The sequence below is a fragment of the Streptomyces sp. NPDC048420 genome (genome assembly GCF_040651535.1).
In the GTDB taxonomy this organism is placed as follows: Bacteria; Actinomycetota; Actinomycetes; order Streptomycetales; family Streptomycetaceae; genus Streptomyces.
Map to the genome: position 1 here is coordinate 170,249 of NZ_JBEZKG010000005.1, position 114,120 is coordinate 284,368.

99 protein-coding genes and 2 pseudogenes (2 of these 101 only partly in view) are annotated in these 114,120 nt (G+C 70.3%); 62 read left to right on the top strand and 39 right to left on the bottom strand.

Features of this window, described 5'->3' with window-relative positions; genetic code table 11:
- From AB0D34_RS10420 to AB0D34_RS10430, 3 genes are all read left to right on the top strand, one after another.
- Window positions 1-727, top strand: the 3' portion of a protein-coding gene (locus AB0D34_RS10420; RefSeq protein ID WP_362659469.1) for a M20/M25/M40 family metallo-hydrolase. The gene continues 599 nt to the left of window position 1, outside the view; the window shows 727 of its 1,326 coding nt (coding positions 600-1,326); its start codon lies off the left edge, out of view; its stop codon occupies window positions 725-727.
- A 136-nt stretch (window positions 728-863) separates the two neighbouring features.
- Window positions 864-1,097, top strand: a complete 234-nt coding sequence (gene chpH, locus AB0D34_RS10425; RefSeq protein WP_362659472.1) for a chaplin ChpH — start codon at window positions 864-866, stop codon at window positions 1,095-1,097.
- Window positions 1,098-1,246: 149 nt separating this feature from the next.
- Entirely contained in the window at window positions 1,247-2,110 is an 864-nt protein-coding gene (locus AB0D34_RS10430; RefSeq protein WP_362659475.1) for a chaplin family protein, read from the top strand.
- Window positions 2,111-2,171: 61 nt separating this feature from the next.
- Here AB0D34_RS10430 and AB0D34_RS10435 read toward each other — a convergent pair whose 3' ends face one another.
- The gene (locus tag AB0D34_RS10435) at window positions 2,172-2,360 is read right to left on the bottom strand and encodes a DUF5703 family protein (RefSeq protein ID WP_007380901.1); all 189 of its coding nucleotides are present in this window, start codon (window positions 2,358-2,360) and stop codon (window positions 2,172-2,174) included.
- Between the two features lie 47 nt (window positions 2,361-2,407).
- On the opposite strand from AB0D34_RS10435, the gene AB0D34_RS10440 reads away from it, so the two are divergent.
- Window positions 2,408-3,061 carry a hypothetical protein gene (locus tag AB0D34_RS10440; RefSeq protein ID WP_362659478.1) on the top strand — a complete coding sequence of 218 codons (654 nt, stop codon included), beginning with the start codon at window positions 2,408-2,410 and terminating at the stop codon, window positions 3,059-3,061.
- A gap of 147 nt (window positions 3,062-3,208) precedes the next feature.
- On the opposite strand, the gene AB0D34_RS10445 is transcribed toward AB0D34_RS10440, so the two are convergent.
- Complete coding sequence (locus AB0D34_RS10445; protein ID WP_362659481.1) at window positions 3,209-5,635, bottom strand: helix-hairpin-helix domain-containing protein; 2,427 nt, start codon at window positions 5,633-5,635, stop codon at window positions 3,209-3,211.
- Window positions 5,632-6,618 (bottom strand): aldo/keto reductase, encoded by a 987-nt coding sequence (locus AB0D34_RS10450; RefSeq protein WP_362659483.1) that lies wholly within the window; start codon window positions 6,616-6,618, stop codon window positions 5,632-5,634. Before AB0D34_RS10450 ends, AB0D34_RS10445 begins: the two co-directional genes overlap by 4 nt.
- Before the next feature lie 179 nt (window positions 6,619-6,797).
- Here AB0D34_RS10450 and AB0D34_RS10455 point away from each other — a divergent pair, with 179 nt between their 5' ends.
- Together AB0D34_RS10455 and AB0D34_RS10460 are read left to right on the top strand one after the other, a co-directional pair.
- Window positions 6,798-7,853: an LLM class F420-dependent oxidoreductase gene (locus AB0D34_RS10455; protein ID WP_362659486.1), complete on the top strand. Its 1,056-nt coding sequence runs from the start codon at window positions 6,798-6,800 to the stop codon at window positions 7,851-7,853.
- A gap of 235 nt (window positions 7,854-8,088) precedes the next feature.
- The gene (locus tag AB0D34_RS10460) at window positions 8,089-8,877 is read left to right on the top strand and encodes a ferritin-like domain-containing protein (protein ID WP_362659489.1); all 789 of its coding nucleotides are present in this window, start codon (window positions 8,089-8,091) and stop codon (window positions 8,875-8,877) included.
- Between the two features lie 19 nt (window positions 8,878-8,896).
- On the opposite strand, the gene corA is transcribed toward AB0D34_RS10460, so the two are convergent.
- On the bottom strand, window positions 8,897-9,892 hold the full coding sequence (corA, locus tag AB0D34_RS10465; protein ID WP_362659492.1) for a magnesium/cobalt transporter CorA: 996 nt from the start codon (window positions 9,890-9,892) through the stop codon (window positions 8,897-8,899).
- A 61-nt stretch (window positions 9,893-9,953) separates the two neighbouring features.
- Between corA and AB0D34_RS10470 the strand changes: the two genes are divergently transcribed.
- The 4 genes from AB0D34_RS10470 to mshC all read left to right on the top strand — a co-directional run bounded on the left by AB0D34_RS10470 (window position 9,954) and on the right by mshC (window position 13,434).
- Window positions 9,954-10,640, top strand: coding sequence for a histidine phosphatase family protein (locus AB0D34_RS10470; protein ID WP_362659494.1), 687 nt, complete (start codon window positions 9,954-9,956; stop codon window positions 10,638-10,640).
- 96 nt (window positions 10,641-10,736) lie between these two features.
- The gene (locus AB0D34_RS10475) at window positions 10,737-11,327 is read left to right on the top strand and encodes a DUF3090 domain-containing protein (protein WP_362659498.1); all 591 of its coding nucleotides are present in this window, start codon (window positions 10,737-10,739) and stop codon (window positions 11,325-11,327) included.
- Window positions 11,291-12,103 (top strand): SCO1664 family protein, encoded by an 813-nt coding sequence (locus tag AB0D34_RS10480; RefSeq protein WP_362659501.1) that lies wholly within the window; start codon window positions 11,291-11,293, stop codon window positions 12,101-12,103. Before AB0D34_RS10475 ends, AB0D34_RS10480 begins: the two co-directional genes overlap by 37 nt.
- Window positions 12,104-12,204: 101 nt before the next feature.
- Complete coding sequence (mshC, locus tag AB0D34_RS10485) at window positions 12,205-13,434, top strand: cysteine--1-D-myo-inosityl 2-amino-2-deoxy-alpha-D-glucopyranoside ligase (protein ID WP_362659504.1); 1,230 nt, start codon at window positions 12,205-12,207, stop codon at window positions 13,432-13,434.
- A 68-nt stretch (window positions 13,435-13,502) separates the two neighbouring features.
- Here mshC and AB0D34_RS10490 read toward each other — a convergent pair whose 3' ends face one another.
- Together AB0D34_RS10490 and AB0D34_RS10495 are read right to left on the bottom strand one after the other, a co-directional pair.
- Window positions 13,503-13,979, bottom strand: coding sequence for a hypothetical protein (locus tag AB0D34_RS10490; protein WP_362659507.1), 477 nt, complete (start codon window positions 13,977-13,979; stop codon window positions 13,503-13,505).
- Between the two features lie 44 nt (window positions 13,980-14,023).
- Complete coding sequence (locus AB0D34_RS10495) at window positions 14,024-15,733, bottom strand: S8 family peptidase (protein WP_362659510.1); 1,710 nt, start codon at window positions 15,731-15,733, stop codon at window positions 14,024-14,026.
- A 266-nt stretch (window positions 15,734-15,999) separates the two neighbouring features.
- Here AB0D34_RS10495 and AB0D34_RS10500 point away from each other — a divergent pair, with 266 nt between their 5' ends.
- Window positions 16,000-16,929, top strand: a complete 930-nt coding sequence (locus AB0D34_RS10500; protein WP_362659512.1) for a superoxide dismutase — start codon at window positions 16,000-16,002, stop codon at window positions 16,927-16,929.
- A gap of 79 nt (window positions 16,930-17,008) precedes the next feature.
- Here the strand turns inward: AB0D34_RS10500 and AB0D34_RS10505 are convergent, their stop codons facing one another.
- The 8 genes from AB0D34_RS10505 to AB0D34_RS10540 all read right to left on the bottom strand — a co-directional run bounded on the left by AB0D34_RS10505 (window position 17,009) and on the right by AB0D34_RS10540 (window position 25,597).
- Window positions 17,009-18,019 (bottom strand): PAC2 family protein, encoded by a 1,011-nt coding sequence (locus AB0D34_RS10505; protein WP_362659515.1) that lies wholly within the window; start codon window positions 18,017-18,019, stop codon window positions 17,009-17,011.
- A 303-nt stretch (window positions 18,020-18,322) separates the two neighbouring features.
- The gene (locus AB0D34_RS10510) at window positions 18,323-18,994 is read right to left on the bottom strand and encodes a FadR/GntR family transcriptional regulator (RefSeq protein ID WP_362659517.1); all 672 of its coding nucleotides are present in this window, start codon (window positions 18,992-18,994) and stop codon (window positions 18,323-18,325) included.
- Window positions 18,995-19,061: 67 nt separating this feature from the next.
- Window positions 19,062-20,357, bottom strand: coding sequence for an amidohydrolase (locus AB0D34_RS10515; protein WP_362659520.1), 1,296 nt, complete (start codon window positions 20,355-20,357; stop codon window positions 19,062-19,064).
- Window positions 20,354-21,106, bottom strand: a complete 753-nt coding sequence (locus AB0D34_RS10520; RefSeq protein WP_362659521.1) for a nucleoside phosphorylase — start codon at window positions 21,104-21,106, stop codon at window positions 20,354-20,356. The genes AB0D34_RS10515 and AB0D34_RS10520 overlap by 4 nt, the downstream gene beginning before the upstream one ends.
- Window positions 21,103-21,969 carry an ABC transporter permease gene (locus AB0D34_RS10525; protein WP_362659524.1) on the bottom strand — a complete coding sequence of 289 codons (867 nt, stop codon included), beginning with the start codon at window positions 21,967-21,969 and terminating at the stop codon, window positions 21,103-21,105. Before AB0D34_RS10525 ends, AB0D34_RS10520 begins: the two co-directional genes overlap by 4 nt.
- Window positions 21,969-23,027, bottom strand: coding sequence for an ABC transporter permease (locus AB0D34_RS10530; RefSeq protein WP_362659526.1), 1,059 nt, complete (start codon window positions 23,025-23,027; stop codon window positions 21,969-21,971). The genes AB0D34_RS10525 and AB0D34_RS10530 overlap by 1 nt, the downstream gene beginning before the upstream one ends.
- A gap of 1 nt (window position 23,028) precedes the next feature.
- A complete protein-coding gene (locus AB0D34_RS10535; protein WP_362659529.1) occupies window positions 23,029-24,564 on the bottom strand; it encodes an ABC transporter ATP-binding protein in 1,536 nt (511 codons plus the stop codon).
- Complete coding sequence (locus AB0D34_RS10540; protein WP_362659532.1) at window positions 24,545-25,597, bottom strand: BMP family ABC transporter substrate-binding protein; 1,053 nt, start codon at window positions 25,595-25,597, stop codon at window positions 24,545-24,547. Before AB0D34_RS10540 ends, AB0D34_RS10535 begins: the two co-directional genes overlap by 20 nt.
- 294 nt (window positions 25,598-25,891) lie before the next feature.
- Between AB0D34_RS10540 and mtnA the strand changes: the two genes are divergently transcribed.
- A complete protein-coding gene (gene mtnA / locus AB0D34_RS10545) occupies window positions 25,892-26,923 on the top strand; it encodes an S-methyl-5-thioribose-1-phosphate isomerase (protein WP_362659535.1) in 1,032 nt (343 codons plus the stop codon).
- Between the two features lie 52 nt (window positions 26,924-26,975).
- Here the strand turns inward: mtnA and mtnB are convergent, their stop codons facing one another.
- Genes mtnB through AB0D34_RS10560 form a run of 3 tightly spaced genes read right to left on the bottom strand, consistent with a single transcriptional unit; the run spans window position 26,976 to window position 28,881 of the window.
- Window positions 26,976-27,584 carry a methylthioribulose 1-phosphate dehydratase gene (gene mtnB, locus AB0D34_RS10550; protein ID WP_362659538.1) on the bottom strand — a complete coding sequence of 203 codons (609 nt, stop codon included), beginning with the start codon at window positions 27,582-27,584 and terminating at the stop codon, window positions 26,976-26,978.
- Window positions 27,581-28,300, bottom strand: coding sequence for an acireductone synthase (gene mtnC / locus AB0D34_RS10555; RefSeq protein WP_362659541.1), 720 nt, complete (start codon window positions 28,298-28,300; stop codon window positions 27,581-27,583). Before mtnC ends, mtnB begins: the two co-directional genes overlap by 4 nt.
- Window positions 28,297-28,881, bottom strand: coding sequence for a cupin (locus tag AB0D34_RS10560; RefSeq protein ID WP_362659544.1), 585 nt, complete (start codon window positions 28,879-28,881; stop codon window positions 28,297-28,299). The genes mtnC and AB0D34_RS10560 overlap by 4 nt, the downstream gene beginning before the upstream one ends.
- 520 nt (window positions 28,882-29,401) lie before the next feature.
- On the opposite strand from AB0D34_RS10560, the gene AB0D34_RS10565 reads away from it, so the two are divergent.
- The 4 genes from AB0D34_RS10565 to mtnK are packed head-to-tail and all read left to right on the top strand — an operon-like array spanning window position 29,402 to window position 34,260.
- Window positions 29,402-30,499, top strand: coding sequence for a substrate-binding domain-containing protein (locus tag AB0D34_RS10565; protein ID WP_362659547.1), 1,098 nt, complete (start codon window positions 29,402-29,404; stop codon window positions 30,497-30,499).
- A complete protein-coding gene (locus AB0D34_RS10570) occupies window positions 30,486-32,006 on the top strand; it encodes a sugar ABC transporter ATP-binding protein (RefSeq protein WP_362659550.1) in 1,521 nt (506 codons plus the stop codon). Before AB0D34_RS10565 ends, AB0D34_RS10570 begins: the two co-directional genes overlap by 14 nt.
- Before the next feature lie 26 nt (window positions 32,007-32,032).
- Window positions 32,033-33,073: an ABC transporter permease gene (locus AB0D34_RS10575; protein ID WP_362659553.1), complete on the top strand. Its 1,041-nt coding sequence runs from the start codon at window positions 32,033-32,035 to the stop codon at window positions 33,071-33,073.
- An 11-nt stretch (window positions 33,074-33,084) separates the two neighbouring features.
- The gene (gene mtnK / locus AB0D34_RS10580; protein ID WP_362659556.1) at window positions 33,085-34,260 is read left to right on the top strand and encodes an S-methyl-5-thioribose kinase; all 1,176 of its coding nucleotides are present in this window, start codon (window positions 33,085-33,087) and stop codon (window positions 34,258-34,260) included.
- A gap of 121 nt (window positions 34,261-34,381) precedes the next feature.
- On the opposite strand, the gene AB0D34_RS10585 is transcribed toward mtnK, so the two are convergent.
- The 4 genes from AB0D34_RS10585 to AB0D34_RS10600 all read right to left on the bottom strand — a co-directional run bounded on the left by AB0D34_RS10585 (window position 34,382) and on the right by AB0D34_RS10600 (window position 39,513).
- Window positions 34,382-35,998, bottom strand: coding sequence for a glycerol-3-phosphate dehydrogenase/oxidase (locus AB0D34_RS10585; protein ID WP_362659559.1), 1,617 nt, complete (start codon window positions 35,996-35,998; stop codon window positions 34,382-34,384).
- Between the two features lie 42 nt (window positions 35,999-36,040).
- Window positions 36,041-37,579 (bottom strand): glycerol kinase GlpK, encoded by a 1,539-nt coding sequence (gene glpK, locus AB0D34_RS10590; RefSeq protein WP_362659562.1) that lies wholly within the window; start codon window positions 37,577-37,579, stop codon window positions 36,041-36,043.
- A 48-nt stretch (window positions 37,580-37,627) separates the two neighbouring features.
- Entirely contained in the window at window positions 37,628-38,428 is an 801-nt protein-coding gene (locus AB0D34_RS10595; RefSeq protein ID WP_362659565.1) for an MIP/aquaporin family protein, read from the bottom strand.
- Window positions 38,429-38,748: 320 nt separating this feature from the next.
- Complete coding sequence (locus AB0D34_RS10600) at window positions 38,749-39,513, bottom strand: IclR family transcriptional regulator (RefSeq protein WP_362659568.1); 765 nt, start codon at window positions 39,511-39,513, stop codon at window positions 38,749-38,751.
- 283 nt (window positions 39,514-39,796) lie between these two features.
- Between AB0D34_RS10600 and metH the strand changes: the two genes are divergently transcribed.
- The 4 genes from metH to AB0D34_RS10620 all read left to right on the top strand — a co-directional run bounded on the left by metH (window position 39,797) and on the right by AB0D34_RS10620 (window position 47,841).
- Window positions 39,797-43,318 carry a methionine synthase gene (gene metH, locus AB0D34_RS10605; protein ID WP_362659571.1) on the top strand — a complete coding sequence of 1,174 codons (3,522 nt, stop codon included), beginning with the start codon at window positions 39,797-39,799 and terminating at the stop codon, window positions 43,316-43,318.
- 123 nt (window positions 43,319-43,441) lie between these two features.
- Window positions 43,442-44,140, top strand: coding sequence for an HAD family phosphatase (locus AB0D34_RS10610; protein WP_362659573.1), 699 nt, complete (start codon window positions 43,442-43,444; stop codon window positions 44,138-44,140).
- Window positions 44,141-44,574: 434 nt separating this feature from the next.
- A complete protein-coding gene (locus AB0D34_RS10615; RefSeq protein WP_362659575.1) occupies window positions 44,575-46,179 on the top strand; it encodes an ABC transporter substrate-binding protein in 1,605 nt (534 codons plus the stop codon).
- An 81-nt stretch (window positions 46,180-46,260) separates the two neighbouring features.
- Window positions 46,261-47,841 (top strand): ABC transporter substrate-binding protein, encoded by a 1,581-nt coding sequence (locus tag AB0D34_RS10620; RefSeq protein ID WP_362659577.1) that lies wholly within the window; start codon window positions 46,261-46,263, stop codon window positions 47,839-47,841.
- A gap of 90 nt (window positions 47,842-47,931) precedes the next feature.
- Here the strand turns inward: AB0D34_RS10620 and AB0D34_RS10625 are convergent, their stop codons facing one another.
- Both AB0D34_RS10625 and AB0D34_RS10630 read right to left on the bottom strand, forming a co-directional pair.
- Window positions 47,932-48,603, bottom strand: coding sequence for a response regulator transcription factor (locus AB0D34_RS10625; RefSeq protein WP_030606450.1), 672 nt, complete (start codon window positions 48,601-48,603; stop codon window positions 47,932-47,934).
- Between the two features lie 14 nt (window positions 48,604-48,617).
- Window positions 48,618-49,661, bottom strand: a complete 1,044-nt coding sequence (locus AB0D34_RS10630; RefSeq protein ID WP_362659580.1) for a RecB family exonuclease — start codon at window positions 49,659-49,661, stop codon at window positions 48,618-48,620.
- A gap of 263 nt (window positions 49,662-49,924) precedes the next feature.
- Between AB0D34_RS10630 and AB0D34_RS10635 the strand changes: the two genes are divergently transcribed.
- From AB0D34_RS10635 to AB0D34_RS10645, 3 genes are all read left to right on the top strand, one after another.
- Entirely contained in the window at window positions 49,925-51,580 is a 1,656-nt protein-coding gene (locus AB0D34_RS10635; protein WP_362659583.1) for a site-2 protease family protein, read from the top strand.
- Between the two features lie 38 nt (window positions 51,581-51,618).
- Window positions 51,619-52,521, top strand: coding sequence for a tRNA (adenine-N1)-methyltransferase (locus AB0D34_RS10640; RefSeq protein WP_057614329.1), 903 nt, complete (start codon window positions 51,619-51,621; stop codon window positions 52,519-52,521).
- A gap of 320 nt (window positions 52,522-52,841) precedes the next feature.
- Entirely contained in the window at window positions 52,842-53,420 is a 579-nt protein-coding gene (locus AB0D34_RS10645) for a hypothetical protein (protein ID WP_362659586.1), read from the top strand.
- Window positions 53,421-53,477: 57 nt separating this feature from the next.
- On the opposite strand, the gene AB0D34_RS10650 is transcribed toward AB0D34_RS10645, so the two are convergent.
- A complete protein-coding gene (locus tag AB0D34_RS10650) occupies window positions 53,478-53,783 on the bottom strand; it encodes a ferredoxin (protein ID WP_362659589.1) in 306 nt (101 codons plus the stop codon).
- Window positions 53,784-54,028: 245 nt separating this feature from the next.
- Between AB0D34_RS10650 and arc the strand changes: the two genes are divergently transcribed.
- The 6 genes from arc to prcA all read left to right on the top strand — a co-directional run bounded on the left by arc (window position 54,029) and on the right by prcA (window position 60,175).
- Window positions 54,029-55,795 carry a proteasome ATPase gene (gene arc, locus AB0D34_RS10655; RefSeq protein ID WP_362659592.1) on the top strand — a complete coding sequence of 589 codons (1,767 nt, stop codon included), beginning with the start codon at window positions 54,029-54,031 and terminating at the stop codon, window positions 55,793-55,795.
- A gap of 245 nt (window positions 55,796-56,040) precedes the next feature.
- A complete protein-coding gene (gene dop, locus AB0D34_RS10660) occupies window positions 56,041-57,552 on the top strand; it encodes a depupylase/deamidase Dop (RefSeq protein WP_362659594.1) in 1,512 nt (503 codons plus the stop codon).
- 155 nt (window positions 57,553-57,707) lie between these two features.
- Window positions 57,708-57,926, top strand: coding sequence for a ubiquitin-like protein Pup (locus tag AB0D34_RS10665; RefSeq protein ID WP_362659597.1), 219 nt, complete (start codon window positions 57,708-57,710; stop codon window positions 57,924-57,926).
- A 33-nt stretch (window positions 57,927-57,959) separates the two neighbouring features.
- Window positions 57,960-58,553: an endonuclease VII domain-containing protein gene (locus AB0D34_RS10670; RefSeq protein ID WP_362659600.1), complete on the top strand. Its 594-nt coding sequence runs from the start codon at window positions 57,960-57,962 to the stop codon at window positions 58,551-58,553.
- Complete coding sequence (prcB, locus tag AB0D34_RS10675; protein WP_355744706.1) at window positions 58,505-59,350, top strand: proteasome subunit beta; 846 nt, start codon at window positions 58,505-58,507, stop codon at window positions 59,348-59,350. Before AB0D34_RS10670 ends, prcB begins: the two co-directional genes overlap by 49 nt.
- A 60-nt stretch (window positions 59,351-59,410) precedes the next feature.
- Window positions 59,411-60,175: a proteasome subunit alpha gene (gene prcA, locus AB0D34_RS10680; RefSeq protein WP_362659603.1), complete on the top strand. Its 765-nt coding sequence runs from the start codon at window positions 59,411-59,413 to the stop codon at window positions 60,173-60,175.
- 74 nt (window positions 60,176-60,249) lie between these two features.
- Here prcA and AB0D34_RS10685 read toward each other — a convergent pair whose 3' ends face one another.
- A complete protein-coding gene (locus AB0D34_RS10685; protein WP_362659606.1) occupies window positions 60,250-61,266 on the bottom strand; it encodes a LacI family DNA-binding transcriptional regulator in 1,017 nt (338 codons plus the stop codon).
- A gap of 88 nt (window positions 61,267-61,354) precedes the next feature.
- Here AB0D34_RS10685 and AB0D34_RS10690 point away from each other — a divergent pair, with 88 nt between their 5' ends.
- The 12 genes from AB0D34_RS10690 to AB0D34_RS10745 all read left to right on the top strand — a co-directional run bounded on the left by AB0D34_RS10690 (window position 61,355) and on the right by AB0D34_RS10745 (window position 73,654).
- Complete coding sequence (locus tag AB0D34_RS10690; RefSeq protein WP_362659609.1) at window positions 61,355-62,614, top strand: MFS transporter; 1,260 nt, start codon at window positions 61,355-61,357, stop codon at window positions 62,612-62,614.
- Between the two features lie 9 nt (window positions 62,615-62,623).
- Window positions 62,624-63,985, top strand: a complete 1,362-nt coding sequence (gene pafA, locus AB0D34_RS10695) for a Pup--protein ligase (RefSeq protein ID WP_059196529.1) — start codon at window positions 62,624-62,626, stop codon at window positions 63,983-63,985.
- A gap of 127 nt (window positions 63,986-64,112) precedes the next feature.
- Window positions 64,113-65,120, top strand: a complete 1,008-nt coding sequence (locus tag AB0D34_RS10700; RefSeq protein ID WP_362659612.1) for an FKBP-type peptidyl-prolyl cis-trans isomerase — start codon at window positions 64,113-64,115, stop codon at window positions 65,118-65,120.
- A gap of 88 nt (window positions 65,121-65,208) precedes the next feature.
- The gene (locus tag AB0D34_RS10705; RefSeq protein ID WP_362659615.1) at window positions 65,209-65,580 is read left to right on the top strand and encodes an FKBP-type peptidyl-prolyl cis-trans isomerase; all 372 of its coding nucleotides are present in this window, start codon (window positions 65,209-65,211) and stop codon (window positions 65,578-65,580) included.
- Window positions 65,581-65,768: 188 nt separating this feature from the next.
- The gene (locus tag AB0D34_RS10710; RefSeq protein ID WP_362659618.1) at window positions 65,769-66,722 is read left to right on the top strand and encodes a WYL domain-containing protein; all 954 of its coding nucleotides are present in this window, start codon (window positions 65,769-65,771) and stop codon (window positions 66,720-66,722) included.
- A gap of 18 nt (window positions 66,723-66,740) precedes the next feature.
- Complete coding sequence (locus tag AB0D34_RS10715) at window positions 66,741-67,790, top strand: WYL domain-containing protein (RefSeq protein WP_362659621.1); 1,050 nt, start codon at window positions 66,741-66,743, stop codon at window positions 67,788-67,790.
- A complete protein-coding gene (locus AB0D34_RS10720; protein WP_362659624.1) occupies window positions 67,787-68,077 on the top strand; it encodes a hypothetical protein in 291 nt (96 codons plus the stop codon). The genes AB0D34_RS10715 and AB0D34_RS10720 overlap by 4 nt, the downstream gene beginning before the upstream one ends.
- A gap of 10 nt (window positions 68,078-68,087) precedes the next feature.
- The gene (locus AB0D34_RS10725; RefSeq protein WP_362659627.1) at window positions 68,088-68,282 is read left to right on the top strand and encodes a hypothetical protein; all 195 of its coding nucleotides are present in this window, start codon (window positions 68,088-68,090) and stop codon (window positions 68,280-68,282) included.
- A 258-nt stretch (window positions 68,283-68,540) separates the two neighbouring features.
- A complete protein-coding gene (gene tatA / locus AB0D34_RS10730) occupies window positions 68,541-68,828 on the top strand; it encodes a Sec-independent protein translocase subunit TatA (RefSeq protein ID WP_351991843.1) in 288 nt (95 codons plus the stop codon).
- A 48-nt stretch (window positions 68,829-68,876) separates the two neighbouring features.
- A complete protein-coding gene (gene tatC, locus AB0D34_RS10735; RefSeq protein ID WP_362659630.1) occupies window positions 68,877-69,827 on the top strand; it encodes a twin-arginine translocase subunit TatC in 951 nt (316 codons plus the stop codon).
- Between the two features lie 31 nt (window positions 69,828-69,858).
- Entirely contained in the window at window positions 69,859-70,749 is an 891-nt protein-coding gene (locus AB0D34_RS10740) for a diacylglycerol kinase (protein ID WP_362659633.1), read from the top strand.
- A 40-nt stretch (window positions 70,750-70,789) separates the two neighbouring features.
- Window positions 70,790-73,654 (top strand): DEAD/DEAH box helicase, encoded by a 2,865-nt coding sequence (locus AB0D34_RS10745; RefSeq protein ID WP_362659636.1) that lies wholly within the window; start codon window positions 70,790-70,792, stop codon window positions 73,652-73,654.
- Between the two features lie 68 nt (window positions 73,655-73,722).
- Here AB0D34_RS10745 and atzF read toward each other — a convergent pair whose 3' ends face one another.
- Genes atzF through AB0D34_RS10765 form a run of 4 tightly spaced genes read right to left on the bottom strand, consistent with a single transcriptional unit; the run spans window position 73,723 to window position 80,325 of the window.
- A complete protein-coding gene (gene atzF, locus AB0D34_RS10750; RefSeq protein WP_362659639.1) occupies window positions 73,723-75,369 on the bottom strand; it encodes an allophanate hydrolase in 1,647 nt (548 codons plus the stop codon).
- 14 nt (window positions 75,370-75,383) lie between these two features.
- Window positions 75,384-78,890, bottom strand: a complete 3,507-nt coding sequence (locus tag AB0D34_RS10755) for a 5-oxoprolinase/urea amidolyase family protein (protein ID WP_362659642.1) — start codon at window positions 78,888-78,890, stop codon at window positions 75,384-75,386.
- The gene (locus tag AB0D34_RS10760; protein ID WP_362659645.1) at window positions 78,887-79,504 is read right to left on the bottom strand and encodes an urea amidolyase associated protein UAAP2; all 618 of its coding nucleotides are present in this window, start codon (window positions 79,502-79,504) and stop codon (window positions 78,887-78,889) included. Before AB0D34_RS10760 ends, AB0D34_RS10755 begins: the two co-directional genes overlap by 4 nt.
- Window positions 79,501-80,325, bottom strand: a complete 825-nt coding sequence (locus AB0D34_RS10765; protein ID WP_362659648.1) for an urea amidolyase associated protein UAAP1 — start codon at window positions 80,323-80,325, stop codon at window positions 79,501-79,503. The genes AB0D34_RS10760 and AB0D34_RS10765 overlap by 4 nt, the downstream gene beginning before the upstream one ends.
- 537 nt (window positions 80,326-80,862) lie before the next feature.
- On the opposite strand from AB0D34_RS10765, the gene AB0D34_RS10770 reads away from it, so the two are divergent.
- The 6 genes from AB0D34_RS10770 (at window position 80,863) to AB0D34_RS10795 (ending at window position 86,383) form a co-directional block, all read left to right on the top strand.
- Complete coding sequence (locus tag AB0D34_RS10770) at window positions 80,863-81,501, top strand: TetR/AcrR family transcriptional regulator (RefSeq protein ID WP_362659651.1); 639 nt, start codon at window positions 80,863-80,865, stop codon at window positions 81,499-81,501.
- A 322-nt stretch (window positions 81,502-81,823) separates the two neighbouring features.
- On the top strand, window positions 81,824-83,419 hold the full coding sequence (locus AB0D34_RS10775) for an ATP-binding protein (protein ID WP_362659653.1): 1,596 nt from the start codon (window positions 81,824-81,826) through the stop codon (window positions 83,417-83,419).
- Window positions 83,416-83,823, top strand: a complete 408-nt coding sequence (locus AB0D34_RS10780; RefSeq protein ID WP_007380839.1) for a roadblock/LC7 domain-containing protein — start codon at window positions 83,416-83,418, stop codon at window positions 83,821-83,823. Before AB0D34_RS10775 ends, AB0D34_RS10780 begins: the two co-directional genes overlap by 4 nt.
- Window positions 83,820-84,254 carry a DUF742 domain-containing protein gene (locus AB0D34_RS10785; protein WP_362659656.1) on the top strand — a complete coding sequence of 145 codons (435 nt, stop codon included), beginning with the start codon at window positions 83,820-83,822 and terminating at the stop codon, window positions 84,252-84,254. The genes AB0D34_RS10780 and AB0D34_RS10785 overlap by 4 nt, the downstream gene beginning before the upstream one ends.
- The gene (locus tag AB0D34_RS10790; RefSeq protein WP_362659659.1) at window positions 84,235-84,855 is read left to right on the top strand and encodes an ATP/GTP-binding protein; all 621 of its coding nucleotides are present in this window, start codon (window positions 84,235-84,237) and stop codon (window positions 84,853-84,855) included. The genes AB0D34_RS10785 and AB0D34_RS10790 overlap by 20 nt, the downstream gene beginning before the upstream one ends.
- Before the next feature lie 64 nt (window positions 84,856-84,919).
- Window positions 84,920-86,383: a cytochrome P450 gene (locus AB0D34_RS10795; protein ID WP_362659662.1), complete on the top strand. Its 1,464-nt coding sequence runs from the start codon at window positions 84,920-84,922 to the stop codon at window positions 86,381-86,383.
- A 19-nt stretch (window positions 86,384-86,402) separates the two neighbouring features.
- Here the strand turns inward: AB0D34_RS10795 and AB0D34_RS10800 are convergent, their stop codons facing one another.
- The 3 genes from AB0D34_RS10800 to AB0D34_RS10810 form a co-directional block, all read right to left on the bottom strand.
- Window positions 86,403-87,350 (bottom strand): RluA family pseudouridine synthase, encoded by a 948-nt coding sequence (locus tag AB0D34_RS10800; RefSeq protein WP_362659665.1) that lies wholly within the window; start codon window positions 87,348-87,350, stop codon window positions 86,403-86,405.
- Between the two features lie 155 nt (window positions 87,351-87,505).
- Window positions 87,506-88,576, bottom strand: a complete 1,071-nt coding sequence (locus AB0D34_RS10805) for a hypothetical protein (RefSeq protein ID WP_362659668.1) — start codon at window positions 88,574-88,576, stop codon at window positions 87,506-87,508.
- Between the two features lie 365 nt (window positions 88,577-88,941).
- A complete protein-coding gene (locus AB0D34_RS10810) occupies window positions 88,942-89,145 on the bottom strand; it encodes a hypothetical protein (protein ID WP_362659671.1) in 204 nt (67 codons plus the stop codon).
- Window positions 89,146-89,719: 574 nt separating this feature from the next.
- Here AB0D34_RS10810 and AB0D34_RS10815 point away from each other — a divergent pair.
- Window positions 89,720-90,300 (top strand): annotated as a pseudogene (locus AB0D34_RS10815) (GNAT family N-acetyltransferase).
- 14 nt (window positions 90,301-90,314) lie between these two features.
- On the opposite strand, the pseudogene AB0D34_RS10820 reads toward AB0D34_RS10815, so the two are convergent.
- Window positions 90,315-91,828, bottom strand: a pseudogene (locus AB0D34_RS10820) (amino acid permease).
- Window positions 91,829-92,076: 248 nt separating this feature from the next.
- Between AB0D34_RS10820 and AB0D34_RS10825 the strand changes: the two are divergent.
- The 3 genes from AB0D34_RS10825 (at window position 92,077) to AB0D34_RS10835 (ending at window position 94,703) form a co-directional block, all read left to right on the top strand.
- A complete protein-coding gene (locus tag AB0D34_RS10825) occupies window positions 92,077-92,667 on the top strand; it encodes a PadR family transcriptional regulator (protein ID WP_362659674.1) in 591 nt (196 codons plus the stop codon).
- Window positions 92,668-92,940: 273 nt separating this feature from the next.
- Window positions 92,941-93,930 carry an ATP-binding cassette domain-containing protein gene (locus AB0D34_RS10830; protein WP_362659677.1) on the top strand — a complete coding sequence of 330 codons (990 nt, stop codon included), beginning with the start codon at window positions 92,941-92,943 and terminating at the stop codon, window positions 93,928-93,930.
- On the top strand, window positions 93,927-94,703 hold the full coding sequence (locus tag AB0D34_RS10835; RefSeq protein WP_362659679.1) for an ABC transporter permease: 777 nt from the start codon (window positions 93,927-93,929) through the stop codon (window positions 94,701-94,703). Before AB0D34_RS10830 ends, AB0D34_RS10835 begins: the two co-directional genes overlap by 4 nt.
- A gap of 157 nt (window positions 94,704-94,860) precedes the next feature.
- Here AB0D34_RS10835 and AB0D34_RS10840 read toward each other — a convergent pair whose 3' ends face one another.
- Window positions 94,861-95,706, bottom strand: coding sequence for a siderophore-interacting protein (locus AB0D34_RS10840; RefSeq protein ID WP_362659681.1), 846 nt, complete (start codon window positions 95,704-95,706; stop codon window positions 94,861-94,863).
- 114 nt (window positions 95,707-95,820) lie between these two features.
- On the bottom strand, window positions 95,821-96,750 hold the full coding sequence (locus AB0D34_RS10845; protein WP_362660118.1) for a 5'-3' exonuclease: 930 nt from the start codon (window positions 96,748-96,750) through the stop codon (window positions 95,821-95,823).
- 195 nt (window positions 96,751-96,945) lie between these two features.
- Between AB0D34_RS10845 and AB0D34_RS10850 the strand changes: the two genes are divergently transcribed.
- The 4 genes from AB0D34_RS10850 (at window position 96,946) to AB0D34_RS10865 (ending at window position 102,191) form a co-directional block, all read left to right on the top strand.
- Window positions 96,946-98,007 (top strand): betaine/proline/choline family ABC transporter ATP-binding protein, encoded by a 1,062-nt coding sequence (locus tag AB0D34_RS10850; protein ID WP_362659683.1) that lies wholly within the window; start codon window positions 96,946-96,948, stop codon window positions 98,005-98,007.
- On the top strand, window positions 98,000-100,615 hold the full coding sequence (locus AB0D34_RS10855) for an ABC transporter permease/substrate binding protein (RefSeq protein WP_362659686.1): 2,616 nt from the start codon (window positions 98,000-98,002) through the stop codon (window positions 100,613-100,615). The genes AB0D34_RS10850 and AB0D34_RS10855 overlap by 8 nt, the downstream gene beginning before the upstream one ends.
- Window positions 100,616-100,908: 293 nt before the next feature.
- Window positions 100,909-101,478, top strand: a complete 570-nt coding sequence (locus AB0D34_RS10860) for an XRE family transcriptional regulator (RefSeq protein WP_362659689.1) — start codon at window positions 100,909-100,911, stop codon at window positions 101,476-101,478.
- The gene (locus tag AB0D34_RS10865) at window positions 101,475-102,191 is read left to right on the top strand and encodes a helical backbone metal receptor (RefSeq protein ID WP_362659692.1); all 717 of its coding nucleotides are present in this window, start codon (window positions 101,475-101,477) and stop codon (window positions 102,189-102,191) included. The genes AB0D34_RS10860 and AB0D34_RS10865 overlap by 4 nt, the downstream gene beginning before the upstream one ends.
- On the opposite strand, the gene AB0D34_RS10870 is transcribed toward AB0D34_RS10865, so the two are convergent.
- Complete coding sequence (locus AB0D34_RS10870; RefSeq protein WP_362659695.1) at window positions 102,103-103,227, bottom strand: TDT family transporter; 1,125 nt, start codon at window positions 103,225-103,227, stop codon at window positions 102,103-102,105. The genes AB0D34_RS10865 and AB0D34_RS10870 overlap by 89 nt on opposite strands.
- A gap of 70 nt (window positions 103,228-103,297) precedes the next feature.
- Here AB0D34_RS10870 and AB0D34_RS10875 point away from each other — a divergent pair, with 70 nt between their 5' ends.
- Together AB0D34_RS10875 and AB0D34_RS10880 are read left to right on the top strand one after the other, a co-directional pair.
- Window positions 103,298-104,224 carry a LysR family transcriptional regulator gene (locus AB0D34_RS10875; protein ID WP_362659698.1) on the top strand — a complete coding sequence of 309 codons (927 nt, stop codon included), beginning with the start codon at window positions 103,298-103,300 and terminating at the stop codon, window positions 104,222-104,224.
- A 67-nt stretch (window positions 104,225-104,291) separates the two neighbouring features.
- Entirely contained in the window at window positions 104,292-105,245 is a 954-nt protein-coding gene (locus AB0D34_RS10880) for an aminoglycoside phosphotransferase family protein (RefSeq protein ID WP_362659701.1), read from the top strand.
- Here the strand turns inward: AB0D34_RS10880 and AB0D34_RS10885 are convergent.
- Window positions 105,223-105,915: a gamma-glutamyl-gamma-aminobutyrate hydrolase family protein gene (locus AB0D34_RS10885; protein ID WP_362659704.1), complete on the bottom strand. Its 693-nt coding sequence runs from the start codon at window positions 105,913-105,915 to the stop codon at window positions 105,223-105,225. The genes AB0D34_RS10880 and AB0D34_RS10885 overlap by 23 nt on opposite strands.
- A 67-nt stretch (window positions 105,916-105,982) precedes the next feature.
- Window positions 105,983-106,720: an FCD domain-containing protein gene (locus AB0D34_RS10890; protein ID WP_362659707.1), complete on the bottom strand. Its 738-nt coding sequence runs from the start codon at window positions 106,718-106,720 to the stop codon at window positions 105,983-105,985.
- A 93-nt stretch (window positions 106,721-106,813) separates the two neighbouring features.
- Between AB0D34_RS10890 and AB0D34_RS10895 the strand changes: the two genes are divergently transcribed.
- The 4 genes from AB0D34_RS10895 to AB0D34_RS10910 are packed head-to-tail and all read left to right on the top strand — an operon-like array spanning window position 106,814 to window position 111,167.
- On the top strand, window positions 106,814-108,172 hold the full coding sequence (locus AB0D34_RS10895; protein ID WP_362659709.1) for a glutamine synthetase family protein: 1,359 nt from the start codon (window positions 106,814-106,816) through the stop codon (window positions 108,170-108,172).
- A gap of 44 nt (window positions 108,173-108,216) precedes the next feature.
- Window positions 108,217-109,590 carry an aldehyde dehydrogenase family protein gene (locus AB0D34_RS10900; RefSeq protein WP_362659712.1) on the top strand — a complete coding sequence of 458 codons (1,374 nt, stop codon included), beginning with the start codon at window positions 108,217-108,219 and terminating at the stop codon, window positions 109,588-109,590.
- A complete protein-coding gene (locus AB0D34_RS10905; protein ID WP_362659715.1) occupies window positions 109,587-110,387 on the top strand; it encodes a 3-oxoacyl-ACP reductase in 801 nt (266 codons plus the stop codon). The genes AB0D34_RS10900 and AB0D34_RS10905 overlap by 4 nt, the downstream gene beginning before the upstream one ends.
- Before the next feature lie 21 nt (window positions 110,388-110,408).
- Complete coding sequence (locus tag AB0D34_RS10910; RefSeq protein ID WP_362659717.1) at window positions 110,409-111,167, top strand: DUF2510 domain-containing protein; 759 nt, start codon at window positions 110,409-110,411, stop codon at window positions 111,165-111,167.
- A 1-nt stretch (window position 111,168) separates the two neighbouring features.
- On the opposite strand, the gene AB0D34_RS10915 is transcribed toward AB0D34_RS10910, so the two are convergent.
- Window positions 111,169-112,371 carry an amino acid deaminase/aldolase gene (locus AB0D34_RS10915; protein ID WP_362659720.1) on the bottom strand — a complete coding sequence of 401 codons (1,203 nt, stop codon included), beginning with the start codon at window positions 112,369-112,371 and terminating at the stop codon, window positions 111,169-111,171.
- A gap of 1,687 nt (window positions 112,372-114,058) precedes the next feature.
- Between AB0D34_RS10915 and AB0D34_RS10920 the strand changes: the two genes are divergently transcribed.
- Window positions 114,059-114,120: the 5' end (the start) of a hypothetical protein gene (locus AB0D34_RS10920; protein WP_362659723.1), read on the top strand. It continues 784 nt past the right edge of the window; 62 of the gene's 846 nt are visible here — the first part of the coding sequence; it begins with the start codon at window positions 114,059-114,061; the stop codon falls past the right edge of the window.

Consider the following 114,120-nt stretch of genomic DNA (forward strand, 5'->3'; position numbering starts at 1 on the left):
GACGGCCGAGAAGGGCATGCACTGGATGAAGCTGACGGTGGCCGGCACCGCCGGGCACGGCTCGATGATCCACCGGGACAACGCCATCACCGAACTGTCGGAGGCCGTGGCGCGGCTCGGCCGGCACAAGTTCCCCGTCCGCGTGACCAAGACCACCCGGGCCTTCCTCGACGAGCTCGGCGACGCGCTCGGCACCGAGCTGGACCCGGAGGACATGGAGGGCACACTCGCCCGGCTCGGCGGTATCGCCAAGCTCATCGGCGCGACCCTCAGCAACACCGCCAACCCCACCCAGCTCGGCGCCGGCTACAAGGTCAACGTCATCCCGGGCGAGGCCACCGCACACGTCGACGGGCGTTTCCTGCCCGGCTTCGAGGAGGAGTTCCTGGCCGACCTCGACAAGATCCTCGGCCCCAAGGTCAGGCGTGAGGACGTGCACTCCGACAAGGCCGTGGAGACCACCTTCGACGGCGCGCTCGTGGACGCGATGCAGTCCGCGCTGGTCGCCGAGGACCCGGCCGCCAAGGCGATCCCCTACATGCTCTCCGGCGGCACCGACGCCAAGTCCTTCGACGAGCTCGGCATCCGCGGCTTCGGCTTCGCGCCGCTCAAGCTGCCCCCGGAGCTGGACTTCGCCGGCATGTTCCACGGTGTCGACGAGCGGGTGCCGGTGGACGGCCTGAAGTTCGGCGTGCGCGTTCTCGACCGTTTCATCGACGCGAGTTGACGCGGTTTATCGCCTGGGTGTGCGAGATCGACTGAGAAGGATGAATGCGCTCATAAGCTCGTAGCTCCATTACTCCCTCCTCGTTACAGGTGATGCGATCCGCTACTTGGGATCGCATTGCCAACAAGGAGGAATAATGATCAAGAAGGTCGTCGCCGCTGCGGCTGCCACTGGTGGCCTGGTTCTCGCGGGCGCGGGCCTTGCCGTCGCCGACGCTGGAGCGCAGGGTGCCGCTGTGGGCTCCCCGGGTGTTCTGTCCGGCAACGTCGTCCAGGTTCCCGTTCACATCCCGGTGAACGTCTGCGGCAACACGGTCTCCGTGATCGGCGTGCTGAACCCCGCCTTCGGCAACACCTGCATCAACCAGTGATGTTGTGCCTCGCCCTTAGTTAACAGGGTTGAGCCCGTCGGCCCCGGAGCGCACGCCATGCGCTCCGGGGCCGACCGGCCTTTTCGAAAAGAACAGTGCCGCCGAGCAAGCGGTATTTCGAGACAAGGTCGAAAGCAGGGAATCAGTACATGCGACAAGTCACCCGCAAGGGCCTGATGACAGTGGCGGCCGCGACCGGCGTGATCGCCGCCGCCGGAGGCGCCGCCCACGCCGACTCGGGCGCGAGCGGATCGAGCACGAACTCACCCGGCGTCCTGTCGGGCAACACGGTCTCCGCGCCGGTGCACGCGCCGGTCAACGCCTGCGGCAACACCGTGGACGTCGTCGGGGTCCTCAACCCGGCGATGGGCAACAGCTGCGGCAACAAGAGCGGCGGCAAGGGCGGCACCAGGGGCGGCGGCAACGGGTCGTCGGGCGGATACGGCGACTCGGGGGGCTCCTCGGGCCACGGTGGTCACGGGAGCCACGGTGGTCACGGGCACGGTGGTTCCGGAGGCTCCGGTGGTTCCGGGGGCTCTGGGGGCTCCGGGGGCTCGCACGCCGGTGGGCACACGGGCGGCTCGCCCGGCGTGGGGTCGGGCAACCACGTCGAGGTGCCGATCGACGCTCCGGTGAACGTCTGCGGCAACAGCGTCGACCTCATCGGCATCGGCAACCCCGCGATGGGCAACGACTGCGGCGGCGGTCAGCACCAGACCCCGCCCGGGTCGCCCGAGCAGCCCGGCAACCCGAGCACTCCGGGCAACCTCGGGAACCCGGTGGAGCCCGGTCCCCCCGGGACCTCGGTCACTCCGCCCGGCCCGGGCGCCGAGACCCCGGGCGGCGGCACGCACGGCAACCACCCCGGCACCCAGACCGTGACCCAGCCCCTGGGCAGCGCACAGCTCGCCCAGACCGGCAGCGACCTGCCGATCGGCCTGGCCCTCCCGGTCGGCGCCGGAGCACTGCTCGCGGGGGCGGTCCTCTACCGCAAGGCGCGCGCCTCGGCCTGACGGGCAACTCCTGAAACGGAGCGGGCCCCGCCGCGGCGGGGCCCGCTCCGTTCGTCCTGTCTCACCACGTGGCACGCACCTGGCGGATGATCCGCCGGCGCAACCGCACCCTGCGGCTGCCGTCGCGCATGAGGCTCAGTCGGTCCAACTCCCAGTGTCCGTACTCGGCATGGTCCGTCAGCAGACGTGTGGCGTCCTTGCGGGAGACCCCGCGCGGTACGTACACGTCGACAAATTCGTATTCCGGCATCGCATCTATTGTGCGGTCCGGGGCCCGGTACGGATAGCGTCTGCACTATGTCTGATGCTGTGCAGCCCACCGCTGCCGAGGTACGTGCCGCCGCCGAGGCGGTCAAGACCGCGCTCGACCGCCACCTGGCCGCGGTCGAACGCAGGTCGGGGGAGGACGACCCCGCCGTCTACGAGGCCTTCAACGAACTGGCCGCGGCCGCCGAGGTGTACGACGAGCTGCTCTACGACCGCTATGACGAGGTCACCCCCTTCGAGATCCCCGGCGCGGAGGACACCCCGCCGTACACGGGCCCCGAGGAGCCGAACGCGCTGAGCGTGATGATCCGCCGTGACTACGCCGTGGTGGAGCCCCAGCGGTTGCTGGCGCAGGCCCAGCGGGTCGAGGCGGCCGACGAGGGCCTCGGCACGGAGGCCTCCGGCACGGTGCACGGCGCGTTGGAGGTGCTGTTCGGCGAGTTCGAGCCCGACGAGATCGCCTCCCGGCACAAGGAGTTCGGTCTGGAGGAGGGCGACTCCACGCTGTGGGTGACCGCGGCGGATGAACCGGCCGAGCCGGGGGAGTGGCTGGAGGCGCCGTTCGAGCAGGTCGACGTGGAGCGGGTGGTGTGTCGGTTCGACGTCAGTGCGGTGTTCGACGATGCCGACGAGGTCGATCTTGAGGACGAGGATCTGGAGCCGTTGGATCTGGATCGACGCTGAGGCCATATGACGGCGGTCCCGGAGGTTTGATCTCCGGGACCGCCGTTGTCTGTCCGTGGTCGTCGGTCTGCGGGTGTGTAGGGGGCTGGTCGCGCCCGCGCGGCGGAGCCGCATATCAGATACAGCCCCGCGCCCCTTCAGGGCGCGTCAGGTGGCCGTTGGTGTTGCCAGGAGGGTCGGTAGGCGCGTCGTGCGGGGCTTGGCCGGGATCTCGGAGACCGCCCTCGCGAGGGCCTGGTCCGCGCCGTGGACCACGGAGAGGTGGCGGGACGCCCTGCCGAAGGCCGTGTAGACCCAGGGGCGGGTCAGGGCCTGGGTGGCGTCGCCCGGCAGTACCGCCACCACCGCGGGCCAGCGGCCGCCCACCGCCTGGTGTGCGGTCAGGGCCCAGCCGTGGCGTACGGACTGCTCCACCCGCTCCTTCGGTACGACGACGGGCTCGCCGGCGCAGGTCAGGTGCAGGCCTTCCGTGTCGGCCTTCACCACGTGGCCGGGGATCGTACGGCCTGGGGTGGGGGAGTACGCGATGCGGTCGCCGGGGTCGAAACCGCCGAAGCGGCCGGGGCCGGGGTTGAGGCGCTCCTTCAGGGCCGCGTTGAGCGCACGGGTGCCGGCGGCACCGCCATGGCCCGGGGTGATCACCTGGGTCTCCTCGGCCGGGACGCCGATCGCCCGTGGCACCGAGTCCGCGACCAGCTGCACGGTCCGGTGCACGGCCTCGCCCGCGTCCCGCACCGGCACGATCACGATCTCCTTGCCGGGTGCCTCGACCTGGTTCAGCTCACCGATGCCGATGCCGGAGACCAGCTCGCCCAGCGGTCCGGGATCGGGCACGCGTGAGGCGACCTGCGGGCAGATCCGCGCGGCGAGCAGATCGGCGAACACTCTCCCGGGCCCCGCCGACCACAGCACCGCCGGATCCCCGCCCAGCACCAGCCGCGCCCCGTCCGGCAACGACTCCACGAGCAGCGCGGCCGTCTCGACGTCCAGCTGGGGTGCGTCGAGCACCACGAGCAGGTCGAGGTCGAACGCCCCGTCGGCGTCCCGGCCGGGCCCTTCGGCACCGGAGAGGAGACCGGCGACGGTGGCGACCTGCCGGGCCGGACCGGGGGAGTCCGTTTCGAGCAGGGCGCCGAAGCGGTCGCGGCCCAGGGGGCTGTGGGTCGCCGCCCACGCCCGCAGCCCCAGCCCCCGTGCCGCCGTCAGCAGCGCCGCCGGTTCCGCCAGGGAGGCCTCACCGCCGGTGTGAAGGACCAGGCCGCCCGCCGCGACCGCGCGGATCAGCTCGGCGGCCGAGCCCGAGCCCGAGGCCGCGGCGCGCTCCCAGTCCTCGGCCGAACCGTCCTCCTTCGGCACGGAGTTGATCAGCCGGGCCAGTCCGTCGGCGAGGCTCTCCTCCGCGAGGGCGCACCGCTCCAGGCCCACCAGGATCCGGACCGGCCGCGCCGTCTCCTCCTCGTCGTCCCCCTCGGGCTCCGGGGCGGTCGGGTCGAGGGCGTCCTGGAAGACCAGGGCCTCGGCCTCGGCGATCGTGCTCTGTACGGCCGCGTCGGCGTCCGGCACGCCCTGCCGGCCCAGCGCGGTGACCAGGGCGGGCATCTCCAGCGCGGTGTGCCCGGCGAGGGCCGCCTGCTCCAGCAGCCAGACGGTGACCGCCCGGCCCCGCCGCTCGTCGTCGGGTGCGCAGTCCGCGCCGAGCAGCGCCCGCGCGAACCCGTCGGCCTGCTCGGGCCGTACGCCGGTGACCCGCAGCAACTGCCAGGGATCCGCCCGCAGCTCGCCCTCCGCGCCGTCCCCGAGAACCGCGGCGACCTGCGACGCGAGGACTTCCGGCGCGCCGCCCTCGGCCAGCACGCTCCGGACGGCCGCCACGGTGTCCGACGACGGCCCCCCGACGGATCCGGTGACGCCTGGGGAACCAGCGCCACGGAGAGCGCCGCCCGCACCGGTGGCGTCGCCGCTCCCGGCCGCAGCCGACACCGGCCGGCCCGGACCCGGCTCCTGCGCGGGCCGGCGCGGTGGCTCGGGCTCACTGAAGACGGCGGCCACGGGCTTGGCCCCGCTCTCCACGGCCCGTACGGCGGCGAGCAGATCGGCGGCCTTCCCGCTGAGCTTGGCGCCGCTCTCCACGGGCCCCTGCTTCTCGGCCTTCCGCCGCGCGATCCGCTCCCGCTCGACCCGCTGCGCCGCGAGCTCCGCCTCGGCCTCGGACAACCGCGCCTTGTCGGCACCGTCCGCGTCACCGCCGTCCGGTTCACCGGGCTCGCCCGCCCCCGAGACGTCGCCGTCCGCGGCCTCCCCGCTCACGTCCGCGCCGTCCTCGGAACCGGCGTTGCCGCCTTCGCCCGGACTCGCTCCGCCGGCGCCCGGAGCCACGCCGGTCACGCCCACGCCAGTCCCCGGCTCCTGGGCACCGGCGGAGTCACCGCCCGCACCGCCGCCCGTGCCGCCCTCGGCGCTCGCCACCTCGCCCTCGGACTCCGCTCCCGGCGCGCCCCCCGTGCCGTCCGGCTCCGTCGCGGTGTCCCGCGTGCCCGGGTCGGTCGTCTCCGTGGGCTCCGGCTCCGTGCTCACAGCGTGCTCCAGTCGTGATCGGGATAGCGGTGCACGGGCGCCGACACATCGTCGAGCGCCCGGCAGATCTCGTCAGGAAGACTAAGGGCCTCCACTGACAATGCCGCCGTGAGCTGCTGCGAGTTGCGCGCGCCGACGATCGGCGCGGCCACTCCCGGCCGGTCCCGGACCCACGCGAGGGCCACCTGGAGCGGCGTCACCGCGAGCCCGTCGGCCGCCGTGGCCACCGCGTCCACGATGTGGCCGGCCATGTCGTCGAGGTAGGGCGCGACGAAGGGCGCCATGTGCTCCGAGGCCCCCCGAGAGTCGGCCGGCGTGGTGTTCCCGCGGTACTTGCCCGTCAGCACCCCGCGTCCCAGCGGCGAGGACGGCAGCAGGCCGATGCCCAGGTCCAGCGCGGCCGGCAGCACCTCGCGCTCGATCCCGCGCTGCAGCAGCGAGTACTCCAGCTGTGTGGCGGCCAGCCGGGTCCGCGTCCCGGGTGTCGCCAGCTGCCAGGTGCCCGCCTTGGCGAGCTGCCAGCCGCAGAAGTTGGAGACCCCGGCATAGCGGGCGCGGCCGCTGCTGACGGCCAGGTCGAGGGCCTGGAGCGTCTCCTCCAGCGGGGTGCGGGGGTCGTAGGAGTGGATGTGCCAGAGGTCGACGTAGTCCGTGCCGAGCCGGGCCAGTGAGTCGTCCAGCGCGGAGAGCAGATGCCCGCGCGAGCCGTCGACCCGGCGGTCCGGGTCGGCGACACTGCCGGCCTTCGTGGAGATGACCAGGTCCCGGCGCGGGACCAGCCCTTCTATGAGGCGTCCGAGCAGGTACTCGGCCTCCCCGTCGCCGTACACGTCCGCCGTGTCGACGAGGGTCCCGCCCGCCTCCCAGAACGTTTTCAGGAGGTCCGCCGCGTCGTGCTCGTCGGTGTCCCTGCCCCAGGTGAGGGTGCCGAGTCCGATGCGGGACACGCGCAGGCCGGTACGGCCGAGATGCCTCTGCTCCATGAACGCCGAGATTACTGGCCAGAACCTGTCGCGTGGGGGCCTGTGGACAACGGATTCCCACAGGTGCACGGCGAATTGCCGTCCGGTCACCGGGCCCGGGCCGCGACCTGCCCCGCTGAGCCCTGTCACGCTAAGGTCTGCGAGCAAGGGACGTTACTGATCGGTAAGGGGAATCGGCCATGCAGCTCGGGATCAACCTCGGCTACTGGGGCGCCGGAATGGACGCGGACAATCTCGCCGTCGCCCAGGAGGCCGACCGGCTCGGATACGCCGTCTGCTGGGCCGCCGAGGCCTACGGCTCGGACGCGGCCACCGTGCTCACCTGGGTCGCCGCCCAGACCGAGCGCATCGACGTCGGCTCGGCCATCTTCCAGATCCCGGCCCGCCAGCCGGCGATGACCGCGATGACCGCCGCCACCCTCGACTCGCTCTCCGGCGGCCGCTTCCGGCTCGGCCTCGGCGTCTCGGGGCCGCAGGTCTCCGAGGGCTGGTACGGCGTCAAGTTCGACAAGCCGCTGGCACGCACGCGTGAGTACGTCGAGATCGTGCGCAAGGCCATGTCGCGCGAGCGGCTGTCCTACGAGGGGCAGCACTGGACGCTGCCGTTGCCCGGCGGCCCCGGCAAGCCGATCAAGCTGACCGTGCACCCGGAGCGTGAGCACATCCCGCTGTACATCGCCGCGATCGGCCCGAAGAACCTGGAGCAGACCGGCGAGATCGCCGACGGCGCCCTGTTGATCTTCCCCTCCGCCGAGCACCTGGAGGAGACCGCGATCCAGTACCTGCGGGCGGGCCGTGAGAAGGCCGGCAAGACCCTCGACGGGTTCGACATCGCGCCGACCCTCCCGCTCGCCCTCGGCGAGGACAAGGACGTCACCACCCTCGCCGACACCTTCCGCCCCTACACCGCGCTCTATGTGGGCGGTATGGGCAGCCGCAAGCAGAACTTCTACAACCAGCTCGCCCGGCGCATGGGCTTCGAGGCGGCGGCCGAGGAGATCCAGGACAAGTACCTGGCGGGCGACAAGGACGGCGCGGCGGCCGCCGTCCCGCACGACCTGATCGACAAGACGGCGCTGCTCGGCTCGGTGGACCGCATCGCGGACCGGATGAAGGAGTACGCGGCGGCCGGCGTCACCACCCTGACCCTGGCCCCCGCGGGCTTCACGCTCGACGAGCGCCTCGCCGCACTCCGCGCCGGCACCGAGGCCCTGGAGCGCGCCGGACTCGCATAAAGGGCGACAACGCGCCTCAGGAATGCTCTACGGCCGTGGTGGGGGCTCGAGGGTCTTCCCCGCCACGGCCGTCACGTGAACCAACGCGCTCACGCCCGCGTGGTTACGCCCCGACGTGACCCCGGTGGTCCTCCTTTTGGCGGAGTTGTCCGACACAGCTGTTGCAGCACCCCTCTCGCCGCATTTGACTCTTTCTTTGCGGATTGCCGCGGAGTCCGGCAGAGAGGTGCCCACGATGCTTTCGGCCAAGAGTCTGTTCCAGGAGATCCTCGACAACGACGAGTCCTTCCGGCTGTTCTGCTCCATCGCGGCCAGCGGGGAGTCGCAGGGCGGCTGGGAGAACGCCCGTATCGCCGCGCTGGTGCCGCGGAGCGAGCGCGAACTCGCCCCCAAGATCACCCGGCACGGCGCGGACGAGGACAAGCACGGGCGGATCTTCCACGCGCTGATGAAGAAGCGCCGTCTCGACCCCGTCCCCGTCCCGCCCGAGACGGACTACACGATGCTCCTGGAGAAGCACGGCATCGGCCTCGCCCACGAGAAGCTCAAGAGCGACGAGCCGCTCACCGTGCAGGACATCGTCACCTACCTCGCCCACAGCCGGGTCACCGAACAGCGCGCCTCCGAGCAGATGGAACTGCTGCGCAAGCACTTCGCCGACCACCCCGACCTGGGCCGGGCGGTCAAGATGATCTCGAACGACGAGGACAACCACCTCGCCTACTGCCACGAGGAACTCCTGCGCTTCGCGTACGCCGGACACGGCCGCGCGATCCAGCACACGCTCCGGGAGTGCGCGCTGGCCGAGATCCGCGTCTACCGCGACGTCAGCCTCGCCGTGATGGCCCACATGGGACGCATCCTCGGCTGGTCGCGCGCGAAGTCGGCGGTCCTCGCCGCCGGCATCCACGGCGCCTACGCCTACGAGCGCGCCGCGGGCTGGCGCCGCATGGTCTCCCTGAGGATGCCGGAACGCCGCGACGCCCTGGGCGGCCCCGCCACCTCGGCCCCCGAGTTCGCCTGACCGCCCACGAGAAGAGCGCCTACAGCCAGCCCCGGCGCTTGAACGTCCGGTACAACAGCACCTCCAGGACGCCCATCACCGCGATCACCGCCGGGTACGACCACACCCAGTGCAGCTCGGGCATGTGCTCGAAGTTCATGCCGTAGATCCCCGCGATCATCGTGGGGACCGCGGCCATGGCCGCCCACGCGGAGATCTTCCGCATGTCGTCGTTCTGCCGGACGCTCATCTGCGCGAGATGCGCCGACAGGACGTCCGACACCAGCCGGTCCAGGCCCTCCACCGACTCGTTCACGCGCGCGAGATGGTCGTTGACGTCCCGGAAGAAGGGCCGCGCCCGGTCGTTCACGAACGGCACCGTCCCGCCGTACGCCCCCACGCCCGCGAGCCGGGTCAGCGGCATCGAGAGCGGGACGGTGGCCCGGCGGAACTCCAGGATCTGCCGCTTGAAGGTGTAGATCCGGGACGCGGTGCCCCCCGAACCGCCGCCGTCCGGCGAGAACACCTCCGCCTCCAGCTCCTCCAGGTCGGTCCCCAGCTCCGTCGCCACCTCCAGGTAGTGGTCCACGACGGCGTCGGCGACCGCGTACAACACCGAGGTGGGTCCCTTGCCGAGCAGTTCCGGCTCGTGCTCCAGGCGCTCGCGTACGGCCTTCAGTGGCGAGCCCACGCCATGACGGACCGTCACCACGAAGGCGTCGCCGAGGAAGAGCATGACCTCGCCGGTCGAGACGGCGTCGCTCTCCGGCTCGTACACGACCGGCTTCAGGACCACGAACAGCGAGTCGTCGTAGACCTCGAGCTTGGGCCGCTGATGGGCCTTGAGGGCGTCCTCCACCGCCAGCGGATGCAGTCCGAACTCCCGGGTGACCAGGTCGAACTCCTTCTCCGACGGCTCGTGCAGCCCGATCCACACGAACCCGCCCGCCGACCGCGCCTGGTCCAGCGCGTCGGACAGGTCCTCGGGCCCCTCGGTCCGGTGGCCCTCCCGATAGATGGCACAGTCGACGATCACGGAGCGTATTCTCCCGTCGCTCGCAGGACACTGCATTCCGGCGTACGCCTACCCTTGCCGCATGCCCACGTTGATCCTTGTCAGGCACGGACGATCCACCGCGAACACCGAGGGGCTGCTCGCCGGGTGGACGCCCGGGGTCGCCCTGGACGAGCGCGGCGCCGCGCAGGCCGCCGCGCTGCCCGGACGGCTTGAGGGGGTGCCGATCTCCGAGGTCGTTGCCAGCCCGCTGCAACGCTGCCAGGAAACGATTCAGCCGCTGCTCGACGCCCGCCCCGGCCTCACGGCACACAGCGAGGAGCGCATCGGGGAGTGCCACTACGGCGACTGGTCCGGCCGCAAGCTCTCCGAGCTCATGGGAGAGCCGCTCATGGAGGTCGTCCAAGCGCACCCCTCGGCGGCCGCGTTCCCCGGCGGCGAGTCCATGCGGGCCATGCAGACGCGCGCGGCGGAGGCCGTACGCGAGTGGAACGCGCGCGTGGAGCGCGATCACGGCGCCGACGCCGTCTATCTGATGTGCTCGCACGGCGACATCATCAAGTCGCTCGTGGCGGACGCACTCGGACTTCACCTCGACCTCTTTCAGCGGATCTCCGTCGAACCGTGTTCCGTCACCGTCATCCGCTACACCCGTCTGAGGCCGTTTCTCGTCCGCCTCGGCGACACCGGTGACTTCGCGTCTCTGGTGCCGCGCGAGGAGGCGCCGGGCGGTGACGCCCCGGTCGGTGGTGGTGCGGGCGCACCGTGATCGTCGGGCGCAGTAGGGTGAAGCGGTTCACTCAAGCGCGTTCACTCATGGACGTTCCCCTCGTTCCCGTACTCACGAATCCAATGGAGACAGGACGTGTCCCGTCAGGTGTTCCTCTTTGACCCTCCGGACCGCTTCGTGGCCGGCACGGTCGGACTGCCCGGGCGCCGTACGTTCTTCCTCCAGGCCACGGCCGGCCCCCGAGTGACCAGCGTGGCCCTGGAGAAGACGCAGGTGGCCGCCCTCGCCGAGCGGATGGACGAACTCCTCGACGAGGTCGTGCGCCGCAGCGGCGGCAGTGCGCCCGTTCCGGCCGTGCCGCCCACCGAGATCTCCGACACCGCCCCCCTCGACACCCCCATCGAGGAGGAGTTCCGGGTCGGCACCATGGCCCTCGCCTGGGACGGCGAGGAGCAGCGCATGATCGTCGAGGCGCAGGCCCTCGTGGAGTTGGAGGCCGACTCCGAGGAGGACCTCGCCGAAGCCGAGGAGAAGCTCCTCCAGGACGAGGAGAACGGACCCCCGATGCTGCGGGTCCGGCTCACCGGCGCGCAGGCCAGGGCCTTCGCCAAGCGCGCCCTGGACGTCGTCAACGCCGGGCGGCCGCCGTGCCCGCTGTGCAGCCTCCCGCTCGACCCGGAAGGACACGTATGTCCGCGCCAGAACGGATACCGTCGCGGAGCGTGACGACGGCAGAGCTGCTCACCCGGGGTGAGCTGACGGTACGCGGGCAGATCCGGGACGCCTCCAACGCGGTGCTGCACTGCTCCGTCGCGTACGACGGCCAGGAGGCGCTCTGCGTCTACAAGCCGGTCCGCGGCGAAAGAGCCCTCTGGGACTTCCCGGACGGCACCCTCGCCCAGCGCGAGGTCGCCGCGTACGAGGTCTCCGAGGCGACCGGCTGGGGCCTGGTGCCGCCCACCGTGCTCCGGGACGGCCCCTACGGCGAGGGCATGTGCCAGCTGTGGATCGACGGCGTGCCGGGCAGCGAACTGCTCGCCCTGGTCGACGCCGAGGAACCCGAGCCGGGCTGGAAGGCCATCGGCCTCGCCGAGGTCGGCGAGGGGAAGACCGCGCTGCTGGTGCACGCGGACGACGAGCGGCTGCGCAGGCTCGCCGTCCTCGACGCCGTGATCAACAACGCTGACCGCAAGGGCGGCCATCTGCTGCCCGCCGAGGGCGGCCGTCTCTACGGCATCGACCACGGAGTGACCTTCAACACCGAGAACAAGCTCCGCACGCTGCTGTGGGGCTGGGCGGGGGAGCCGCTGACCGGGGAGGCGGTCGACGTCCTCAAGGGCCTCAGGGAGGCCCTGGCGGGGGAGTTGGCCGTCCGGCTGGCCGCCCTGATCACCGCCGCCGAACTGGACGCCACGCGCGCGCGTGTAGACGCCCTGCTGGGCTCCGGGAAGCACCCGGAACCGAGCGGCGAGTGGCCGGCCATTCCCTGGCCGCCCGTTTAGCAGCACACTGCACACCGTGCCGTACCGCGCAAGAAGGCCTTACCGGCCATCCGGCCCGGTCCGGTTCGTATACGGAACATCCGTCCGGTTAGGCTCATGACATGCATGCCTGGCCCGCTTCCGAGGTCCCCGCCCTGCCTGGTCAGGGCCGCGACCTGAGGATCCACGACACCGCGACCGGCGGTCTGGTCTCCCTCGACCCCGGTCCCGTCGCCCGTATCTACGTCTGCGGCATCACGCCGTACGACGCCACCCACATGGGGCACGCGGCGACCTACAACGCGTTCGACCTGGTTCAGCGCGTGTGGCTCGACACCAAGCGGCAGGTCCACTACGTCCAGAACGTCACCGACATCGACGACCCGCTCCTGGAGCGCGCCGAGCGGGACAGCGTCGACTGGACCGCCCTCGCCGAGAAGGAGACAGCCCTCTTCCGCGAGGACATGACCGCCCTGAGGATGCTGCCCCCGCAGCACTACATCGGCGCGGTCGAGGCGATACCCGGGATCGTGCCGCTCGTCGAACGGCTGCGGGACGCCGGTGCCGCCTACGAGCTCGAAGGGGACACCTATTTCTCCGTCGAGTCCGACCCCGACTTCGGCAAGGTCTCGAACCTCGACGCGGCCGCCATGCGGCTGCTGTCCGCCGAGCGCGGCGGCGACCCGGACCGCCCGGGCAAGAAGAACCCGCTCGACCCGATGCTGTGGATGGCCGCCCGTGAGGGCGAGCCCAGCTGGGACGGCGCCTCGCTGGGGCGCGGCCGGCCGGGCTGGCACATCGAGTGCGTCGCGATCGCCCTCGACCACCTCGGCATGACCTTCGACGTCCAGGGCGGCGGCTCCGACCTCGCCTTCCCGCACCACGAGATGGGCGCCTCCCACGCCCAGGTGCTCACCGGCGAGTTCCCCATGGCCAAGGCGTACGTCCACGCCGGCATGGTCGCCCTCGACGGCGAGAAGATGTCCAAGTCCAAGGGCAACCTGGTCTTCGTGTCGCAGCTGCGGCGCGAGGGCGTCGACCCCGCCGCCATCCGGCTCGCGCTGCTCGCCCACCACTACCGGGCCGACTGGGAGTGGACCGACCAGGTCCTCCAGGACGCCGTGGACCGGCTGGGCCGCTGGCGTGCCGCTGTCTCCCGTCCCGACGGACCGCCCGCCGAGGCGCTCGTCGAGGAGATCCGCGAGGCCCTCTCCAACGACCTGGACGCCCCGGCCGCGCTCCTCGCCGTGGACCGCTGGGCCGCTGTACAGCAGGAGCAGGGCGGTACCGACATCGGGGCGCCCGGTGTGGCGACACGTGCGGTGGACGCGCTGCTCGGTGTGGCCCTCTAGAAGGCCGTGCGGAAGGGGCGCTTCCTCCCCGCGGAGGGAAGCGCCCCTCGCTGCCGCTCAGGCGCCGGTCAGAAGCGCTGGATCCGTACGCTGCGCAGCACGTTCGGCGACTGGCCGTCCCACACACCGATGACCTGGTGGCCGAACGCGAACGCCTCCTGGATCTGCTGGTGGAGCTGGGGAGAGGGGTTGGCCAGGCTCCGGAACTGGCCGTTGACGCGCAGGAAGATCTGCTGTGGCAGGCCGGGGAGCGGTACGACGATGTCGATGAACGCGTCGGCCACTCCGGCGTCGAGCGACTGGGTCTGGACCTGCTGCACCACGGACTGGGTGAGCTGGAGGATCTGCTGCTCCTGCTGGTTCTGCTGTTGTTGTCCTCCCAGTTGCTGGATCAGCTGCTGGTAGGGCTGCTGCTGCCCGAGTTGCTGGAGCTGCTCCAGGGAGCCGAGGCCACCCTGCTGCTGATACGGCGATGTGCTCGGGAACTGCTGTCCCTGCTGCTGGCCTTGCTGTCCCAGTTGTCCCATCTGCGGGGTGATGCTCATGCGGGTGTCACCTTCCCTTGATGGTGTCGGGTCGTGCCGTGCCGTCAGCCGGTGACCACCAGGCCGACGATCTCGTCGTCCGAGAACCACACCCGGACGTCGGGCCGTCCGCCCGCGAAGGCGGCGTGCACCGCCTGCCGGATCTCGGGGGACGGGTGGTTCAGGTTGCGCCACGCACCGGCCACGAACAGCCTCAGGCGCGGCGGGAGTTCACGGGGATAGGGCAGGAGCTCGTCCCAGTACCGCTCGGCCTGGCCCGAGCCGACCGCCTCCGGGAGCAGCCGGGTGACCGCCGACCTGATGTCGGGCCGGTTGCCGATCCGCTGCGAGGCGGGCCGGCCCGGCGCGTCCTGCTGCGGGGTGCCCGTGGCGCGCAGTACCGTACGGGCGCGTTCCGGGGACATCGACGGTTGGCCGGCCGCCTTGAGCATGCCCTGCAGCGCGGCCAGCGCGCCGACCACCACCGGGGAGGCGGAGGAGGTCCCGGAGAACGTGTCCGTGTACCAGGCGATCTCCTCGGGGCCGCCCTGGAGGTCTCCGGGCCTGTCCCAGAAGCCGCCGGTGGTGGTGACCTCGCGTCCCCAGCCCTGGGCGTCCACGCGCACGCCGTAGTTGGAGAAGGCGAGGCGCGAGCGGTCCGGGCCGTGGTCGCGGCCGTGAGTGCCCGGCGGCGGGGCGCCCGCGCCGACCAGGACGGCGCCTGAGGACTGGTTGGACGGGTTGAACGGGTTGCGCCACCACTCCGGGAAGTCGTCGGGGCGGCGCTCGTAGACGGCGTCGTCGAGGGACTCGCCGCCGTTGCCCGCGGCCGCCACGACCAGGACGCCCCTGGCGGTCGCGTAGCGCACGGCCGCGTAGTCGTCCGGCCACCACTCGATCGCGATGTAGCCCTTCTGGTCGTCGCGGATCTCGTGGTCGAACCGTGGTCCGGGGCGGTGCAGTCCGACCAGCACGATGTCACCGGGGCCCAGCCGGTCGGCCGCCGCCTGGATCGCGGCCGCCGTGCCGATGCCCTGGAAGGACGCGGCCGCGGTCACCGCCTCCGGCACGATCCCGGTCACTCCGCGCTCGCCCGGGTCCCCGCCGATCACGCCGATCACGGCGGTGCCGTGGTTGCGCCAGGCCAGGTCGGTCAGCGGGGTGCCGACGACCACGCCTGCGAGCTTGGCGGCAAGGTCCTCGTGGCTCAGCTGCCAGGCGCCCTCGACGTCGATCACGGTCACCCCCTGACCCGTCCCGCCGGGGCGCTGCCAGGCCCAGTGGGCGTCGATCCCCTCGGGGGCCGGGCGCAGATAACCCTGCCGTCCGGTGAAGTCGGGCGTCACCGGCGTGCCCTCCTTCAGCCGGCGGTCGTCCTCCACCGTCGCGGGCACAGCCGGTGGCTTGACGTACGCCGTGTCGATGCCCGGCAACGCGGCGATCCGGGCCCGCAGTTCCGCCGCCCGGTCCGCTCCGCCCCGCACCCGGTAGAACCGCGCGAGGTCGGGAACGCCTTCCTCAGGGTTCTGCTGGAGGCGCTCCTCGCTGCCGAACAGCGGCTCCAGGGCCAGCTGTTCGTCGCTGAGGAACATGTTGAGGGCGGACACATCGGCGCCGGCCGCCGAGCGCACTCCCTCGGCCCCGGCACGCAGCCGGGCCTCGGGGCGGGCGACGACGATCAGTTCCTCTTCGGCTCCCCGGTAGGTGAATCCCGCTCCGTCGGGGCCCGGCCCGGAGGCTCCCGGGCCCTGTGGCGGCTGTACCTGCTCGGTCATCGGGTACCGCTCCCTTCGGTCCGTGCGGGTGCTGCGGGTGCCTTCCGGGGGACAACCAAGCACCACAACGGCGGCTCGTCCAGCCCGCGTTCGCCAACTCGGTTTGAAAACAAGTTGAATTGGGTAACGTGTGCAATCCGTCCGGAAACCGATGTCACGCCACAATCCGGCCAAAGGCTGTGGAGACAACGGTCATGTGATGGGGTGGGAGCGTCGCTTGACCGTTCGGCCGGCCGTGCGCCGGCCCCCTGGCGGAAGGACGCACCGTGGCACCCGCAGACCGTTCCTTCGCACGTCGCACACTCCTGACCACGACCGCCGCGCTGACCGGGTCGGCCCTGCTCGCCGGCACCGCGCACGCGGCCGAGACCCGGCACGCGGCGTGGCCCGCGCAGTTCCCCCTGCCCGACGGTTTCCAGCCCGAGGGCATCACCATCGGTTCCGAGCCGTACGCCTACTTCGGCTCGCTCGCGAACGGCGACATCTACCGGGCGAGCCTGGCCACCGGCCGCGGCAAGGTCGTCGCGAAGGGCTCCGGGCGCCCCACCGTCGGCCTGAAGATCGACCGGCACGGCAGACTCTTCCTCGCCGGTGGCGACAGCGGCGAGATCCGGACCGTCGACGCCCGCTCCGGCGAGACCGAGCAGGTGCACGCCACCGGCGGCACCTTCGTGAACGACGTGATCCTCACCCCGGGCGCCGCCTGGTTCACCGACTCTTTCAAGCCGGTCCTGTACAAGCTGGCCAAGGGCGCGGTGGAGACCGTACCGCTGACCGGGGACTGGCAGCAGGGGCCCGAGTTCACGGCCAACGGCATCGAGCGCACGCCCGACGGTCGCGCCCTGCTCGTGGTGAACACCTTCGCGGGTGGCGGCGGCCTCATGCGGGTCGACCCGCGCACCGGCGTCGCCCGCGCCGTCGACCTCGGCGCGTCGAAACTCCCCAACGGCGACGGCCTGTTGCTGCTCGGCCACACCCTTTACGCCGTCCAGCAGCAACAGAACGCGATCGATGTGTTCCGGCTGAACGGCTCCGGCACCCGGGGCGCCGCGATCACCCGGATCACCGACCCGCGCTTCCGCATCCCGACGACGGCCGCCGCGTGGGGGAAGCGGCTCTACCTGCCCAACGCGCGCTTCGACGTGGAGCCGACGCCCGCGACCGATTACGACGCGGTGGCGGTACGGCAGGTCTGACACGGCGGAGGGCGGTGCGCATCCCGCGCACCGCCCTCACCGGCCGGTTATCGGCCCGGACCTCGACCCGGCCCCCGGCTCAGTCCTCCGACGAGGAGTCCTCGTCGTCCGGCTCCGGTTCTGTTTCCGCCTCCGCTTCCGGCTTCGGCGGCTTGGTGGGCTTCGTACGACCAGTCGGGCCGTCCCGCAGATAGGCCGTGCTGTCACTGCCGTCCGTCGTCGCGTGACCGCCCGGCGGCCCCGGCTGGCCGCCGTCCCGGCGCCGCAGATACCGCTCGAACTCCCGGGCGATCGCCTCGCCCGAGGCCTCCGGCAGCTCCGCGGTGTCCCGGGCCTCCTCCAGCGTCTGGACGTACTCCGCGACCTCGCTGTCCTCGGCGGCCAGCTGGTCCACGCCCACCTGCCAGGCGCGCGCGTCCTCGGCCAGCTCGCCCAGCGGGATACGGACGTCGATCAGGTCCTCCAGACGGTTCAGGAGGGCCAGTGTCGCCTTCGGGTTCGGCGGCTGCGACACGTAGTGCGGTACGGCCGCCCACAGGGACACCGCGGGGACGCCCGCGTGGGTGCAGGCCTCCTGGAGGATGCCGACGATGCCTGTGGGGCCCTCGTACTTGGTCTCCTCCAGGTCCATCCGCTGGGCCAGGTCCGCGTCGGACGTGGTCCCGCTGATCGGCACAGGTCGGGTGTGCGGGGTGTCGCCGAGCAGCGCGCCCAGGATCACCACCAGCTCCACGCCCAGTTCGTGGGCGAAGCCGAGGAGCTCGTTGCAGAACGAGCGCCACCGCATCGACGGTTCGATACCTCGGACGAGTACGAGATCGCGCGGCTTCTCACCGCCGACGCGGACCACCGACAACCTTGTCGTCGGCCACGTGATCTTGCGCACTCCGCCGTCCAGCCACACCGTGGGGCGGTTCACCTGGAAGTCGTAGTAGTCCTCGGCGTCGAGCGCCGCGAACACCTCGCCCTTCCACTCCCTGTCCAGATGCGCGACCGCGGTGGAGGCGGCGTCGCCGGCATCGTTCCAGCCCTCGAACGCGGCCACCATGACCGGGTCGATCAGCTCGGGTACCCCCTCGAGCTCGATCACCCAGGCCTCCTTCCGACGTGCCCTCGCTTAACGCACCAACCTTACGGCGTCCGGCGGGGGCGCCCGCAGCCCCCTTGCACGGGGGAGTGAACGGATCACTGCCCCGATCGCCACCCGGGAACACCCCACAGTCATCCGAGCTGTTCCGGTCATGCGTACGGCGTGCCGGAATGATCTACCTGACCCTGCCTGCCGCGGGCGCTCCGGGGCCCGCGCTCTCCCCGCTCAGTGCCCGGCCCGGGCAGGACCAAGCTCCCCGTACCGCTCCTCCGGCCGGCGGCACCCGAGCCCACCCCGCATGACTCACAGAGTGGACCGCAGCCACTGCTCCACGCTCGCGATGTGCACGGTCGCCCAGGAGCGGGCCGCCTCGGCGTCCCGGTCGCGCAGGGCCGCGAGGATCGCCCGGTGCTCGTGCAGGGTGCGGCTGACCGCGTCCTCCTGGGTCAGACCGCGCCAGATCCGGGCCCGGGTGGTGGGCCCGGACAGGCCGTCCATCAGTGAGCAGAGCACGGAGTTGCCGGAGCTCCGCACGATCCCGCGGTGGAAGTCCAGGTCGCAGGCGACCAGCTCCTCCACCGACGGACTGTCCCCCAGCTTGTCCAACTGGGCGCCCAGCGCGTCCAGTTGCTGCTCGCTGATCCGGGAGGCGGCCATCGCGGTCGCGGCCGGCTCCAATATGCGGCGCACGGCCAGGAACTCCAGGACGGTGTCGTCGCGGTGGAAGTCCACGACGAAACTCAGCGCCTCCAGGAGGAGTTGCGGGTCCAGGCTGGTCACATAGGTGCCGTCGCCCTGCCGGACATCCAGGATCCGGATCAGCGACAGCGCCCGCACGGCCTCGCGCAGCGAGTTCCGGGAGAGCCCGAGCTCGGAGGCGAGCTCGCTCTCCTTGGGGAGCCGTTCGCCGGGGCGCAGCGCGCCGGAGACGATCATGCCCTTGATCTTCTCGATCGCCTCGTCGGTGACAGCCATGTCCGGCCTCCTTCTCGCCCCGCACTGCGCTGAGACGTCGGATGTCTCAGCACATTATGCGGCCTGCTCAGATCAGCGCCTCCAGATCCGCGATCACGGCCCGCTCGTCCAGTGTGCGCAGCTCACGGTCCCGCATCAGCACCCGCCCGTCCACGACGGTGTCCCGTACGTCCGCCGAGTGCGCCGCGTACGCCAGCGTCGACCACGGGTCGTGCAGCGGCCGCAGATGCGGGGCGTTCAGGTCCAGGACGATCAGATCGGCCCGCTTGCCGGCCTCCAGCGACCCCAGGTGCTCCCCGAGGCCCAGCGCCCGCGCGCCCTCGATCGTCGCCATGCGTACGGCCCGCTCGGCACCGACGGCCGTCGGGTCGCCGTCCGCCTTGTGCACCAGCGCCGCCTGCCGTACGGCCCCGAGCACGTCCAGCGAGTTGGAGCTGACGGCCCCGTCCGTGCCGAGCCCGACGGTCACCCCGGCGCCCAGCAGCCGCGGCACCGGCGCGATCCCGCAGCCCAGCTTCAGGTTCGAGACCGGACAGTGGGCGACCGAGGTTCCGGTGCGGGCCAGCGCCGCTATCTCGGGCCCGGTGAGGTCGACGGCGTGCGCGAGCAGCAGGTCCGGGCCGAGCACGCCGAGCGAGGCCAGCAGTTCGACCGGCCGTTTGCCGTACCGCACCTCGACCGTGGCGACCTCGGTGGCGTTCTCGGCCGCGTGGATGTGCAGCAGCGCCCCGAACTCCCGGGCCAGGGCGGCGATCTCGGTGAGCTGGTCGGGGGAGAGGGTGTATGCGGAGTGCGCGAAGACGACCGGACGGCGGCCGTGCCGGGCCGGACCTCGCGCCTGGAGGTCCTGCCGGGCCCACCCGAGCCGCTCCTCGTACGCGCGGCCGTCGGGCGGCTCCGGCACGTCCATGAAGGTGGGCCCGGAGTGCAGCCGCCAGCCCGCCTCCCGGGCCGCCCGCTCGGCCGCCTCGTGGAACCAGTACATGTCGAGCGCCGACGTCACCCCGGCCCGGACGCTCTCGGCGATCGCCAGCCGCACGGCCGCAGCCACGTTCTTCGGCGCGAGCAGCTCGGCCTCCGCGGGCAGCACCCGCTCCAGGAACTGCTGGAGGGTCACGTCGTCGGCGCGGCCGCGCAGCAGGGTCATCGCGAGGTGGGTGTGGGTGTTGATCAGGCCGGGCAGGACGAGGCAGCCCGTGGCGTCAAGCGACTCCTCGGCTGCGAACCGGGTACAAAGCTCTTCCGCCTGACCGACGGCCACGATCTCGCCCTCGTGCACGGCGACGGCACCGTCGTGCACCACGGTTCCCGCCTCGTCGACCGTCAGGACGGCACCACCGTGCACCAACAGGTCGATGTTCACAGCGCGTTCCCCTCCGCGAGCAGCCGCAGCGCCTCCAGCGAGACCACCGCGCCCCGCTCGACTCCGGCCGCGACGACCTCGCGGTGCGGGTCGTAGACGCTGGCGCCTTCCTCGTCGACCAGTTCGTCCGCGTTCGCCCCGTCGACGACGAGCACGCCACCCGCGACCAGTCCCCGCAGCGAGGCGGTCACCAGCAGCGCGGACAGCTCCATCTCGATCGCCGCGAGCCCGGCACCGTCGTAGGAGAAGAGCGGCAGGAGTCCGGGTTGGAAGGCGGCCCGGGTCCAGACGATGCCCCGGTGGTGCGGCGCTCCCGTCTCGCGGGCCGCGCGCTGGAGCGCGAGGACCGCCTCGGGTGCCGAAACCGCCGGGTACTCGGGCGGCAGCAGCTGCTGGGTCACCCCGTCGTCGCGTACGGCCGCCTCCGCGATGACAAGGTCGCCGTCGCCGATGCCGGGCTTCATCGCGCCCGCCGTACCGAACCGCAGGATCGTGCGGATCCCCGCGTCCGCCAGCTCCTGGAACAGCAGGATCGCACCGGGACCGCCCACCCCGTGCGAGGCGACGGTGACCGGCACGCCCTTCCAACTCCCGCTGAACACACGGTATTCGCGGTGGTACGACACCTCCTCGGCGCCGTCGAGGAGCGCTGCGACGGCGGCCGCGCGCGCCGGGTCGCCGACCACGACCGCGTGCGCGGGGAGACCGGTGCGGGGTATGCGGGTGACGGGCAGCAGGTCCTGGCTCATGAGGCGGCTCCGGAGGGGCGGATACGGCGACGGCGGCGGGCCGTCGTGAGGAAGAGGGCGGCGAGCGTGACGACGTAGGGCGCGGCGTCGGTCGCCTGCTGGGGCAGGCCGAGGCCCTGGAGGCGGAAGCCGGCCGCCTCGGCGAGCCCGAACAGCAGCGCGGCGAGCAGCACGCCGACCGGGGCGGCGCGGCCGAGCATGACCGCGACGACGGCGATCCAGCCGCGGCCCGCCGTCATGTTCTCGGTGAACAAGGTGACGTTGCCGAGGGCGAGTTGGGCCCCGGCGAGCCCGCACAGGATTCCGGAGACCAGGATGGCCGCGTACTTGTACCTCGCCGGGCTCACCCCCAGCGTTGCCGCCGCGTCCGGGGCCTCGCCGACCCCGCGCAGCCTGAGCCCCCACACGTGCCGCGAGAGCAGTACCGCGGCCACGGCGACCGCCGCCCACGACAGATAGGTGAGCGGGGTGAAGCCACCGACCAACGGCAGCCCGGACAGTGACGGATCGTCAAAACTGCCCTGCACACCGAAGACCGTACGCAGGAGGAAGCCGGTCAGGCCGACGGCCAGGAGATTCATGGCCACGCCCAGAACGACCGCGTCCCCGCGCAGGGTCACCGCGCCCACGGCCAGGATCAGCGAGTACGCGGCCGCTGCGAGGGCCGCCGCCAGGACGCCGAGCCAGGCGCTGCCGGTGAACCAGCTGGTCGCGACCGAGGTGAAGCAGCCCATCAGCATCATGCCTTCGAGGCCGATGTTGAAGACGCCCGCCCGTTCGCAGATCGCGCCGCCGAGCGCGGCCAGCAGGATCGGGGTGAGCGCGCGCAGCGCCGACATCAGCAGATCGGAGTCGAGGAACATCACACCGCCTCCTTGCGGCGGTTGAGCCGACGGCCGGGCAACCACCGTCCGGGGAACCGCAGTCGGGCCGCCAGAAACACGATCACGATGGCCTGGAGCACCTGAGTGAGCTCGCGCGGGACCTCCGTCGTGCGCTCCATCGCGAGGCCGCCGACCTGGAGGACCGCGAATAAGAACGACGAGATCACCGTGCCGATCGGGGCCGCAGTCGCCAGCAGCGCGGCCGTGAGTCCCGTCCAGGTGTAGCCGGGCGCGGTGAGCGAGCCGTCGACGAAGCGGTAGGGGAAGCTCAACACCCCGATCGCGCCCACGAGTCCGGCGAGCGCCCCGGAGACCGACATCAACTTCAGTGTCAGGCCCCGGCGTTCGACACCGGCGTACGCGGAGAAGCGGGAGTTGAGGCCGGTCATGCGGATCTCGTACCCGATGGCAGTCCGCTTGTCCGTGAACCAGTAGGCGGCCGCGGCGAGGACGACCAGCAGCAGGCCTACCGTGACCGTCGAGTCGCCGAACGCGGGCAGGGCCACCCCGTCCGGCAGCACCCGGGTCTGCGGGAGGCTGGAGCCGGGCTCCTTGAGCGGGTAACGGGCCAGGTAGGAGGCGAGCGAGACCGCCGGATAGCTCAGCAGCAGACTGCTGACCAGCAGCGGGACGCCGAGGTGGTTCTCGCACAGGGCGGCCAGGGCCGCGTACCCGGCGCCGGCCGCCATGCCCGCGAGGAGGGCCAGGAGGACGGTCAGGGGTGCGGGCAGCGGCGCGTACAGGCCGGTGACGGCCGCGGTGATCCCGCCGAGCACCAGCTGCCCGTCGCCGCCGAGGTTGATCAGCCCGGCCCGCAGCGGGATCGCCAGGGCGAGCGCCATGCCGAGCACGCTGGTGCCGGTGGACAGGGTGGAGCCGATGCCGTCCGCGCCGAGCGAGCCGGTCAGGACGGCCTCGTACGCCGTGACCGGGTCCGCGCCGGTGCCGACGAGGAAGAGCGCGCCGATGAGGACGCCCGCGAGCACGGGAAAGGTGACGGGGGAGCGCAGGGCTCGTTGGATGCGTTCTTGGTTCATGTCAGTCGGCGGCTTCCACTCGTTCGCTCGTACCGCCCGCCATCGCGAGCCCCAGCGTCCGTTCGTCCGCCTCGGTCTTGTCGTACGTCGCCGTGATCCGGCCCTCGTACATCACCAGGACCCGGTCCGCGAGCCCCCGGATCTCGCTCAGCTCGGCCGAGACGAGGAGGACGGCGTGACCGGCGTCGCGGTAGGCGATCAGCTGGTCGTGGATGTTCTGGATCGCGCCGATGTCGACTCCGCGTGTGGGCTGCTCGACGAGCAACAGCGGGGCCTCGTGGGCGAGTTCGCGGCCGATCAGCAGCTTCTGGAGGTTGCCGCCGGAGAGCGCGGAGGCGGTCACATCGGGTGTGGACGCCTTGATGCCGAAGCGCTCGATCAGCCGCCGCGCGTGTGCCCGCACGGACGCCGGGGGCAGCAGGCCGCGGTGCGACAGGGACGTACGGTGGTGTCCCATCGCGAGGTTGTCGGCCACGGACGCGGCCGGGGCCGTACCGACCGCGTGCCGGTCCTCGGGGACGTACGCCAGGCCCCTCAGACGCCGCTCGGTGGCGGAGGCGTGCGTGATGTCCTGCCCCTTCAGCGTCACGCGGCCCGCGGAGAGCTGCCGCAGCCCGGCCAGCGCCTGGACCAGCTCGCTCTGTCCGTTGCCGGCGACGCCCGCGATGCCGACGATCTCCCCCGCACGGACGGCGAGCGTGATGTCGTGCACGGAGTCGGTGGAGACGCCTGTCGCGTCGAGCACCACCTCGCCCGGCGTGCCCGGGGCGTGGACGCGGTCCAACGCGACCGCGCGGCCCGTCATGGCGGCGGCGATCTCGTCGGCGGAGGTCTCGGCGGTGACCAGACGGGCCACAACCCGGCCGTCCCGCAGGACGGTGACGTTGTCGCTGCCCTCCAGCACCTCGCGCAGCTTGTGCGTGACCAGGATCACCGTACGGCCCTGCGCGGCCAGTGATTTGAGGACCGCGAACAGGGCGTCGGCCTCGGCGGGGGTGAGGACCGCCGTCGGCTCGTCGAGGATCAGCGTCCGGGCGCCGCGGTGCAGCAGCTTCAGGATCTCGACGCGCTGGCGCAGGCCCACGGGCAGGTCGCCGACGCGGGCGTCCGGGTCGACGGCCAGACCGTGCTCCTCGGCGAGCTCCCGCACCCGGCGACGGGCGGCGGCCCGGTCCACCAGGCCGAAGCGGCGCGGCTCGGCGGCGTAGACGATGTTCTCGGCGACCGTCAGCGAGTCGAAGAGCTTGAAGCTCTGGTGGACCATGCCGAGCCCGGCGGCCATGGCCTCGGACGGGCTGGCGAAACCGGAGGCGACGGTCCGCCCGTCGACACGGATCGTCCCGGCATCCGGACGTTCCATGCCGTAGAGGACCGACATGAGCGTGGACTTCCCGGCGCCGTTCTCCCCCATGAGGGCGTGGATCTCGCCGGGGCGGACGGTCAGGTCGACGCGGTCGTTGGCGAGCGTCCCGGGGAACCGCTTGGTGATTCCCCGGAGTTCGACCGCCGCCGGGGGCTCAGCCTGCGGCGGGGTCATCGACCGTCAGCTTCCCCGCGACGATCTGGTCGCGCAGTTCCTTCACCTTGGCGAGGACGTCCTTGTGGTCGGCGATCACGCACTTCGAGGAGTCGACGCCGGCCTCCAGCCCGGTGAGGCTGATGCCGCCCTCCTTGAGTCCGTACGACACGGTCGTGCCCGTCGTGCCGGCCAGGACCGACTCGATGCCCTTCGCCACGGCGACGTCGGTGCGCTTGATCACGTTGTCGACGACCGTGCCGGGCGCCGAGGGGCACTGGTTGACGTCGACGCCGTACGCGTAGGCGCCCTTGGCCTTCGCGGCCTCGAAGACGCCGTAGTTGCCGGCCGCGGCGGCCGCCATGATCTGGTCGTAGCCCTGGGAGAGCAGGGTGCTCGCCTGCTCCTTGGCGCGGGCCGAGTCGTCGAAGGGGGACTGACCGCCGACGAAGCGGGTGCCCGTGGCGGTCTTCGGCGCGACCTTCTTGGCACCGGCCGCGAACGGGTCGCTGTAGCGGCGGAACTGGGGGGTGTCGAGGACGTCGACCGCGCCGACCTTGCCCGACTTGCTGAGCAGGCCCGCCTCCGCGCCCGCGAGGTAGACACCCTCGTGCTCGCGGAAGACCGCGCAACTGACGTTCTTGTACGTCTTGCTCGTGCACGCGTCGATGATCAGGAACTGCTGCTTCGGGTTCTTCTGCGCCTGCTGCGCCACGAGGTCGGCGAACTCGAAGCCGACCAGCACGATGACGTCCGGCTTCGCGTCCACCGCGGCCTGCACGTTCTGCTGCTGGGAGGCGGTGTCCGTGGACTCGTAGACCTTCTGCGTCCCGTCGTGCTGCTTCGCCGCGTCCTTGATGCCGGTGACGGCGAGCTTCAGGAACTCGTTCTGCCCCACGGCATCCGGCGTGACCAGGGTGAACGACGGGCCGCTGCCCCCGCTCGCGCTGTTGGAGGCGTCGTTCTTGGCGGCGGCGTTGCAGGCCGTGGCGGCGGTGACCAGGAGCGCGGTGGCGGCGACGGCCTGAAGGGTACGGCGGTTTCTGCGGAACATCGGGGACCTTCCGGGGGTACGGCGAGGACCACGCTCGGCGGTGAGCGGGTGAGGGAGAAGGCGCGACGGGCGGTGGAGGAAGGCTCAGCGTCGACAGCCGTCGCCGGCACACCGGCCGAAGTCGAGGAAACGGCGCTTGGTCAGCAGCACGGGCTTCCTCCTTCGTCTCGGTCTGCGGACTGGGTGCTGGACTTTAACACCCGTTTCCAGACAGCCGCCCGACTGTCTCGAACTATGGTTCGCCCAGGTCATGTACGGTGGCGAGACCCACCGGAACATCAGGAGTGTCCCGAAATGCCCCAGGAACTGCGCGCCGTCGAATGGACCGGATCCGGCCTCGCGCTCATAGACCAGACGCTGCTGCCGCACCGCACCGAGACGGTGGATGTCCGCGATGTGGACACTCTGGTCGACGCGATCCAGCGTCTCGTGGTGCGGGGTGCGCCCGCGATCGGCGCGGCGGGGGGTTACGGAGTCGCCCTCGCGCTGATCGAGGGGGAGCGGGAGGGGTGGTCGGAGGCCGAGGTGCGCGCGGCCGTCGCCCGTGTCCGCGAGGCCCGGCCCACCGCCGTCAACCTCATGGTGTGCGTGGACCGGGTGATGACCCGCTTCGAGGAGGGGCTGGGCGCGGTGCTCGAAGAGGCCGCCGCGGTCCAGCGCGAGGACGTCGAGGCGAACCGGGCGATGGGCGCCTTCGGAGCCGACTGGCTGCTCGAAAAGGTAGGCCTGGACCGGCCGTTGAGGATCCTGACGCACTGCAACACCGGGGCGCTGGCGACGGCCGGATGGGGCACCGCCCTCGGCGTCATCCGTGAACTCCACGCGCGCGGGCGCCTGGAGGTCGTCTACGCCGACGAGACGCGCCCTCTGCTCCAGGGATCCCGGCTCACCGCCTGGGAGTTGGTCCAGGAGGGCATCCCGCACTACGTCCAGGCGGACGGGGCCGCCGCCGGCACGATCCTGCGCGGCGAGGTCGACGCGGCGATCGTCGGCGCGGACCGCATCGCGGCGAACGGTGACACGGCGAACAAGGTGGGCACGGTGGGCGTCGCCCTCGCCTGCGCCGACGCGGGCATCCCCTTCCTGGTCGCGGCACCGACCACGACGGTCGACCTCTCGACCAAGACGGGCGACGACATCCACATCGAACTCCGGGGCGAGTCCGAGGTGTTGGAGTGGGCGGGGGTGCGGACGGCTCCGGCTCAGTCGCGGGGGCACAATCCGGCGTTCGACGTGACACCGGGGCGCCTGGTGACCGGCCTGGTGACCGAGCGGGGCGTGCTGGAGGTCTCGGTGGGCGAACTCCCGGGCGACCGGCTGAAGTAGCCGCCCACTGCAAAAAAGAGGGGACCCCCTGCCCGGGGCCCCTCTCACCGTCTCAGCGGCCCGTGAGCTCCAACTCCAGCAGCCACTCCACCACTTCGGTGTGATGCCGGGCCTGACGCGGGTCCGCGCCCCACACGTACAGTCCGTGCCCGGCGACGACCACCGCCGGCATCCGCGGGTTGCGCGCCTCCTCAAGGCGGTCCCCGAGCACCTTCATGTCCTGGCTGTTGGCGATGACCGGCAGTGTCACCTCGACATCGTGCGCGGGCTGGCCGACGCCCTTGAGCATCTCCAGGTCGCTGAAGACGATCCCGCCCGGTTCACGCTTCCCCATGGCCACCGAGGCGACGGTGTGCACGTGGACCACGGCACCGGCTCCGGTGAGCGCGGCCACGCGGGCGTGCAGCTCGGCCTCGGCGGACGGCTTCCCGCCCTGTACGGCCGCTCCTTGTCCGTCCACCAACACCACGTCCGCGGGCGTCAGTTCGCCCTTGTCGTGCCCACTGGCGGTGACGGCGAGCAGCAGCGGCTCACGGGAGAGCACCACGGACAGGTTCCCGGAGGTGCCCCGCATCCAGCCGAACGAGGCGAAGCGGGCGGACTCGGCGGCGAGCACCGCCCCCGCCTCCTCCAGGTCGAGTGCGCTGATGTCGGTGGTCACGAAGTGCTCCTTGAAATGGTGATCTCGTCGAACGTCCCCGCCGCGGCGTGGTCGCCGACACCTTGCTCGTAGTACGGCTCCCCGGGCCGCCGAATCCCGACGGCCTGCCAGCCGGCCTCGCGGGCCGCGTCCAGCTCACCGGGGCGGTCGGAGAGGAACAACAGGCGGTCCGGGGCGATGCCGGTCGCCGAGGCGATACGGCGGTACGACTCCGCCTCCTGCTTGGGCCCGGCGTTCTCGGTGTCGTAGAGCCCGGAGACCAGTGGAGTGAGGTCGCCCGCAGGGCTGTTGGTGAACCACGCCCGCTGCGCGGCGACGGACCCGGACGAGTAGACGTAGAGCCGTAGGCCCTCCGCGTGCCAGGCGCGCAACTCCGGTACGACGTCGTCGTAGAAGTGCGAGACGAGGTCGCCGCGGGCGAAGCCCTCCGACCAGATGAGGCCCTGGAGGGTCTTCAGCGGGGTCGCCTTGCGGTCCTCGTCGAGCCAGGCGTTCAGGGCCTTCTCGACGCGTCCGGCGTCGGCGTCCGGCTCGCCGATCTCCTCGCGCACCTGGGCGACCGCCCGCGCCACCTCGGGGTTCTCGGACCGTTCGGTGAGCAGCGCGGCGAACCGCGAGCGGGAGTACGGGTAGAGCACGTCGACGACGAAGCCCGTGGCGCTCGTGGTGCCCTCGATGTCGAGCACCACGGCGTCCACGTCGTAGTGCAGGCTCACGCGTGGTACCCGGCGGCGATCGTGTCGTAGTCCGGGAAGCGGGAGGCGATGGTGGAGCCGGTGAAGTTGCCGATCCAGCCGTCCTCCTCGTGGAAGAAGCGGATCGCGGTGAAGGAGGGGTTGGTGCCCATGTCGAACCAGTGGGTGGTGCCGCGCGGCACGCCGAGCAGGTCGCCCTTCTCGCAGAAGACCGCGTGCACCTCGCCGTTCACGTGCAGGTAGAAGATCCCGGAGCCGGAGACGAAGAAGCGGACCTCGTCATCGTCGTCGTGGGTGTGCTCCTGGAGGAACTTCTCGCGGGCCGCCTTGGCCTTCGCCGGGAACTCCGGGTCGTCGCTGGGGTGCAGACCGAGGACGTCGACGGTGGTGAAGCCCTCCTCGGCGTTCAGCTTGTCGATCTCGGGGCCGTAGGCGGCGAACACGGTCTCGCTGTCGGCGTCGAACGGGACGTCCTCGCGGACCGGCCACTGCTCGTAGCGCACACCGAGCGGCTTCAGCGCCTCGGCGATCTCGGCGGGGTCCGAGGTGCGGCGGAGCAGGGTCTCGGGGCCGGACTCGGACCAGGTGGTCAGCAGCGTCATGGGAGCAACTCCAGGGCTCTGGAAGGAAAGTCCGGATACCGGGACAAGCACCGGACGGGCGGGGGAGGAAGAGGGGCGGTGAGGGGTGAGCGGCAGCGGTTGGTCAGCCGCGACACAGCGCGCTGCAACAGCGGCGCATGCAGGGCATGTGCATCGCTTTCGCGCCAGGTGTCGTCATCAGGGCCTCACTGTGCCGGGTCGGGTGCCGGTCCTGCGATGGTAACTCCGGCCGTGACCTGGGCCTGGTGTGACGTAGTCGTTGTCTCACCTGATGAGAAAGCGGTTCCATATCTTTGACGTGTGGCTGAAATCGTTCTCATGATCTGCGTATGAAGACGCTGCTGCTCGTGCGGCGGCTGTACGTGGACTTGCTCCGGTCGACCACAGCCAGCTGTCGCTGACCCCTTCCGGAGCCCCGGCCTGCCTGCCTCCCCTCTGTGCGGTGGCGCATTCCTTTCCCTCTGCTCCGGGCCAAGCACCCCCTTCATCCCTTCGCACCACCCCGCACCTGGAGCTCCTCATGTCCCGCACCCGTCTGCCCCTCGCCGCGCTCTCCCTCGCGTCCGTCTCCGCCCTCGTGCTCTCCGGCTGCTCGCAGTCCACGGACGCGTCCAAGAACACCGGCGACACCGCCGCCTCGGCCTCCGCCGCCACCGGCAAGAAGCCGGCCCCCTTCAGCGCGGGCGCGGTCAAGGTGGCCCTGGTTCGGCAGAGCGGCGCCGGCGACTACTTCGAGCAGTGGGGCAACGGCGCCAAGGCCCAGGCCAAGGCCCTCGGCATCGATCTGACGGTGTACGACGCCCAGGCCGACAACGCCAAGCAGGCCACCGACCTGTCCTCGGCGATCAACTCCGGTGCCAAGGCGATCATCATCGACCACGGCTTCCCGGCGACGATCCAGCCGGAGATCGACAAGGCCGTGAAGAAGGGCATCAAGGTCGTCGTCTACGACGTCGAGACCTCCACCAAGGGCGTGGTGAGCACCGAGCAGGACGACGCCAGCATGGCCCAGGCGGTGCTCGACGTGATGTCCAAGGACCTCGGCAAGAACGCCAAGGTCGGCTACGTCAACGTCGCCGGGTACGCCGCCCTCGACAAGCGGAACACCGTTTGGGCGAAGGAACTCGCCGCGCAGGGCTGGAAGCAGCAGTTCAAGGTCGGCAAGGTCACCGACTCCACCGCCACCGACAACGTCCCGCTCGTCTCCGCGGCGCTCACCCAGCACTCCGACGTGACCGGCGTCTTCGCCCCCTACGACGAGCTCGCCAAGGGCACGGTGCTCGCCGTCCAGAACAAGAAGCTCCAGGACAAGGTGAAGGTCTTCGGCGCGGACGTCTCCAACGCCGACATCCAGCAGATGACCGCCGCCGACAGCCCCTGGGTCGCCACGGCGGGCACCGACCCGTCCGCGGTCGGCGCCGCCGTCGTCCGTACGACCGCCCTGGAGCTGGCCGGTCAGCTGAACAAGACCTCGGTCGAGTTCCCGGCCGTGGCCATCACCCAGGACTTCCTGCGCGCGAAGAAGATCGAGAACATGGACCAGCTGCGGGCGGCGCTTCCCGCGCTGAACCTGTCGCAGGTCTCGACCGCGGACTGGATCTCGAATGTCGCCCACTGAACCAGCGGTCGCCCTCCGCGAGGTCAGCATGGCCTTCGGGGGCAAGACGGTCCTGGAGTCCGTCACCCTCGACATCGCCCCGGGCAGCGTGGTCGCGCTGCTCGGCGCGAACGGCGCCGGCAAGTCCACACTGATCAAGATCCTGTCGGGCGTGCACACCGACCACGGGGGAGTGGTGCGGGTCGCCGGGGAGCCCGCGGCGCTCCAGTCCCCGCTCGCCGCCCGGCAGTTGGGCATCCAGACCGTGCACCAGCGCATCGGTGAGGGCATCGTGCCGGGTCTCTCGGTCGCCGAGAACCTGGTCTTCGAGGAGCTGGCCCAGGCGCGCGGCAACCCGTTCCTCAACGGCGGCAAGCTGCTGGCCCGCGCCCGCGAGATCCAGGCGGGCCTCGGCCTCGACTGGAGTGACGCCGTCCTCAGGCGGGACGTCACCGAACTCGGCATCTCCGACCGCCAGTTGCTCATCCTCGCCCGCGCCCTGGCCACCCGCCCCCGGCTGCTGATCCTCGACGAACCGACCTCAGCCCTGTCCGCCGCCGAGGCCGAACGCCTCTTCGCGCTCGTCGAGAAGATGCGCGACGACGGCATCGCAGTCCTCTACGTCTCCCACCGCCTCGGCGAGATCGACGCCCTCGCCGACCGGCTGGTCGTCCTGCGGGACGGCTGTCTCACCGAGGACCAGACCAAACCCTTCGACTGGGACGCAGCCCTGCGCGCGATGCTGGCGCAGGCGCAGGAGGCGACGACGGCGCGGCCCGTCGCTCACGGGGACGGGGCCGGTGACGTGATCCTGTCACTCAGGGGCGTCCGACTCTTCGAGGGCCGCGCACCCCTCGACCTCGACCTCCGCACCGGCGAAGTCACCGGCATCGTAGGCCTGTTGGGCGCCGGCAAGACCGAGATGGCCCGCGGCCTGTTCGGCGCCGAGCCCTTCGCGACCGGCTTCGTCGAGCTGGACGGGAAGCCGTACGAGCCGAAGCGGCCCTCCGACGCCATCCGCGGCGGCATCCACCTGGTTCCCGAGGACCGGCACGCCGACGCGCTGGTCCCCGGCTGGTCGCTGGCGCAGAACATCTCGCTGCCGTTCCTGAAGTCGCTCTCGAAGGCCGGGCTGGTCCAGCGCTCGAAGGAGGACGCTCTCGGCCGCGACACCATCGAGGCCCTCGGTGTCGTGGCCCGCGACGAGCACAGCACGGTGGAGGAGCTGTCCGGGGGCAACCAGCAGAAGGTCGTCGTCGGCCGCTGGCTCGCCGAGACACCCCGTGTCCTCATCCTGGACGAACCGTTCCGAGGCGTGGACATCGGCGCCCGCCGGGACATCGGCCGCCGCGCCAGGACCCTCGCCGCCGAGGGTGCCGCCGTCCTCGTGCTGTCCGCCGACGTCGACGAGGTCCTGGAGATCGCCGACCGGGTCGTCGTACTCGCAGCCGGTGAGATCCACCTCGACGCGTACGGCGAGGACGCGGAACGCGACCGCGTCATCCAGACCATCTCGGCGTCCGTGTGACCCCGGCCCACTTGAGGTAGTTCGCCATGACCACAACCCAGAGCGCCCCGGTGAAGACGGTGACCCCGCCCACCGCAGGCACGGCCGTCCGCGTCCAGAACGCCGTCATCAAGTACGGCTTCATCTTCGTCACCGTCGTGCTGTTCCTGTACTTCGCGCTGAGCGAGGGCTCCTTCCGCGAGTCGGCGACCCTCCTCGACACCCTCCGCTATGTCTCCGTCGCCGCGATCCTCGGCCTCGGCGTCACCCTCACCATGGCCGTCGGCGGAATGGACATGTCCGTCGGCGCGGTCGCCGGCCTCGGTGTCTCGGTCGCCGCCCAGACCATGGTCGTCTTCAACCAGGTCGGCACGGTCGCGATCATCGCGGTGCTCGCGGCGGGCGCCCTCGCGGGCCTGCTCAACGCGCTCCTGATCGTCGTACTGAAGATCCCCGACATGCTCGCCACCCTCGGCACCATGTTCGTCATCCAGGGCAGCAAGCTGATCCTGGTCGACGGCCAGTCGATCACCCCGGGCATGACGATGGACGACGGTTCCACCGCCCCCGGAAAGTTCACCGCCGGGTTTTTGAAGATCGACCGCGGCACGGTCCTCGGCATCCCCGTCTCGGTCCTCATCTTCGGCGGCCTGACCGTCGCCGCCTGGGTCTTCCTGGCCCGCACCCGCTGGGGCCGCGTGCTCTACGCGATCGGCGCCAACCCCGAGGCGTCCAGGCTGGCGGGCATCCGGGTGGGCGCGTACCGGGCCCTCGCCTACGTCCTCTCCGGCGTCCTCGCCTCGATCGGCGGCCTGATCCTCGCGTCCCGCATCGGCCAGGGCGATGTCTCCGCCGGCACCTCCCAGCTCCTGGAGGCGGTCGCGGTGGCACTGGTCGGCACCTCGGTCCTCGGCCGGGGCCGTCCGAACGTCTGGGGCACGGCCCTCGGCGCGGTGCTCATCGGCATCATCACCACCGGCCTGACCATCAAGGGCCTGCCGTACTACACCCAGGACGTGGTCGAGGGCGCGGTCCTCATCCTCGCCCTGGTCTTCAGCTTTACGTTGTCCAAGCGCCGCACCGCATAGGGGAGTTCACGATGGGTTACCGCATCCTGGAGACCGAGGACATCCCGGCGTACCTGCGCGAGCACGGCCACTGGGACGGCGTGGTGGACCCGGAGGTCCGCGAGGTCTCCGACGGCAACATGAACCGCGTCTTCCTCGCCACCTCGGCCGCGGCCGACGGCACCCGCAGCCTCGCCGTCAAGCAGGCGCTGCCCTGGGTGCGGGTGGCCGGCCCCTCCTGGCCGATGAACCCGGACCGCGCCGACGCCGAGGCCCGCGCCTACGAGCAGATCGGGAAGGTCGCGCCCGACAAGATCCCCGCGATCCACGGCTACGACCCCGAGAACTACGCGCTCGTCATGGAGGACATGTCGGACCTGGAGGTCCTGCGCACCCTCCTGAACGAGGGGGCGTCGTACGGCCCCCACACCTCGGCCCGGGTCGGCGAACTGGTCGCCCAACTCTCCTTCGCCACCAGTGACTTCGGCATGCCGTCAGCCGAACGCAAGGCACTGATCGCGGCCTCGGTGAGCCCGGAGCTCTGCAAGATCACCGAGGACGTGGTGCTGTCCGAGCCGTACATCGAGCACGAGCACAACCACTGGCACGAGGGCGTGGACGACCTGGCGGTGTCCTTCCGCGCCGACACCGAGCTCCGCACGGAGGTCGCCGACCTCAGGCACCGGTTCATGACCAGCGCCCAGGCCCTCCTGCACGGCGACCTCCACACCGGCAGCATCATGGTCGGCGAACGCGAAGGCGCCCCCGTGGTCCGGGTGTTCGACCCCGAGTTCTCCTTCGTCGGACCCATCGGCTTCGACCTCGGCCTCTACTGGGCCAACGCCCTCGTCTCGGAGGAACGGGCCCGCACAGTCGGCACGTTGAGCGACCACGCCGACCAGCTCCGCCTGTCCTGGGAGGCGTTCGAGAAGGAGTTCCGCCGCCTGTGGCCGACCCGCGTCGACACCTTCTTCGACGACGCCTACCTGGACCGCTTCCTGCGCCGGGTCTGGACGGAATCCCTCGGCTACGCGGGCACGGAGATCATCCGCAGGATCATCGGCTTCGCCCACCTGACGGACCTGACGACGCTGGCGGACCCGGTGGAGGCATCACGCAGGGCACTGTTGATCGGCCGCGAACTGATCGTGCGGCGAGAGGAGTTGACCGACGTGGACTCTGTACGAGCGGTAGTGCGGTTGGCCTAGGGGCGCGGGGCTGTATCGACTTGCGGCTCCGCCGCGTGGGCGTGACCAGCCGCAACGAACCCGCAGACGGAAGAAAAGGGCGGCCCCCACAACGGGGAGCCGCCCTTTACCGCTGTACCGCTTACTTCTTGTCGAGCAGGTCCTGGACCTTCGCCCGGACCTCGTCCGTGGCCAGACCCCGGATCGTCAGCGTCGTACGGCGGCGCAGCACGTCGTCCTGGGTCTCGGCCCACTCGTTGTCCCGGGCGTAGACGACCTGCGCCCAGATCTCCGGGGCGTCGGGGTGCACCCGCTCACCCAGTTCGGGGTTCTCGTTCGCCAGCCGGGCGATGTCGAAGGCCAGCGAACCGTAGTGCGTCGCCAGGTGCCTCGCCGTGTCGGCGGCCATGCGCGGACCCGGCGCCGGGTTGTCGACCAGCAGGCGGTGCGCGACCGCGCGCGGGTTGGCGACACCGGGAAGCGGGAGCTTCTTCGGCAGGGAGGAGATGGGCTCGTAGTCGGCGCCCAGCGGAGCGCCCGGCAGCGCCTCCAGCTTCTGCATGACCGTACGGCCGATGTGCCGGAACGTCGTCCACTTGCCGCCCGCGACGGACAGCATGCCGCCCCGGCCCTCCGTGACCACGGTCTCGCGCTTGGCCTTCGCGGTGTCACCGGGACCGCCCGGCAGCACCCGCAGACCCGCGAAGGAGTACGTGATCAGGTCACGGGAGAGCTGCTGGTCGCGGACGGAGAACGCGGCCTCGTCGAGTATCTGGGCCGTGTCCTTCTCGGTGACCGTGACGTCCGCCGGGTCGCCCTCGAACTCCTCGTCCGTGGTGCCGAGGAGCAGCATGTCCTCCCACGGCAGTGCGAAGGTGATCCGGTACTTGTCGATCGGGGTCGCCAGCGCGGCCCTCCACGGCGCGGTCCGCTTCAGGACCAGGTGCGCGCCCTTGGAGAGGCGGATCGAGGGAGCCGCGTTCGGGTCCTCCATCTTGCGCAGGTGGTCCACCCACGGCCCGGTCGCGTTCAGCACGAGACGGGCATTCACGCCGAACTCGTCGCCGGACTGCCGGTCGCGCAGGTCCGCGCCGGTCACCCGGCCCTTGGTGAACCGCAGCCCGGTGACCTCGGCGTGGTTCAGGACCACCGCACCCGCCTCGACGGCCGCGCGGACCGTCATCAGCGCCATGCGGGCGTCGTTCATCTGGTCGTCGCCGTACACGGCCACGGCCTTCAGGTTGTCGGTACGCAGCTCGGGCACGTCCTGCGCCGCCTTGGCGGGGGACAGGAGATGACCGACGCCGTCACCGAACGCGGAGAGCGCGGAGTAGGCGAAGACGCCCGCCCCGAGCTTCGCGGCGCCGTGCGGCCCGCCCTTGTACACGGGGAGGTAGAACGTGAGCGGGTTCGCCAGGTGGGGAGCCACCTGGCGGGACACCGCGCGACGCTCGAAGTGGTTCTCCGCCACCAGCTTCACCGCGCCGGTCTGCAGATAGCGCAGACCGCCGTGGAGCAGCTTGGAGGAGGCGGAGGAGGTGGCGCCGGCGAAGTCGCCGGCGTCGACCAGTGCCACCCTGAGGCCGGACTGCGCGGCGTGCCAGGCGGTGGAGATGCCCAGGATGCCGCCGCCGATCACGAGAAGGTCGTACGACGCCTTGGAGAGCTGCTCCCGGGTCTCGGCGCGGCTCGGGTTGGAGCCGGAGGCCGGGCGCGTACCGAGGGCAGGCACGGACTGCAGGGTGGACTGACTGGTCATGTGGGGTTCTTACTCCTCATCGAGCTGTTGAGGGGGTGTCTCTCAGCTCTCGTCCTCGAGCCAGCCCATGGTCCGCTCGACGGCCTTGAGCCAGCTCTTGTACTCACGGTCGCGGGTGTCCGCGTCCATGCGGGGGGTCCACTCGGCGGCCCGGCGCCAGTTGGCGCGCAGGTCGTCGGTGCTGGTCCAGAAGCCGACGGCGAGACCGGCGGCGTAGGCGGCGCCGAGGCAGGTGGTCTCGGCGACCATCGGACGGACCACGGGGGCGTCCAGGAAGTCCGAGAGGGTCTGCATCAGCAGGTTGTTGGAGGTCATGCCGCCGTCGACCTTGAGGGCCGCGAGCTCGACGCCCGAGTCCTTGGTCATGGCGTCGGTGATCTCACGGGTCTGCCAGGCGGTGGCCTCCAGGACGGCACGCGCGAGGTGCGCCTTGGTGACGTACCGGGTCAGACCGGCGATCACACCGCGGGCGTCGGAGCGCCAGTACGGGGCGAACAGACCGGAGAAGGCCGGCACGAAGTACGCGCCGCCGTTGTCCTCGACGGACAGCGCGAGCGTCTCGATCTCGGCGGCGGTGGAGATCAGGCCCATCTGGTCGCGCATCCACTGCACCAGCGAACCGGTGACGGCGATGGAGCCCTCGAGGGCGTAGACCGGCTTGTCGTCACCGATGCGGTAGCCGACGGTGGTGAGCAGACCGCTGTACGAGTTGATGATCTTCTCGCCGGTGTTCAGCAGCATGAAGGTGCCGGTGCCGTACGTCGACTTGGCCTCGCCCTCGGCGAAACAGGTCTGCCCGAACAGCGCCGCCTGCTGGTCGCCGAGCGCCGAGGCGACCGGGATGCCGCCGAGCAGGTCGCCCAGCTTGCCGCCGGTGACCTCGCCGTAGACCTCGGCCGAGGAACGGATCTCGGGGAGCATCGCCAGCGGCACGCCGATGGACTCGGCGATCTTCTCGTCCCACTCCAGCGTGTGGAGGTTCATCAGCATGGTGCGGGAGGCGTTGGTGACGTCGGTGTAGTGCTTGCCGCCGTCGACACCGCCGGTCAGGTTCCAGATGACCCAGGAGTCCATGGTGCCGAAGAGGATGTCGCCGCGCTCGGCGCGCTCGCGCAGACCCTCGACGTTGTCGAGCAGCCAGCGGGCCTTCGGGCCGGCGAAGTAGGAGGCGAGGGGGAGACCGGTCTCGCGGCGGAAGCGGTCCTGGCCGACGTTGCGGCCGAGCTCCTTGCACAGGGCGTCGGTGCGGGTGTCCTGCCAGACGATGGCGTTGTGGACGGGCTCACCGGTGTTCTTGTCCCACAGCAGCGTGGTCTCGCGCTGGTTGGTGATGCCGATGGCCTTGATGTCGTCGCGGGTGATGCCGGCCTTCTGGATGGCTCCGGCGACGACTTCCTCGACGTTGGTCCAGATCTCGTTGGCGTTGTGCTCGACCCAGCCCGGCTTCGGGAAGATCTGCTCGTGCTCCTTCTGGTCGACCGAGACGATACGGCCGTCCTTGTCGAAGACGATGCAGCGGCTGGAGGTGGTGCCCTGGTCGATGGCGGCGATGAACGGGCCGGCGGTGTGGGCGTCGGTCACTGTGTGCTCCTGGGGTTCCGTGAGTGAAGAGGACGTTCTACCGGTGCTTTATGCGAAAGCGACGTTGTAGATGCCTGCGGCGATCGCGCCGCCGATCAGCGGACCGGCGATCGGGACCCAGGCGTAGCCCCAGTCGGAACCGCCCTTGTTGGGCAGGGGCAGGAGGGCGTGCACGATACGCGGACCGAGGTCACGGGCCGGGTTGATCGCGTACCCGGTCGGGCCACCGAGGGACAGACCGATGGAGACGACGACCAGCGCGGTGATCAGGGCGCCCAGGGTGCCCAGGCCCTTGCCGTCACCGTTGAGACCCTGCGTGAGGACGGCGAGCACCAGCACGATGGTGCCGATGACCTCGGTGGCGACGTTCTGCCAGGCGACGCGGACCTCGGGGCCGGTGGAGAAGATGCCCAGGACCGGACCGGCGCCCTTCTCCTGCGCCTCGACGGCCTTCGCGGTCGTGGCCTGCGCACCCGGAGCGCCGACGATCTCCTTGTCGGTGAGGTGCGCGTGGAACTGGCCGTAGTAGGCGACCCAGACCAGAGCCGCACCGATCATGGCGCCGAGCAGCTGCCCGCCCCAGTAGACCGGGACGTCACTCCACGGGATGCCGTCCTTCTTGAGCGCGAGCGCCAGCGTCACGGCCGGGTTGAGGTGGGCGCCGGACAGCGGCGCCGAGGTGTAGACGGCCGTCAGAACGGCGAAACCCCACCCGAAGGTGATGGCGAGCCACCCGGCGTTACGGGCCTTGGAGGCCTTCAGCGTCACGGCGGCGCAGACACCGCCGCCGAGCAGGATGAGTATGGCGGTACCGATGGTCTCGCCGATGAAGATGTCGGAGCTGGACACCCGCGACTCCTTTGTCCTTCGTCCAGGGGACCGAACCCCGGGTCCCTCCGGTGGTTCGAGCTGCCCTCGGGGTGAGAGCGATGCCGGCCCTTGGCGTTGTCACACTCTAGCGCGTATTGCCGGTAGGTGTTCGACAATGCCGACCGATGGACGGGAGTCTTGCTCCGGGGTTACGCGCACGTCAAGAGTTCTGTAGTCGAAAACACGATCGTTACTGATAACTGTGAGTCAACGATCTTGGTTTGGCGATTTGTGCCGTTGTGTCGGAGTACGACCGAGGGCCGGCACGTCACCGACGTGCCGGCCCCTTCTTACGGTCCTCAGAACCGCCCGGCGCCCAGGTCCCGCGAGACCGCGCGGGCGCAGTCCCGCACCGCCGCGATCAGCTCCGGACGCAGTTCTCCCTCGCGGCACAGCCGCTCCACGGCCCCGGTGATCCCGACCGCGCCGACCGGCATCCGCCGCCGGTCGTGGATGGGTGCGGCGATGGAGGCCACGCCCTCCCAGGTCTCCTCGACGTCCGCCGCGTACCCGCGCGCGCGGGTGACGTCGAGGATCTGCTCGAACTCCGCCAGGTCGCACACGGTCCGCTCGGTGAACGCCTTGCGGTCGCTCTCCAGCGCCTCGCTGTGCGCGACCGGGTCGTACGCCGAGAGCACCTTGCCGAGCGCCGTGCAGTGCAGGGGCTGCATGGCCCCGATCTCCAGCACCTGCCGGCTGTCGTCGGGCCGGAAGACGTGGTGCACGATCAGCACGCCCTGCTGGTGCAGCACGCCCAGGTGGACGCTCTCGCCGCTGGAGCGGGCCAGGTCGTCCGTCCAGACGAGCGCACGCGCGCGTAGTTCGTGCACGTCCAGATAGGTGGTCCCCAGGCGCAGCAGCTCGGCGCCCAGCTGGTACCGCCCGGAGGCCTCGTCCTGCTCCACGAACCCCTCCTGCTGGAGGGTGCGCAGGATGCCGTGCGCGGTGCCCTTGGCGAGGCCCAGGGACGAGGCGATGTCCGACAGGCCGAGTCTCCGCTCGCCGCCCGCGAGGAGCCGCAGCATCGCGGCCGCCCGTTCGAGCGACTGGATGTTCCGTGCCATCGCCGTCCTGCCTCCGTCCCCTTCGACAGCCGTGTTACGGCGTCGCTGCCACTGTTCGGCAATGCCGAACACTACCGGTCCATGCCGACCTCCCGCTAATGGTCGGTCCACAACTGTTGCGTCACTGGTATCCCGCCGGTGACCTGCCCGCCATCCTCGTCCGTCCCGTGGACTTCCTGACCATCCGGTGGCAGGCCCGGCTACTCTGGCGTGGTGCGCCCAGCGTGGGACGTCTCGCGGGCGCCGTGAAGCCGACAGCCGTCGCAACTGAGGGAGCCCTTTCATGGCCTCGTCGCCACTGACCCCTTCCGCCGACAGCCGGACCCGTGTGTCCGCGCTCCGTGAGGCGCTCGCCACCAGAGTGGTGGTCGCCGACGGAGCGATGGGCACCATGCTGCAGGCCCAGGACCCGACCCTCGAGGACTTCGAGAACCTCGAGGGTTGCAACGAGATCCTCAACGTGACCCGGCCGGACATCGTCCGCTCAGTCCACGAGGAGTACTTCGACGCGGGGGTGGACTGCGTCGAGACGAACACCTTCGGGTCCAACTACACGGCCGCCTCGGAATACGAGATCGCCGACCGTGTCCACGAGCTCTCCGAGGCGGGTGCCCGGATCGCCCGCGAGACGGCCGACGAGTACACCGCCCGGGACGGCCGCCAGCGCTGGGTCCTCGGCTCGGTCGGCCCCGGCACCAAGCTGCCCACCCTCGGCCACATCGACTACGCCACGATCCGCGACGGCTACCAGGCCAACGTCGAGGGTCTGCTCGCCGGCGGCGCCGACGCCCTGATCGTGGAGACCACGCAGGACCTGCTCCAGACGAAGGCCTCCGTCCTGGGCGCCCGTCGCGCGCTGGAGGCGACCGGCGCCGATGTGCCGCTGGTGGTCTCCATGGCCTTCGAGACCACCGGCACGATGCTCCTCGGCTCCGAGATCGGCGCCGCGCTGACCGCGCTGGAGCCGCTCGGCATCGACATGATCGGCCTGAACTGCTCGACCGGCCCGGCCGAGATGAGCGAGCACCTGCGGTACCTCGCCCGGCACTCCCGCATCCCGCTGCTGTGCATGCCGAACGCGGGTCTGCCGATCCTCACCAAGGACGGCGCGCACTTCCCGCTCGGTCCCGAGGGCCTGGCCGACGCCCAGGAGAACTTCGTACGCGACTACGGCCTCTCCCTGATCGGCGGCTGCTGCGGCACCACCCCCGAGCACCTGCGCCAGGTCGTCGAGCGGGTCCGCGACCTCACGCCCTCCGAGCGCAACCCGCAGCCCGAGCCCGGCGCCGCCTCCCTCTACCAGACCGTCCCGTTCCGCCAGGACACCTCCTACCTGGCCATCGGCGAGCGCACCAACGCCAACGGTTCCAAGAAGTTCCGCGAGGCCATGCTGGAGGCCCGCTGGGACGACTGTGTGGAGATGGCCCGCGAGCAGATCCGCGAGGGCGCCCACATGCTGGACCTCTGCGTGGACTACGTGGGCCGTGACGGCGTCGCCGACATGAAGGAGCTCGCCGGCCGCTTCGCCACCGCCTCCACCCTGCCGATCGTCCTGGACTCCACCGAGGTCCCCGTCATCGAGGCCGGCCTGGAGAAGCTCGGCGGCCGCGCGGTCATCAACTCGGTCAACTACGAGGACGGCGACGGCCCCGAGTCCCGCTTCGCGAAGGTCACCAAGCTCGCCCAGGAGCACGGCGCCGCGCTGATCGCGCTGACCATCGACGAGGAGGGGCAGGCCCGTACCCCCGAGCACAAGGTTGCCATCGCCGAACGGCTCATCGAGGACCTGACCGGCAACTGGGGCATCCACGAGTCGGACATCCTCATCGACACCCTGACCTTCACCATCTGCACCGGTCAGGAGGAGTCCCGCAAGGACGGCATCGCCACCATCGAGGCGATCCGCGAACTCAAGCGCCGCCACCCGGACGTCCAGACCACGCTGGGTCTGTCCAACATCTCCTTCGGCCTCAACCCGGCCGCCCGCGTCCTGCTCAACTCGGTCTTCCTCGACGAGTGCGTCAAGGCGGGCCTGGACTCGGCGATCGTCCACGCGTCGAAGATCCTGCCCATCGCCCGCTTCAGCGAGGAAGAGGTCCAGACGGCCCTCGATCTCATCTACGACCGTCGCGCCGAGGGCTACGACCCCCTGCAGAAGCTGATGGCCCTGTTCGAGGGTGCCACCACCAAGTCCCTGAAGGCGGGCCGCGCCGAGGAACTGGCCGCCCTGCCCCTGGACGAGCGCCTCAAGCGCCGCATCATCGACGGCGAGAAGAACGGCCTGGAGGCCGACCTCGACGAGGCCCTCCAGTCCCGCCCCGCCCTCGACATCGTCAACGACACCCTCCTGGACGGCATGAAGGTCGTCGGCGAGCTGTTCGGCTCCGGCCAGATGCAGCTGCCGTTCGTCCTCCAGTCCGCCGAGGTGATGAAGACCGCGGTGGCCTACCTGGAACCCCACATGGAGAAGGTCGAGGGCGACGAGGCCGGCAAGGGCACCATCGTGCTCGCCACCGTCCGCGGCGACGTCCATGACATCGGCAAGAACCTCGTCGACATCATCCTGTCCAACAACGGCTACAACGTGGTCAACCTCGGCATCAAGCAGCCGGTCTCCGCGATCCTGGACGCCGCCGCCGAGCACCGCGCCGACGTCATCGGAATGTCGGGCCTCCTGGTCAAGTCCACGGTGATCATGAAGGAGAACCTGGAGGAGCTCAACCAGCGCGGCCTGGCCGCCGACTTCCCGGTCATCCTCGGCGGAGCCGCGCTGACGAGGGCGTACGTCGAACAGGACCTGCACGAGATCTACGAAGGCGAAGTCCGCTACGCCCGCGACGCGTTCGAGGGCCTGCGCCTCATGGACGCCCTCATCGGCGTCAAGCGGGGCGTGCCCGGCGCCAAGCTGCCCGAGCTCAAGCAGCGCCGGGTGCGCGCAGGCGCCGTGACCGTGGAAGAAGAGCGGCCCGAAGAGGGGCATGTGCGCTCCGACGTGGCCACCGACAACCCGGTGCCCACCCCGCCGTTCTGGGACACCCGCGTCATCAAGGGCATCCAGCTCAAGGAGTACGCCTCCTGGCTGGACGAGGGCGCCCTGTTCAAGGGCCAGTGGGGGCTCAAGCAGGCCCGCACCGGCGAGGGACCGACGTACGAGGAGCTCGTCGAGACCGACGGCCGGCCCCGGCTGCGCGGCCTGCTGGACCAGCTCCAGACCGAGAACCTCCTCGAAGCCGCCGTCGTCTACGGCTACTTCCCGTGCGTGTCCAAGGACGACGACCTGATCATCCTGGACCAGGAGGGCAACGAGCGCACCCGCTTCACCTTCCCGCGCCAGCGCCGCGGACGTCGGCTGTGCCTCGCCGACTTCTTCCGCCCGGAGGAGTCGGGGGAGACGGACGTGGTCGGCCTCCAGGTCGTCACGGTCGGCTCGCGGATCGGCGAGCAGACCGCCAAGCTCTTCGAGGCCAACGCCTACCGCGACTACCTCGAACTGCACGGCCTGTCCGTCCAGTTGGCCGAGGCGCTCGCCGAGTACTGGCACGCGCGCGTGCGTTCGGAGCTGGGCTACGCCGGCGAGGACCCGAACGACATCGAGGACATGTTCGCTTTGAAGTACCGGGGCGCCCGCTTCTCCCTCGGCTACGGCGCCTGCCCGAACCTGGAGGACCGCGCCAAGATCGCCGAGCTGCTCAAGCCGGAGCGGATCGGCGTCCACCTGAGCGAGGAGTTCCAGCTCCACCCCGAGCAGTCCACCGACGCGATCGTCATCCACCACCCGGAGGCGAAGTACTTCAACGCCCGGTGACCCGCCCGGTGAGTCCTGGCTCACCGAGCACACTGATCCGACAAGACGTACACTGGTCGGTCCACTGGAGGCCGGTTCCCCGTGCGGGGAACCGGCCTGCTCGTCCCTCAAGGAGGTACGTGGATGACCAGCACGGTCCCCGCGCCCGTAACCCGTACGGCAGACGGCTCGGCCCTCCAGGCCGTCCTCCTCGACATGGACGGAACCCTGGTGGACACCGAGGGCTTCTGGTGGGACGTCGAGGTCGAGGTCTTCGCCGGCCTCGGTCACACCCTCGACGACTCCTGGCGTCATGTCGTGGTCGGTGGCCCCATGACCCGTAGCGCCGGCTTCCTGATCGAGGCCACCGGCGCCGACATCACCCTCGCCGAACTCACCGTCCTGCTCAACGAGGGCTTCGAGGACCGCATCGCACGCGCTCTGCCGCTGATGCCCGGCGCCCCCCGGCTGCTGGCCGAACTGTCCGCGCACCGGATCCCCACCGCCCTGGTCTCCGCCTCCCACCGGCGCATCATCGACCGGGTCCTCGACTCCCTCGGCCACCGGCACTTCGCGCTCACGGTCGCCGGCGACGAGGTGCCACGCACCAAGCCGCACCCGGACCCCTATCTGTTCGCCGCCGCCGGGCTCGGCGCGGATCCGGTCCGATGCGCGGTCGTCGAGGACACCGCGACCGGGGTCGCCGCCGCCGAGGCGGCCGGCTGCCAGGTCGTGGCCGTGCCCTCCGTCGCCCCCATCGCCCCGGCCCCCGGACGCACCGTCGTCACCTCCCTCGAAGAGGTCGACCTGACATTTCTGCGCGGCCTGATGATCGTCCGATGACGGAAATGCCACGGGCGTTCACCCAGCGTGTGGTGCGGATAACCCGGTAATTCCGCAGGTCCCTGACGAAGGAATTCGAAGACCGTCGGATGGCCGAATTCCGGTCCGCCCCAGCCCCGTTGTGCATGTGACGTTCCCCACTCGACGGGGCCTCGACAGGCGGCGGAGGCTGTGCCGGACAGCCCCTTGCGGGGCCCCCGGGCGCGCCCATGTGTCCTGATTCATGGAACCCTGCACTAATCCTTCCCCTGGCGGGCTTTCGGTGCGTCCACATCCGATTCCGCTGTGTGATGGAAGCCCAACTCCGGTGACTGCGAACCCTCCTACAGGTGCGGACTAATCTCCTGCTGAGAACATCGCCCTAACCCCGTGATCCGCCGCACCACCCATGCATGCCGGGTACACGGACTGAACAGCTCTGGAGAAACTCGAGCATGAACCGCAAGACTTTGGTGCTGCCGGCCGTCATCGGTCTGCTCGCGCCGGTACTCGCCGCCTGCGGCGGGACCGACAGCGGCAGCGGCGGAAGTGACGCGATCGCCGTCGGCACCACGGACCGGTTCACCGCCACGAAGGACGCTCCGGCGCCGCTCGACCCCGCCTACGCCTACGACGTCGGCACCTGGAACGTCCTGCGCCAGACCGTGCAGACCCTGATGATCCAGCCCAAGGGCGACGGTGACCCCGTGCCCGAGGCCGCCCAGTCCTGCGGTTTCAGCGACAGCGGAAACGAACGCTACGTCTGCACCCTGCGCGACGGCCTGAAGTTCGCCAACGGCGACGCCATCACCGCGGCCGACGTGAAGTACTCCATCGACCGCGCCCGAGCCATCAAGGCCGACTCCGGCGTCTTCGCCCTGCTGTCCACCATCGACACCGTCGAGACCAAGGGCGACCGCGAGGTCATCTTCCACCTCAAGACCGCCGACGCCACCTTCCCGTACAAGCTGTCGACCCCGGTCGCCGGCATCGTCAACCCCGACGACTACGCGAAGAACAAGCTCCGCGACGGCTTCGACGTCGACGGCTCCGGCCCGTACACAATGAAGGCCGACGTCAAGAACGACGAGCTCGTCGACGCCGTGTTCACCAAGAACCCCAACTACAAGGGGTCGTTGACCGTGAACAACGACAAGGTCGAGCTGCGCTCCTTCACCGACGCCGACGAGATGGGCACCGCCCTCGAAAAGGGCGACATCGACCTCATCACCCGCACCATGTCGCCCCAGCAGATCCAGAAGCTCTCCAACGAGTCCGGCGGCGACGTCGACCTCGTCGAGATGGCCGGCCTGGAGATCCGCTACCTGGCCTTCAACACCAACGCCCCGGCCGTGAAGTCCCGTGCCGTGCGCCAGGCGATGGCCCAGCTCATCAACCGCAGCGAACTCGTCTCCAAGGTCTACGGCACCCAGGCCGAGCCGCTCTTCTCGCTGGTCCCGGCCAGCATCACCGGCCACTCCAACGCGTTCTTCAACAAGTACGGCGACCCGAGCGTCACCAAGGCCAAGGCCCTGCTGACCCAGGCCGACATCACCACCCCGGTGAAGCTGACCCTCCACTACACGACCGACCACTACGGTTCGGCCACCAAGGAGGAGTTCGAGGACCTGCGCAAGCAGCTCAACGACAGCGGGCTCTTCGACGTCGACCTCCAGGGCACCCCCTGGACCACCTTCCGCCCGGCCGAGCAGAAGGGCGAGTACGCCGTCTACGGCATGGGCTGGTTCCCGGACTTCCCCGACGCCGACAACTACCTCGCCCCGTTCCTCGACAAGGACAACTTCCTCGGATCGCCGTACGACAACAGCGAGATCCGCAACACCCTGATTCCGGACTCCCGCCGCGAGGCCGACCGCGTCGCGGCAGCCGGAAGCCTGACCGAGATCCAGGACATCGTCGCCGACGACGTCCCCGTGCTGCCGCTGTGGCAGGGCAACCAGTACGTCGCCGCGCGCGACGACATCACGGGCACCGCCTACGCGCTCAACTCCTCGTCGACGCTGCAGCTGTGGGAACTCGGCCGAGGCGTGGACGGCTGACCGGCCGCCACGCCTCCATCGCCCAGGGCCCGGCGAGCGGGCCCCGGGATTCCACAAGAATCGACGACAAGGCACTCGCACGTGAACAAGCGCATCCAGTGGCCGGTCCTGCCCCTCGTGGCAGGGCTGGCCTCCGGCCTGCTGACCGGCTGCGGCACGGAGTCCGGCGGCTCCGGTTCCGGCGGCTCCTCCGTGGTCATGGGGATGTCCGACGACGTCCTCGCCACCGACCCGGCCTCCGGCTACGACCCCGGCTCCTGGCTGTTGTTCAACAACGTCTTCCAGTCGCTGCTCAGCTTCCCCAAGGGCGGCACGGAACCGGAACCGGACGCCGCCAAGAGCTGCGAGTTCACGGACACCAGGACGCAGGTCTACGAGTGCACGCTCAAGGACGACCTCAAGTTCAGCAACGGTGACTCGCTCACCTCCGAGGACGTCAAGTTCTCCTTCGACCGCATGCTGAAGATCAACGACGACGCCGGTCCCGCGATCATGTTCCCGATGCTCGACAAGGTCGAGACACCGGACGAGAAGACCGTCGTCTTCAAGCTCAACACCCCCGACGCCACTTTCCCCAGCAAGATCGCCTCCGGCGCCGGCTCGATCGTCGACCACACGCAGTACGACGCGGACAGCCTGCGCAAGGACGGCGAGGCGGTCGGCTCCGGTCCCTACCAGCTCGACTCGTTCGACGACGACCAGGCCGTCTTCTCCGTCAACGAGAACTACAAGGGCACCGCCGAGACCAAGAACTCGGGCGTCACGCTGAAGTTCTTCCACGGCGACCAGGCCGCCCTGAAGACCGCCCTGACCGACAAGAAGGTCGACATCGCCTACCGCGGTCTCACCGCGAGCGACATCACCGACATCGAGAACGCCTCCGCCGACTCCGGCGTCGAGGTCGTCGAGGGCTCCAGCGCCGAGGTCCAGCACCTCGTCTTCAACATGGACGACCCGGTCACGGGACAGCTCGGCGTCCGCAAGGCGATCGCCTACCTGCTCGACCGCGAAGCCCTCATCCACGAGGTCTACCAGGGCACCGCGGACCCGCTCTACTCGATCATCCCGGCCGGTATCGCGGGCCACAACACGGCCTTCTTCGACACCTACGGCGCCCAGCCCTCCAAGTCCAAGGCCGCCGCCGCCCTCGCCGACGACGGCATCACCGGCAAGGTGAAGCTGACCCTGTGGTCCACGCCGTCCCGCTACGGCCCGGCCACCGACCAGGAACTCAAGACGATCGCCCAGCAGCTGAACGCCAGCGGCCTGTTCGCCGCCGACGTCAAGTCCGTGGCCTTCGACCAGTACGAGAAGGACATCGCCGCCGGCAAGTACGGCGTCTACGTGAAGGGCTGGGTGCCCGACTACCCGGACGCCGACAACTTCACGGCCCCCTTCTTCGGCAAGGGCAACGTGCTCAGCAACAACTACAGCAACAACAAGATCACCGGCACGCTCATCCCGGAGACCGCCGCCCAGCCCGACCGCTCCGCGACGGGCGACCACTACGGCACGCTCCAGGACCTCGTCGCCGAGGAAGTCCCCGTCCTGCCGGTCTGGCAGGCCAAGCAGTACGCCGTCGTCCGCGACGACGTCTACGGCCTGGAGTACTGCCTCGACGCCTCGACCGTGTTCCGCTTCTGGGAGCTCAGCAAGGGCTGATCGAACCGCCGCACACACGAAGAGGGCGCCCCCAGTCAGGCGGGGGACGCCCTCTTCGCTCTTCGAACGCGCTCTTCGAACGCTGCCGGACTACTGCGCGCCGGGACGCACCAGACCGCTCTCGTACGCGTACACCGCGGCCTGCACCCGGTCCCTGAGCCCCAGCTTCGTCAGGACGTGACCGACATGCGTCTTCACGGTGGTCTCGCTGACGAACAGATCCGCGGCGATCTCCGCGTTGGACAGCCCGCGCGCCACCAGCTTCAGCACCTCGACCTCACGGTCGGTCAGCGTGTGCAGGGTGTCCGGCACCGGCTCGTCACCGGACGGCAGATGCGTGGCGTACTTGTCGAGCAGCCGGCGCGTGATGCTCGGCGCGAGCATCGCCTCACCCGCGGCCACCACCCGGATCGCCTGCACCAGTTCGTTGGCCGGGGCGTCCTTGAGCAGGAACCCGCTGGCCCCCGCCCGCAGCGCCTCCACCACGTACTCGTCGAGGTCGAAGGTGGTCAGCACCAGCACCTTGGCCGGCCCGTCCCGCCCGGGCCCGGTGATCTGCCGAGTCGCCTCCACACCGTCCATCCGCGGCATGCGGATGTCCATCAGGACCACGTCGGGCTGCAGAGCCCGCACCTGGTCGAGAGCCTGAAGGCCGTCTCCGGCCTCGCCCACGACCGCGAGGTCCTGCTCGGCCTCCAGAATCATCCGGAACCCGGTACGCAGCAGCGGCTGGTCGTCGACCAGTAGGACGCGGATGGCCACGTAAGTCTCCTTCGCTAGTCCGGCCCCATTCTGCCCTGCTCGCCGGTCGCGGACTTCACCGGCAGTGGGTAGAGCGGGGGAGTGCCGCCGAACTCCGGGCAGTGCTCCTGGTGGTCGCACCAGCCGCACAGCTTGGTCGGGCGCGGCCGCCAGTCGCCCGTCTCCGTGGCCTGCCGGATCGCCTCCCACAGCGCCAGCAGCTTGCGCTCGACCCGCTCCAGGTCGGCGAGGACGGGGTCGTACGTCAGGACGTCACCGCTGCCGAGATAGACCAGCTGGAGCCGGCGCGGGATCACGTTCTTCAGCCGCCACACCACCAGGGCGTAGAACTTCATCTGGAACAGCGCGCCCTCGGCGTACTCGGGCCGGGGTGCCTTGCCCGTCTTGTAGTCGACGATCCGCACCTCGCCGGTCGGTGCCACGTCGACCCGGTCGATGATCCCGCGCAGCCTGAGCCCCGAATCCAGCTCCGTCTCCACGAACAGCTCCCGCTCGGCGGGCTCAAGACGCGTCGGGTCCTCCAGCGTGAACCACCGCTCGACCAGCCGCTCCGCCTCACCGAGCCAGCGCGCCAGCCGCTCGCCGCCGGGATCGTCGGCGAACAGCTCCACCACCTCCGGACGGCTCTCCCTGAGCCGGTCCCACTGACCGGGAATCAGTGACTTGGCCGCCGGCGCGGTCCGCTCGCCGGCCGGCGCGTCGAAGAGCCGCTCCAGCACCGAGTGCACCAGGGTCCCCCGGGTTGCCGCCTCACTCGGCTTCTCCGGCAGCCGGTCGATCACCCGGAACCGGTACAGCAGCGGACACTGCATGAAGTCACTGGCCCGCGAGGGGGAGAGGGAGGCGGGCGCGGCGGGCGTTATGACGGTGGCCCGGGACACCGCGCCGGTGTCCTGCGCCGCTCCTGCCGCGGGGTCCGCCCCCACCTCGGCCGCGACGGGCGCTTCCCCGTCGCTCTGTCCGGCCTCGACCGCCTCGGGCTGCGCCGTGGCCGACGGTTCCGTCGTCCCCGGGGCGTCGACGGCGGCCCCGGCCTGGCTCTCCGTGCTTGTCTCCATGACCACAGACCATACGGCCCGCCACTGACAGTGACCCAGCCGCGGCGCCGTGGGCGGGAGCGGGCCCGAGGGAGCTCCGGGGCTCGGGGGCCGAGGTGGCGTGTAAGTCTCCGGTCCAACGGGCGCCGCCTCGCCGTGACCGCCCGTGACCCTGAGGAAACACAGGGGGTGCCGGGGCGGAACCGGCCGCGCCCGCCGCATACCATCGACCCGAGACCCTTCCGCACGGCAGGCGCGGAAGACGCTTCGAACGAGGGGACATCGTGGACGAGAGCGGCGGGAGCGGGCAGCCGCGATCCGGCACGGACAGGCCGGCGCCCCACGCAGGGCCCCCGGCCCACACCACCGACCCCACGGCCCCCGACCCCCACGACAACGGGACCCGGGCCGACGCGCCCACCGACCCGTCCCCCCGCACCACGGACCCGGACCGCACGCCCGGACCCGACGACACCGGCGCGACCCCGACCGACGGCACCAGTCCGGAACCCGAGAGCACAACGGCGGCCTCACCCGAGCCGGCCGCGGATGACAACGCTGCCCAGCCACCGCCGACGGGGGCCGACACCACGGCAGAGGAGACCACCAGCAGCGGCGTCGACGGTCCCACGGGAGGGACGCCGGATCCCGCCCCTCCGCAAGGCGACCACGTGCAGTCCCCGGCCCCCACCGGCCTCCGGAAACCCGAAGGGCCCGCCGGCCACCACGACGAGCACCGCACCCTCGCCCACTCCGGCACCCCCAACAACCCCCCGCCGCAGTCCCCCCAGCCCCGCGGCGGACTGCTGATGGGCCGCCCCTTCGGCGTGCCCGTCTACGTCGCCCCCAGCTGGTTCCTCGTCGCCGCGCTCATCACCTGGGTGTTCGGCGGCCAGTTGGACCGCGTACTGCCGGAACTCGGCGCCGCCCGCTACCTCGTGTCCCTCTTCTTCGCGATCGCCTTCTACGCCTCCGTACTCGTCCACGAACTGGCGCACACGGTCGCGGCCCTCCGCTTCAAGCTCCCCGTCCGCCGCATCCAGCTCCAGTTCTTCGGAGGCGTCTCCGAGATCGAGAAGGAAGCCGAGACCCCCGGCCGCGAGTTCGTGCTCGCCTTCGTCGGCCCGCTGCTCTCCCTGCTCCTCGCCGGCCTCTTCTACCTCGCCATGCAACCTGTGGAACCCGGCACCGTCCCCGGCGTCCTGCTCGCCGGACTGATGGTCTCCAACCTCATCGTGGCCGTCTTCAACCTCCTGCCCGGCCTCCCCCTCGACGGCGGCCGTATGCTCCGCGCCGTCGTCTGGAAGCTCACCGGCAAACCCATGAGCGGCACCATCGCAGCCGCCTGGGTCGGCCGCGCCCTCGCCGTCTGCGTCCTCATCGGCCTCCCGCTGCTCACCCAGTCCGGAGCACTCGGCTCCTCCGCCGAGGACAACGTCGGCATGGACACCGTGATGGACGCCCTGCTCGCCGCGATCCTCGCCGCGATCATCTGGACCGGCGCCGGCAACAGCCTCCGCATGGCCCGGCTGCGCGAACACCTCCCCGAACTGCGCGCCCGCACCCTCACCCGCCGCGCGGTCCCGGTCGAGACCGACACCCCCCTCTCCGAGGCCCTGCGCCGCGCCAACGACGCCGGCGCCCGCGCCCTGGTCGTCGTCGACGCCGAGGGCACCCCGCTCTCCCTCGTCCGCGAGGCCGCCATCGTCGGCGTACCGGAACACCGCCGCCCCTGGGTCGCCGTCAGCGGCCTCGCCCAGGACCTCACCGACGGCATGCGCGTCTCGGCGGAACTCGCGGGCGAGGACCTCCTGGACACCCTGCGCGCGACCCCGGCGACCGAGTACCTGGTGGTCGAGGAGACCGGAGAGATCTACGGCGTCCTGTCCGCCGCCGACGTCGAGCGGGCCTTCGTGAAGGCCATGGCCAGACCCTCCTAGTGGTCGGCGGCCTCGCCGGGGACCGGTAGGCTGTTCACATGTCCGAACCGACCGGTGCCGCCCGCAGGCGCGGGCCCTTCAAGGTCGGGGACCAGGTTCAGCTGACCGACCCCAAGGGCCGCCACTACACGTTCACGCTCGAAGAGGGAAAGAACTTCCACACCCACAAGGGTTCCTTCCCGCACGACGAGCTGATCGGCGCACCCGAGGGCAGCGTTGTCCGCACCACCGGTAACGTCGCCTATCTCGCGCTGCGCCCCCTGCTCCCCGACTACGTCCTGTCCATGCCCCGCGGGGCTGCCGTCGTCTACCCCAAGGACGCCGGGCAGATCCTCGCCTTCGCCGACATCTTCCCCGGCGCCCGCGTCGTCGAGGCCGGCGTCGGCTCAGGCTCGCTCAGCAGCTTCCTGCTGCGCGCCATCGGCGACCAGGGCATGCTGCACAGCTACGAGCGTCGCGAGGACTTCGCCGAGATCGCCCAGCAGAACGTGGAGCGCTACTTCGGCGGCCCGCACCCCGCCTGGCAGCTCACCGTCGGCGACCTCCAGGACAACTTGTCCGACACCGACGTCGACCGCGTCATCCTCGACATGCTCGCCCCCTGGGAGTGCCTGGAGGCCGTCTCCAAGGCCCTGGTCCCCGGCGGCATCCTCTGCTGCTACGTCGCCACCACCACCCAGCTCGCGAGGACCGTCGAGTCCATCCGCGAGATCGGCTCCTTCAACGAGCCGACCTCCTGGGAGTCGATGATCCGCAACTGGCACGTGGAAGGCCTGGCCGTCCGCCCGGACCACCGGATGATCGGCCACACCGGCTTCCTGCTCACCGCCCGCCGCCTCGCCGACGGCGTCGAGCCCCCCATGCGCCGCCGCCGCCCCGCCAAGGGCGCCTACGGCGAGGACTACACCGGCCCCAACGCCGACGGGGGCTCCGGCCGCTAGAGCCGTGGGGGAGCGTGACGACAACGCCGCTGGGGGCACCCCTCTGGGGGAGTGCCGTACCGCGGGCCCCGCGGCGTCGGCCTGATCCGCCGGACAGGCCCCAGGGCCGCCCCGTGCCGCTCTCAACGAACAGACGTCGGGGTGGAGTTCCCGCAGACCAGGGGAACTCCACCCAGACGACTTCGTGTTGAGGAAGCGCCAGAAACCGCTGCACGGCAACCCGGACAAGTACCCACCCCGCCGTTCCACCGACCTGTGACGTGTGGCACGATGCTGGCCACCCACCCCCACCGGCACAGCCCTCACAGGAGACGCTCCTAGTGCAGCAATCCGCCGTCCCGGAACTGGCACACACGCACACCCGCCCGATCCACTGGGTCGCCACCGCCACCGCTGTGGCGGGAGTCGTGGCCTTCTCCTCGGTCCTGCAACCGAATCCGGCGACCGCGGCCCAGGCGGCCGGCCCCGAGGCCAAACCCGCCCCCACCGTCACCACGGCACCCGATCCCGCGGACGTCCACTTCCCGATCGACTGCGGCCCGGTCAGGGCGAAGATCCAGAAACAGGCCTCCGGAGACCTCGACGGCGACGGACGGCCGGAAAGCATCGTCGTGGTGCACTGCGACGCCCCCATGGGCACCCCGCCCGACGCCGTGTACGTCATCACACGCGCGAAGGGCACCGGTGAACCCCGTGTGGTCGCCACCCTGCTGAGCCCGAAGACCCGCAACACCGTCACCGACTTCACGGTGAGCGACGGAGCCGTCCTCGCGACCCTGCTCGGCTACTCCACGTCCGACGTACCCAGTTGCTGCCCGGACGTGAAGGACAAGGCCAAGTGGCAGTGGAAGGACGGCGCGTTCGTCCGCTCGACCCCCGCGGGCACGCACACCGTCTGACCGAAGCGATCACATCTGTGAGAAATCAGACAGTGGTCACGCAGGGTGCCTTTTCGATCACTCCGCGTCCGGTCCGTAGACCTCGACCCTGTCCGAAACTCGACGTACGTGGATGCAGTCACCCGGACACTCCTTCGCGGAGTCGACCACATCGGTGAGAAGCGGCAGCGGTACGGGCGTTGTGGCGCCCCTGTCCTGCAGAAGCTCGTCGTCCGAGCCCTTCACATAGGCCAGACCGTCGATGTCCAGCTCGAACACCTCCGGCGCGTACTGGACGCAGATGCCGTCACCGGTACAGAGGTCCTGGTCGATCCAGACCTCAAGAGCCTCACCGCCGGCCCCGGCCTCCTGCTGCACGCTCATCTCTCCCTGCCGTTTATGCGTCGAGCAGAACGGGAATCCGGCCAGCTCTGACGGGTGTTGAACACTTCGACCCTACCTCCGGCAGCTTTCCAATCATGTTCGGTGGGTATTCCCCTGGCGTGAGGGAGAGCGCAAGGGTGAAGATCGGACACACCTCGACAGTCTTTGTGATCTAGGGGTTTCAATCGACACCCACCCAGGTAGGGTCTGGAAGCGTCCAGCTCCCCTTGGAGGAGGTGAGGACCGTGGCAGCCCACGACGACGACATGAACCGCGGCATCCGCCCGGGACGAGGGTCCGACGACCCGTCCGGGCAGATTGCCTACCTTGAGCAGGAGATCGCCGTCCTGCGGCGCAAGCTCGCCGACTCTCCGCGACACACGAGGATTCTCGAAGAGCGGATCGTCGAGCTGCAGACCAACCTGGCCGGCGTATCCGCACAGAACGAACGACTCGCCAACACGCTCCGTGAGGCCCGCGACCAGATCGTGGCCCTCAAGGAGGAGGTCGACCGGCTCGCACAGCCCCCGGCCGGCTTCGGCGTCTTCCTCGAAGCGAACGAGGACGGTACCGCCGACATCTTCACCGGCGGCCGCAAACTGCGGGTGAACGTCAGCCCGAGCGTCGAACTCGAAGAGCTCCGACGCGGCCAGGAAGTGATGCTCAACGAAGCTCTCAACGTGGTCGAGGCCATGGAGTACGAGAGCGTCGGCGACATCGTCACCCTCAAGGAGATCCTCGAGGACGGCGAGCGCGCCCTGGTGCAGGGGCACACCGACGAGGAACGGGTGGTACGGCTCGCCGAGCCGCTGCTGGACGTCACCATCCGCCCCGGCGACGCCCTGCTCCTCGAACCGCGCTCGGGTTACGTCTACGAGGTCGTCCCCAAGAGCGAGGTCGAGGAACTCGTCCTCGAAGAGGTCCCCGACATCGGCTACGAGCAGATCGGCGGACTCGGCGGCCAGATCGAGGCCATCCGGGACGCCGTAGAGCTGCCGTACCTCTACCCGGACCTGTTCAAGGAGCACGAACTGCGCCCGCCCAAGGGCGTCCTGCTCTACGGGCCCCCCGGATGCGGCAAGACGCTCATCGCCAAGGCCGTCGCCAACTCGCTGGCCAAGAAGGTCGCCGAGGTCACCGGTCAGGCCACCGGCAAGAGCTTCTTCCTCAACATCAAGGGCCCCGAGCTCCTCAACAAGTACGTCGGCGAGACCGAGCGGCAGATCCGCCTCGTCTTCCAGCGTGCTCGTGAGAAGGCCAGCGAGGGCACACCCGTCATCGTCTTCTTCGACGAGATGGAATCCCTCTTCCGCACCCGCGGCTCCGGCGTCAGCTCCGACGTCGAGAACACCATCGTCCCGCAGCTCCTCGCCGAGATCGACGGCGTCGAAGGCCTGCAGAACGTGGTCGTCATCGGTGCCTCCAACCGTGAGGACATGATCGACCCCGCCATCCTGCGCCCCGGCCGACTCGACGTGAAGATCAAGATCGAGCGGCCGGACGCCGAGGCCGCCAAGGACATCTTCGGCAAGTACCTGACCGAGCGCCTCCCGCTGCACTCCGACGACCTCGGTGAGCACGCAGGCAGCAAGACCACCACCGTCCAGAGCATGATCCAGACGGCCGTGGAACACATGTACGCCGAATCCGAGGAAAACCGCTTCCTGGAAGTCACCTACGCCAACGGAGACAAGGAAGTCCTCTACTTCAAGGACTTCAACTCCGGCGCCATGATCGAGAACATCGTCGGCCGCGCCAAGAAGATGGCGATCAAGGACTTCCTCGACCACAACCAGAAGGGCCTCCGCGTCTCCCACCTCCTCCAGGCCTGCGTGGACGAGTTCAAGGAGAACGAGGACCTGCCCAACACCACCAACCCGGACGACTGGGCCCGCATCTCCGGAAAGAAGGGCGAGCGGATCGTCTACATCCGTACCCTCATCACCGGAAAGCAGGGCGCCGACACCGGACGCTCCATCGACACGGTGGCGAACACCGGTCAGTACCTGTAAAGACAGGGCGGCTGCGGGTGCCCTCACCGGGGTACCCGCAGCCGACTGTTTTTCAGGCAACTAACCGGAACAAAGGCGAGCAAGGCAATGACGCAAATGATCTCCCCACCAGCGCAGAGCCGTTCTAGGCTCTTCGGTACCGCCGAGTCGCGCAGTGCGGGGACGGGCACCGCACACGCACCGGAGCGCCAGCGGTACTTGAGCGCCGCCCCCGACCGAGGGCGCCGCCGGGCAAGGAGGGCCGCATGACCGTACGGCGAGTAATGGGCATCGAGACGGAGTACGGGATCTCCGTCCCCGGCCACCCCAACGCCAATGCCATGCTCACCTCATCCCAGATCGTCAACGCCTACGCGGCGGCGATGCACCGGGCCCGCCGGGCCCGCTGGGACTTCGAGGAGGAGAACCCGCTACGCGACGCGCGGGGCTTCGACCTCGCCCGCGAAGCCGCCGACTCCAGCCAGCTCACCGACGAGGACATCGGCCTCGCCAACGTCATCCTCACCAACGGCGCACGGCTCTACGTCGACCACGCACACCCCGAATACAGCGCACCCGAGGTCACCAACCCCCGCGACGCCGTCCTCTGGGACAAGGCCGGCGAACGCATCATGGCCGAAGCCGCCGAACGGGCCGCCCAGCTCCCCGGCGCCCAGCCCATCCACCTCTACAAGAACAACACCGACAACAAGGGCGCCTCCTACGGCACACACGAGAACTACCTGATGAAGCGGGAAACCCCCTTCTCGGACATCGTGCGCCACCTCACGCCCTTCTTCGTCTCCCGCCAGGTCTTCGCCGGCGCCGGCCGCGTCGGCATCGGCCAGGACGGCCACGAACACGGCTTCCAGCTCAGCCAGCGCGCCGATTACTTCGAGGTCGAGGTAGGCCTCGAGACGACCTTGAAGCGCCCGATCATCAACACCCGCGACGAGCCCCACGCCGACGCCGAGAAGTACCGCCGCCTCCACGTGATCATCGGCGACGCGAACCTCTCGGAGATCTCGACCTACCTGAAGCTGGGCACCACGGCCCTGGTCCTGTCGATGATCGAGGACGGCTTCATCGCGGTCGACCTGGCCGTGGACCAGCCGGTCCGCACCCTGCACCAGGTCTCCCACGACCCGACCCTCCAGCGCCTGGTCACCCTCCGCAGCGGCCGCACACTCACCGCGGTCCAGCTCCAGATGGAGTACTACGAGCTCTCCCGCAAGTACGTCGAGGAACGCTTCGGCGCCGACGCGGACGACCAGACCAAGGACGTCCTCGCCCGCTGGGAGGACACCCTCAACCGCCTGGAGAACGACCCCATGAGCCTCGCCGGCGAGCTCGACTGGGTCGCCAAGCGGGAGCTCATGGAGGGCTACCGGCGCCGCGACGGCCTCGACTGGGACGACGCGAAGCTCCACCTCCTCGACCTCCAGTACGCCGACGTACGGGCCGAGAAGGGCCTCTACAACCGTCTCGCGGCCCGCGGCCGCATCAAGCGCCTCCTCGACGAGCAGGACGTCGAGAGGGCCCGTACCAAGCCTCCGGAGGACACCCGGGCGTACTTCCGCGGCCGCTGCCTGGAGCAGTACGCCGACGACGTCGCCGCGGCCTCCTGGGACTCGGTGATCTTCGACCTCCCGGGCCGGGACTCGCTCCAGCGCGTCCCAACCCTGGAACCGCTTCGCGGAACGCGAAATCACGTCAAGGAGCTCCTGGATCGCTGTCGAACGGCAGAAGACCTGGTCAGGGTGCTGTCGGGCGGCTGAACGGGTACCCGGGCCGGGTGCTCCGGCAGGGTGGAAAGCCCGGCCAGAGGGAATCATCGAGATGGTCCCCGTACGTTGTAGGAACTGCGGGGCCGATGTCAGACCCAGCTTGTAGGGTCTGATCAAGAACGGCGAACCGAGCGGGGTGAGGGGTTATGGCGACCAAGGACACCGGCGGCGGACAGCAGAAGGCCACGCGCAACACCGAGGAGGTCGAGGAGCAGGCTGCGGAGACGCAGGGTTCCGAGGACCTCAAGGAACGCCAGGAGAAGCTGAGCGACGACGTGGACTCCGTCCTGGACGAGATTGACGATGTCCTCGAGGAGAATGCCGAGGACTTCGTTCGAAGTTTCGTTCAGAAGGGCGGCGAGTAGCCTTCGAATTGAAGGGTCTCGGGGGATTCTGGGTTGGCAAGCGAAGATGGAGTGAAGCGCTGCTCGCGGTGCAAGGAGTCCAGGCCGCGGGTGGCCTTCGCCAGCAACAAGTCGGCCCGTGATGGGCTGCAGGCCTACTGCCGGGAGTGCTGGGCTGAGTACCACCAGAACCGGCAGTTGGCCAAGGGCAAGAACGTCCGGCCGAGGGTGCAGACGCCCGAGGGGCACAAGTTCTGTCGCAGTTGCGAGGAGATCAAGCCGCACAGTGAGTGGCACCGCAATGCGACGGCTACTGATGGCCTGTCGACAAGTTGCAAGGCCTGCCGTGCTGCCAAGGGGCGAGCGGGCCATCTCAAGCGCCAGTACGGCATGACCGAAGCCGAGCGTGACGAGATGGTCGCTTCGCAGATGGGGCTCTGTGCGATTTGTTTGACGGCTCCGGCCGTGCATGTGGATCACTGCCATAAGACGGGTAGGGTCCGTGGCGTACTGTGCTTCAACTGCAATTCGGCCATCGGCAAGTTGGGAGACGATCCCGACATCGGTCGTCGGGCTGTTGCTTACCTGGAGGGAATGACGTGGAAGCCAACACTCGTAGCACCGGGCGTCTACCAGCTGCCTTCCTGACGCCTGGGTCGTCGTCCTTCATGGACTTCCTGTCCGAGCATCAGCCGGAGATGCTGCCGGGCAACCGGCAACTGCCACCCACGCAGGGCGTGATCGAGGCGCCGCACGGGACGACCATCGTGGCCGTCACCTTCCCCGGCGGCGTCGTGCTCGCCGGTGACCGTCGCGCCACCATGGGCAACGTCATCGCCCAGCGGGACATCGAGAAGGTGTTCCCGGCCGACGAGTACTCGGCCGTCGGGATCGCCGGTACCGCCGGTCTCGCCGTCGAGATGGTCAAGCTGTTCCAGCTGGAGCTCGAGCACTTCGAGAAGGTCGAGGGCGCCCAGCTGTCCCTGGAGGGCAAGGCGAACCGGCTGTCCACGATGATCCGTTCCAACCTGGGCATGGCCATGCAGGGCCTGGCCGTGGTGCCGCTGTTCGCGGGGTACGACGTGGACCGGGAGAGGGGCCGGATCTTCTCCTACGACGTCACCGGCGGCCGCTCCGAGGAGCACAACTTCGCCGCCACCGGCTCCGGCTCGATCTTCGCGCGCGGTGCCATGAAGAAGCTCTTCCGCAACGACCTCACTGAGGAGGAGGCCACCACCCTCGTGGTGCAGGCCCTGTACGACGCGGCCGACGACGACTCGGCGACCGGTGGTCCCGATGTCGCCCGCCGGATCTACCCGATCGTCACCGTGATCACCGAGGACGGCTTCCGCCGGCTCACCGACGACGAGTCCTCCGAGATCGCCCGTTCGATTCTCGAGCGGCGCCTTGAGCAGCCCGACGGCCCGCGGGCCGCGCTGCTGTAGGCGCCACCCGTCTTGTTCAAGGTGATCGCAGTGACTTCCACAGAAAGGGACGGATAACCGGTGTCGACGCCGTTCTATGTTTCTCCCCAGCAGGCGATGGCCGACCGGGCGGAGTACGCCCGCAAGGGCATCGCCCGTGGTCGCAGCCTGGTCGTGCTGCAGTATGCCGACGGCATCGTGTTCGTCGGCGAGAATCCGTCCCGCGCGCTGCACAAGTTCAGCGAGATCTACGACCGGATCGGCTTCGCGGCCGCCGGCAAGTACAACGAGTACGAGAACCTGCGGATCGGCGGCGTGCGGTACGCCGATCTTCGTGGCTACACCTATGACCGTGACGATGTGACCGCTCGTGGTCTCGCCAACGTCTATGCCCAGACGCTGGGCACGATCTTCTCCTCGGCCGGTGAGAAGCCGTATGAGGTGGAGCTGGTCGTGGCCGAGGTCGGTGAGACGCCGGACGGTGACCAGATCTATCGCTTGCCGCACGACGGTTCGATCGTGGACGAGCACGGCTCGGTCGCGGTGGGCGGCAATGCCGAACAGATCAGCAGCTATCTGGACCAGCGGCACCAGGACGGTGTGAGTCTGGCCGAGGCGCTGAAGCTGGCCGTGCAGGCCCTGTCCCGGGACACCAACGGCAGTGAGCGGGAGATTCCCGCCGAGCGCCTTGAGGTCGCGGTGCTGGACCGTACGCGGCCGCAGCAGCGCAAGTTCAAGCGGATCGTGGGCCGTCAGCTCGCCCGGCTGCTGGAGGCCAACGGGGCGTCGACCGAGGCGGAGAGCGCGGAGGAGCCGGAGGAGCCGGAGGGCTTCGAGAAGGAGTGACCTCGCCTGTTCCGCTGACCTTCATCCCTTCTGTCTGTGCCCCGGCCGATCACCAGGCCGGGGCACAGGGCCGTTCAGGGGGTCCGTGGCGGGGCTGTGGAGCCTCGTACGACCAACTCGACGGGGATGTCTCCGGCCTGCGGTGTGCGGCCCTCCAGGACGGCCAGGAGGGCTTGCATGCCGCGTTCGCCGAACAGCTCGGCGTCCAGTCGTACGGTCGTCAGCTCGGGGTCGATGGCGGTGGCGAGGGCGAGGTCGTCGAGGCCGGTGACGGAGATGTCGTCGGGGACGCGCAGTCCGAGGCGTCGTACGGCCTTGTAGGCGCCGGCGGCGAGTTTGTCGTCGTCGCAGACCAGGGCGGTGGGGCGGGGGCCCGGGGTGGCGAGGGCGGCTTCGGCGGCGGTCAGGGCGCCGTCGATGGAGATGGGGGCGTGGGTCGTGCGGACGGAGGTGCCGGGGACCGTGCCGAGTTGTGCGGCCAGTTCACGCGCGCGTACCTCGAAGGTCCAGGAGGGTACGTCGGCGGCGAGGTGCAGGAAGCGGCGGTGGCCTAGGTCCAGGAGGTGGGTGGCGACCTGGCGGACGCCGTCGGCGATGTCGAGGTTGACGGTGGCGGCGCCGAGGCTGCCCGTGGGGTCGCTGTCGAGCATCACGAGGGGGAGCTGGTCGCCGCGGATGGCGGTGAGGGCGTCGGCGGCCATGGAGGAGGCGATGACGCCGTCCAGGGCGGCCTGTGCGGAGGCGAAGGGGTCGCGGGCGGGGCCGATGCCTTCGGGGGAGGGGTAGAGGACGACGCCGAAGCCGTGGTCGGCGGCCACGCGCGCGGCGCCGGTGTAGACGCCCGCGAAGAACTCGGTGGTGAGGGCGGGGACGACCAGGAGGACCGTGCGGGTGTGGCCGAGGCGGAGGTTGCGGGCGGCGAGGTTGGGCCGGTAGCCGAGGTCGCGGGCGGCTTCCCGGACGCGCTCGGCGGTGGTCTCGGAGACCCGGCCGCGCCATTTGTCGCCCAGCACCAGGGATACGGCCGCCTGGGAGACTCCGGCCGCCTGGGCGACGTCACGGCTGGTCGGGCGCGTGCTGCTGCGTGCCACCGTGGGTCCGCTCCTTCGTCTGGACGTCCGAACAGCGCACATGGTACGTATGGGAGTCGGGGTTATACGTATGACTTGGAGGCGGGACATGGCCGCGGGATACCTGGAGATCCTCAGGGCGAGGCATGCGGCGCGCCTGCTGACGGGGACGCTGGTGGGTCGGCTGCCCAATGCCACCGCGGCGATCGCGATCGTGCTGTTCGTCCGGGCGGAGGGGGGCACGTACAGCCTCGCCGGGGGGCTCGCGGCCGTCTACGGGGTCGCCAACGCCGTGGGGCAGCCGCTGCTCGGGCGGCTGGTCGATCTTCATGGCCAGCCTCGTGTGCAGTTCCCCTCCGCCGTGCTGTCGGCCCTCGCGATGGCTCTCTTCGCCTTCGCCGGCACCGACCCGCTCCCGCTCGCCTACGCGGCCGTGGCGGCGGCCGGGCTCTTCACGCCGCCGCTGGAGGGCGGACTGCGCGCGCTGTGGCCGAGCGTGCTGCGGCGCGAGGACCAGGTGCACACCGCGTACGCCATGGATGCGGTGGCTCAGGAAGTCATGTTCGCCGTGGGACCGTTGCTGGTGACGCTGTGCGTGTCGCTGTGGTCGGCGCAGGCGGCGCTGCTGGTGCTGAACGTCGTCGGGGTCCTCGGCGCGCTCTCGGTCGTCCTGTCGCCGCCCTCGCGCGCGTGGCGCTCCGCACCGCGTGAGGCGCACTGGCTGGGCGCGCTGCGTTCGCGCGGACTGCTGGCGATGCTGGGCGCGTTCCTGTTCGTCGGGATCGCGCTGGGGTCCATCACGGTCGCCTCCGTGCCGTACGCGGACGAGCACGGCGGGGACGCGGTGTACGGCTGGCTGATGGCCGGTATCGGTCTGGGCGCCCTGGTGGGCGGTCTGGCGTACGGCGTGCGGCAGTGGGCCGGTGAGCCGGCGCGGCGACTGCAGGTGCTGGTGGGCTTTCTGGCGGTGTGTTACCTGCCGCTGACGCTGATGCCGGGCCCGGTCGCCATGACGCTGCTGACGGTGCTCGCCGGGGTGTTCCTGGCACCCGTCATCGCGTGCGCCTTCGTGCTGGTCGACCGGCACGCGCCGACGGGGACGGTCACCGAGGCCTTCTCCTGGCTTGTGACGACGTTCACCGTGGGCGCGTCGGTCGGAACGGGCCTCGCGGGCCCGGTCGTCGAGCGGGGCGGGGCCGTGTGGGGCTTCGCCGTGCCGGGTGTCGCGGGGGGTGTGTCGCTGCTGGTTCTGCTGGTCACGGGACGCGTCCTCACAGCTCCCGTGGGGCGGGGGGTGGTTGCGTCTTCCTCGGAAAATGATCCAAACCGTGCTGCCGAACCCCGTTTCAGCTCGGGGGATCGGGCGTAATGTTCAGTCATGGACCGCCGCATTTTCGGGCTGGAGAACGAGTACGGCGTCACGTGTACGTTCAGGGGACAGCGCCGCCTGTCTCCCGACGAGGTGGCGCGGTACCTCTTCCGCCGTGTCGTGTCATGGGGCCGCAGCAGCAATGTCTTTCTGCGAAACGGCGCCCGCCTCTATCTCGACGTCGGGTCACATCCGGAATACGCGACACCCGAATGTGACAACGTGACCGAACTGGTCACGCACGACAAAGCTGGCGAGCGCATTCTCGAAGGACTCCTGGTGGACGCCGAACGACGCCTGCACGAGGAAGGAATCGCGGGCGACGTCTACCTCTTCAAGAACAACACGGACTCTGCCGGGAACTCCTACGGCTGCCACGAGAACTATCTCGTCGCACGCCACGGGGAGTTCTCCCGGCTCGCGGACATCCTCATTCCCTTCCTTGTCACCCGCCAGCTGCTGTGCGGCGCGGGCAAGGTTCTGCAGACCCCGCGGGGCGCCGTGTACTGCGTCAGTCAGCGGGCCGAGCACATCTGGGAGGGCGTCTCCTCGGCGACGACCCGCTCACGCCCGATCATCAACACCCGCGACGAACCGCACGCCGACGCCGAGCGCTACCGCCGCCTGCACGTCATCGTGGGCGACTCGAACATGTCCGAGACGACCATGCTGCTCAAGGTCGGCGCGACCGACCTGGTGCTGCGCATGATCGAGGCGGGCACCGTGATGCGGGACCTGACCCTGGAGAACCCGATCCGGGCGATCCGCGAGGTCAGCCATGACATCACCGGCCGGCGCAAGGTGCGTCTGGCCAGCGGCCGGGAGGCCTCCGCGCTGGAGGTGCAGCGCGAGTACTACGAGAAGGCCGTGGACTTCTGCGAGCGCCGGGGCATCCGCACCGGCACCGTCGAGCAGGTCCTGGAGCTGTGGGGCCGCACGCTGGACGCGATCGAGGCCGAGGACCTCGACCGGATCGGCACCGAGATCGACTGGGTCATGAAGTACAAGCTCATCGAGCGGTACCGGGCCAAGCACAACATGACCATGTCCCACCCGAGGGTCGCGCAGATAGACCTCGCTTATCACGACATCCACCGCCGTCGTGGTCTCTACTACCTTCTGGAGAGGAAGGGTCAAGCCGCCCGTATCTGCAACGACTTGAAGATCTTCGAGGGCAAGTCGGTTCCGCCGCAGACCACTCGGGCCCGGCTGCGCGGAGACTTCATCCGCAGGGCGCAGGAACAGCGCCGGGACTTCACCGTCGACTGGGTCCATCTCAAGCTCAACGACCAGGCGCAGCGCACGGTGTTGTGCAAGGACCCGTTCCGTTCGGTCGACGACCGGGTCGAGAAACTGATCGCCGGAATGTGAGCACCGCGTTCCGATTCACCGTCGGAACGCAACACGGGCGCCGTACGTTTCACGTACGGCGCCCTTCTCACGCCGTAGAGTTGCGCGCACGCCATCAACAAGATCGACCGATTACGAGGCCCCCACCGTGCGCCGACGCTCACTGCTCATCGCCGTTCCCGCAGGACTGGCCACACTCGCCGCATGCGGTGACGACAAGTCCGACTCGAGCGAGGCGAGTGACAGTACGTCGCCCTCGGCATCGCCCTCGGCCTCTCCGGCGCCGCCGGCGCCGAAGATCGTCGACGGTCCGCTGCCGGCGATCACCGCGGGCACGAAGTTCGGGGCGAAGCCGACCGTGGCCAAGGGCAGCGGCGATCCGTCCGACCAGCTCGCGGTCAAGACGGTCATCGCGGGCAACGGCACCACGGTCGCCGAGGGCGACTACATCCAGGCTCACTACCTGGGCCAGATCTGGGCCACCGCGAAGGTCTTCGACAACTCCTACGACCGTAAGACGCCGCTGCTCATCCAGCTCGCGCAGAGCAGCATCATCGACGGCTGGCGGTACGCCCTGCAGGGCAAGAAGGCCGGCAGCCGGGTCCAGTTCGCCATCCCGCCCACCTGGGGGTACGGCAAGGAGGGCAACGCGCAGGCGGGTATCAAGGGCACCGACACGCTGGTGTTCGTCGTCGACATCCAGGACACGTTCAACGCGAAGAGCTCCGCCAAGGGCAAGAACGTCGCGCAGAGCGACGCCAAGCTGCCCAAGGCCGGCACCAACACCGACGGCAAGGCCCCCTCGATCGAGATCCCCAAGGTGGACGCGCCCACCAAGCTGGTGGCGGAGTACGTCATCGAGGGTGACGGCGACGTGGTCGCGGCGGACAGCACCCTGCTCGTGCAGTACAAGGGCGTGGTCTGGGAGACCGGCAAGGAGTTCGACTCGACGTACAGCAGGAAGCAACTGGCGTCGTTCTCGCTCCAGCAGGTCGTCAAGGGCTGGGCGCAGGGCCTGACCGGCAAGAAGGTCGGCAGCCGGGTGCTCATCTCCATCCCGCCGAAGCTGGGCTACGGCGACAACCCGCCGGCCGGCAGCGGCATCGAGAAGGACTCCACGCTGGTCTTCACCGTGGACATCCTGGCGAAGATGTGACGCACGGGGGACATGCGCGAACGTCCCGGCTGCGGGGATGTAAGACTGGTCCCTGTTGCCTTTCCGTGAACCAGCAGGAGCGAGTGACGTGAGCATCGACAAGCCCGAGATCGACTTCCCTGAGGGCGCGCCCCCGGCGGACCTGGAGATCAAGGACATCTGGGAGGGCGACGGCGAGGTTGCGAAGGCCGGCCAGACCGTCACCGTCCACTACGTGGGCGTCTCCTTCAGCACCGGCGAGGAGTTCGACGCCAGCTGGAACCGTGGTCAGCCGTTCCGCTTCCCGCTGGGCGGCGGCCGGGTCATCAAGGGCTGGGACCAGGGTGTGCAGGGCATGAAGGTCGGCGGCCGTCGCCAGCTGACCATTCCCGCGCACCTCGCCTACGGCAACCAGAGCCCCACTCCGGCGATCAAGCCCGGCGAGACGCTGATCTTCGTGGTCGACCTCCTCGGCGTGTGATCGTCGTACCGGAGTCGTCAGAGGTGTCATAAGAGATCGCGTCGCGGTCGGATCGTCGTACGACATCCGACCGGATCCGATCGACCAGGGTCCATGCCTGTCCGGGCATGGGCCCTCGGCTTTTGCCTTGCTCCTTCGGGGCGGTACGGTCATCGTCCGTAAGCACCATAGGGAGGCGAAGGGCGTCGATGGCCATTGCCAAGGCTGAGCGGCTGATGAACCTGGCGCTGTGTCTGCTCGGGACGCGGCGGCCGCTCAGCAAGCGCGAGCTCCGGGAGTCCATCGAGGCCTACTTGGAAGCCAATTCCGACGACTCCTTCAATCGGATGTTCGAGCGCGACAAGGACGATCTGCGCGAACTCGGGCTCGTCATCGAGACCGTTGAGAACCTCGACGGCGAAGTCGGTTATCTCGCCCGGCGCGACAGCAACCGCCTGCCGCCCATCACTCTCGACGCCGAGGAGGCCGCCGCCCTGGGCCTTGCCGCCAAGGTGTGGCAGCAGGCCCGGCTGGCCGGTGCCGCCAGTGGCGCGCTGCAGAAGCTGCGCGCGGCGGGGCTGCCCGAGGACGTCGACCCGTACGAGGCGCATGGCGCACTCGAGCCGCGCATTCCGGTGCATGAGGCGTCCTTCGAGCCGTTGATGCTGGCCTGCCGGGACCGCCGTCCGGTCGTGTTCGAGTACCGCAAGGCCACCGCCGCCCGGCCCGAGCCCCGCCATGTCGAGCCGTGGGCGCTGGAGTGCTGGCGCGGCCACTGGTACCTGGCCGGATTCGACCGCGACCGGGGCGCCGAGCGGGTCTTCCGGCTCTCCCGGATCACCGGGAAGGTGCGCTCCCGCGGCTCACGCTTCACCGCACAGGTCCCCGACGTCGTCACCGTCCGCGAGACCGTCGCGAGCTGGGCGGGGGAGACCGCCGACCGCAGCGCGCGGATCCGGCTGCGCACCGATGCCGGGTACCCCTTGCGGGCGAAGGCCACCTCGGTTCGGGAACTGGGGGACGGGTGGGACGAGTTGGAGATTCCGTACGGCCATGGCCTGGACGCCTGGCTGGTGGAGTTCGGCCCTGACGTGGTGGTCCTGGACCCCGCCGAGCTGCGGGCCGACGTGGTGGACCGGCTGCGTGCCGTGGCCAAGGGCTGAGGGGGAGCGGAAGAGAACGTGGCAGGAAAACCGGTCAGGCCCACGAACGCCATCGACCAGACCCGGCGGATGCTCTCGCTGGTGACCTATCTCAAGGAGCGCCCCGGAGCCCGGGTCGAGGACGTCGCCCGGGCCTTCGGGATCACCGAGGACGAGCTGGTCTCCGACCTCGATGTGCTGCCCATGTGCGGCACCAGCTTCCGGGGCGGCGACCTGCTCGACATCGACACCGACGGCGAGCGGATCTGGTGGCACAACCCCGCTGCCCTCGGCGAGGAAACAGCCGAACCCCTCAGGCTCGCCGCCGACGAGGCGACCGCGCTGCTGGTGGCCGCCCGCGCGGTGTCCACGCTGCCCGGCCTCCGGGAGAGCGACCGACAGGCACTGCTTCGGGCCACCGCCAAGGTGGAGACCGCGGCCGGGGAGCAGGCGGGCGCGAGTTCCCGGCTGTCGGTGACCTTCGAGGCCGAGGGCGGTGTCTTCGCGGACGTCGACCGGGCCATCTCCGAGCGCCGGCGGCTGTGGATCCGCTACTACTCACCGGCCCGCGACGAGGTCACCGAGCGCGAGATCGACCCGATCCGCCTGGTCAGCGTCGGCCACACCTACGTGGAGGCCTGGTGCCGCCGCTCCGAGGCGCGCCGTACCTTCCGGCTCGACCGGGTCGCCGAGATCAAGATCCTCGACGAGCCGTCCGCGCCGCCCGAGATCGAGCTCAGGGACCTGTCCGAGGGGCTGGTGCAGCCTGCCGCCGAGGACCCCGAGGTGGTCGTCGAGGTCGGTCCCCGCGGCCGCTGGGTCGCCGAGTACTACCCGCACGACAGTGCGGATGAGCTTTCCGACGGCGGGCTGCGTATTACCCTCCGCACCCCCGACCCGGCATCGCTCAGGCGGCTGGCGCTCCGGCTGGGCCGTGACGGCCGTATCGTCTCGCCGCGCGACCTCGCCGACAGTGCCCGCGAGGCGGCCCGTGAGGCGCTGGCTGCCTACGACGGGGTCGAGGGGCAGGACACCCCGGGGACGCGGGGGCAGGACGGTCGGTACGACAGGCAGGAGCAGGGGCTTTGAGCGAGTCGGCGACGTCTGGTGCGGGCATGACGGTGGCTGCCGCCTTCGCGGGGATGAGAAGCGTGGCTCCGGTGACCTTCAAGGCGAGCTGCCCGGACTGCCGGGAGCGGTTCGAGCTGGCCGCCGGCGCCCTGCGCCTCGCTATCGGCGCGACCACCCGTGCCACCTTCTACTCCTTCACCTGCCCCGAGTGCGGCGCGGCGGTCCGCAAGCCCGCGGGCGAGCGGATCGTGGAGCTGCTGACGGGCGGCGGGGTCCGGACGCTGCGGCTGCACTCCACCCTCTAGGCTCGGTGCCATGTTCTGGCCGATGTTCGCGGTAGCTGTGGGTTTCGTGGGTCTCGCCGTGCTCGGTGTGCTCGCTGTCCGGGTCTTCGTCGAGGCGCAGCGCCTCGGACGGCAGGTCACGGATTCCGCGCGGCGCATCAACCGGGCCGCGGAGGACCTGGAGCGGGCGGCGGTGAGCACAGCCCGTTCTGTGGAGTCGCTGTGAGTAGCGCTGAGAGTTGGGTGTGAGTCGAGCACGGGATGCGTTTTGGGCCACTTCGCCCTGTCACCCCGGCAGGGTCGCCAGGTACTCTGCTGGTCGCGGACCGGATAACGAGGCTCGGCCGCGAACCGGGAGTACGCACAGGGATTGCCAGGCGTTCACCCCTGAGCGTTACGATCGCTGTCAGCACGACTGATCGGACACATGTCCGACCGGTCGGACAGCACCCCACAAGCCGCCTCGGTGAGAAGGTAAAGACTTATGTTCGGAAGGCTCGGCGCCCCCGAGATCATTCTCATCCTCGTCGTCATCATCCTGCTGTTCGGCGCGAAGAAGCTTCCCGACATGGCGCGCTCGCTCGGCAAGTCCGCTCGCATCCTCAAGAGCGAGGCCAAGGCGATGAAGGAAGAGGGCGGCAGCACGGCAACTCCGGCCGGTCCGCCCAACACCGACGAGCAGAACCCGGCTCAGCGCACCATCCAGGCCGCCCCCGGCGACGTGACCAGCTCGCGCCCGGTCACCGAGCCGACGGACACGACCAAGCGCTGACGCGGGGCCGGTGATCACCGGCCCGCCCGCACGAGATGGGAACGTGGGTTGCTCAAGTCTGCCCGCAAAGAGGAGAGGGATCCCGAGGGGCGGATGCCTCTCGCGGATCACCTTCGTGAGCTCCGCAACCGGCTCGCGAAGGCGATGCTGGCCATCGTCCTTGTCACGGTCGTCGCCGCCTTCTTCTACAACGACATCATCAACTTGATCACCAAGCCGATCCTCGACTCGGTCGGCTGTGACAAGTCCTTCGCGGAACTGGCTCAGTCGACGAAGTCGACCAAGCCGTGCGCCGAGATCACGATCAACGGCCTTCTCGCGCCCTTCACGCTGGCACTGAAGGTGTCGCTGATGGCCGGCGTCGTCGCGGCCTCGCCGGTCTGGCTCTACCAGCTGTGGGCGTTCGTCGCACCCGGCCTGCACCGGCACGAGAAGAAGTACGCCTACGCGTTCGTCGGCACCGGCGCACCGCTCTTCCTCATCGGCGCCTACTTCGCCTACACGGTCCTGCCGACCACGGCGCAGGTGCTGATCGGCTTCACCCCGGGCGGCACCTCCAACCTGCTGCCGCTGGACGACCTGCTCGACCTCGTCCTGCGCATGGTGCTGGTCTTCGGTCTCTCCTTCGAGCTGCCGCTGCTGCTGGTCTTCCTCAACCTCACCGGGCTGATCACCGGCAAGCGGATGCTCGGCTGGTGGCGCGGCATGATCATGGCCATCACCGTGTTCGCGGCCGTCGCCACGCCGAGCACCGACCCGCTGACGATGCTGGCGCTCGCCGCGCCGATCTGGGTCCTGTACTTCGCGGCGACCGCCTTCTCCCTGCTCAACGACCGGCGCAGGCGCCGTCGCGAGGCCGAGGGACCCGACGACGACGAGGCCTCCGACCTGGACCTCACCCCCGAGGACATCGGCGAGGTCGAGACCGTCTCCGCGAGCCGGGCGCTGCCCGAGCAGTCGGGCACGGACCGGGTCAACGGTTATGACGACGTGACCTGACACCCCGCGAACGGCTCGTAGTGTCACACCCGTGACCAGCGAGATCACCCTCTTCGTCAACCCCACCGCGGGCCGCGGCCGGGGCGCCCGAGCGGCGCAGCCGGCCGCTTCCGCGTTGCGGGCAGCCGGATTCTCCGTGCGGACCGTCCTCGGCGAGAACGCCCCCGACGCCCTCGCACGCGCGCGTGCCGCCGTCGCGGACGGCACCGGCGCCCTGATCGCCGTCGGCGGCGACGGCATGGTCAACCTCGCCCTCCAGGCCGTGGCCGGCACCTCCACCCCCTTCGGTCTGGTCGCCGTCGGCACCGGCAACGACTTCGCCCGCGCCCTGGGCCTGCCGGTGCGTGACCCCGCCGCCGCGGGCCGGCTGATCGCCGACGCCCTCAAGGACGGCCGCGTCCACGACACCGACCTCGGCCAGGTCGGCGGCCGTTGGTTCGGGACCGTCCTCGCCTCCGGCTTCGACTCCCGCGTCAACGACCGCGGCAACCGCATGAGATGGCCCACCGGCCGCCTCAAGTACGACCTCGCGATGCTCGTCGAACTCGCCGCCTTCCGGCCCGTCCCGTACCGCATCACGCTCGACGACGGTGAGGTCCGGGAGGTCGAGGCGACTCTGGTGGCGGTCGGCAACGGATCGTCGTACGGCGGCGGCATGCGGATCTGCCCCGGCGCGGACCTCACCGACGGGCTGTTCGACATCACCGTGGTCGGCGACTGCAGCCGTACGACCCTGCTGCGGGTGTTCCCGAGCGTGTACCGGGGCACCCACGTCGAGCACCCCAAAGTCAGCGTGGTGCGGGCGGCGAAGGCCGAGATCGTCGCCGAAGGGGTCACCGGGTACGCGGACGGTGAACCTCTCGGGCCGCTGCCGCTCACCGCGCGGTGTGTGCGCGGGGCCGTGGCGGTCATAGGACCCTGAACTGCGTGAGGACCAGGTTTCACGGGATCCGATCCGGATAATGATCGTCCTGTTGTCAGTGGGGCCCGGTACGCTCGAAAGCACGATGACAGAGGACCTCTCACCGGCCGAGCGGTACGCGGCAGCCCGCCTGCGGGCAGCCGAGCAGGCCACCGCGCTCGCGGGCTTCCGCGAGATGTACGACTTCGGTCTCGACCCCTTCCAGATCGAGGCCTGTCAGGCTCTCGAAACCGGGAAGGGCGTACTGGTGGCCGCCCCCACCGGCTCCGGCAAGACGATCGTCGGCGAGTTCGCCGTCCACCTCGCCCTCCAGCAGGGCAAGAAGTGCTTCTACACCACGCCCATCAAGGCGCTCTCGAACCAGAAGTACGCCGACCTGAGCCGCCGTTACGGCGCCGACAAGGTCGGCCTGCTCACCGGCGACAACAGCGTCAACTCCGACGCCCCCGTGGTCGTGATGACCACCGAGGTGCTGCGGAACATGCTGTACGCGGGCTCGCAGACCCTCCTCGGCCTCGGATACGTGGTCATGGACGAGGTGCACTACCTCTCCGACCGCTTCCGGGGCGCCGTATGGGAAGAGGTGATCATCCACCTCCCCGAGTCGGTGACGTTGGTGTCGCTGTCGGCGACCGTGTCGAACGCCGAGGAGTTCGGCGACTGGCTCGACACCGTCCGCGGCGACACCCAGGTGATCGTCTCCGAGCACCGGCCCGTGCCGCTGTTCCAGCACGTCCTCGCCGGGCGGCGGATGTACGACCTGTTCGAGGAGGGCGAGGGCAACAAGAAGGCCGTCAACCCCGACCTCACGCGGCTGGCCCGGATGGAGGCCCAGCGGCCGTCGTACCAGGACCGCAGGCGCGGCCGGGCGATGCGCGAGGCCGACCGGGAGCGGGAGCGGCGGCAGCGGTCCAGGGTGTGGACGCCGAGCCGGCCCGAGGTCATCGAGCGCCTTGACGCCGAGGGCCTGTTGCCCGCCATCACCTTCATCTTCAGCCGCGCCGCGTGCGAGGCGGCCGTACAGCAGTGCCTGTACGCCGGTCTGCGGCTGAACGACGACGAGGCCCGCGGGAAGGTGCGCGCGCTCGTCGAGGAGCGTACGGCGTCGATCCCGACCGAGGATCTCCATGTCCTCGGCTACTACGAGTGGCTCGAGGGTCTGGAGCGCGGGATCGCGGCCCACCACGCGGGAATGCTGCCGACCTTCAAGGAGGTTGTCGAGGAGCTGTTCGTACGTGGCCTGGTCAAGGCCGTGTTCGCGACCGAGACCCTCGCTCTTGGCATCAACATGCCCGCCCGCTCGGTGGTGCTGGAGAAGCTCGTCAAGTGGAACGGCGAGCAGCATGCCGACATCACGCCCGGCGAGTACACCCAGCTGACGGGGCGAGCGGGGCGGCGCGGTATCGACGTCGAGGGCCACGCGGTGGTGCTGTGGCAGCGCGGGTCGAGTCCCGAGCACCTGGCCGGGCTGGCGGGCACCCGTACTTATCCACTGCGGTCCAGCTTCAAGCCGTCGTACAACATGGCGGTCAATCTCGTGGAGCAGTTCGGGCGGCACCGCTCGCGTGAGCTCCTGGAGACGTCCTTCGCGCAGTTCCAGGCCGACAAGTCGGTCGTGGGGATCTCGCGGCAGGTGCAGCGCAACGAGGAAGGTCTGGAGGGCTACAAGGAGTCCATGACCTGCCACCTCGGCGACTTCGAGGACTACGCGCGGCTGCGGCGGGAGTTGAAGGACCGGGAGACCGAACTGGCCCGGCAGGGAGTCAACCAGCGGCGGGCCGAGGCGGCGACCGCGCTGGAGAAGCTCAAGCCGGGTGACGTCATCCATGTGCCGACCGGCAAGTACGCCGGTCTCGCCCTGGTCCTTGACCCGGGGCTGCCCGCCGGGCGGTCCAACGGCCACCGGGGCTTCGAACACCACGACGGTCCGCGGCCGCTGGTCCTGACCGCCGAGCGACAGGTCAAGCGGCTCGCCTCGATGGACTTCCCGGTTCCGGTCGAGCCGTTGGAGCGGATGCGGATCCCGAAGTCCTTCAACCCGCGCTCACCGCAGTCCCGTCGGGATCTCGCGTCCGCGCTGCGCACCAAGGCCGGGCACATTCCGCCGGAGCGGGCCCGCAAGCAGCGGTCCCAGGCGGCCGACGACCGCGAGATCGCGCGGCTGCGGACGGCGATCCGGGCGCATCCCTGCCATGGGTGCAACGACCGGGAGGACCACGCCCGTTGGGCCGAGCGCTATCACCGGCTGCTGCGGGACACCTCGCAGTTGGAGCGGCGCATCGAGGGGCGTACGAACACGATCGCGCGGACCTTTGATCGCATCGTGGCGCTGCTGACCGAGCTGGACTACCTGCGGGCCGACGAGGTCACCGAACACGGGAAGCGGCTGGCCCGGTTGTACGGCGAGCTCGATCTGCTGGCCAGTGAGTGTCTGCGGGCGGGGGTCTGGGAGGGGCTCGCTCCTGCCGAACTGGCCGCGTGCGTGTCGGCGTTGGTGTACGAGGCGCGGGTGGGCGACGACGCCATGGCACCCAAGCTGCCCTCCGGCAAGGCCAAGGCGGCGCTCGGGGAGATGGTGCGGATCTGGGGGCGGCTGGACGCGCTGGAGGAGGACTTCCGGATCAACCAGACCGAGGGGGTCGGGCAGCGGGAGCCGGATCTCGGGTTCGCCTGGGCCGCGTACATGTGGGCCTCGGGGAAGGGGCTCGACGAGGTGCTTCGGGAGGCGGAAATGCCGGCGGGGGACTTTGTGCGGTGGTGCAAGCAGGTGATCGATGTGCTGGGGCAGATTTCCGCGGCGGCTCCGGTGTCGGGGGGTGACGGGTCTTCCTCCGTTGCGAAGAACGCGCGTAAGGCTGTTGATCTGTTGCTGCGGGGGGTTGTGGCGTACTCGTCGGTGGGGTGAGGTTTTGGGGCGGGTGCGGGCGCGTCATGGCTGGTCGCGCAGTTCCCCGCGCCCCTGGGTGGGTTGATCTACTCGGTGCTCAGATAGGACCGCCAGCCTCCGTACGACGTGATGTCCTTGGCGTCCGTGAGGGCGGACGGCTCGCAGAGGAAGCCGGGTACCTCGGTGCCGTCGGCCAGTTGCACGCTGCCGAGCGTCATGGGGCGGGGGAGGGTGGAAAGGAGCCGGCCGAGGCCCGCTGCGGGCATCTTCCAGATCTCCACTTCGATCTCCGCGCCGTCCTCGCCCACATGTTCCAGACCCGGCTTCGGTGGCGTTGTCCTCAAGGCGTGCAGGCGGTACACCGGGGCCGTCGTCGTCGTACGGTCCAAGCGGGCGCCCAACGACAGAAGTTGAGGGTTGAGCGGCTGGCCCGTCAGGTGGGCGCCGACCACCGCGAGGCGGGTCTCCGGCTGGAGCTGGGCTGCGATCCTCGCCAGGCGTTCGTCCGTGTGTGCCGGGCCGATCAGCATCACGCCGAAGGGGAGGCCGTTCACCTCGCCGGCCGGGACCGCCACCGCGGCCAGGTCGAAGAGGTTGGTGGAGTTGGTGAAGCGGCCCAGGCGGGCGTTGGCGCCCAGCGGGTCGGCGGCCACCTCGGCGAGGGTGGGGTGGCCGGGGGTGGTGGGCAGGAGAAGGGCGTCCGCGTCGGCCAGTTCGGCGAGGGCGCGGGTGCGCAGGGCGGACAGGCGGTCCATGTCGGCGTAGAGCTGGTGGGCCGGGAGGTCGCGGGCCCCGGTGATGATGGCGGCGACCGTGGGGTCGAGCCAGTCGTCGCCCACTGCTGTCGCCTTGTCGACAAAAGCTCCCACCGCTGTGTAGCGCTCGGCCACGAACGCGCCCTCGTACAGCATCGCCGCCGCCTCGGTGAAGGGCGTGAGGTCCAGCTCGCGGAGCGTCGCGCCCGCCGCCGCGAGCTGCTCCACCGCTCGCTCGTACGCTTCCGCCCAGCCCTCATCCAGTTCGCCGAGCTGCTCGCGCGGAGGGATCGCGATCCGCCAGGGGCCCGGCGGACGTCCGGGGATCGACGGAGCCGTGCCCGTCACCATGTGGGACAGGGCCTGTTCCGCCTCCGGGAGGGTGCGGGCGAAGACCGTCACGCAGTCGATCGAGGCGCAGGCCGGGACGACCCCGGCCGTGGGGACCAGGCCGCGGGTGGGCTTGAGGCCGACGATGCCGTTGAAGGCGGCCGGGACCCGGCCCGAGCCCGCCGTGTCGGTGCCGAGGGCGAAGTCGACGATGCCCAGGGCCACGGCGACCGCCGAGCCGGAGCTGGAACCGCCGCTCACCCGCGCCGGGTCGTACGCGTTGCGGACCGCGCCGTGCGGGGAACGGGTGCCTACCAGGCCCGTCGCGAACTGGTCCAGGTTGGTGGTGCCGAGCACGATCGCGCCTGCCGCGCGGAGCCGGGCGACGACCGGGGCGTCGGCCTCGGGGTGGTAGGCGTACGACGGACAGCCCGCCGTCGTGGGCAGGCCCGCCACGTCGATGTTGCCCTTGGCGGCGAACAGGCGGCCCGCGAGGGGCAGTTGCTCGCCGCGCGCGAGGCGCTCGTCCAAGGCGCCGGCTTCCCGCTCGACCTCTTCCCGCGGGCGCAGGTCGATCCAGATCTCGGGGCGGTCCACGGCCTCGATGCGATCGTAGGCGGCACGGACCCGGGTGACGGTGGTGGACATGGTGTGCTCCTCTTTCACTGTGCGGGCGGGGCCAGGACGAGCAGTGCCGTCCCCGCCTCCACCTGGTCGCCCGGCCTGGCCAGGATCTCCGTGACCACGCCGTCCGCCGGCGCGTGCACCCTGGACTCCATCTTCATCGCCTCCAGGGCGAGCAGCGGCTGACCGGCCGTCACCTCGTCGCCCGGCTCGACGTTCAACTGCCATACGGATGCGGCGAATTCGGCCTCGATCAGACGGCCGCCCGGGGGGACCGTCACCTCCGCCGGGGCCACCGCCGGCGTGGCGGCCGCCTCGGCGCGCGCGAACTCGCCCGCCGCCTCCCACGCGTCCCGCTCCTGGGAGAAGGCGGCCTGTTGGCGCGTCCTGAACTCCCCTATGGAGTCAGCGTGTTCGGTCAGGAAGTCCTGGTACTCGGCCAGCGAGAACGTGCCCTCCTCGATGCGGGGCACGAAGCGCCCTGAGGTGATGTCGGCCCGCAGTTCCAGGAGTTCGTCCGCGTCCACCGGATACCACTTGATCCGGTCGAAGAACCGCAGCAGCCAGGGCGAGCCCGGCTCGAACGCTCCGCGCTGCTGCCAGGGCGACCACACCTGGGTCGTACGGCCCACGAACTGGTAACCCCCCGGCCCCTCCATGCCGTAGATGCACAGATACGCGCCGCCGATGCCGACCGAGTTCTCGGCGGTCCAGGTGCGGGCCGGGTTGTACTTGGTGGTCACCAGGCGGTGGCGCGGGTCGAGGGGGGTGGCCACGGGGGCGCCCAAGTAGACGTCACCCAGGCCCAGTACGAGGTACTCCGCGTCGAAGACCGTGCGGTAGACGTCGTTGACCGAGTCCAGGCCGTTGACGCGGCGGATGAACTCGATGTTCCACGGGCACCAGGGGGCGTCGTCGCGAACGCCCGCCATATAGCGGGCGATCGCCTCGCGGGTGGCCGGGTCGTCCCAGGAGAGGGGGAGGTGGACGGTGCGGGAGGGGACGACCAGTTCGTCGGACGGGGGCAGGGAGCTGGTGATCTCCCGTACAGCGGTGAGGAGTTCGTGCTGGGGGAGACGGTTCGGGTCCGTCTGGATCTGGAGGGAGCGGATGCCGGGGGTGAGGTCGGTGATGCCCTCCGGGCCCTGCTCGGCGACCGCCTCCATGAGGGCGTGGACGCGCATGCGAAGCGCCAAGTCCAGCTGCATGGGGCCGAATTCGACCAGCAGGTTGTCGTCCCCGCTGCGCCGGTACGTCACATCGCCGTCGCGGGCGAGGATGCCGCCGTCCACGATGGCCGGGCGCGGTGAGCCGTCCGTGTTCACCGGGACGAAGCGGACCGTGTCACCCGGGCGCAGTTGGCCCAGCTTCCAGCGCTCGGTGCTGATGACGGTCGCCGGGCACACGAACCCGCCGAGGGAGGGTCCGTCAGGGCCGAGCAGCACCGGCATGTCGCCCGTGTAGTCGACCGCGCCGACCGAGTACGGGGTGTCGTGGATGTTGGACGGGTGCAGGCCCGCCTCGCCGCCGTCGGTGCGGGCCCAGCGGGGCTTGGGGCCGACCAGGCGGACTCCGGTGCGGGCCGAGTTGAAGTGGACCTTCCAGTCGGCGGCGTAGAAGTCGCGGATGTCGTCCTCGGTGAAGAACTCCGGGGCGGCATGCGGGCCTTCGACGGCTTTCACCTCCCATACGGAGGTGAAGGCGGGACGTTCGGTCAGGCGCGAGCCCTGCGTGACGGCCCCGCCGCGCAGCACGTCACCCGTCCGCAGCGCCCGTCCGCCGTGGCCCCCGAAGCGGCCCAGCGTGAAGGTGCTCGCGCTGCCGAGGAAGGCCGGGACGTCGAGGCCGCCCGCGAAGAGGACGTAGGTCCGCAGGCCGTGCTCGGCGGGGGCGCCGATCTCCAGGACTCCGCCCGCGGGGACGGTCACCGGCTCCCACTGGGTTACGGCCGTGCCGTTCACGGTGACGGGGGCCGGGGCGCCGGAGATGCAGACGGTCGTGGGATGGGTGAACCTCAACGACGGGCCCTGCAGGGTGCATTCGAGGCCGGGGGCGCCTTCCGGATTGCCCAGCGCCCTGTTGCCGAGCCGGAAGGAACGGTCGTCCATCGGGCCGCACGGAGGCACGCCCACCTGCCAGTAGCCGGTACGGCCCGGCCAGTCCTGGACCGTGGTGAGGGTGCCGGCGGACACGACCTCGATGCGCGGGGTCGGGTCCTGGACCTCGGCGAGGGTCGCCGTGGAGTGGGTGGCCGTCCGGAAATCGGAGTCGGTGAGTGCGGCTCGGACCAGGCCCAGGTTGGTCTCGATGCCGTCGACGCGCGTGCGTTCGAGGGCCTCGTCCAGGCGTTGGAGCGCGTGGGAGCGGTCCGGGCCGTACGCGATGATCTTCGCGAGCATCGGATCGTACGACGTCGTCACCTCGGTGCCGGTCTCCACCCAGCCGTCGACACGGACCCCGGTGGGGAACTCGACCCGGGTCAACAGGCCGGCGCTGGGCCGGTGTTCGCGGCTCGGGTCCTCGGCGTAGAGGCGGGCCTCGACGGCGTGGCCGCGCGGGAGGCCCGGCTCGCTCACGACGTCCCGTTCGCCGCGGGCCAGGCGGAGCATCCAGGCGACCAGGTCGACGCCGTAGATCTCCTCGGTGACCGGATGCTCCACCTGGAGACGGGTGTTGACCTCCAGGAAGTAGGCCTCTTCGCGGGCGGCGTCATAGACGAACTCGACGGTGCCGGCGGAGCGGTAACCGACCGCGGCGCACAAGTCGTGGGCGCTGACGGTGAGTTGAGTGCGGACGTGGTCGGGGAGGCCGGGGGCCGGTGCCTCTTCCAGGACCTTCTGGTTGCGGCGCTGGAGGGAGCAGTCGCGGTCGCCGAAGGTGACGACCCTGCCGTCGCCGTCGCCGAAGACCTGCACCTCGACATGGCGGGCGTGCTCCACGAGCCGTTCCAGGAAGACGCCGGCGGAGGAGAAGGAGGCGGCGGCGACGCGCTGCACCCGGTCCCAGGCGTCGGTGAGTTCGTCGGCGGAGTGGCAGGCCGACATGCCGATGCCGCCGCCACCGCCTGTGGCCTTGAGCATGACCGGGTAGCCGATGGTTGCGGCTGCTTCGAGCGCCACTTCGAGTGTGGGCAGCAGTCCGGTCCCCGGCGCCAGCGGCACGCCCGCCGACTCGGCCGCAGCCCGTGCGGTGTGCTTGGCGCCGAACAGCTCCAGCTGCTCGGGCGTCGGGCCCACGAACACGATCCCCGCGTCCTCGCAGCGACGGGCGAAGGCGGCGTCCTCGGACAGGAAGCCGTAACCGGGGTGGATCGCGCCCGCGCCCGAGTCCTTGGCCGCCTTCAGCACGAGGTCGATGTCGAGATACGACTCCTTCGCGGGTGCCGGGCCGAGGCGTACGGCGTGGTCGGCGAGGCGGACGTGGGGTGCCGCCCGGTCGGCGTCGGAGTACACCGCGACGGTGCGCAGGCCGAGTTCGCGAGCGGTGCGGATGATGCGGACGGCTATCTCGCCGCGGTTGGCGACGAGGAGGGTGTCGAAGCTCATGTGGCGGCCCCGATCGTCATCTCCACTGGCGTCGGGTCGAAGCCGTTGCAAGGGTTGTTGATCTGGGGGCAGTTGGAGACCAGGACCAGGACGTCGCGGTCGGCGCGCAGGGTCAGGGTCAGGCCCGGGGCGGAGATGCCGTCGACGATGCCGAGGGTGCCGTCCTTCTCGACGGGGACGTTCATGTACCAGTTGATGTTGGAGACGAGATCGCGCTTGCCGAGGCCGTGCTTCGCGCCCTCCGCGAGGAAGTTGTCCACGCAGGCGTGCTGCGACCAGGTGTGATGGCCGTAGCGCAGGGTGTTCGACTCTTTGGAGCAGGCGCCGCCGACCGTGTCGTGGCGGCCCACGTCGTCGGCGGTGACCGTCATCAGCGGGGTGTGCTCGTTGGACATCAGAACGCTGCCCGTGGTGAGGAAGATGCCGCCCTGGGCATGGATGGTGTCGGGGGCGCTGTAGCGGATTGACGTGTCGTGGGCGTCGTAGACGAGGAAGTCGACGGCCTGGTTGCCGTGCAGGTCGGTGATGGTGAGCGTCTCGCCCTCGCGGATGACGGCGGACCAGGCGGCCCGGGCCGGAACGACCGTCTTCCTGGGTGTCCCTTCCAGCTTCATGCGCGTCCCTTCGAGGCGAGGAAATCGGCGGTGTTGAGGTAGGCGCGGCGGCCTTCGGGGGTGGCTTCCCAGAGGGGGTCGCCGGCGCTGGTGGGCTCGGCGCGCCAGGCGAGCACTTCGAGGGGGGTGCTGACGTATTCGGGGCGTGGGTCCGCGGGATGGGGGACGTTCGCGATCAGTACGGTCACGTCCTGCTCGGCGCGGAGGGTGACGGCGGCGCCGGGGCCCGCCGAGCCGGTGAAGTCGAGGGTGCCGTCCTCGCGGATGCGCACGCCCTGGAAGAAGGAGAGGGAGGGCGCGAGGTCGCGGGGATCGAGGCCGTTCTTCGCGGCCGCCAGCTTGAAGAGCTCGCGGCCCGCGGGGGAGGGGCTCTGGGGGGTGCCGTCGCCGTAGCGCTCGGTGTTGCGGACGAGGGTGGAGGTGCCGCACAGGGCGTCGTGCCGGCCGGAGGTGTCGGCGACGACGCTCGCGAGGACGCGGCCCTGGTCGGACAGGAGCAGTTGGCTCTCGCCGAGGTAGGCGTTCCACTGGACCTTGACCGTGTCGGCGACGTTCAGGCGCTCCCAGGGGCGGCCCTCCGCGTACAGGAGGAGGTGGGCGCAGGCGTCTCCGCGGAGGTCGGTGAGGCGGAGTTCGCTGCCGCGGGCGAGGACGCGGTGGGTGTAGTTGCCGCCCGCGACGGTCTCCGCCCACACCAGGTCGCCGGCCTCCGCGGGCGGGGCGGGCCAGTCGCCGGCCGGGACGACGGGCATGGCCTCGGTGCGGGTGCCGTCCTGGGCGCGGGCGTGGTCGCGGGCTCCGTAGGTGGTCTCTGTGGCCATGGCGGGACCTCCGGCTCCGGGGTTATTTCTGTCGCTCGACAGAAATTAGGGGTGGGGCGGGTCGGGGGGATTGCTCGGGTGTTGCCGGGGGGTTACCGGGGGCTCACGGGGGTGGGGTCGGTGCGTTGTCGGGTGCGGGGTGGTGGGGGCTGGTCGCGCAGTTCCCCGCGCCCCTGGGGGTTGGGGCTTGCCGGGGTGGAGAGTGGCGGTGGCAGCCCTGTACGCGTGGATCACCCGCCGCCTGCTTCGTGTTCGTGGAGCACCGGGGTGCCGCTTCGTGTTCGTGGGTCACCCCGGGCGTCCGCTCCCGCCCGTGGGACCGGCCGTCGCTCCGTGACGGTGGAGCATCGGCTGCCCGCCCCGCCCCGCCCCGCCCCGCCCCGCCCCGCCCCCGCGCCGGTAAGGGACCCGGCCGCCGCCCCTCGCCCGTGGAGTACCCGGCCGTCGCTTCCTGCTCGTCGGTCACCCGGAGATCCCCCCGGCGCTCGTGGCTCGCCCGGAGATCCCCCCGTGCCCCCGTGTGCGAGGATCGAACGCATGGGTACGACAGGTGGCGCGGAGTCCGGGCGGCGGGTCGGGCGGCCTCGGGCGGCTCGGCGGCCGGACAGTGGGCTCGCGCCGCGTGAGGAACTCCTCGTCGCCGCGGCCGAGTTGTTCACCACCCTCGGGTACGCCGCCACCAGCACGCGCGCCGTCGCCGAGCGGGCCGGTATGCGCCAGGCCTCCATGTACCACTACGTCTCCGGCAAGGAGGAGCTCCTCGCCGAGCTCCTGGAGTCGACCGTCACGCCCTCACTGGCGTACGCCCGTGAGCTGCTCGCCGACGACACGGCCCCGGCCGGGCAGCGGCTGTGGGAGCTGTGCCGCGCGGACGTCGAGGTGCTCTGCGGCGGGCCGCACAACCTCGGTGGTCTCTATCTGCTCCCCGAGGTGCGCGCCGACCGGTTCGCCGGCTTCCATGCCGTGCGCGCCGAACTCAAGGACGCCTACCGCCAGTTGCTCGCCGCGACACCCGCGGGCGGCGCACTCGCCAAGAGTGAGCTCGATCTCCGTACGGACCTGGTGTTCGGCTTGATCGAGGGCGTCATCCTCGTCCACCGCTCGGACCCCGACCGTCCCGCCTCCGTGTTCGCGGAGGCCACCGCGGACGCAGCGCTGCGCATCGCCGGGATCTGAGGCGGGGTTACGGGCTGGCCCCGGGGTTACTGGCCGGCCTCGGGGTTACGGGAGGGCTCCGGCGGGAAGGTCTCCTTCACTCGTCACAGTGAGTGATTCCCGTATGCCCGCACGCCGTTACGTATCGTGTTCGATCGATGCCTCAGCGTGTAAATGGGCCGAGAGTACTCCAGTCGCAATGCCCGTTTCAGGTGCTTGCTGAATATGACACGGCGTTGATCCGGTCGGACTAAGCTCGCCCGCAGCGCACCGAGTTGATGTGTATTCGTGCGCTTGTTCCCTATATGTGCGACTCCCCGCCGATACGTCTCAGAGGGCCCACATGGTGAGTGTTCAATCCCCCCCAGGACGCCGTGAACTTCCCTACGCGCGCGTACTGTTGCTGCCCGCCATAGTCATGGCCGCGGCGACCGGGGCCGCCGTCGCGGCGGTGCAGCAGCCCGCCCGGGTGGCCGTCGGCTTGTGCGGTGCCGTTGCGACGCTGCTGGTGATCGCGGTAGGGGCCGAGGCGGTGCGGCGCGGTCGCGCACTGCGGGACGCCCGCGTCGAACAGAGCCGTCACACCGCGTATCTGGAACGGCGGATTGCCGCCCAGGACCAGGACATGACCCGCCTGGCCAAGGAGATCGCACCCGCGGCACTGCACTGGATGCGTCGCGGAAATTCGCCCGGAGAGGTGATTCGCCGACTCGGTGACATCGACCCGGCGTGGAGTGATCTGCCCGAAGCACAGCAGCGGTTGCTGAAGACGGTGCTCGACATCGTCGACACCGAGGAGATCATGCGCGACGCCGCGCAGCGCTCCTTCGTGAACATCGCCCGCCGCGTCCAGGCCATCGTCCACCAACAGGCCAACGAACTGCGGGAGATGGAGGAGGACCACGGCCGCAACCCCGAGGTCTTCGACGACCTCCTGCGCATCGACCACGGCACCGCCCTGATCGGCCGGCTCGCCGACTCCATCTCCGTCCTCGGCGGCGGCCGCCCCGGCCGGCAGTGGCCCGAGCCTGTCGCGCTCTACAGCGTGCTGCGCGGTGCGATGTCCCGGATCCTGGAGTACCGGCGCATCGACCTGACCTCGATCGCCAAGGTCAACGTCAAGGGCACCGCGGTCGAGCCGGTGATCCACGCCGCGGCCGAACTCCTCGACAACGCCACCCGGTACTCCCCGCCCCAGAGCAAGGTGCACGTCACCGCCACCGAGGTGCAGACCGGCGTCTGCATCGAGATCGAGGACGCCGGCGTCAGCCTCAGCGAGGAGGCTCGCCTCAGGGCCGAGGGCATGCTGGAGCGCGCCAAGGCCGGCGTCGACCTCCAGGACCTCGGGGAGTCGCCGCGCCTCGGCCTCGCCGTCGTGGGCCGGCTCTGCCAGGCGTACGACATGCAGGTCTCCCTGCGTGCCTCCGCGTACGGCGGGGTCCGCGCGATCCTCGTCGTGCCCAGCGACATGCTCACCGACGAGCCCGGCGTCGGACTCGCCCACGGCATCGGCGCCACCGCCGTGCCCAAGGCCGAACTCGGCGCCCTGCCGGGTCCCAAGCGCACCATCAAGAAGCGCCGGCCCACCAGCCCCAAGTTCACCACCCCGGTGTCCATGGAGGACGACGTCCCCGAGGTCACCGAGTGGACGGCCAACGGGCTGCCGCAGCGCCGCAGCCGGGTCAAGACCCCGCTCGCCCAGCGCTACGCCGAGCAGGCCGAGATCGACCGGGCCGAGCGGGAGGGCCGTCCGACCGTCTGGTCGACAGCCCGCCGCGAGCCCGAGCCCGAACCCGAGAAGAAGCCGGACGACACCCCGCCGGGCCTGTGGGTCCAGGCGTTCATGGACGGCCTCAAGCGCCCCACCGCTTCCACAGCCAGTCAGCCGACCGACGAACCGGCCCGTACCGAGGCCGAAGACGAGGGGAACCTCAAGTGATCCAGCAGCGAGGCAACTTCGACTGGATGCTCCAGGACCTCGCCAAAGGCGTACCGGGCATCCAGATGATCGTGGTGCTCTCCGCCGACGGCCTGCGCATCGCCCGCCACGGCGGCGACCCGGACACCGCCGACCGCGTCGCCGCGGCCTGCGCGGGTCTGCAGAGCCTGGCGGGCGCCGTCGCCGGGGAGATCCCGGGCAGCGACGGCAAGATGAAGATGGTCCTCATCGAGATCCATGGGGGCTACTTCTACCTGATGGCAGCGGGCCCCAACGCCTATCTTGCGGTCCTCTCCGACATCATCACCGAGCCCGGCCACATGAGCGCCCGCATGAGCGACCTGGTCGTCCGCATCGGCGCGCACCTCACCAGTCCGCCCAGGCGCAACGGGCAGACCGTATGACTCCTCCGCAACGCCGCCGGCGATACCCCAAGTCCAGCCCGGAACAGACACAGACACAGGCACAGACACCGTCGCAGGAGAGCCAGGACCCACCCGAGGGACAGAAGAAGAACCCCGAGCGCCTGTACGTCATCACCGGCCCCGACGCCACGGAGCGCTCGGAGCTCGACCTGGTCACGTTAATCGTGGCGCACGCCGATCCACCGCCTTCCGCCACGCCTGAGCAGGCGGCGCTGCTCAGGCTCTGCACGGCCCCCCTGTCCGTGGCCGAGCTGTCCGCCTATCTCAGCCTGCCGTTCAGCGTGGTGACCGTCCTGCTCACCGAGCTGCTGACGGCCGAACTGGTGACGGCCCGAGCCCCGGTCATCCGCCAGGCGCTGGCCGACCGTTCCCTCCTCGAAGCGGTGATGCATGGACTTCAAAGGCTCTGACACGATTCCCGGTCCACGAACAGAGGACCACCTCCCGAAGACCGCACAGGCCGCGGTGAAGATCGTCATCGTGGGCGGCTTCGGCGTCGGCAAGACGACCATGGTCGGTTCCGTCAGCGAGATCAAACCGCTGACCACCGAGGAGACCATGACGCAGGCCGGCGTCGGGGTCGACGACAACTACGGCTCCGAGTCCAAGACCGCCACCACCGTGGCGATGGACTTCGGCCGCATCAGCATCACCGAACAGCTGGTGCTCTACCTCTTCGGCACCCCCGGCCAGGAACGCTTCTGGTTCCTGTGGAACGGCCTGTTCGAGGGCGCGCTCGGCGCGGTCGTCCTGGTCGACACCCGCCGCCTCGAAGTCAGCTTCGACGTCATGGGCCGTCTGGAGGAGCGGGGCGTGCCGTTCGTCGTCGCCGTCAACACCTTCCCGGACGGCCCCCGTTACGACATCGAGGAACTGCGCACCGCGCTCGACCTGAGCCCGGACATCCCGATCGTCGAGTGCGACGCCCGCAGGCGCGCCTCCAGCCGGGACGTCCTGATGACGCTGCTGCGGTTCCTGCACTCCCTGACGACGGAGAAGGCCCCGGCGTGAGCCGGGCACCCCTCAGATCCTCATCCCTGTACGGCAGATCCACTTCAGTTTCGGAGCGATCAGCGTGACGTCTGAATCCCTTTACCCTTCCGGCACGGACCACCCCACGGCCACCCCGCCCCCCGGCTGTCCGGCACACGGCATCGGACCCGGCGGGTTGCGTCGGTTGTACGGGCCTGATGCGGAGGATCTTGGGGCGGTGTACGAAGAGCTCCGCTCCCAGCACGGCACTGTGGCCCCCGCGTTGCTTCACGACGATGTGCCGATCTGGGTGGTACTCGGCCACAGCGAGAACATGCACATGCTGCGTTCCCCCTCGCACTACAGCCGTGACACCCGGTTGTGGAGCCCCATGCAGGACGGCACCGTCAAGCCGGACCATCCGATGATGCCGCATCTTGCCTGGCAGCCGCTGTGCTGCTACGCCGAAGGTGACGAGCATCTGCGGCTGCGCGGCGCGGTCACCGGTGCCATGTCGACGATCGACTACCGGGGCATTCGCCGACACATCAACCGCGCGACCCAGCACCTCGTCAACAAGTTCTGCGAGCAGGGGAAGGCCGATCTGGTCAGTCAGTTCGCCGAACGCCTGCCCATGATGGTGATGTGCGAGATTTTCGGCATGCCCGACGAGTACAACGACCGGCTCGTCGAGGCTGCCCGCGACCTGCCCAAGGGCACTGAGACAGCGATCGACAGCAACGCGTACATCATGGACGTCCTCACGCGGCTCACCGTTCGCCGACGGGCCGCACCGGAGGACGACTTCACCAGCCACCTCATCAACCACCCGGCCCGGCTCACCGACGAGGAGGTCAGCCAGCACCTGCGGCTCGTCCTGATCGTCGCTTACGAGAGCACGGCCAACCTACTCGCCAATGTATTGCGAGTGGTCCTCACCGACCCGCGGTTCCGTGCCCAGCTCAACGGCGGCCAGATGACGGTGCCCCAGGCGGTTGAGCAGTCCATGTGGGACGAGCCGCCGTTCAGCACGGTCTTGGGCTATTTCGCCAAGCAGGAGACCGAGTTGGGCGGCCAGCGCATCCGCAAGGGCGACGGCCTGCTCATGGCCATCGCGCCGGCCAACATCGACCCGCGTGTCCGTCCCGACATCAACGCGTACATGCAGGGCAACCGCTCTCACCTGGCCTTCAGCGGAGGTCCTCATGAGTGCCCGGGCCAGGACATCGGCCGTGCCATCGCCGAGGTCGGTGTCGATGCGCTGCTGACCCGCCTTCCCGACGTTGAGCTCGCCTGTGAGGAGCACGAGCTGCGCTGGCGGGCGTCCATCTCCAACCGGCACTTGGTGGACCTGCCGGTGGAGTTCGCATCCAAGTCTCAGCAGGACGTCATGGAGAGCCCCACGCACCCCGTGCCGTCGCAGCGCGCCAGAGACTGGGAGGTGAGGACGAGCACGCCACCGCCGCAGGTGAAGGCCCCGGAACCAGCCGCGCCGACATCGACACCCGAACCTGTTGCGCGACCGGGCGTATTTCAGCGCCTCCTGCGCTGGTGGCGGGGCGACTGAGGCAATGGGGGCACCGGGACTATCCGGTCGCCCACTCCTCGTGCGCCACCCAGGCCTCCAGCACGCGCGAGCTGATGAACCGGTGCTCGCGCCCCGTGACCGGATCGGTGAACTCCAGCACCCGCGCCAACAGTTGGAGCGGACGCCGGAAGTCACCGGCCGCCACGGGGTCGGTCACCACCGGATAGAGCGGGTCACCGAGGATGGGCACCCCCAGGGCACTCATGTGCACCCTCAGCTGGTGGGTCTGCCCGGTACTGGGCGTCAACCGGTACCGGGCACGACCGTCCCGGTGCTCCAGCAACTCGACCCGGCTGAGGGCGTTCGGCTCGCCGTCGACCTCGCGGGCCGCCAGGATGCCGCGTTCCTTCAGGATCCGGCTGCGCACGGTGCGTGGCAGGGGCAGCGCCGGGTCGTACGGGGCCACTGCCTCGTACTCCTTCGCTACCCGCCGGTCCCGGAACAACGACTGATACGCGCCGCGCTCCTCGGGCCGTACGGTGAACAGCACGAGTCCGGCCGTCAGCCGGTCCAGCCGGTGTGCGGCACCCAGCGTCGGAATGTCCAGTTGCCGGCGCAGCCGTGCCAGGGCGGTCTCGGCGACATGGCTGCCGCGCGGAGTGGTGGCCAGGAAGTGCGGCTTGTCGGCCACCACGAGGTGTTCGTCCTGGTACAGGATGTCGATCGCGAAGGGGACCAGTTCCTCGTCGGGCAGCTCCCGGTGGAACCACACGAACATCCCCGGCACGTACGCCGTGTCCCGAGATACCGGACGTCCAGCGGCATCCACGATCCGCCCTGTGTCCAGCATGTCGTCGATCACTGCGATCCCAGCAGTTGCGAGTCGTGCCGCCAGGTGATCCCGCACGGTCGTCCACGTGTTCCCGACCGGCAACCGCAAGCGCACTGGATCCACCCCGTTGCGCTGTGGCAGGGGAGAGGGCGGAGGCTGGGTACGGCGTCTCATTACCATCAAGCGTACGGTGGCACTGATCTGGATACCGCTGGCCTCGCCTGCTACCTGAAACCGTTACTGCTGAGGCCCGCCACTTCGACGTTCCGCCGACGCCAACGCGACGGACTGCCTCTGCCTCACGTCCATGGCCGCACCGTCAAGGATGCCTAGCGGCGGACGGCAGCGTGCTCCGCGTTGTCCAAGCCGCCTTCACGAGATTCGGCGGAATGCGTGCCGAACGGATCGGCCTCGGGACTGAGCCGGTAACGGGGGGTGTTTTGGTGCCAGTGAAGGCTGCCGCTGATCCATAGGGACAAGTCCTCCAGAGAGTCCTCGGCGACCTCCCACTCGGCATCGGTGACCTCGTAGAGTGCCCGCATGGCGCGCAGGTCGCCGCAGGCGGTCAGGAAGTCGGCGGTTGCTTCGCGAACCATGCGGGCCGCCTTGGCGGCGGCCTCGCTCCAGGTGCCACCACGAGCCTGCCGTACCACCGCGGTCAGGTGGTCCGAGTCGCCTGCCGCGAGGTCTTTGGGCAGGGAGTACAGGTCGTTGGTCCAGCTGATCGCATCGTTCGCGGCAAATCGAACCATGCCGTACAGGTCGCTTCCGGCCACGATCTCCGGGAGCTCCTGGTCGTGACCCACTTCGAGGAGATCGAAGGTCATCTCAGCTCCTGAGTGCAGCCGTCGGCGACGTATGTACGTAGGAACGCTCACTAGGGCGCTGCGGCCCTGCCGGTGTGGGCGGGCTCGGAGGGAAAGGGCCAGCCAGTCGCGGTAGTGGGCACGGTACCGGCTTCGCCAGGCCGGCGAACGAGCTGGTGCCGTACGCCGCCACAAGTCCGCGGCTGCAGCAGCCAGTGGTCCTTTGGGCTCTTTCCGGTCTGTGAGATTCACAGGCACCTGCGCAAGCAGATCGGCCGCAAGCCCCTCTGCTTGCGCGTCGTCGGTGCGTGGCTGATCGAGGATGTCATCGACCAGCCAGTTGTGACCGTGCCACAACGCCACCGTTTCCAGAGCGGCCACCCGCGGATATGTGTAGCCCGCGAAGTGGGCGAACCTGCTGCGTGCGAACCGCTCACGTTGCCGCGAATCCTGGAAGAGCCCATGGAAGGACGCCCACTGCAGGAGACTCTCCTGCACGCGACTGGTCTCCGGATGCAGGCGCGCCTCGACCGGACCGTAGAGGGCAGGAACCTGGAAACCTACCGACACCGCGGCAGTGTTCACAGCAGTCATGACCACACTTCCTTCAGATCAACTCCGCTGCTGGAATAGGGCGGTTCAACCGGCGGCGTCCTGTGCCCGGATGGCCCAGGGACCGACCAGCCGACAGAGCCTGCTGGCAGCACTGTTCTTCTCCTCGCGATTGGTCAGGGCCTGGTACCGGCGCGGGGTTTCCATGGGGTCGAGTCCCATGCAGCCGAGTTCATTGATGCTGAGCAGACGGAAGTGTCTGTAGCGGGCTGTGGTCCCTAGCAGGTGCTCCTTGTCCGCTCGCTCAGGTTGGGCGAAACACCGAAGCAGGGGCTTCCGGGGCCGCTGGGTAGGAGCGGAACTCTTCACGACGCCCTCCGGGTGGCGGACTCGACCAGGACCGTGAACTATGCGCTGTGCTCCATGCGCTGCAACTGCGGCGCCGTTGACTCGCACATGAACAGGGCCTGCTGACGGAACCAGCCGAGCGGGACCACGGTCAGAGCACCGGGCGGTGTCGTCGGCCACGGCCGTCGTCGTAACCCGGCGGTGCAGGAATCGGCGGCCTTCACCGTCACGACAGCGTTATCAGTGGCGAGGTCGTGGATCACTCCTACCTTCCAGTGCCACCGCGGGTTTCGTCAACTGGCTGGTACTGGCTGGTGCTTGTGTTAGCTGCCGTGGCGGACGAACGCGAGGAACATGTCGGACGGAAGCCAGTCCGAGTTCTCGGCGGACTTCCGGACGGCGCGGACGGCAGGAGACACTCGCCCTTGGGGGGTGGGGGCGCACCGCCGTAGGACCATCCTGAAGGTGTCGATGCGTTGCGCGGAGCGTGTTCCTTAGGCGCACCGCCGACCATCGCAGGCATCCGGTCACCACCCCCACGGGCCCGGGTGCGACATAGCTCATGCCCGCAAGTCACCCTGACAGCCCACCACTTCGTACCATGCGACGATTTCCGGCCGTCGGAAAGAGGGCGCAGCCCTGGCGCATGGAGCGGATCGCCAGGCCGCCGTGGGTGTATTTGCACACCCCACGCTGTAGGTGCGCCGTGGATGCCAGGTCCGTTCGTGACAGGTGGGGCAGCAGGCCATTGTCGAGACGGAATGATCGACTCGCGTGTTCGTGATCCGGCGTAAAACCACTTGGGGCGGGCGCGGGGCGGTGGGCAGGATGCCGATCATACCCTTCCTCACGGACCCGGTACTGCCCCAAGGCGCCCTCTCCCGCATCGAGCAGCCCACCCTCCCCAACGGCGACGGACTGCTGCTGCGCCCCTGGGTGGCCGAGGACGCACCCGCGGTCCACGCGGCGTTCCAGGACCCGGTGATGCATCAGTGGCACGTCCGTGCCGCCGACTCCGTGGAGGAGGTCGGCGGCTGGATCGAGGAGTGGGTGGGGGCCTGGGGTGAGGAGCGGACGGCCCAGTGGGCCGTGGTGGACGCGGGTACCGGCAGGCTGCTCGGGCGGGTGGCTCTGCGTGAGATCCAACTCGACGACGAGCAGGCCTAGATGGCGTACTGGACGACCGCCGGGGCCCGTGGGCGGGGTGTTGCGGCTCGTGCCACGATCGCGCTCGCCCGGTGGGCCCTCTACGACGTCGGGTTTCACCGCCTTGAGCTTCTGCACGCCGTGCGCAATGCGGCCTCCTGCCGGGTCGCGGACAAGGCCTGGTTCGCGCTGGAGGGGACCAGGCGGAGTGCCGTTCTGCATCCGGACGATGGCATGACATGCATCTACACGCGCGCGTGAAGGGCGACTGAGGGTCCCCGCGCCCCTATGCCGCCGACGGCGTACGCCTGCGCAGTGCCCGCCAGGCCACGCCCACCGCCAGCGTCGCGGCCAGGAACAGCACCGTGAACCACTGGAAGTACCAGTGCCCGCCCGCCGGGTCGTACACCTCCGCCCGTGGCCAGGCCAGGTTGACGGTCATGAGGAGGCCGTAGAGGAGGGCGAGGGCGTTGATCGGGATGCCCCAGCGGCCCAGGGAGAACAGGCGCTTGCCCTTCTCGTCCGTGCCCTCCGCGGTGAACTCGCCAGGAGGGGGCCGGTGACCATCGCGTACGCGAGGTACAGCATCACGATGCAGGTCGTGCCGATCGCCAGGAAGGCGTCCGGGGACGCGAAGTTGAGGAGGAGCAGGGCGGCGGAGAGGACGCCGACGACCAGAGCCGGGGCCGTGGGCATGCCCGTGCGGGGGTTCACGCGCGCGAGGCGGGTCGCGAAGGGGAGTTGGCCGTCGCGGGCCATGGAGAAGAGCATGCGGCAGGCCGCCGTCTGGATGGCGAGGGTGGCCACTGTGATCGCGACCACCACGTCGGCCAGCAGGGCCTTGCCGAGACCGTCGCCCAGGCTGCTCGTGAGGACGTAGCTGAGGCCGTCGACCGCCAGGTGGCCGTCCGTGAGGCTGGGGGCCGCCAGCAGGCCGCCCAGGACGATCAGACCGCCGAGGAGGCCGGCCGCAGCGAGCGCCGTGAGGATCGTGCGGGGTGCGGTGCGGCGCGGATCGCGGGTCTCCTCGCTCATCTCGCCCGCGCTGTCGAAGCCGATCATCACGTACGCCGCCGTGAAGGAGCCGACGAGCAGGGCGCCGAACAGGCCCGACTGGGCCGCGCCCTCGGTGTGGAAGGTGATCGTCGGCGTCCGCTCGGAGTGGGTGAGCAGCAGTACGACGATGAGGGCCGCGCCGATGATCTCGGCGGTCACGCCCACCCGGTTGATCACGGACATCACGCGGTTGTCGAGGACGTTCACGAGGGTGGTCAGGACCAGCAGGATCACGCCCAGGACCGCTGCGTTCGCCGCGCCGTCCGCCGAGGTCGGGGCCGAGTCGGTGCCGACCAGCTGGAAGCCGGACCAGATCGCCGGCAGCACCATCTGCAGGGCCAGCGCGGCCGCCGCGACCACCACGATCTGCCCGATCACCATGATCCAGCCGGCGAACCAGCCGAAGGTGAGGTTGGAGAGCCGGGACGACCACTGGTAGATCGCGCCGGACAGGGGGTAGCGCGCCGCCAGTTCCGCGAAGCAGGCCGCCACCAGGAGCTGTCCGACCAGCACCGCCGGCCAGGCCCAGAAGAAGACCGGGCCGCCGAACGCGTACCCGAAGGCGAAGAACTGGAAGACGGTCGTCAGGACCGAGATGAAGGAGAACCCCGCCGCGAAGGACGCGTACCGGCCCAGGCTGCGGTGCAGTTCCTGGCGGTAGCCGAACTCGGCGAGGGAGCGGTCGTCGGAGGAGGGGGAGTGCGGCGGATCGGGGCGGACGTCGGAGGGGCTGGTCGTCGTCACGGCGGCACCTGCCTTCGCGGCATGAGGGCGGAAGAGCGGAACAGCGGTGCGGGAGCTGAATTCCTGTCGGGCGACAGAAATTAGGGAGGCGCTGTTTCGGGTGCGTGACGCGGGCATGTCGAGGGCGCTCCTAAGTCCTCACGCCCTTGCGGGAGCCACGCATACGCGATACATCGTGTCTATTGACGGGGCGTCGTAGATCGCGATATGTTCGGCTACGGATATTCGGATGCGAGGTGAATCGGGTCATGCAGCGTCGTAAGCTCCGCAACCCCCTGGCGCTCGCCGTGCTGGCGACGCTGTGGCAGAAGCCGATGCACCCCTACGAGATCGCCCAGACCCTGCGCCGCCAGGGCAAGGACTCCAGTACGAAGATCAACTACGGCTCGCTCTACACGGTCGTCCAGAACCTCGAGAAGCATGGATTCGTCGAGGTCACGGACGTGGAGCGGCAGGGCAACCGGCCCGAGCGGACCGTCTACGGCATCACCGCGGCCGGGCGGCAGGAGACGACCGAGTGGATGTCGGACCTGGTCGCCTCCCCGGCCAAGGAGTACCCGATCTTCGAGACCGCGCTCTCACTGCTCGGTGTGCTGCACCCCGACGAGGTGGTGACGCTGCTGGAGGAACGGCTCGACGCCCTGGTGGTCCAGATCGCCGGCGGCCGGGGCGCGTTGGAGAAGCTCTCCGAGACTCTGCCCCGGCTCTTCCTCGTGGAGAACGAGTACCAGCTCCACATGGTCGAGGCGGAGGCGGCATGGGTCCGCGGCTTCCTTGACGAGCTCAGAAAGGGCACGCTGTCCGGCATCGAGGAGTGGAAATCGTTCCACGAACCATGACTCCACGAACCATGACTCCACGAACCATGACTCCACGAACCATGACTCCACGAACCATGACTCCACGGACCATGACTCAGCGACCCGTGACCTGACCAAGAACAGGCCCCGGCACGGCTGTTGCAGCAGCCCGCCGGGGCCTCGAACCCCGAACTGAATCCGCCCTGAGGCACATCCAGGCGATCGAGGTGCGGCACACCCAGGATAGCCCGGTGCTCCTCCCGCGGATCAGTTGTCATCCGCCCAGCCAGGAGATCCAGGAGAACCCCTGCCATGAACACCCGTGCGCCCGCGATCGAGGCGCGTCAACTGATCAAGACCTACGGCGGTGAGGTCACCGCCCTCGACGGCATCGACCTCGTCGTCGAGCGGGGCAGCGTCTTCGGGCTGCTCGGTCCCAACGGCGCCGGCAAGTCCACCACCGTCAAGATCCTCACCACCCTGGCCCGCCCCGACTCCGGCACGGCCGCAGTCGCGGGCCACGACGTACTGCGCCACCCGGACCGGGTGCGCCGGGCCATCGGCGTGGTCGCCCAGGGCTCCGGCGCCGACCCGGTCGCCACCGGGCGCGAGAACCTCCGGCTCCAGGGCAGGCTCTACGGCCTGAAAGGCACCGCGCTCGAACAGCGGGTGGACGAACTCCTCGCGCGCTTCACACTCACCGACGCCGCCCGGCGACCAGTCAAGGGCTACTCCGGCGGCATGCGACGCCGACTCGACGTCGCCCTGGGCCTGGTGCACCGCCCCGAGGTGCTCTTCCTCGACGAGCCGACCACCGGTCTCGACCCCGAGGCCCGCTCCGCGATGTGGGACGAGATCGGCCGGCTCGCGGGGGAGGAAGGGCTGACCATCCTGCTCACCACGCACTACCTCGAAGAGGCCGACCGCCTCGCCGAGCGGGTCGCCGTAGTGGACCGCGGCCGGATCGTCGTCGAGGGCACCCCGGACGCGCTCAAGGGCGAACTCCGCGGCGACGCCGTCCATGTGGAGCTGCGCGAGGAGCTCGGAGACGCGGGCCGCACCCTGCTCACCGGCGCGCTGCGCGCGGTGCCCGGCGTGCACGAGGTGCTGGCCGACGGACACCGCGTCAGCGTCCGCGCCGACGACGGGGCCGCCGCCGTACCCGCACTGCTCGCCGCCCTGGAGCGGGCCGGGGTCAAGGTCGCCAGCGCTACCGTCGCCCGCCCGTCCCTCGACGACGTCTATCTGCGGTACGCGGGCCGCCGTTACTCGCAGTCCGAAGACCTGGTGGGTGCCCGATGAGCACCGCCGTCTCCCAGACCTGGTACATGACGCAGCGTCAACTCATGGTGTTCGTACGGCAGCCCGCCTACGCGATCATCACCCTGGTCCAGCCGGTGATCTGGCTGTTCCTGTTCGGCAGCCTCTTCAAGGAGGTCGTCGAACTCGGTGGCTTCGGCACCACCTCGTATCTCGACTACCTCGTCCCTGGTGTGGTCGTGATGAGCGCGCTCGGCTCCAACATGTGGGCCGGCATGGGCACCTTGGAGGAGATACAGCGCGGCACCCTCGACCGCTTCCTGACCACCCCGGTCAGCCGGGCCGCGCTGATGAACGGCAACGTCGTCAACAACGGCCTGGTCACCGCGCTCCAGTCGACGGTCATCGTGCTGCTCGGGCTGCTGGGCGGCGCGGACTATCCGGGCGGCCTCGTCGGTGTCGCCGTCCTGGTGCTCGCCTCGGTCCTGCTCGGCACGGTCTTCGGGGCGCTGTCCAACGCGCTCGGCATGCTGGTGCGGGAGCGGGAGTCGATCATCGGGATCAACACCTTCCTGCTGCTCCCGCTGACCTTCCTGTCCAGCGCCTTCATGGCGCCCTCGCAGATGCCCTCCTGGATGCGGCACATCGCCGACTTCAACCCGTTGAACTGGGCGATGGTGGCGGGCCGTTCGGCGCTGTCGGCCGACCCGGACTGGGGTGTGGTGCTGGGGCGTGGGGGAGCGCTGCTGGGGCTGGCGGTGGTGGCGGTGTGGCTGTCGATCCGGACGTTCAGGTCGTACCAACGGTCGGTGTGACCCCTCCCCTCCCGACACACGAACCCGGGGCACGCGAACCCGGGGCACGCGAACCCGGCACACGCGAACGCGGACACATGACCCCGGGACACGCGAACCCGGCGCACGCGAAAGGGGCGGCAACTTCGAAAGCGCCGCCCCTTTCCGAACCGTATGCCTAAGCGGCCGGTGCCGCCCCCTCCTGCTCCGCCTCGATCCGCGCGTTCCAGTCCCGCTTGGAGGCCTGCCAGCCGTCCTCGTTGTGGCCCAGGCGCCAGTAACCGGAGATCGAGATGTCCTCGCGCGGGATGCCGCGCTCGACCCGCAGCAGATGGCGCAGCTGCTTCACGAAGTGCGCCTCGCCGTGCACGAACGCGCACAGCCGGCCCTCCGGGAACTCCAGCGTGCGGACGGCCTCCACCAGGGCCTCGCCGACCGGGCGGGAGCCGCGGTGCAGCCAGACGACCTCCACGTCGGAGTCGATCTTCTGCTCCTCCTCGGGGCCCGAGACCTCGATGAAGGCGTGCGCCCGGGCCCCGTCGGGCAGCGACTCCAGGGAGCGGGCGATCGCGGGCAGCGCGCTCTCGTCACCGACGAGGAGATGCCAGTCGGCCTCCAGGTCGGGAGCGTAGGCCCCGCCCGGGCCCATGAAGCGCACGGTCTCACCGGGCTGGACGCGCACCGCCCAGGGGCCCGCGAGGCCTTCGTCGCCGTGGATCACGAAGTCCAGGGAGAGTTCGTCGTGTTCGGGGTCCCAGTGGCGCACGGTGTAGGTGCGGGTGACGGGCCACTGCTCGCGCGGGAACTCCTCGCGGATCCGCTGCATGTCAAAGGGCTCGGGATAGGTGACACCCTCGGCCGGGAAAAGGATCTTGACGTAATGGTCGGTGCAGGTGTCCGCCGCGAACTCGGCGAGTCCGTCGCCGCCGAGTACCACGCGCTGCATGTGCGGGGTGAGGCGTTCGGTGCGGACGACCTGGGCGGAGTGGGGCTTCCGCGGCTTGCGTCCCGGTCCTTCTGCCATGGCGGCCTCCCAAATCCCTACGCTTAGGCTTACCTAAGTTAGCATCAACCCCCCTGGCGATGGCATGTCCCTCGCGGAAAGCGAGGGCAATATTTACCTTCTGGGCGTCGCCATTTACCTGCTGAGCGTCGCCGTCAGCCGCTGCAGTGATCCACCCAGTCCCCACCGTTCGGCCAGCTTCTCCAGTGCCGCGGGATCGCGCGGTGCGCGCGGAACCGCGGTCTCCACCTTCGGCAGCGGAACATCGCCGGCCACCAGCACCACCTTCGGAGCCACGGCGATGTACGGGCGCGACTCGTCGAGCCGCTTGCGCTGCGACGGCGTGAGCTTCGCCTTCGGGTCGTCGACCGCGGCCATGATCCCGGCCAGGTCACCGAACTCGGCGAGCAGCTTGGCCGCCGTCTTCTCGCCGATCCCGGGCACACCCGGCAGACCGTCGCTCGGGTCGCCGCGCAGCAGCGCCAGATCCGCGTACCCACGGCCGTCGACGCCATACTTCTCGCGCAGCCAGGCCTCGTCGGTCAGCTGGAGCGTGCCGACACCCTTCAGCGGGTACAGCACCCGCACCCCGCGCTTGTCGTCCACCAGCTGGTAGAGGTCGCGGTCGCCGGTGACGATGTCGACCGGGCCCTCGGCGCGTGCCGTGAACGTGCCGATGACGTCGTCCGCCTCGTAGCCGGCCACGCCCACGCGAGCGATGCCGAGCGCGTCCAGGACGGCCTCGATCACCGGCACCTGCGGCGACAGCGTGTCCGGCACCTCTTCCTCGTCCGGGCCCACCTCGTGCTCCTCGGCCACCCGGTGGGCCTTGTAGGAGGGGATGAGGTCGACCCGCCACTGGGGGCGCCAGTCGGCGTCCATGCACGCGACCAGCAGGTCGGGCTGGTGGTCCTTGACCAGACGGTCGATGAATTCGAGGAGGCCGCGCACGGCGTTCACCGGCGTGCCGTCCGGCGCCTTCACCGACTCCGGCACGCCGAAGTAGGCACGGAAGTAGAGCGAGGCGGTGTCGAGGAGCATCAGTCGTCCGGTCACGCCTCGCATCATGCCGTACGGCACCGACACCGGCCGCCGCCCTGTAACTCGTCCGGCGGGTGTGAGCATCCTGTGAACTGGACCACCAGCGTGTTTGGCCGAAAGGCATCGGGGCAGGCGCCGCCTCGGAGCGAGGCAGGTTGCACCTTCAACTGTTCGCGGCCCTTCGTCTCCACCCCAGTGGTCGAGAGACGAGAGGTGCGCGTGTCATCACGGCTTGAGGCAGAGCAGCTGTACAAGGTGTTCGGAAGACGGCCGCACGAGGCGGTCGAGCGGCTCCGCGAGGGCGCCGACCGGGAGGGACTGCGCGCCGACGGCACCACCGCCGCGGTGATCGACGCCTCCTTCACCGTGGACCCGGGCCAGATCTTCGTCGTCATGGGCCTGTCCGGCTCCGGCAAGTCCACGCTGCTGCGCATGCTCAACGGCCTCCTGGAGCCGACCGCGGGCCATGTCCGCTTCGACGGCCAGGACCTCACCGCGCTCACCGACCGCGAACTGCGCGCGGTGCGCGCCCAGAAGATCAGCATGGTCTTCCAGCACTTCGCGCTCTTCCCGCACCGCAGCGTCCTGGAGAACGCCGCCTACGGCCTCGCCGTCCAGGGCGTCGCCAAGGCCGAGCGTCTCGAACGGGCCACCGAGGCCCTGGAGTTGTGCGGCCTGGGGGGCTGGGAGAAGTCCTGGCCCGACGAGCTGTCCGGCGGTATGCAGCAGCGCGTGGGCCTCGCCCGCGCCCTCGCCACCGACGCGGACCTGCTCCTCATGGACGAGTCCTTCAGCGCGCTCGACCCGCTGATCCGCCGGGACATGCAGGACCAGCTCCTGCAGCTCCAGAAGACCCTGAAGAAGACCATCGTCTTCATCACCCACGACCTCAACGAGGCCATGCGGCTCGGCGACCGGATCGCCGTCATGCGCGACGGCCGGATCGTGCAGATCGGCACCGCCGAGGACATCCTGGTGCGGCCCGCCGACGACTACGTGGCCTCCTTCACCAAGGACGTCGACCGCTCCCGTGTGCTGACCGCGTCCGCCGTGATGGACACGGAGGTGCGCGGCGACGAGGCCGACTGCGACTGCGCGGACGACTGCGAGACCGCGACGCCCGACACGCCGTTCACCGAACTCTGCGCGATGAGCGCCCGCTCCAGCCACCCGGTGATCGTGCTCGACGAGAAGCGCAAGCTCGTCGGCGTGGTCCCGCAGGAGCGCCTGATCGCCTTCCTCGGCGACGCGGAATCCCCCCAGGAGGCCGCCCATGCCTAGGATCCCGCTCGGCGACTGGGTCAACGACACCGTCGACTGGCTGCTCGACCACGTGTCCTGGCTCTTCGACTTCTTCAAGACCGTCTTCACCGGCACCTACGACGGTATCGACGCCGTCCTCCAGGCGCCCCAGCCCCTCCTCCTCGCGGGCATCTTCGCCGTGATCGCCTTCTGGCTGCGCGGCACCCTCGCCGGCCTCCTCACCTTCGCGGGATTCGCCTTCATCGACTCCCTCGAACTGTGGGAGGACGCGATGACGACCCTCTCGCTGGTCCTCGTCGCCACGATCATCGCGCTGGTGATAGCCGTCCCGGTCGGCATCTGGGCGGCCCGCTCGAACCGGGTCAGCGGCCTGGTCCGCCCCGTCCTGGACTTCATGCAGACGTTGCCCGCGATGATCTACCTCATCCCGGCGATCCTGTTCTTCGGCACTGGAGCCTCCGCCGGCATCGTCGCCACCCTGATCTTCGCCCTCGCCCCCGGCGTCCGCATGACCGAGCTGGGCATCCGCCAGGTCGACAAGGAACTCGTCGAGGCCGCCGAGGCGTTCGGCACCACACCGCGCGACACGCTCCTACGCGTCCAACTGCCCCTGGCGCTGCCCACCGTGATGGCCGGCGTCAACCAGGTCATCATGCTGGGACTCTCCATGGCCGCGATCGCCGGCATGGTGGGCACCGGCGGCCTCGGCGGTGACGTCAACGAGGCCATCGGCCAGCTCAACGTGGGCCTGGGCTCCGAGGCCGGTGTCGCCATCGTGATCCTCGCGATCTACCTCGACCGCATGACCAGCGCGCTCGGCACCCAGGTCTCCCCGCTGGGCCGCCGCGCTGCAGCCAAGGCCCGCGCGTCCCAGGGCGGGCTGAAGATCTGGTCCTACCGCCCCCACCCCCAGATCGCCCTGATCGGTGTCGTCGTCCTCGCCCTCGTCGCGGGCGGCATGGGGATCTTCGGCGGTACCTCGGGCGAGGCCACGGCCGTCTCAGGCGGCAAGGACGTCGGCCAGGGCAAGAAGATCACCATCGGATACGTCCCCTGGGACGACGGCGTCGCCTCCACCTTCCTCTGGAAGCAGATCCTGGAGGAACGCGGCTACCAGGTCGACGTCAAGCAGTTCGACGCCGGGCCGCTCTACACCTCCGTCGCCTCGGACAACGTCGACTTCATGACCGGCGCCTGGCTGCCCACGACCCACGAGCAGTACTGGAAGAAGTACGGCAGCAAGCTCGACGACCTCGGCGCCTGGTACGACAAGACGTCTCTCGAGCTGAGCGTCCCCTCGTACATGAAGGACATCAACTCGCTGGCCGATCTCAAGGGCAAGGCCTCGGAGTTCGGCGGGAACATCACCGGCATCGAGTCCAGCGCCGGTGAGATGACCATGCTCAAGAGCAAGGTCCTCAAGGCGTACGGCCTCGACAAGGAGTACAAGGTCGTCGACAGCTCCACGCCCGCCATGCTGGCCGAGCTGAAGCGGGCCTACGCCCAGAAGGACCCGATCGTCGTCACACTCTGGTCGCCGCACTGGGCGTACAACGACTACGACCTCAAGAAGCTCAAGGACCCGAAGGGCGCCTGGGGTTCGGGCGACGGCATCCACACCGTGGCCCGCAAGGGCTTCGCCGCGGACAACCCGGTCGTCGGGCAGTGGCTGAAGAACTTCAAGCTGGACGAGAAGCAGCTCACCAGCCTGGAGGCCGAGATCAACAAGGCCGGCAAGGGCAGGCAGCAGGACGCCGTGCGCACCTGGCTGAAGCAGAACCCGGGCCTGGTCGACAAGCTGGCCCCCGTCAAGGACAGCGGCACTCCGGCCGAGGCGAAGCGGCCGGTCGACGTGGCCTGGTTCCCCTGGGACGAGGACATCGCTGTGACGTACCTCTGGAAGAACGTCCTCGAAAAGCGCGGTTACCAGCTGAACCTCAAGCAGATGGACGTCGGCCCGGTGTACACCGGCCTCGCCTCCGGCGACCTGGACCTCAACTTCGACGCCTGGCTGCCGTACGCCCAGAAGAACTACTGGGACAAGAGCAAGGACCGACTCAAGGACCTCGGTACCTGGTACCAGCCCACCTCCCTGGAGGTCGCCGTGCCCTCGTACGTCAAGGGCGTGAAGTCCTACGAGGACCTCAAGGGCAAGGCGTCCCTCTTCGACGGGAAGATCATCGGCATCGAACCGGGCACCGGCGAGATGAGCCTGCTCAAGACGAAGGTCCTGCCGGGCTACGGCCTCGACAAGGAGTACGACGTCGTCGACGGCTCCACGCCCGCGATGCTGGCCGAGCTCAAGCGTGCCTACGCCAAGAAGCAGCCCGTGGCCGTCGTCCTGTGGTCCCCGCACTGGGCGTACAGCCAGTACGACCTGACCAAGCTGAAGGACGACAAGAAGCTCTTCGGCGAGGGCAACACGATCCGGACCATCTCCAACGAGAAGTTCCCCGAGCAGTACCCGCAGCTCACGAAGTGGATCAAGGGCTTCCATATGAGCGAGGACGAGCTCGGTACCCTGGAGGGCGAGATCAACAAGTACGGCCAGGGTCACGAGGAGCAGGCGGTCGCCGCCTGGCTGAAGGAGCACCCGGAGATGGTCGGGCGGATGACACCGTCATAACCGCTCGACGAGCACGGTAAGGATCCGGCCAACCACATAGAGCTACGCCATCGCCCGAACTCCGATGCCGACGAGGGGACTTGGGTGCCCCGCGGCGGATGAGTGACCGAAAACCGGCCCCCTGGCAGTTTCCAGGGGGCCGTTCGGCTGGCGTGAAGTGTGAGGTACGGTCGCACGCCGTGTGACATCGATGTGACGGCCGCCTGAAACGGTTTGCCGAACATGCGTAGGGTGCAGACAACTCATCAGGGGACCCGTCACAGGACCGACGAGCGGAGGAGGGAGCCGGAGCCATGGGCGACCACAAAGAACAGCCCCTTCGGGTCGGCGCGGCCGTGCGCCGCAGGCGCCGCGCGCTGGAACTCACCCTCGCCGTCGTGGCCGAGCGCAGCGGCCTCTCCGTCCCCTTCCTGAGCCAGATCGAGAACGAACGCGCCCGCCCCAGCCGCAGCTCCCTGGAGAAGGTCGCCGACGCCCTGCGGACCACGGCCGTCGAACTCCTCGCCGCCGCCGACCCGGCGTGCAGCGTCGACGTCGTGCACGCGGACGGTACGGAGCCGGGTGACCAACCCCGGATGCGTTCCCTGGTGCGCGGCCACCACCAAATGCACGCCCAGGAGTTCACCGGCGACCATGACGCGGGCCGCGAATTCCAGTACCGCAACGACCAGTTGATGTACGTCGCCGACGGCGCGGTGGATGTCGAGGCCGAGGGCCGCGCCTACCGCCTGGGCCGTGGCGACACCCTGTACCTCACCGGCGGGGTGCGGCACCGCTGGCGCGCGACCGTGGCGGACACCCGCGTGGTCGTCGTCGCCGTGGCCGAACACATCGAGGCGCTCCAGGACCGGCCCCGGCGGTGAGAGTCGTCTCCCTGGTCCCCTCGCTGACCGAGGCGATCGCCCACTCCGCACCCGGCGCCCTGGTCGGCGCCACCGACTGGTGCACCCATCCGGCGGACCTGGACGTCACCCGTATCGGCGGCACCAAGAACCCGAAAATCGACCGGATCATCGCCCTCACCCCCGACCTGGTGATCGCCAACGAGGAGGAGAACCGGGAGCCGGATCTCGCGGCCCTGCGCGCGGCGGGCCTGGAGGTCCTGGTCACCGAGGTGCGGGACGTCCCGCAGGCCTTCCGGGAACTGGCCCGGATCGTCGAGGCGTGTGGTGTCGTACGGCCGCGCTGGCTGGACGAGGCCGAGCGGTCCTGGTCGGCGCTCGCGCCCCCGGGGCCTCGACTGACGGCGGTTGTGCCGATCTGGCGGCGGCCGTGGATGGTCCTGGGCCGGGACACGTTCGCGGGCGATGTCCTGTCCCGCCTGGGCGTGGACCACCTGTACGCCACTCACGAGGACCGCTATCCGCGCGTCCCGCTGGAGGAGCTGCGCGCGGCGGCACCGGACGTGGTCGTCCTCCCCGACGAGCCCTACCGCTTCACCCCCGACGACGGCCCGGAGGCGTTCCCCGGCCTGCCCTGCGCACTCGTCAGCGGACGGCATCTGACGTGGTACGGGCCGTCACTGGCCGAAGCACCACGGGCACTGGGCGAGGCCCTGCGAGCAGCGCTCCGCTGAGCAGTCCGCGCGCGGTGTGCAGGGCGGCCGTGCCCCAGGCGGTGACGAGGAGGCCGTACAGCCCGACGGCGAGCCCGTCGTAGACGACGAGGCCGGTGTGCCGGGCCAGGGCCTCCGCCCCCGTGACACAGCAGCCGACCGGGAAGGTGAACGCCCACCAGGTCATCGAGAACCCCATCCCGAGCCGCCGGGCCCGTACGACATGCGCGGTCGCGAGTCCCAGCCACAGCAGGGCGAACCCCATGACGGGAACGCCGTACAGCACCGCGAGGACGCCGAAGCCCTGGCTGTAGGGCGCCGGCACGACACCGGGGGCCACGTCCGCGAAGTTGCCGACGGCGGTGGTGGACTGGCCGAGCGGGCCGAGGACCAGGAACAGGGTCGGGGTGAGGGCGAGGGGGAGCGGGCCGCCGGTGACGATCCGGGCGAAGACGAGCGGCAGCATGACGAGGGTCGCGAGGAGGCTGAGCCCGAACATCGCGAAGCAGGCGAGGAGCAGGGTCTCGCGGGGCTGCCCGGCGGGGAGACGCGGCACCAGGAGCGGACCGAGCGCGGCCGACACCATGGGCGCGACGAGGGGCAGCAGCCACACGGGCGTGGCGTGCTGCGGCTCCACCCGCTGCCGTACGGCCATGAGGTACGGCACGGCGACGGCGGCCGCGAGCCCCACGACCGTACCGGCGGTGAACAGCGCGGCGTCGAGAGCGACCGCGGCCGTCGTGCCGATCCAGTCCCGTCCGACGGTGAGGGCACCGCCGCCGACGGCCAGGAGGGCCATCGCGAGGCAGCCGTAGAAGGGGGCTGTGGCGGGGTCGAGGAGGTGGGCGCGGGCCTGGTCGGGGTGGTGGCGCCAGTGCAGGGCGCGGGCGCACAGGAGGGTGAGGAGCAGTGCGAGGGACAGGAGCCAGACGGCGGCGCAGATCGTGCGCAGACCGGGGAGGTGCACGGGGAGCGCGACGCCGGCGGTGGCGACGATCGCGGTGCCCATGACGGAGGCGTACCAGTTCGGCCCGAGGTGACGGACGGCGGTGACCATGTCTCCACGGTGCCGACGGGACAGGGCCGCGACCAGGGAGTACGGCTCTATGAGGGCATAAGCTGTCCTTATGAGCGGTGAGGGAGACGTGCGGCCGGCGGTGGGCGGGATGCTGGCCCACCGGGTACCGGATCTCGGGGCGCTGGAGCTGCTGCTGGCCGTGGCGCGGCTGGGGAGTCTGGGCGGGGCGGCGCGGGAGCTGGGCATCACCCAGCCGGCGGCGAGCAGCCGGATCCGTTCCATGGAACGGCAGTTGGGGGTCGCCCTGGTCGACCGCTCACCCCGGGGCTCCCGGCTCACGGACGCAGGCGCGCTGGTCACGGACTGGGCGCGGCGGATCGTGGAGGCGGCGGAGGCCTTCGACGCCGGGGCGCAGGCGCTGCGGGTCCGCCGCGACTCCCGTCTCCGGGTGGCGGCGAGCATGACGATCGCGGAGTACCTGCTGCCGGGGTGGCTCCTCGCGCTGCGCGCGGGGCGCCCGGACACGGCGGTGTCGCTGCATGCCGGGAACTCGGCGACAGTGGCGGAACGCCTGCTGTCGGACGAGGCGGACCTCGGCTTCGTGGAGGGCCTCACCGTCCCGTCCGGTCTCGACTCGGTGGTGATAGCCCACGACCACCTGATCGTGGTGACGGCTCCGGGGCATGCGTGGGCCCGCCGCCGACGCCCTCTGGAAGCCACGGAACTGGCCGCGACCCCGCTGATCCTCCGCGAGAAGGGCTCGGGCACCCGTCAGGTCCTGGACGCGGCCCTGGGCGGCCTGGCCCGCCCTCTCATCGAGCTCTCGTCCACCACGGCGGTGAAGGCGGCGGCGGTGAGCGGCGCGGGACCGGCCGTCCTGAGCGAACTGGCGGTGGGCGACGAACTGGCGCTGCGGCGGCTGGTGCGGGTGCCGGTGGAGGGGGTGTCACTGGCCCGGGACCTACGGGCGGTGTGGCCCACGGGGCACCGGCCGGTGGGGCCGGCGAGGGACCTGCTGTCGCTCACGCGGGTGTAGGGGGTTTTCCCGTCCCCGGGCGAAAACCCTTGGCCTCGCAGCGCCGCAGACCCGCACCATGGGCCGCATGACCGCCACCGCCCCGCCCGCCACCGGCGTCCGCGTCCCCTGGGAAGACCTCCCGACAGCCGTACGCGACGCCGTCGCGGACGTGCTCGGCGCCGAGGTCGTGCACGCCGTCACCCAACCCGGCGGATTCTCCCCGGGCGTCGCCACCCGCGTCCGCACCGCCACCGGCCACCGCGCCTTCGTGAAGGCCGTCAGCGGCGACGCCAACCCCGACAGCCCGAGGTTCCACCGCACCGAGGCCCGCAACACCGCCGCCCTCCCGGTCACGGTCCCCGCTCCTCGCCTCCTCGGCACCTACGACGACGGCACCTGGGTGGCCCTCGTGTACGAGGACGTCCCCGGCCGTCAGCCCCATGTCCCCTGGCAGAGGACGGAGTTGGAACGCGTCCTGGGGGCGGTGGCAGACCTCGGCCGGGCTCTCACCCCGTCCCCGCTCGACGCCCCACCCGCCGCCACGGCCCTGGCGGACATCTTCGGCGGCTGGCAGGAACTCCTCCGCCACCGCGACCTCGCCGCCCCCCTCGACCCCTGGACCAGGACCCACCTGCCCCGCCTCGCGGAACTATCCGCTCCCTGGCCCGAGGCCGTCACCGGCGACACCCTCGCCCACGGCGACCTGCGTGCCGACAACATCCTGCTCACCGACGACGGCCGCACCGTCTTCGTCGACTGGCCGCACGCCCTGCGGAGCACCCCCTGGTTCGACCTCCTGGTGATGCTGCCGTGTGTCCGCGCCCAGGGCGGCCCGGACCCGGAGGAGCTGTTCACGGCGCATCCGTTGGGCACGGGCGCCGACCCGGACGCCGTCACCAGGGCCCTCGCGGCCCTGACCGGCTTCTTCCTGTACCACTCCCTGCTGCCCGCACCCCCGGGCCTGCCCACCCTGCGCGCCTTCCAACGGGCCCAGGGCGATGCGGCCCTGGCCTGGCTCAGGAGCCGGCCGCAGCCTTGACGAGGGCCCGCATCACCCGCACGTCCTCGCCCATCTCCGGATGCCACTGCACCCCCAACACCCAGTGCGCACCGGGGAGTTCGACGGCCTCCACGGTGCCGTCCGCCGCGTGTGCCGACGGCAGCAGGCCCGTCCCGAGGCGGTCCACCGCCTGGTGGTGATAGGTGGGTACGGCGGTCTCCGCCGGGGCTATCTCGCCGTACAGCGTGCCCGGTACGGGCTTGACCGCGTGGTGGCCGAAGACTCCCACGACCTCCGCGTGGCCGTCGATGTGCTGCACGAGCGTGCCGCCGAGGGCGACGTTCAGGAGCTGCATGCCCCGGCAGATGCCCAGGAGGGGGACCTCGGCCGCCAACGCCGCCTGGATCAGGGCGAGTTCCCACGCGTCGCGGGCGCGGGCGGGTGGGCCGGTGCGGGGGTCGGGGGTGGCGCCGTAGTGGACCGGCTCTACGTCCGGGCCGCCCGCGATCACCAGGCCGTCCAGGCGGGCCACCGTCGCCTCCGCGTGCTCCGGGGCGTCCGGCGGGAGCATCGCGGCCAGGCCGCCCGCCCGCTGGACCAGGCGCGGGTACCCCGCGGGCAGCAGCGCAGCCTCCAGTTCCCAGACGCCCCAGCGCGCCCCGGCCTCCAGATAGGTGCTGACACCGATCAGCGGTCGTACGGTCGTCACGCGGTCCTCCCAGGCTTGCAATGGCCCACAGGCATACCTTTGCGGTTCGGAGCGCCGAGAAGCAAGGTCAGGCCAGGAAACCGCGCAACAACGCGGCCGTCCCCGCGCAGTGCTCCCGCATCATCTCCCGCGCCCCGTCGGCGTCCCCGTCCAGGACCGCCTCCACCAGCGCCGCGTGCTGCCGCTGGGAGTGCTCCAGGTTGCGGACCAGGAGCGGGATGCAGTCCAGGAGGTCGTTCACCGACGCCCGTACCGCCGCGTACTGGGCGGTCAGTGTCGGTGAGCCGCACAGTTCCGCCAGCGTGAGGTGCAGCAGGGTGTCCTGGCGGCGGTAGTCCGCCAGCGGCGCCTCCTGCGTGGCGGCCAGCGCCTCGCGCAGCCGCTTCACCTGTTCGTCCGCGAGGCCGTGCGTCGCGCACAGACCCGCCGCGCCCACCTCCAGCACCTCCCGGAAGCGCAGCACGTCCTCGATGTCCACCTCGGCTATCCGGCGCCGCAGCTCCTCCTCGCCCGCCGCCTCCCGCGCGCGAGGCAGCACGAACGTGCCCCCGTACCGCCCGCGCCGCGACTCCACCAGCCCCTGGTCCTGGAGCACCTTCAGCACCTCGCGCAGCGTCACCCGGCTGATCCCGAGCCGCTCCGCGAGCTCCCGCTCGGCCGGCAGCCGCTCGCCCCCCGGCACCAGCCCGAGCCGCACGACCTGGAGGATCTGCTCCAGCGCCTCCTCGAAGCCGTTGCCCGCCCTGACCGGCCGCAGCACCGGCGTCAGCCGGTCGTCCGGCCCGCCGTCAGCGTCCACCGACATATGGCCGAGCCCCCTTCCCAAGCAATGGTTCAGAGCAATACCTTATGGCTCCCGGCCCGGTGGAAAAAGCGCAGCAGCCGAAGGAGCCCTCCCGTGGCAGACCGCACACCCCCGCTCAGCGTCGAGGAGCTGCACGCCCTCGTCGCGGGCGGCGAGATCGACACCGTCGTTTTGGCCTTCCCCGACATGCAGGGCCGGCTCCAGGGCAAGCGCTTCGCCGCCCGCTTCTTCCTCGACGAGGTACTCCACCACGGCACCGAGGGCTGCAACTACCTCCTCGCGGTCGACACCGAGATGAACACCGTCGACGGCTACGCGATGTCCTCCTGGGACCGCGGCTACGGCGACTTCGCCATGCACCCCGACCTCCGCACCCTCCGCCGCGTCCCCTGGAACGCCGGCACGGCCATGCTCATCGCCGACCTCGCCTGGGAGGACGGCTCCCCGGTCGTCGCCGCGCCCCGCCAGATCCTGCGCCGCCAACTGGAGCGGCTCGCCGAGCTCGGCTACACCGCCCAGGTCGGCACCGAGCTGGAGTTCATCGTCTTCAGGGACACCTACGAGCAGGCCTGGGACGCGGGCTACCAGGGGCTGACACCGGCGAACCAGTACAACATCGACTACTCGGTGCTCGGGACCGGCCGCATCGAGCCCCTGCTCCGCCGCATCCGCAACGACATGACCGGCGCCGGCCTCACCGTCGAGTCCGCCAAGGGCGAGTGCAACCCGGGCCAGCACGAGATCGTGTTCAAGTACGACGAGGCCGTGGTCACCTGCGACCAGCACGCGATCTACAAGACCGGCGCCAAGGAGATCGCCGCCCAGGAGGGCATGTCGCTCACCTTCATGGCCAAGTACAACGAGCGCGAGGGCAACTCCTGCCACATCCACCTCTCGCTCGCCGACGCCGCCGGCAACAACGCCATGGCGGGACCGGACGGCATGTCCGACGTCATGCGGTACTTCCTCGCCGGGCAGCTCGCGGCCCTCAGGGACTTCTCGCTCCTCTACGCCCCCAACATCAACTCCTACAAGCGGTTCCAGCCGGGCTCCTTCGCCCCCACGGCCGTCGCGTGGGGCCACGACAACCGGACCTGCGCGCTGCGCGTGGTCGGCCACGGCCGCTCCCTGCGCTTCGAGAACCGGCTGCCGGGCGGTGACGTCAACCCGCACCTCGCCGTCGCCGGGCTGGTCGCGGCCGGGCTCTACGGCATCGAGCAGAAGCTGGAGCTGCCCGAGGCGTGCCCCGGGAACGCCTACACCGCCGACTTCGCCCACGTCCCGACCACCCTGCGCGAGGCCGCCGAGCTCTGGGAGAACAGTCCGATCGCCAAGGCCGCCTTCGGCGACGAGGTCGTCGCGCACTACCGCAACATGGCCCGTGTCGAACTCGAAGCCTTCGACGCGGCAGTGACCGACTGGGAACTGCGCCGCTCCTTCGAGCGCCTGTGATCCCGAGTGTCCTGTGATCCCGAGTGTCTGTGAAAGGTTCTTCGTTGTCGTACGAGCATGAGCTGACCGTCCTCAACCCGGCCACCGAGGAGGTCGTCGCCACCGTCCCCGCGGCCACCGCGGCCGACGTGGACGCGGCGGTCGCCCTCGCGTCGAAAGCGCAAACCGGCTGGGCGGCCCTCGCCCCCGCCGACCGGGCCCGGCTGCTGCGCCGGTTCGCCGACGTCGTGGACCAGCATGTCGAGGAACTGGCCCGGCTGGAGGTCCGGGAGGCCGGTCACCTCCTCGGCAACGCCCGCTGGGAGGCCGGGAACGTCCGGGACCTGCTCGCCTACGCGGCCGGGGGAGTGGAGCGGCTGAACGGCCGCCAGATCCCGGTGTCCGGCGGCCTCGACGTCACGATCCTCGAACCGCTCGGCGTCGTCGGGGTCATCGCGCCCTGGAACTTCCCGATGCCGATCGCCGCCTGGGGCACGGCCCCCGCGCTCGCCGCCGGCAACGCGGTGATCCTCAAGCCCGCCGAGACCACCCCGCTGACCGCCCTGCGGCTCGCCGAACTCGCCCTGGAGGCAGGCCTGCCGGAGGGCCTGTTCCAGGTGCTGCCGGGTCACGGCCCGGTCGCCGGCACCGCTCTCGTCGAGCACCCCGGTGTCGCCAAGATCGTGTTCACCGGCTCCACCCGCACCGGCCGCGACGTCATGGAACGCTGCGCCCGCCAGATCAAGCCGGTCACCCTCGAACTCGGCGGCAAGAGCCCCAACATCGTCTTCGCCGACGCGGACCTCGCCACCGCCGTGGACCCCTTCTCCTTCCTCGACAACTCAGGCCAGGACTGCTGCGCCCGCACCCGGATCCTCGTCCAGGAGTCGGTGTACGACGAGGTCCACGAGCTGCTCGCGGAAGCACTGACGTCCGTCGTCGTGGGCGACCCGGCCGACGAGAAGACCCAGATGGGTCCGCTGATCTCCCGTCAGCAGCTGGACCGGGTACGGGCGTTGGTGCCACAGGACGCGCCCGGACTGCGTGGCAGCGCACCCGACGGGCCCGGCTTCTGGTTCGCGCCGACCGTCCTCACCGGAGAGGCCCCCGATTCGGCTGCCGCCTGCGAGGAGATCTTCGGCCCGGTCGCCGTCCTGCTGCCCTTCACCGACGAGGCGGACGCGATCCGGCTCGCCAACGACACCCCGTACGGCCTCTCAGGCTCCCTCTGGACCCGGGACCTGGGCCGTGCGCTGCGCCTCTCCCGGGCCGTCAAGGCGGGCAACCTGTCCGTCAACTCCCACTCCAGCGTCCGCTACTGGACCCCCTTCGGCGGCTACAAGCAGTCCGGCCTGGGCCGTGAGCTCGGCCCGGACGCCCTGACCGCCTTCACCGAAACCAAGAACGTCTTCATCAGCACGGAAGGCCCCGCACAGTGACCTCATCGACCTCTCCGACCGATCAGATCGTGTGCCGTCGTCTCGTCGGCCGCACGGCCGTCATCACCGGAGCCGGCAGCGGCATCGGTCTCGCCACCGCCCGCCGGCTCGCCTCCGAGGGCGCCCACGTGGTCTGCGCCGACGTCGACGAGGCCCGCGGCAAGGCGGCCGCGGAGGAAACCGGCGGCATCTTCGTGAAGGTGGACGTCACGGACCCCGAGCAGGTCGAGGCGCTGTTCAAGACGGCCTTCGACACCTACGGCAGCGTCGACGTCGCCTTCAACAACGCGGGAATCTCCCCGCCCGACGACGACTCCATCCTGGAGACGGGCCTGGAGGCCTGGAAGCGGGTCCAGGAGGTCAACCTGACCTCCGTCTACCTGTGCTGCAAGGCCGCGATCCCCTACATGCGGCGCCAGGGCAAGGGGTCCATCATCAACACGGCGTCCTTCGTGGCGAGGATGGGCGCGGCCACGTCCCAGATCTCCTACACCGCCTCCAAGGGCGGGGTGCTCGCCATGTCCCGTGAACTGGGTGTGCAGTTCGCGCGGGAGGGCATCCGCGTCAACGCCCTCTGCCCGGGCCCGGTCAACACCCCTCTGCTCCAGGAGCTGTTCGCCAAGGACCCCGAGCGGGCCGCCCGCCGCCTGGTCCACATCCCGGTCGGCCGGTTCGCCGAGGCCGAGGAGATCGCCGCCGCCGTCGCCTTCCTGGCCAGCGACGACTCCTCCTTCGTCAACGCCAGCGACTTCCTCGTCGACGGAGGCATCTCGGGGGCGTACGTCACACCGCTGTAGGTCTCGTCCTACAGTGCCGCAATGAGCAGGACGCTCCCGCCCGGCTGGTACCCGGACCCCGACGCCCCGCACCGGGAGCGCTGGTGGGACGGGACGGCCTGGTCGGACCACCGGCGCGACCCCGAGGCGCCCGGCCCGCCACGACCGGCGGACGGAGCCTCGGGACGCGCCAAGGCGGTCGCCCTCACCACCTCCGGGGTCGTCCTCGTCGCCGCGATCGTCAGCGGGGCGTTCGCCCTCGCCCGCGGCCACGGGGAGGACGTCGTGGCGGACACGGCCCCGACGGTCACGACGCCCTCGCCGTCCGTCGGCTCCCCGACCCCGTCCCGCCTGGTCGACGAACTCGACGGCATCAGCCTGCCGTTGCCGGACGGCTGGGTCCCCGCGAAGTACGTCACGCGCGACAACCTCGTGATGACCACCGACGGCGGCAGGATCTTCACCCGCACGCTGCCCGCGAACTCCGGGAAATCCCCGGCGTCCCTCGCCAAGAAGGACATACCGCAGGCCGCCGACAGCTCCTACGACGGTATCCGCGGCCACCGGATCGTCAGATCGGAACGCGTCGCCGTCGCCGGAGGCGCCGGATACCTGGTGCGCTGGCGGGTGAGGACCGCCGAGGGGCCCGGCGGGTACGTCCAGTCGCTGGCCTTCGCTCCGGCCCGCGGCGGGCCCTCGGACGCCGTCGTCGTGCGCTTCGCCTTCGACGCGGGCCCGGACGGCCCCCCGCTCGCCGACATGGACCGGATCACCCAGGGGATCCGGCCCGTCGACCGCTGACCTACAGGAACGTGTGGCCTTCCCCGCGGTACGTCGGGACGGTCGCCGTCACCGCGTCCCCCTCGATCAGGTGCAGCACCTCGAACCGCTCGCACAGTTCACCGGCCTTCGCGTGCCGGAACCACACCTTGTCGCCGAGCAGCAGATCGTCGGCGGGCGCCCCGAGCAGCGGGGTCTGCACCTCGCCGGGCCCCTCCTGGGGGTCGTACTTCAGGCCCTCCGGCAGATACGGCACCGGCAGCCGGTCGGGTCCGGCCGCGCCGGAGGCCGGGTAGCCGCCGCCGAGGACGGTCACCACGCCCACCCCCGGCCTGCGCACGACCGGCTGGGCGAACAGGGCGGCCGGGCGTCCGCTGAAGGACGTGTAGTTGTCGAACAGCCTCGGCACGTACAGCCCCGATCCGGCGCCGATCTCCGTGACGGCGTCCTCCGCCGCGGTGTGCTGCACACTGCCGGTGCCGCCGCCGTTGACGAACTCCAGGTCCGGCGCGACCGCCCGCACCGCGCGCACCACCGCCGCACGCCGCTCGGCCAGCTCCTTGCGGGCGGTGGCCTGCATCAGCCGTACCGCCCGGGAACGCAGCGGACGTCCGGCGACCGCGTCCCCGACCCCGGCGATGTGCCCCTCGTAGGCCATGATCCCCACGACCTTGAACCCCGGACGGCGGGCCACCAGCCGCGCCATGTCGGCGACCTGGGCGGGGGAGTGCAGCGGCGAACGCCGGGCGCCGACGCGGACCCTGCCGCCGAGCAGCTTCAGCGAGGTGTCCAACTCCAGGCAGACCCGGATGACTTCGGTGCCACCGGCACGGGACTCGTCGATGAAGGCGAGCTGCGCCGGGTCGTCGACCATCACCGTCACGGCGGCGGCGAGCTTGGGATCGGCGGCGAGTTCGGCGTACCCGGCACGGTCGGCGGAGGGGTAGGCGAGCAGGATGTCGTCGAAGCCGCCCCGGGCCAGCCACAGGGACTCGGCGAGGGTGAAGGACATGATGCCCGCGAATCCGTCCCTGGCCAGAACGCGTTCCAACAGCGCACGGCACCGTACGGACTTGCTGGCGACACGGATCGGCTTCCCCGCCGCGCGGCGGACGAGATCGTCCGCGTTGGTGTCGAAGGCGTCCAGGTCCACGATCGCGAGTGGAGCGTCGAGATGGGCGGTGGCCCGGTCGTAACGGGCCCGGTCGGCGGCGCGCGCAGTCATGAACGAAGCCTGCCAGACAGGATTACCGCAGGGTAGGGGGACGTTCCGGGCAGATGCCCCCGGCCTGGTGGACTGGTTCCCGGTCGACCGGCAACAACCCGTAGAGTGACGCGCACGTACGCAGGGCCGGTCGCCCTCCCGTCGCCGCCGCGCCGGGATGCCGGCCCTTCCGTGCGGGTATGCGTGCCCGGACGGCCGTCTTCCACGCCGACGCCACCGACGAGGGCCCGCGCACGACCGAACGGCCCGGACATGAGGAAACGGGGGGTGCATGAGCACGGAAGCACGCCGCGCCTCGATACCTCCGCGACCGGCCCAGCCGCCGGCGGTGGGGGAGGCGGGGCCGGGTCCCGAGTCGTCCGAGGGCGCCCAGCACGGCGGTCCCGACGACACCGGCAGGCGGGAGACCGTCGATCCCGGCGGCCGGGCGGGCGACGACTCCGACTGGCAGGCCTTCGGCGCCCGCGCCCGACGGGCCGACGCGACGCCGGGCCGGCCGACGTTCGGCGGTTTCGACTGGCAGGGGTCCGACGAGGCCTCCGGCGGCTCGGGCGGGCATGAGCCCGGCGGGCCGGGTCGACAGCTGTCCGGTGAGGCGGGGGGACGGGTGTTCGGCGCTACGGGGTCCCCCGGGGAGCGTTCCGGCGGGGCGCGGTCCGAGGGATCGACCGCCACGGCTCGGCCGCCGATACGAACGACGAACGGTGGCCGTGGTGGCCCGGCCTCGTCGACGGCTGCGAGCAGCTCGGGCACCGGCGCTCCCGTCCACGACGGCGACACATCGGTGAACCCCGGCACCCCGAACCCGGCACCCCGGCTCCCGGGCAGCGTTCCGCCCCCGCCTCCGGCCTCGGCCCGCTTCCCGGACACCCCACCGGCACCCGGCGCCCCCGCCCCGCGAGAACCGCGCGGCAACAGCTCCGCACAGGGTGACGAGCCCCGCCGGACAGGCCCCGCAGCTCCAGCCGCCGGTCCGATGCCGCCCGCGTCGAACCCCCAGAACGGCATGCCGCCCGCGTCGCCGCCCGGAAACCGCCGACCCGATACTCCACCGCGTCCGCCCCACACCGCGCCGCCCGCGTCGGGCGCGCCCTCGTCCGCGTCGAGCCGTGCCGGCATGTCCGCGCCGCCATCGCCGACGGGCTCGGGTTCGCCCGTCTCCGGTCCCGTGCCGCCCGGCAGTGGGTCTGGTGCCGGTGCTGCCGCGCAGGCCCGTGGTGGTGTGCCGCCCCGGCCGACTTCTCAGCCCTCCGTGCCGCCGCGTCGTACCGGCGCCCCCGCCGAGAGCGCGGCCGAGACGACCTTCCGGATGCGGCCGGTTCCATCGGGGACCGCGAACGGCGAGGGACGGAGGGGGTCGGTGGCCCCGCCCCGGACGGCTTCCGGCGGCACCGCCGTACCGCCCATGCCCGACGGCCGACCCGGCTCCGGGAACGGTCAGCCCCCGGCCGATGCGAGTCGTACCGGCGCAGCCCCCGCAGGGCCGCAGGCCGGCACCCGCCAGGACGCGCCGGCCCGCCCCGGATTCCCGCCACGCCCCAGGCGGGACGCCTCGGCCACCGGCGCCACCCGCACGCCCTCGGCACCGCCCCCGCCGATCGCACCCCCAGCACCTTCAGGCCCTCCCGCCACGCCTCCGCCCCCCGGCTCCCGCGCACCCGACCCCGCCCTCTCCTGGAGCGCCCCCATGCCCCCGCACGCCGGAACTCCCGGCAACGGGCGGCCTGTTGTGTCGTTCGGGGAGCCCGA

Excerpts from the sequence above, each read along its gene's own strand:
- chpH (WP_362659472.1), top strand. The coding sequence starts at position 864 with ATGATCAAGAAGGTCGTCGCCGCTGCGGCTGCCACTGGTGGCCTGGTT.
- AB0D34_RS10430 (WP_362659475.1), top strand. The coding sequence starts at position 1,247 with ATGCGACAAGTCACCCGCAAGGGCCTGATGACAGTGGCGGCCGCGACC.
- AB0D34_RS10435 (WP_007380901.1), bottom strand. The coding sequence starts at position 2,360 with ATGCCGGAATACGAATTTGTCGACGTGTACGTACCGCGCGGGGTCTCC.
- AB0D34_RS10440 (WP_362659478.1), top strand. The coding sequence starts at position 2,408 with ATGTCTGATGCTGTGCAGCCCACCGCTGCCGAGGTACGTGCCGCCGCC.
- AB0D34_RS10450 (WP_362659483.1), bottom strand. The coding sequence starts at position 6,618 with ATGGAGCAGAGGCATCTCGGCCGTACCGGCCTGCGCGTGTCCCGCATC.
- AB0D34_RS10455 (WP_362659486.1), top strand. The coding sequence starts at position 6,798 with ATGCAGCTCGGGATCAACCTCGGCTACTGGGGCGCCGGAATGGACGCG.
- AB0D34_RS10460 (WP_362659489.1), top strand. The coding sequence starts at position 8,089 with ATGCTTTCGGCCAAGAGTCTGTTCCAGGAGATCCTCGACAACGACGAG.
- AB0D34_RS10470 (WP_362659494.1), top strand. The coding sequence starts at position 9,954 with ATGCCCACGTTGATCCTTGTCAGGCACGGACGATCCACCGCGAACACC.
- AB0D34_RS10480 (WP_362659501.1), top strand. The coding sequence starts at position 11,291 with ATGTCCGCGCCAGAACGGATACCGTCGCGGAGCGTGACGACGGCAGAG.
- mshC (WP_362659504.1), top strand. The coding sequence starts at position 12,205 with ATGCATGCCTGGCCCGCTTCCGAGGTCCCCGCCCTGCCTGGTCAGGGC.
- AB0D34_RS10490 (WP_362659507.1), bottom strand. The coding sequence starts at position 13,979 with ATGAGCATCACCCCGCAGATGGGACAACTGGGACAGCAAGGCCAGCAG.
- AB0D34_RS10495 (WP_362659510.1), bottom strand. The coding sequence starts at position 15,733 with ATGACCGAGCAGGTACAGCCGCCACAGGGCCCGGGAGCCTCCGGGCCG.
- AB0D34_RS10510 (WP_362659517.1), bottom strand. The coding sequence starts at position 18,994 with ATGGCTGTCACCGACGAGGCGATCGAGAAGATCAAGGGCATGATCGTC.
- AB0D34_RS10520 (WP_362659521.1), bottom strand. The coding sequence starts at position 21,106 with ATGAGCCAGGACCTGCTGCCCGTCACCCGCATACCCCGCACCGGTCTC.
- AB0D34_RS10525 (WP_362659524.1), bottom strand. The coding sequence starts at position 21,969 with ATGTTCCTCGACTCCGATCTGCTGATGTCGGCGCTGCGCGCGCTCACC.
- AB0D34_RS10530 (WP_362659526.1), bottom strand. The coding sequence starts at position 23,027 with ATGAACCAAGAACGCATCCAACGAGCCCTGCGCTCCCCCGTCACCTTT.
- AB0D34_RS10535 (WP_362659529.1), bottom strand. The coding sequence starts at position 24,564 with ATGACCCCGCCGCAGGCTGAGCCCCCGGCGGCGGTCGAACTCCGGGGA.
- AB0D34_RS10540 (WP_362659532.1), bottom strand. The coding sequence starts at position 25,597 with ATGTTCCGCAGAAACCGCCGTACCCTTCAGGCCGTCGCCGCCACCGCG.
- mtnA (WP_362659535.1), top strand. The coding sequence starts at position 25,892 with ATGCCCCAGGAACTGCGCGCCGTCGAATGGACCGGATCCGGCCTCGCG.
- AB0D34_RS10560 (WP_362659544.1), bottom strand. The coding sequence starts at position 28,881 with ATGACGCTGCTGACCACCTGGTCCGAGTCCGGCCCCGAGACCCTGCTC.
- AB0D34_RS10565 (WP_362659547.1), top strand. The coding sequence starts at position 29,402 with ATGTCCCGCACCCGTCTGCCCCTCGCCGCGCTCTCCCTCGCGTCCGTC.
- AB0D34_RS10570 (WP_362659550.1), top strand. The coding sequence starts at position 30,486 with ATGTCGCCCACTGAACCAGCGGTCGCCCTCCGCGAGGTCAGCATGGCC.
- AB0D34_RS10575 (WP_362659553.1), top strand. The coding sequence starts at position 32,033 with ATGACCACAACCCAGAGCGCCCCGGTGAAGACGGTGACCCCGCCCACC.
- mtnK (WP_362659556.1), top strand. The coding sequence starts at position 33,085 with ATGGGTTACCGCATCCTGGAGACCGAGGACATCCCGGCGTACCTGCGC.
- AB0D34_RS10585 (WP_362659559.1), bottom strand. The coding sequence starts at position 35,998 with ATGACCAGTCAGTCCACCCTGCAGTCCGTGCCTGCCCTCGGTACGCGC.
- AB0D34_RS10600 (WP_362659568.1), bottom strand. The coding sequence starts at position 39,513 with ATGGCACGGAACATCCAGTCGCTCGAACGGGCGGCCGCGATGCTGCGG.
- metH (WP_362659571.1), top strand. The coding sequence starts at position 39,797 with ATGGCCTCGTCGCCACTGACCCCTTCCGCCGACAGCCGGACCCGTGTG.
- AB0D34_RS10610 (WP_362659573.1), top strand. The coding sequence starts at position 43,442 with ATGACCAGCACGGTCCCCGCGCCCGTAACCCGTACGGCAGACGGCTCG.
- AB0D34_RS10615 (WP_362659575.1), top strand. The coding sequence starts at position 44,575 with ATGAACCGCAAGACTTTGGTGCTGCCGGCCGTCATCGGTCTGCTCGCG.
- AB0D34_RS10630 (WP_362659580.1), bottom strand. The coding sequence starts at position 49,661 with ATGGAGACAAGCACGGAGAGCCAGGCCGGGGCCGCCGTCGACGCCCCG.
- AB0D34_RS10640 (WP_057614329.1), top strand. The coding sequence starts at position 51,619 with ATGTCCGAACCGACCGGTGCCGCCCGCAGGCGCGGGCCCTTCAAGGTC.
- AB0D34_RS10650 (WP_362659589.1), bottom strand. The coding sequence starts at position 53,783 with ATGAGCGTGCAGCAGGAGGCCGGGGCCGGCGGTGAGGCTCTTGAGGTC.
- dop (WP_362659594.1), top strand. The coding sequence starts at position 56,041 with ATGACCGTACGGCGAGTAATGGGCATCGAGACGGAGTACGGGATCTCC.
- AB0D34_RS10665 (WP_362659597.1), top strand. The coding sequence starts at position 57,708 with ATGGCGACCAAGGACACCGGCGGCGGACAGCAGAAGGCCACGCGCAAC.
- AB0D34_RS10690 (WP_362659609.1), top strand. The coding sequence starts at position 61,355 with ATGGCCGCGGGATACCTGGAGATCCTCAGGGCGAGGCATGCGGCGCGC.
- pafA (WP_059196529.1), top strand. The coding sequence starts at position 62,624 with ATGGACCGCCGCATTTTCGGGCTGGAGAACGAGTACGGCGTCACGTGT.
- AB0D34_RS10710 (WP_362659618.1), top strand. The coding sequence starts at position 65,769 with ATGGCCATTGCCAAGGCTGAGCGGCTGATGAACCTGGCGCTGTGTCTG.
- AB0D34_RS10725 (WP_362659627.1), top strand. The coding sequence starts at position 68,088 with ATGTTCTGGCCGATGTTCGCGGTAGCTGTGGGTTTCGTGGGTCTCGCC.
- tatA (WP_351991843.1), top strand. The coding sequence starts at position 68,541 with ATGTTCGGAAGGCTCGGCGCCCCCGAGATCATTCTCATCCTCGTCGTC.
- AB0D34_RS10745 (WP_362659636.1), top strand. The coding sequence starts at position 70,790 with ATGATCGTCCTGTTGTCAGTGGGGCCCGGTACGCTCGAAAGCACGATG.
- atzF (WP_362659639.1), bottom strand. The coding sequence starts at position 75,369 with ATGTCCACCACCGTCACCCGGGTCCGTGCCGCCTACGATCGCATCGAG.
- AB0D34_RS10755 (WP_362659642.1), bottom strand. The coding sequence starts at position 78,890 with ATGAGCTTCGACACCCTCCTCGTCGCCAACCGCGGCGAGATAGCCGTC.
- AB0D34_RS10760 (WP_362659645.1), bottom strand. The coding sequence starts at position 79,504 with ATGAAGCTGGAAGGGACACCCAGGAAGACGGTCGTTCCGGCCCGGGCC.
- AB0D34_RS10765 (WP_362659648.1), bottom strand. The coding sequence starts at position 80,325 with ATGGCCACAGAGACCACCTACGGAGCCCGCGACCACGCCCGCGCCCAG.
- AB0D34_RS10770 (WP_362659651.1), top strand. The coding sequence starts at position 80,863 with ATGGGTACGACAGGTGGCGCGGAGTCCGGGCGGCGGGTCGGGCGGCCT.
- AB0D34_RS10775 (WP_362659653.1), top strand. The coding sequence starts at position 81,824 with ATGGTGAGTGTTCAATCCCCCCCAGGACGCCGTGAACTTCCCTACGCG.
- AB0D34_RS10785 (WP_362659656.1), top strand. The coding sequence starts at position 83,820 with ATGACTCCTCCGCAACGCCGCCGGCGATACCCCAAGTCCAGCCCGGAA.
- AB0D34_RS10790 (WP_362659659.1), top strand. The coding sequence starts at position 84,235 with ATGGACTTCAAAGGCTCTGACACGATTCCCGGTCCACGAACAGAGGAC.
- AB0D34_RS10800 (WP_362659665.1), bottom strand. The coding sequence starts at position 87,350 with ATGAGACGCCGTACCCAGCCTCCGCCCTCTCCCCTGCCACAGCGCAAC.
- AB0D34_RS10805 (WP_362659668.1), bottom strand. The coding sequence starts at position 88,576 with ATGACTGCTGTGAACACTGCCGCGGTGTCGGTAGGTTTCCAGGTTCCT.
- AB0D34_RS10825 (WP_362659674.1), top strand. The coding sequence starts at position 92,077 with ATGCAGCGTCGTAAGCTCCGCAACCCCCTGGCGCTCGCCGTGCTGGCG.
- AB0D34_RS10830 (WP_362659677.1), top strand. The coding sequence starts at position 92,941 with ATGAACACCCGTGCGCCCGCGATCGAGGCGCGTCAACTGATCAAGACC.
- AB0D34_RS10835 (WP_362659679.1), top strand. The coding sequence starts at position 93,927 with ATGAGCACCGCCGTCTCCCAGACCTGGTACATGACGCAGCGTCAACTC.
- AB0D34_RS10840 (WP_362659681.1), bottom strand. The coding sequence starts at position 95,706 with ATGGCAGAAGGACCGGGACGCAAGCCGCGGAAGCCCCACTCCGCCCAG.
- AB0D34_RS10845 (WP_362660118.1), bottom strand. The coding sequence starts at position 96,750 with ATGCGAGGCGTGACCGGACGACTGATGCTCCTCGACACCGCCTCGCTC.
- AB0D34_RS10855 (WP_362659686.1), top strand. The coding sequence starts at position 98,000 with ATGCCTAGGATCCCGCTCGGCGACTGGGTCAACGACACCGTCGACTGG.
- AB0D34_RS10860 (WP_362659689.1), top strand. The coding sequence starts at position 100,909 with ATGGGCGACCACAAAGAACAGCCCCTTCGGGTCGGCGCGGCCGTGCGC.
- AB0D34_RS10870 (WP_362659695.1), bottom strand. The coding sequence starts at position 103,227 with ATGGTCACCGCCGTCCGTCACCTCGGGCCGAACTGGTACGCCTCCGTC.
- AB0D34_RS10875 (WP_362659698.1), top strand. The coding sequence starts at position 103,298 with ATGAGCGGTGAGGGAGACGTGCGGCCGGCGGTGGGCGGGATGCTGGCC.
- AB0D34_RS10880 (WP_362659701.1), top strand. The coding sequence starts at position 104,292 with ATGACCGCCACCGCCCCGCCCGCCACCGGCGTCCGCGTCCCCTGGGAA.
- AB0D34_RS10890 (WP_362659707.1), bottom strand. The coding sequence starts at position 106,720 with ATGTCGGTGGACGCTGACGGCGGGCCGGACGACCGGCTGACGCCGGTG.
- AB0D34_RS10910 (WP_362659717.1), top strand. The coding sequence starts at position 110,409 with ATGAGCAGGACGCTCCCGCCCGGCTGGTACCCGGACCCCGACGCCCCG.
- AB0D34_RS10915 (WP_362659720.1), bottom strand. The coding sequence starts at position 112,371 with ATGACTGCGCGCGCCGCCGACCGGGCCCGTTACGACCGGGCCACCGCC.